Origin of the sequence: Achromobacter pestifer (assembly GCF_902859625.1) — a bacterium.
Lineage (GTDB): Bacteria > Pseudomonadota > Gammaproteobacteria > Burkholderiales > Burkholderiaceae_B > Achromobacter > Achromobacter pestifer.
On sequence record NZ_CADIJX010000009.1, the window covers coordinates 56,532 to 149,673 of the forward strand.

78 protein-coding genes, 2 tRNA genes, 2 rRNA genes, 1 other RNA gene and 2 pseudogenes (1 of these 85 running past the window's edge) are annotated in these 93,142 nt (G+C 62.2%); 28 read left to right on the forward strand and 57 right to left on the reverse strand.

What is annotated here, in order from left to right:
* From HV753_RS31415 to HV753_RS25980, 5 genes are all read left to right on the forward strand, one after another.
* A protein-coding gene (locus HV753_RS31415) for a helix-turn-helix transcriptional regulator (protein ID WP_425485937.1) crosses the window boundary here: on the forward strand, nt 1–247 show its 3' portion. It extends 53 nt beyond the left edge of the window; 247 of the gene's 300 nt are visible here — the last part of the coding sequence; its start codon lies off the left edge, out of view; it ends in the stop codon at nt 245–247.
* Between the two features lie 245 nt (nt 248–492).
* Nucleotides 493–2,055, forward strand: a complete 1,563-nt coding sequence (locus tag HV753_RS25965) for a class I SAM-dependent DNA methyltransferase (protein WP_175177467.1) — start codon at nt 493–495, stop codon at nt 2,053–2,055.
* Complete coding sequence (locus HV753_RS25970; protein WP_175177468.1) at nt 2,045–3,349, forward strand: restriction endonuclease subunit S; 1,305 nt, start codon at nt 2,045–2,047, stop codon at nt 3,347–3,349. Before HV753_RS25965 ends, HV753_RS25970 begins: the two co-directional genes overlap by 11 nt.
* Nucleotides 3,346–6,567: a type I restriction endonuclease subunit R gene (locus HV753_RS25975; protein WP_175177469.1), complete on the forward strand. Its 3,222-nt coding sequence runs from the start codon at nt 3,346–3,348 to the stop codon at nt 6,565–6,567. Before HV753_RS25970 ends, HV753_RS25975 begins: the two co-directional genes overlap by 4 nt.
* 295 nt (nt 6,568–6,862) lie before the next feature.
* Nucleotides 6,863–9,040: a DUF262 domain-containing protein gene (locus HV753_RS25980; protein ID WP_175177470.1), complete on the forward strand. Its 2,178-nt coding sequence runs from the start codon at nt 6,863–6,865 to the stop codon at nt 9,038–9,040.
* Between the two features lie 135 nt (nt 9,041–9,175).
* Here HV753_RS25980 and HV753_RS31420 read toward each other — a convergent pair whose 3' ends face one another.
* The 5 genes and pseudogenes from HV753_RS31420 to HV753_RS26000 all read right to left on the reverse strand — a co-directional run bounded on the left by HV753_RS31420 (nt 9,176) and on the right by HV753_RS26000 (nt 11,685).
* The gene (locus tag HV753_RS31420) at nt 9,176–9,310 is read right to left on the reverse strand and encodes an integrase core domain-containing protein (RefSeq protein ID WP_425485938.1); all 135 of its coding nucleotides are present in this window, start codon (nt 9,308–9,310) and stop codon (nt 9,176–9,178) included.
* Nucleotides 9,289–9,534, reverse strand: a pseudogene (locus HV753_RS31265) (DDE-type integrase/transposase/recombinase); the annotation flags it as partial. The pseudogene HV753_RS31265 and the gene HV753_RS31420, both read right to left, overlap by 22 nt.
* 33 nt (nt 9,535–9,567) lie before the next feature.
* Nucleotides 9,568–10,520: pseudogene (locus HV753_RS25990) on the reverse strand (IS3 family transposase).
* Nucleotides 10,521–10,710: 190 nt separating this feature from the next.
* Nucleotides 10,711–10,786 (reverse strand) — tRNA-Lys (locus HV753_RS25995).
* 152 nt (nt 10,787–10,938) lie between these two features.
* Nucleotides 10,939–11,685, reverse strand: coding sequence for an SDR family NAD(P)-dependent oxidoreductase (locus HV753_RS26000; RefSeq protein ID WP_175177472.1), 747 nt, complete (start codon nt 11,683–11,685; stop codon nt 10,939–10,941).
* Nucleotides 11,686–11,800: 115 nt separating this feature from the next.
* Between HV753_RS26000 and HV753_RS26005 the strand changes: the two genes are divergently transcribed.
* Both HV753_RS26005 and HV753_RS26010 read left to right on the forward strand, forming a co-directional pair.
* On the forward strand, nt 11,801–12,445 hold the full coding sequence (locus tag HV753_RS26005) for a TetR/AcrR family transcriptional regulator (protein WP_175177473.1): 645 nt from the start codon (nt 11,801–11,803) through the stop codon (nt 12,443–12,445).
* 11 nt (nt 12,446–12,456) lie between these two features.
* Nucleotides 12,457–14,052 carry a sensor domain-containing diguanylate cyclase gene (locus tag HV753_RS26010; protein WP_175177474.1) on the forward strand — a complete coding sequence of 532 codons (1,596 nt, stop codon included), beginning with the start codon at nt 12,457–12,459 and terminating at the stop codon, nt 14,050–14,052.
* Between the two features lie 16 nt (nt 14,053–14,068).
* Here HV753_RS26010 and HV753_RS26015 read toward each other — a convergent pair whose 3' ends face one another.
* Nucleotides 14,069–16,153, reverse strand: a complete 2,085-nt coding sequence (locus HV753_RS26015) for an AsmA family protein (protein ID WP_175177475.1) — start codon at nt 16,151–16,153, stop codon at nt 14,069–14,071.
* Between the two features lie 357 nt (nt 16,154–16,510).
* On the opposite strand from HV753_RS26015, the gene HV753_RS26020 reads away from it, so the two are divergent.
* Complete coding sequence (locus HV753_RS26020) at nt 16,511–18,454, forward strand: LTA synthase family protein (RefSeq protein WP_175177476.1); 1,944 nt, start codon at nt 16,511–16,513, stop codon at nt 18,452–18,454.
* Here the strand turns inward: HV753_RS26020 and HV753_RS26025 are convergent.
* The gene (locus HV753_RS26025; protein ID WP_175177477.1) at nt 18,423–19,043 is read right to left on the reverse strand and encodes a DNA-3-methyladenine glycosylase I; all 621 of its coding nucleotides are present in this window, start codon (nt 19,041–19,043) and stop codon (nt 18,423–18,425) included. The genes HV753_RS26020 and HV753_RS26025 overlap by 32 nt on opposite strands.
* 172 nt (nt 19,044–19,215) lie before the next feature.
* On the opposite strand from HV753_RS26025, the gene HV753_RS26030 reads away from it, so the two are divergent.
* Nucleotides 19,216–19,677 carry a YkgJ family cysteine cluster protein gene (locus HV753_RS26030; RefSeq protein WP_175177478.1) on the forward strand — a complete coding sequence of 154 codons (462 nt, stop codon included), beginning with the start codon at nt 19,216–19,218 and terminating at the stop codon, nt 19,675–19,677.
* A 38-nt stretch (nt 19,678–19,715) separates the two neighbouring features.
* On the opposite strand, the gene HV753_RS26035 is transcribed toward HV753_RS26030, so the two are convergent.
* Nucleotides 19,716–20,621: an alpha/beta hydrolase gene (locus HV753_RS26035; RefSeq protein WP_246288395.1), complete on the reverse strand. Its 906-nt coding sequence runs from the start codon at nt 20,619–20,621 to the stop codon at nt 19,716–19,718.
* Nucleotides 20,622–20,788: 167 nt separating this feature from the next.
* A complete protein-coding gene (locus HV753_RS26040; RefSeq protein ID WP_175177479.1) occupies nt 20,789–21,568 on the reverse strand; it encodes a helix-turn-helix transcriptional regulator in 780 nt (259 codons plus the stop codon).
* 108 nt (nt 21,569–21,676) lie between these two features.
* Here HV753_RS26040 and fur point away from each other — a divergent pair, with 108 nt between their 5' ends.
* The 5 genes from fur to HV753_RS26065 all read left to right on the forward strand — a co-directional run bounded on the left by fur (nt 21,677) and on the right by HV753_RS26065 (nt 26,111).
* Nucleotides 21,677–22,117 carry a ferric iron uptake transcriptional regulator gene (gene fur / locus HV753_RS26045; RefSeq protein WP_175177480.1) on the forward strand — a complete coding sequence of 147 codons (441 nt, stop codon included), beginning with the start codon at nt 21,677–21,679 and terminating at the stop codon, nt 22,115–22,117.
* The gene (locus HV753_RS26050; protein WP_175177481.1) at nt 22,114–22,533 is read left to right on the forward strand and encodes a hypothetical protein; all 420 of its coding nucleotides are present in this window, start codon (nt 22,114–22,116) and stop codon (nt 22,531–22,533) included. The genes fur and HV753_RS26050 overlap by 4 nt, the downstream gene beginning before the upstream one ends.
* 412 nt (nt 22,534–22,945) lie before the next feature.
* A complete protein-coding gene (locus HV753_RS26055) occupies nt 22,946–23,872 on the forward strand; it encodes a LysR family transcriptional regulator (protein ID WP_175177482.1) in 927 nt (308 codons plus the stop codon).
* Between the two features lie 191 nt (nt 23,873–24,063).
* Nucleotides 24,064–25,680, forward strand: coding sequence for a methyl-accepting chemotaxis protein (locus tag HV753_RS26060; protein ID WP_175177483.1), 1,617 nt, complete (start codon nt 24,064–24,066; stop codon nt 25,678–25,680).
* A 143-nt stretch (nt 25,681–25,823) separates the two neighbouring features.
* Nucleotides 25,824–26,111, forward strand: coding sequence for a ClpX C4-type zinc finger protein (locus HV753_RS26065; protein ID WP_175177484.1), 288 nt, complete (start codon nt 25,824–25,826; stop codon nt 26,109–26,111).
* 27 nt (nt 26,112–26,138) lie between these two features.
* Here the strand turns inward: HV753_RS26065 and HV753_RS26070 are convergent, their stop codons facing one another.
* The 3 genes from HV753_RS26070 to HV753_RS26080 all read right to left on the reverse strand — a co-directional run bounded on the left by HV753_RS26070 (nt 26,139) and on the right by HV753_RS26080 (nt 29,256).
* Nucleotides 26,139–27,437, reverse strand: a complete 1,299-nt coding sequence (locus HV753_RS26070) for a TolC family protein (RefSeq protein ID WP_175177485.1) — start codon at nt 27,435–27,437, stop codon at nt 26,139–26,141.
* 130 nt (nt 27,438–27,567) lie between these two features.
* Nucleotides 27,568–28,710: an HlyD family secretion protein gene (locus HV753_RS26075; protein ID WP_175177486.1), complete on the reverse strand. Its 1,143-nt coding sequence runs from the start codon at nt 28,708–28,710 to the stop codon at nt 27,568–27,570.
* A gap of 81 nt (nt 28,711–28,791) precedes the next feature.
* Nucleotides 28,792–29,256: a DUF3302 domain-containing protein gene (locus HV753_RS26080; RefSeq protein WP_246288396.1), complete on the reverse strand. Its 465-nt coding sequence runs from the start codon at nt 29,254–29,256 to the stop codon at nt 28,792–28,794.
* Nucleotides 29,257–29,426: 170 nt separating this feature from the next.
* Between HV753_RS26080 and HV753_RS26085 the strand changes: the two genes are divergently transcribed.
* Nucleotides 29,427–30,356 (forward strand): AraC family transcriptional regulator, encoded by a 930-nt coding sequence (locus HV753_RS26085; protein WP_175177487.1) that lies wholly within the window; start codon nt 29,427–29,429, stop codon nt 30,354–30,356.
* A gap of 99 nt (nt 30,357–30,455) precedes the next feature.
* Nucleotides 30,456–31,271, forward strand: a complete 816-nt coding sequence (ppk2, locus tag HV753_RS26090; RefSeq protein ID WP_175177488.1) for a polyphosphate kinase 2 — start codon at nt 30,456–30,458, stop codon at nt 31,269–31,271.
* Nucleotides 31,272–31,277: 6 nt separating this feature from the next.
* On the opposite strand, the gene HV753_RS26095 is transcribed toward ppk2, so the two are convergent.
* The 6 genes from HV753_RS26095 to HV753_RS26120 form a co-directional block, all read right to left on the reverse strand.
* Complete coding sequence (locus tag HV753_RS26095) at nt 31,278–32,192, reverse strand: SMP-30/gluconolactonase/LRE family protein (protein ID WP_175177489.1); 915 nt, start codon at nt 32,190–32,192, stop codon at nt 31,278–31,280.
* A 56-nt stretch (nt 32,193–32,248) separates the two neighbouring features.
* Nucleotides 32,249–33,082 carry an NAD-dependent epimerase/dehydratase family protein gene (locus tag HV753_RS26100; RefSeq protein WP_175177490.1) on the reverse strand — a complete coding sequence of 278 codons (834 nt, stop codon included), beginning with the start codon at nt 33,080–33,082 and terminating at the stop codon, nt 32,249–32,251.
* 16 nt (nt 33,083–33,098) lie between these two features.
* The gene (locus HV753_RS26105) at nt 33,099–34,091 is read right to left on the reverse strand and encodes a TRAP transporter substrate-binding protein (protein WP_175177491.1); all 993 of its coding nucleotides are present in this window, start codon (nt 34,089–34,091) and stop codon (nt 33,099–33,101) included.
* A 74-nt stretch (nt 34,092–34,165) separates the two neighbouring features.
* Nucleotides 34,166–35,437: a TRAP transporter large permease gene (locus HV753_RS26110; RefSeq protein WP_175177492.1), complete on the reverse strand. Its 1,272-nt coding sequence runs from the start codon at nt 35,435–35,437 to the stop codon at nt 34,166–34,168.
* On the reverse strand, nt 35,434–36,024 hold the full coding sequence (locus HV753_RS26115; RefSeq protein WP_175177493.1) for a TRAP transporter small permease: 591 nt from the start codon (nt 36,022–36,024) through the stop codon (nt 35,434–35,436). The genes HV753_RS26110 and HV753_RS26115 overlap by 4 nt, the downstream gene beginning before the upstream one ends.
* A gap of 120 nt (nt 36,025–36,144) precedes the next feature.
* The gene (locus HV753_RS26120) at nt 36,145–37,080 is read right to left on the reverse strand and encodes a 3-hydroxyacyl-CoA dehydrogenase family protein (protein WP_175177494.1); all 936 of its coding nucleotides are present in this window, start codon (nt 37,078–37,080) and stop codon (nt 36,145–36,147) included.
* 141 nt (nt 37,081–37,221) lie between these two features.
* Between HV753_RS26120 and HV753_RS26125 the strand changes: the two genes are divergently transcribed.
* On the forward strand, nt 37,222–38,115 hold the full coding sequence (locus HV753_RS26125) for a LysR family transcriptional regulator (RefSeq protein WP_175177495.1): 894 nt from the start codon (nt 37,222–37,224) through the stop codon (nt 38,113–38,115).
* 84 nt (nt 38,116–38,199) lie between these two features.
* Here the strand turns inward: HV753_RS26125 and HV753_RS26130 are convergent.
* The 6 genes from HV753_RS26130 to mnmC form a co-directional block, all read right to left on the reverse strand.
* Nucleotides 38,200–38,275 (reverse strand) — tRNA-Lys (locus HV753_RS26130).
* A gap of 144 nt (nt 38,276–38,419) precedes the next feature.
* Entirely contained in the window at nt 38,420–39,217 is a 798-nt protein-coding gene (locus tag HV753_RS26135; protein WP_175177496.1) for a MetQ/NlpA family ABC transporter substrate-binding protein, read from the reverse strand.
* A 56-nt stretch (nt 39,218–39,273) separates the two neighbouring features.
* Nucleotides 39,274–39,927 carry a methionine ABC transporter permease gene (locus HV753_RS26140; protein WP_175177497.1) on the reverse strand — a complete coding sequence of 218 codons (654 nt, stop codon included), beginning with the start codon at nt 39,925–39,927 and terminating at the stop codon, nt 39,274–39,276.
* Nucleotides 39,884–40,972 (reverse strand): methionine ABC transporter ATP-binding protein, encoded by a 1,089-nt coding sequence (locus HV753_RS26145; protein ID WP_175177498.1) that lies wholly within the window; start codon nt 40,970–40,972, stop codon nt 39,884–39,886. Before HV753_RS26145 ends, HV753_RS26140 begins: the two co-directional genes overlap by 44 nt.
* Nucleotides 40,973–41,198: 226 nt before the next feature.
* Nucleotides 41,199–43,424 (reverse strand): glycoside hydrolase family 31 protein, encoded by a 2,226-nt coding sequence (locus tag HV753_RS26150; protein WP_175177499.1) that lies wholly within the window; start codon nt 43,422–43,424, stop codon nt 41,199–41,201.
* A gap of 270 nt (nt 43,425–43,694) precedes the next feature.
* On the reverse strand, nt 43,695–45,563 hold the full coding sequence (gene mnmC, locus HV753_RS26155) for a bifunctional tRNA (5-methylaminomethyl-2-thiouridine)(34)-methyltransferase MnmC2/FAD-dependent 5-carboxymethylaminomethyl-2-thiouridine(34) oxidoreductase MnmC1 (protein WP_175177500.1): 1,869 nt from the start codon (nt 45,561–45,563) through the stop codon (nt 43,695–43,697).
* Nucleotides 45,564–45,707: 144 nt separating this feature from the next.
* Here mnmC and HV753_RS26160 point away from each other — a divergent pair, with 144 nt between their 5' ends.
* The gene (locus HV753_RS26160; RefSeq protein ID WP_175177501.1) at nt 45,708–46,583 is read left to right on the forward strand and encodes an inositol monophosphatase family protein; all 876 of its coding nucleotides are present in this window, start codon (nt 45,708–45,710) and stop codon (nt 46,581–46,583) included.
* A gap of 7 nt (nt 46,584–46,590) precedes the next feature.
* On the opposite strand, the gene HV753_RS26165 is transcribed toward HV753_RS26160, so the two are convergent.
* Nucleotides 46,591–48,294 (reverse strand): AMP-binding protein, encoded by a 1,704-nt coding sequence (locus HV753_RS26165; protein WP_175177502.1) that lies wholly within the window; start codon nt 48,292–48,294, stop codon nt 46,591–46,593.
* Nucleotides 48,295–48,370: 76 nt separating this feature from the next.
* Here HV753_RS26165 and HV753_RS26170 point away from each other — a divergent pair, with 76 nt between their 5' ends.
* Nucleotides 48,371–49,567, forward strand: a complete 1,197-nt coding sequence (locus tag HV753_RS26170) for a M20 aminoacylase family protein (RefSeq protein ID WP_175177503.1) — start codon at nt 48,371–48,373, stop codon at nt 49,565–49,567.
* Nucleotides 49,568–49,570: 3 nt separating this feature from the next.
* Here the strand turns inward: HV753_RS26170 and HV753_RS26175 are convergent, their stop codons facing one another.
* A complete protein-coding gene (locus tag HV753_RS26175) occupies nt 49,571–50,464 on the reverse strand; it encodes a LysR family transcriptional regulator (RefSeq protein ID WP_175177504.1) in 894 nt (297 codons plus the stop codon).
* Nucleotides 50,465–50,579: 115 nt separating this feature from the next.
* Between HV753_RS26175 and HV753_RS26180 the strand changes: the two genes are divergently transcribed.
* The 4 genes from HV753_RS26180 to pagP all read left to right on the forward strand — a co-directional run bounded on the left by HV753_RS26180 (nt 50,580) and on the right by pagP (nt 54,396).
* Nucleotides 50,580–51,683: a YeiH family protein gene (locus tag HV753_RS26180; RefSeq protein WP_246288397.1), complete on the forward strand. Its 1,104-nt coding sequence runs from the start codon at nt 50,580–50,582 to the stop codon at nt 51,681–51,683.
* Nucleotides 51,684–51,788: 105 nt separating this feature from the next.
* Nucleotides 51,789–52,199 (forward strand): acyl-CoA thioesterase, encoded by a 411-nt coding sequence (locus HV753_RS26185; protein ID WP_175177505.1) that lies wholly within the window; start codon nt 51,789–51,791, stop codon nt 52,197–52,199.
* A gap of 10 nt (nt 52,200–52,209) precedes the next feature.
* Nucleotides 52,210–53,682, forward strand: a complete 1,473-nt coding sequence (gene mgtE, locus HV753_RS26190) for a magnesium transporter (protein WP_175177506.1) — start codon at nt 52,210–52,212, stop codon at nt 53,680–53,682.
* Between the two features lie 159 nt (nt 53,683–53,841).
* Nucleotides 53,842–54,396: a lipid IV(A) palmitoyltransferase PagP gene (gene pagP / locus HV753_RS26195; protein ID WP_175177507.1), complete on the forward strand. Its 555-nt coding sequence runs from the start codon at nt 53,842–53,844 to the stop codon at nt 54,394–54,396.
* Between the two features lie 16 nt (nt 54,397–54,412).
* On the opposite strand, the gene HV753_RS26200 is transcribed toward pagP, so the two are convergent.
* The 3 genes from HV753_RS26200 to HV753_RS26210 all read right to left on the reverse strand — a co-directional run bounded on the left by HV753_RS26200 (nt 54,413) and on the right by HV753_RS26210 (nt 56,510).
* Complete coding sequence (locus HV753_RS26200) at nt 54,413–55,024, reverse strand: gamma-glutamylcyclotransferase (RefSeq protein ID WP_175177508.1); 612 nt, start codon at nt 55,022–55,024, stop codon at nt 54,413–54,415.
* Nucleotides 55,025–55,184: 160 nt separating this feature from the next.
* Complete coding sequence (locus HV753_RS26205) at nt 55,185–55,643, reverse strand: Lrp/AsnC family transcriptional regulator (RefSeq protein WP_175177509.1); 459 nt, start codon at nt 55,641–55,643, stop codon at nt 55,185–55,187.
* A gap of 84 nt (nt 55,644–55,727) precedes the next feature.
* Complete coding sequence (locus tag HV753_RS26210) at nt 55,728–56,510, reverse strand: SDR family NAD(P)-dependent oxidoreductase (RefSeq protein WP_175177510.1); 783 nt, start codon at nt 56,508–56,510, stop codon at nt 55,728–55,730.
* Between the two features lie 203 nt (nt 56,511–56,713).
* Here HV753_RS26210 and HV753_RS26215 point away from each other — a divergent pair, with 203 nt between their 5' ends.
* Nucleotides 56,714–57,250: a cysteine dioxygenase family protein gene (locus tag HV753_RS26215; RefSeq protein ID WP_175177511.1), complete on the forward strand. Its 537-nt coding sequence runs from the start codon at nt 56,714–56,716 to the stop codon at nt 57,248–57,250.
* A 70-nt stretch (nt 57,251–57,320) separates the two neighbouring features.
* Here the strand turns inward: HV753_RS26215 and HV753_RS26220 are convergent, their stop codons facing one another.
* From HV753_RS26220 to HV753_RS26245, 6 genes are all read right to left on the reverse strand, one after another.
* Nucleotides 57,321–59,015, reverse strand: a complete 1,695-nt coding sequence (locus tag HV753_RS26220; RefSeq protein ID WP_175177512.1) for a thiamine pyrophosphate-binding protein — start codon at nt 59,013–59,015, stop codon at nt 57,321–57,323.
* Between the two features lie 61 nt (nt 59,016–59,076).
* Nucleotides 59,077–60,063 carry a tripartite tricarboxylate transporter substrate binding protein gene (locus HV753_RS26225; RefSeq protein WP_175177513.1) on the reverse strand — a complete coding sequence of 329 codons (987 nt, stop codon included), beginning with the start codon at nt 60,061–60,063 and terminating at the stop codon, nt 59,077–59,079.
* The gene (locus HV753_RS26230; protein ID WP_175177514.1) at nt 60,060–60,815 is read right to left on the reverse strand and encodes a GntR family transcriptional regulator; all 756 of its coding nucleotides are present in this window, start codon (nt 60,813–60,815) and stop codon (nt 60,060–60,062) included. The genes HV753_RS26225 and HV753_RS26230 overlap by 4 nt, the downstream gene beginning before the upstream one ends.
* A 196-nt stretch (nt 60,816–61,011) precedes the next feature.
* On the reverse strand, nt 61,012–61,731 hold the full coding sequence (locus tag HV753_RS26235; protein WP_175177515.1) for a VOC family protein: 720 nt from the start codon (nt 61,729–61,731) through the stop codon (nt 61,012–61,014).
* A 15-nt stretch (nt 61,732–61,746) separates the two neighbouring features.
* Complete coding sequence (gene secA / locus HV753_RS26240; RefSeq protein ID WP_175177516.1) at nt 61,747–64,482, reverse strand: preprotein translocase subunit SecA; 2,736 nt, start codon at nt 64,480–64,482, stop codon at nt 61,747–61,749.
* Between the two features lie 176 nt (nt 64,483–64,658).
* On the reverse strand, nt 64,659–65,645 hold the full coding sequence (locus tag HV753_RS26245) for a M23 family metallopeptidase (RefSeq protein WP_175177538.1): 987 nt from the start codon (nt 65,643–65,645) through the stop codon (nt 64,659–64,661).
* A 127-nt stretch (nt 65,646–65,772) separates the two neighbouring features.
* Here HV753_RS26245 and HV753_RS26250 point away from each other — a divergent pair, with 127 nt between their 5' ends.
* Nucleotides 65,773–66,180 (forward strand): DciA family protein, encoded by a 408-nt coding sequence (locus HV753_RS26250; protein ID WP_175177517.1) that lies wholly within the window; start codon nt 65,773–65,775, stop codon nt 66,178–66,180.
* A 193-nt stretch (nt 66,181–66,373) separates the two neighbouring features.
* Here the strand turns inward: HV753_RS26250 and lpxC are convergent, their stop codons facing one another.
* The 16 genes from lpxC to rnpB all read right to left on the reverse strand — a co-directional run bounded on the left by lpxC (nt 66,374) and on the right by rnpB (nt 85,460).
* The gene (gene lpxC / locus HV753_RS26255) at nt 66,374–67,297 is read right to left on the reverse strand and encodes a UDP-3-O-acyl-N-acetylglucosamine deacetylase (protein WP_175177518.1); all 924 of its coding nucleotides are present in this window, start codon (nt 67,295–67,297) and stop codon (nt 66,374–66,376) included.
* A 239-nt stretch (nt 67,298–67,536) separates the two neighbouring features.
* On the reverse strand, nt 67,537–68,721 hold the full coding sequence (ftsZ, locus tag HV753_RS26260) for a cell division protein FtsZ (RefSeq protein ID WP_054420454.1): 1,185 nt from the start codon (nt 68,719–68,721) through the stop codon (nt 67,537–67,539).
* 190 nt (nt 68,722–68,911) lie between these two features.
* The gene (gene ftsA / locus HV753_RS26265; RefSeq protein WP_006217473.1) at nt 68,912–70,138 is read right to left on the reverse strand and encodes a cell division protein FtsA; all 1,227 of its coding nucleotides are present in this window, start codon (nt 70,136–70,138) and stop codon (nt 68,912–68,914) included.
* Between the two features lie 4 nt (nt 70,139–70,142).
* Entirely contained in the window at nt 70,143–70,967 is an 825-nt protein-coding gene (locus HV753_RS26270) for a cell division protein FtsQ/DivIB (protein WP_175177519.1), read from the reverse strand.
* A 12-nt stretch (nt 70,968–70,979) separates the two neighbouring features.
* A complete protein-coding gene (locus HV753_RS26275; protein ID WP_175177520.1) occupies nt 70,980–71,930 on the reverse strand; it encodes a D-alanine--D-alanine ligase in 951 nt (316 codons plus the stop codon).
* Nucleotides 71,927–73,333 (reverse strand): UDP-N-acetylmuramate--L-alanine ligase, encoded by a 1,407-nt coding sequence (gene murC / locus HV753_RS26280; protein ID WP_175177521.1) that lies wholly within the window; start codon nt 73,331–73,333, stop codon nt 71,927–71,929. The genes HV753_RS26275 and murC overlap by 4 nt, the downstream gene beginning before the upstream one ends.
* Entirely contained in the window at nt 73,330–74,406 is a 1,077-nt protein-coding gene (gene murG / locus HV753_RS26285; protein ID WP_175177522.1) for an undecaprenyldiphospho-muramoylpentapeptide beta-N-acetylglucosaminyltransferase, read from the reverse strand. The genes murC and murG overlap by 4 nt, the downstream gene beginning before the upstream one ends.
* A complete protein-coding gene (gene ftsW, locus HV753_RS26290) occupies nt 74,403–75,596 on the reverse strand; it encodes a putative lipid II flippase FtsW (RefSeq protein ID WP_175177523.1) in 1,194 nt (397 codons plus the stop codon). Before ftsW ends, murG begins: the two co-directional genes overlap by 4 nt.
* Nucleotides 75,593–77,125, reverse strand: coding sequence for a UDP-N-acetylmuramoyl-L-alanine--D-glutamate ligase (gene murD / locus HV753_RS26295; RefSeq protein ID WP_175177524.1), 1,533 nt, complete (start codon nt 77,123–77,125; stop codon nt 75,593–75,595). Before murD ends, ftsW begins: the two co-directional genes overlap by 4 nt.
* On the reverse strand, nt 77,122–78,291 hold the full coding sequence (gene mraY / locus HV753_RS26300) for a phospho-N-acetylmuramoyl-pentapeptide-transferase (protein ID WP_175177525.1): 1,170 nt from the start codon (nt 78,289–78,291) through the stop codon (nt 77,122–77,124). The genes murD and mraY overlap by 4 nt, the downstream gene beginning before the upstream one ends.
* Nucleotides 78,281–81,139 (reverse strand): bifunctional UDP-N-acetylmuramoyl-L-alanyl-D-glutamate--2,6-diaminopimelate ligase MurE/UDP-N-acetylmuramoyl-tripeptide--D-alanyl-D-alanine ligase MurF, encoded by a 2,859-nt coding sequence (murF, locus tag HV753_RS26305; RefSeq protein WP_175177526.1) that lies wholly within the window; start codon nt 81,137–81,139, stop codon nt 78,281–78,283. Before murF ends, mraY begins: the two co-directional genes overlap by 11 nt.
* Nucleotides 81,136–82,866 carry a peptidoglycan D,D-transpeptidase FtsI family protein gene (locus HV753_RS26310; protein ID WP_175177527.1) on the reverse strand — a complete coding sequence of 577 codons (1,731 nt, stop codon included), beginning with the start codon at nt 82,864–82,866 and terminating at the stop codon, nt 81,136–81,138. Before HV753_RS26310 ends, murF begins: the two co-directional genes overlap by 4 nt.
* Nucleotides 82,863–83,153 (reverse strand): cell division protein FtsL, encoded by a 291-nt coding sequence (ftsL, locus tag HV753_RS26315; RefSeq protein ID WP_175177528.1) that lies wholly within the window; start codon nt 83,151–83,153, stop codon nt 82,863–82,865. Before ftsL ends, HV753_RS26310 begins: the two co-directional genes overlap by 4 nt.
* Complete coding sequence (gene rsmH, locus HV753_RS26320) at nt 83,153–84,250, reverse strand: 16S rRNA (cytosine(1402)-N(4))-methyltransferase RsmH (RefSeq protein WP_175177529.1); 1,098 nt, start codon at nt 84,248–84,250, stop codon at nt 83,153–83,155. Before rsmH ends, ftsL begins: the two co-directional genes overlap by 1 nt.
* Nucleotides 84,251–84,257: 7 nt before the next feature.
* Nucleotides 84,258–84,686 carry a division/cell wall cluster transcriptional repressor MraZ gene (gene mraZ / locus HV753_RS26325; RefSeq protein ID WP_057287234.1) on the reverse strand — a complete coding sequence of 143 codons (429 nt, stop codon included), beginning with the start codon at nt 84,684–84,686 and terminating at the stop codon, nt 84,258–84,260.
* Between the two features lie 369 nt (nt 84,687–85,055).
* Nucleotides 85,056–85,460: RNase P RNA component class A (gene rnpB / locus HV753_RS26330), an RNA gene on the reverse strand.
* Between the two features lie 143 nt (nt 85,461–85,603).
* Here rnpB and HV753_RS26335 point away from each other — a divergent pair.
* Nucleotides 85,604–87,433 carry an ATP-binding cassette domain-containing protein gene (locus HV753_RS26335; RefSeq protein WP_175177530.1) on the forward strand — a complete coding sequence of 610 codons (1,830 nt, stop codon included), beginning with the start codon at nt 85,604–85,606 and terminating at the stop codon, nt 87,431–87,433.
* A gap of 123 nt (nt 87,434–87,556) precedes the next feature.
* On the opposite strand, the gene pyrC is transcribed toward HV753_RS26335, so the two are convergent.
* Together pyrC and HV753_RS26345 are read right to left on the reverse strand one after the other, a co-directional pair.
* Complete coding sequence (gene pyrC / locus HV753_RS26340; protein WP_175177531.1) at nt 87,557–88,621, reverse strand: dihydroorotase; 1,065 nt, start codon at nt 88,619–88,621, stop codon at nt 87,557–87,559.
* Nucleotides 88,622–88,632: 11 nt separating this feature from the next.
* Nucleotides 88,633–89,826: a M20 aminoacylase family protein gene (locus HV753_RS26345; protein ID WP_175177532.1), complete on the reverse strand. Its 1,194-nt coding sequence runs from the start codon at nt 89,824–89,826 to the stop codon at nt 88,633–88,635.
* A 147-nt stretch (nt 89,827–89,973) separates the two neighbouring features.
* On the opposite strand from HV753_RS26345, the gene HV753_RS26350 reads away from it, so the two are divergent.
* Complete coding sequence (locus tag HV753_RS26350) at nt 89,974–90,252, forward strand: SWIB/MDM2 domain-containing protein (protein ID WP_006217453.1); 279 nt, start codon at nt 89,974–89,976, stop codon at nt 90,250–90,252.
* 181 nt (nt 90,253–90,433) lie between these two features.
* Here HV753_RS26350 and gcvA read toward each other — a convergent pair whose 3' ends face one another.
* Nucleotides 90,434–91,309 carry a transcriptional regulator GcvA gene (gene gcvA / locus HV753_RS26355; protein WP_175177533.1) on the reverse strand — a complete coding sequence of 292 codons (876 nt, stop codon included), beginning with the start codon at nt 91,307–91,309 and terminating at the stop codon, nt 90,434–90,436.
* 183 nt (nt 91,310–91,492) lie between these two features.
* Between gcvA and HV753_RS26360 the strand changes: the two genes are divergently transcribed.
* Complete coding sequence (locus HV753_RS26360) at nt 91,493–92,050, forward strand: LysE family translocator (RefSeq protein WP_246288400.1); 558 nt, start codon at nt 91,493–91,495, stop codon at nt 92,048–92,050.
* An 88-nt stretch (nt 92,051–92,138) separates the two neighbouring features.
* Here the strand turns inward: HV753_RS26360 and HV753_RS26365 are convergent, their stop codons facing one another.
* The 3 genes from HV753_RS26365 to rrf (HV753_RS31425) all read right to left on the reverse strand — a co-directional run.
* Nucleotides 92,139–92,453 carry a DUF4870 family protein gene (locus HV753_RS26365; RefSeq protein WP_246288402.1) on the reverse strand — a complete coding sequence of 105 codons (315 nt, stop codon included), beginning with the start codon at nt 92,451–92,453 and terminating at the stop codon, nt 92,139–92,141.
* A gap of 258 nt (nt 92,454–92,711) precedes the next feature.
* Nucleotides 92,712–92,824 (reverse strand): 5S ribosomal RNA (gene rrf / locus HV753_RS26370).
* 232 nt (nt 92,825–93,056) lie between these two features.
* A 5S ribosomal RNA gene (rrf, locus tag HV753_RS31425) occupies nt 93,057–93,142 on the reverse strand; the annotation flags it as partial.

Consider the following 93,142-nt stretch of genomic DNA (forward strand, 5'->3'; position numbering starts at 1 on the left):
ACAGACCTTGTACAACCGGCGCACTCGCGGAGAACCGCTACCGCCCTGTGTGAAAGTGGGCAGACTGCTGCGCTATGAACAGACAGAGGTTCTTGCTTGGGTGGCATCACTGCGCGAAGCGCATCATGTCCAAGATGTGGCCCCCCCCACACCTGAGCAAACAGCTGCGCCACAGGATTCACGCCGACGTGGGAGGCCAACCAAGGCTGAACAGCTTCAACGACGGCTGCTGGCAAAGCCAGATTAGGCCAAGGCGTATATCGGCCAAACAGCCCGCCATTTGTGGTGTTCTCTTTCAGGGAGCCCACCACATACGCCGCTCTGCACCTGATTTCGGAAAAACACCTCAAGGGCGGGCTGCATGGTCAGTCGATCATGGCACAACAAGCCTCGAGAGAGCTCGGCTCTACCTTACCGAATGTCGAAGCGTAGGTAATGCCACAGTGTGCTACTTTCCCTCGTTGCCAGTACTACAAAATTAGTTACATACCAATGATCGACGACATCAAGCGGACGTTATGGTCCGCGGCAGACAAGCTGCGCGCCAACATGGATGCGGCCGAGTACAAGCACTTGGTGCTTGGGCTGATCTTTCTGAAGTACATCTCGGATGCCTTCGCGGCACGTCAAGCCGAACTGCGTGCACGCTTCGCCGACGAGAACGATGAGTTCCACTTTCCCGGTGCTAGCGAAGAAGATCTGACCGCCGAGCTGGAAGACCGCGACTACTACACTGCGGCCAATACTTTCTGGGTGCCCGAAGCGGCTCGCTGGGACAGCCTCCGTGCCGCCGCCAAGCAGCCCGACATCGGCAAGCGCATTGATGATGCCCTGACTGCCATCGAGGCGGAGAACCCCAAGCTTAAGGGCATTTTGGATAAACGCTATGGCCGTGCCCAGCTTCCCGACGGCAAGCTGGGCGAACTCGTAGACCTGGTTTCGACCATCGGTTTCGGCAGCGACGCCAACGCAGCCCGAGACATCTTGGGTCAGGTGTACGAATACTTCCTGGGCCAGTTCGCCAGCGCCGAAGGCAAAAAAGGCGGTCAGTTCTACACGCCTGCCAGCATCGTCAAGACCTTGGTAGAGGTTCTAGCCCCCCACAAGGGTCAAGTGTATGACCCCTGCTGCGGCTCAGGCGGCATGTTCGTGCAGTCCGAGAAATTTATCGAGGCGCATGGCGGCAAGATTGGCGACGTGTCCGTTTACGGGCAAGAGTCCAATCCCACTACTTGGCGCTTGGCGGCTATGAACCTCGCGATTCGAGGCATCGACTTCAATCTTGGCAAGGAGCCGGCTGATACCTTCACCCGCAATCAGCATCCGGACCTGCGCGCCGATTTCGTCTTGGCCAACCCACCGTTCAACATCAGCGACTGGTGGCACGGCAGTCTTGAGGGCGACGCGCGTTGGGAATACGGCGACCCGCCCCACGGTAACGCCAACTATGCCTGGCTACAGCACATGCTGTATCACCTGAAGCCCACGGGTCGCGCAGGCATTGTGCTGGCCAACGGGTCGATGAGCTCCAGCCAGAACAACGAGGGCGTCATTCGCGCTGCCATGGTTGATGCTGACATGGTGGAGGTAATGGTGGCGCTGCCCGGACAACTATTCTTCAACACCCAGATTCCGGCCTGCCTGTGGTTCTTGGCCAAGCAGAAAAAACGCAAGGGTGAAGTGCTGTTCATTGACGCGCGCAAGCTGGGGAGAATGATTTCCCGCGTGCAGGCTGAACTGGATGACACAGCCATTGCGCGGATCGCAGAAACCGTGGCCGCGTGGCGTGGGGAAGTCGAGGATGGCGCCAGCATCACGGAGTATGAGGACGTAGCGGGGTTCTGCCGCAGCGTGTCGTTGGTCGAGATTGCCCAGCATGGGCATGTGCTGACGCCCGGGCGCTATGTGGGCGCAGCAGAGGTCGAGGACGACGATGAAGCCTTTGCCGAGAAGATGCGGAAGCTGACCGAGAAGCTGGGCGAACAGATGGCCAAAGGCGCGGAGCTGGATGCGCTAGTCCGGCAAAAGCTGGGAGGGCTGGGGTATGAGTTCTGAATGGTCGATGGTTAAGCTGGGTGAGCTAGCAGATTTCCAGGAAGGTTACGTCAACCCCTCACAACGCGAACCCGACTATTTTGATGGTGATATTAAATGGTTACGCGCGACTGACTTAAACGATGGCTTAGTTACCAACACTTCCAGGACGCTCACAGAAAAGGGGTTTAGAAGTGCGGGCAAGAGCGCTTCTCTTTTTGAGCCAGGAACCTTGGCAATTAGCAAGTCAGGAACTATTGGGCGGGTTGGACTCCTGGGTGACCGCATGTGCGGAAATCGGGCGGTAATAAACATCAAGCCAAAGAGCCATGCTATTCCAAGATATATATTCTTTGTGCTACGCCACCTCCGTCCTGTTATTGAAACTCTGGCTGAAGGTAGCGTTCAAAAAAATCTCTATGTATCGGCACTCAGCAATTTGAGTATTCCTGCGCCAGCAAGACATATTCAGCAAGCAATCGCTAGTTGTCTTGGTGCGCTAGACGACCGCATCATGCTCCTGCGCGAAACCAACAAAACCCTCGAACTCATCGCCCAAGCCATCTTCAAGTCCTGGTTCGTGGACTTCGACCCGGTGCACGCCAAAATGGAAGGCCGTCAGCCCGAAGGGATGGATGAAGAAACGGCAGCGCTGTTCCCTGATTCGTTTGAAGAGTCAGGACTTGGATTAATTCCGACTCAATGGAGTGCACGCTCTTTCCACGAAATGATCCGCATCATCGGTGGGGGAACGCCGAAGACTTCCAATCCTGGTTACTGGGGAGGCCACATACCCTGGTACTCCGTCGTTGACGTGCCAAACGGTGCTGATACCTTTGTGGTGAATACGGAGAAGAAGATTACTCAAGCAGGCTTGGAGGGATCTTCAACAAAACTGCTTCCATTTGGCACAACGATCATTTCCGCACGGGGAACGGTTGGTAAATTAGCTCTTACGGGATGTGAGATGGCAATGAATCAGTCTTGCTACGGACTGAGAGGACAAAACAACGATATTTTCTTTACCTATTTCTCTACACAACGCTTGGTCGAGCATCTTAAGCAACAAGCCCATGGTTCAGTCTTTGACACTATTACCACAGCAACATTCAAAGGCGTGAGAGTGGCCAGTCCACCGCCGAGCATAATCGCCAGGTTTGAAACGAACGTGGAGGTTCTTATGGAACGGGTGCTCGTGAACCTTCAGACCCTGACATCGTTAGCGCAGCTTAGAGACACCCTGCTTCCCCGCCTTATCTCCGGCCAGATCCGCCTCCCCGAAGCCCAAGAACAAGTAGAGAGCGCGTTGTCATGACCGAAGACCAACTCGAACAGGAAACCTTGGGCTGGCTTGCTGAGGTAAGCTACACGGTTCGCAGCGGTCCAGATATCGCCCACGATGGACCGGACCCGCAGCGCACTGGCTACGCACAAGTCATCCTGCCCCAGCGCCTGCGGGACGCTATCGACCGCCTGAACCCCCACATCCCCGCGTCCGCGCGTGATGATGCGTTCAAGCAAGTCGAGAACCTAGACACCCCTGTTCAGTTGGCCGCCAACCGCCTATTCCACAAGCTGCTAACCAACGGCGTGAACGTCGAGTATCAAAAGGATGGCGAAACTCGTGGCGACTTCGTGCGCCTGGTGGATTGGGCAAACCCGCAAAACAACGAATTCTGGGCGGTCAGCCAATTCACCATCCAAGGCCCGCACCATACGCGACGCCCGGACATCATTCTGTTCATCAACGGCTTTCCGCTAGTACTGATTGAGCTGAAGAACACCGTCAATGAGAATGCCGACATCTGGAAGGCCTACGACCAGATTCAGACATACAAAGCACAGATTCCAGACGTCTTCGAGTACAACGAGATTCTGGTCGTCTCCGACGGTAGCGAAGCCCGCTATGGGTCGCTGTCCGCCAACGCCGAGCGCTTTATGCAATGGCGCACGATTGATGGCGTAGAGCTTGACCCATTAGGGCAGTTCAACGAACTCGAGACGCTCGTGCGCGGTCTGCTCGCACCTGCTTACTTGCTGGACTATCTGCGCTACTTCGTCCTGTTTGAGGACGACGGCGCCCTTATCAAGAAGATTGCCGGCTACCACCAGTATCACGCTGTGCGGTTGGCCATCCAGCACGTGGTCGAGGCATCACAGCTACAGGCCGGCGCAAGTCAACGCGGCAAAGGCGGCGTAGTTTGGCACACGCAGGGAAGCGGCAAGAGCATCACCATGACCTGCTTTGCCGCTCGCGTGATGCAAGAGCCGGCCATGCAAAACCCCACGATTGTGGTCATCACCGATCGCAATGACTTGGACGGCCAGTTGTTTGGGGTATTCAGTCTGTCGCAGGATCTGCTGCGGGAACAGCCTGTAAAGGCCGATACCCGTCAGGACCTACGCAGGTTGCTGACCAATCGTCCTTCAGGCGGCATCGTCTTCGCTACCATCCAGAAGTTCATGCCTGGAGAAGATGAGGACACCTTCCCGGTCTTGTCGGACCGCGGCAATATTGTTGTGATTGCGGACGAAGCCCACCGCACGCAGTACGGTTTCGAAGCCAAGTTCAAGACTCGCAAAAGCAAATCCTTCAGTACCAGCGAATACGGTCAGTTGGCTGCCAACGATGATCTGGGTATTGATGTAACCACCGCGCTGGCGGTCGCAGAACCCACAGTCACCTATCAGGTGGGTTACGCCCAACACCTGCGGGATGCCCTGCCCAACGCCACCTTTGTGGCCTTCACGGGCACACCCGTCAGCAGCACCGATCGCGATACGCGCGCTGTGTTCGGCGATTACATCCATGTCTACGACATGCAGCAGGCCAAGGAAGATGGCGCCACTGTGGCCATCTACTACGAGTCGCGCCTGGCCAAGCTCAAATTAAAAGAGGCTGATCTGGCGTCTCTGGATGAAGAGGTCGACGAACTCGCCGAAGACGAAGAAGAGCAGACTCAGGCTCGCCTGAAATCGAGATGGGCTGCCCTGGAAAAAGTCGTGGGTGCCGAACCGCGCATTGCCAGCGTGGCAGCCGACCTCGTCGAGCACTTCGAAGAGCGCAACAAAGCGCAAGATGGCAAAGCCATGGTGGTCGCGATGAGCCGCGACATCTGCGTGCACCTCTATAACGAGATCATCAAGCTGCGTCCCGACTGGCATGACGAAGACCTCGAAAAAGGCGCTATCAAAGTCATCATGACGGGCAGCGCGAGCGACAAAGCCTTGCTGCGCCCGCACATCTACAGCGGTCAGGTCAAGAAACGGCTAGAGAAGCGCTTTAAAGACCCCAAAGACCCATTGCGGCTGGTCATCGTGCGCGACATGTGGCTGACAGGCTTTGACGCGCCGTGCGTGCACACCATGTACATCGACAAGCCCATGAAGGGCCACAACCTCATGCAGGCCATTGCCCGCGTGAACCGTGTCTTCCGGGACAAGCAGGGCGGCCTGGTGGTCGACTACATCGGCATTGGCAATGAGCTCAAGGCCGCGATGAAGGAGTACACCGCCAGCAAGGGCCGGGGCAAACCCACGGTCGATGCGCACGAAGCCTTTGCCGTGTTGCTGGAGAAGCTCGACGTCTTGCGCGGCATGATGCACGGCTTCGACTACTCGGGCTTCAAGACTGGCGGCCACAAGATTCTGGCGGGCGCCGCAAACCACATCCTGTCGCTACGCCCGCCCGCGGGCGACAAGGACGCCAAGCTGGACGGAAAGAAGCGATTCGCCGACAACACGCTGGCCCTGAGCAAAGCTTTCTCCCTCTGCTGCACGTTGGATGAAGCCAAGGCGCTACGCGACGAAGTGGCGTTCATGCAGGCGGTCAAGGTCATACTGACCAAGCGTGACATCAGCACGCAAAAGAAAACCGACGAGCAGCGCGAAGCGGCCATCCGCCAGATCATCAATCAGGCCGTGGTCAGTGAAAGCGTGGTCGACATCTTCGACGCCGTGGGTCTGGAGAAGCCCAACATCGGCCTCTTGGATGACGAATTTCTTGCCCAGGTTCGCAACCTGCCCGAGCGCAACCTGGCTGTCGAGCTGCTGGAGCGCCTGCTGGAAGGTGAAATCCAAAGCAAGTTTGCCAGCAACCTGGTGCAGCAAAGCAAGTTCTCCGACATGCTCGGCAATGTCATCAAGCGCTACCAGAACCGCAGCATCGAAACGGCTCAGGTCATGGAGGAACTGGTCGACATGGCCAAGAAGTTCCGTGAAGCGACAAAGCGCGGGGAAGAGCTGGGGCTAACTGACGACGAGATCCGCTTCTATGATGCTCTGGCCAACAACGAGTCTGCTGTGCGCGAGTTGACCGACGAGACGTTAAAGAAAATCGCGCACGAACTGACGGAGAACCTGCGCAAGAACATCACGGTTGACTGGTCCAAACGCGAAAGCGTGCGGGCAAGTCTTCGACTTATGGTCAAGCGCATATTGCGCAAGTACAAATATCCGCCTGACATGGCGGATACTGCCGTTGAACTGATTCTGATGCAGGCTGAAAGGTTGGGAGAGGAATGGGTTGCTTGAGGTTGCAGCGCCATTCGCACAGGACCGAGCCGTTTCGTGCTGCGAAGGGGCTACAGGGAGACCGTAAGGGGGCGATAGCTGTCGTACTTGAGAGAACTGTTCCCGTCCAGGAGCAGACGATCGCCAACGACTGCTCCTGGACAGCGAGGCCGGTCCGCCTAAGAAGTCATCCGACCCATTTGCGATAAAAAAAGATCGCATCGGAACGGTCCCTAGTCTTTGGACTGGTAGATTTTAGTCGTGCTGATGACCAACTCGATCGCATACTCCTCAAATTCTTGGACCTCATTGAACAATGAAACCATTTACCCGGTCGATCATCGATCTGTTCGACGGTAAGCGCCGCTATTTGATTCCGCTCTATCAGCGCCAGTATTCATGGCGTGAGACGCCGCAGATCGCGCTTCTTTGGGAAGACATAGAGCGTGCCGTCAAGCGAATCGAGGTGGACAGATCAAGTCTGATCCCCCATTTCATGGGTGCAATTGTCATCAGCCAGGTCAAGACCTTTGGCAAGCAAGTTCAGGCATTTGAAGTCATAGACGGCCAGCAGCGATTGACAACCTTCCAGCTTTTACTCGCTGCTCTACGCGATGTGGCAGAGGAGCACGGATCCAGCTATGCCAGGGAAATTGGCAAATACCTTCTAAATGACGGTGTCATGGAGAACGAAGAGGAGGAGCGATACAAACTGTGGCCGTCAATCACTGACCGACGCGCCTTCGTCGAGCTTGTCGATTCCAAGGCAGATCTTTCAAGCATCGCAGGGCTTGCTGAAGATGACGAGCTAATTGGTAAAGCGTCTACCGCTGCATATGATGCATTTCGCAGACGCATTGATGTTCATGTGAATGCCGGAGGTGCCTACCAGGAAAACCGTCTGGAAACCCTCTTTGAGGCGATGAAGTCTGGACTGGCCATCGTGTCGATCGAACTGGAGGGTGGCGACGATCCCCAGACCATCTTCGAGACGTTGAACAGCCGCGGTATGCCTCTATCCCCTTCAGATCTGTTGAGAAATTTCGTCTTCCAGCGTGCTGGGCATCTGGGCCAGAGCGATGGTAGCCTCAACGTTGACAAACTCTATGAAAAGCATTGGCTACCCCTCGACCGGAACTTCTGGAAATCTCAGGAGTCTCGTGGTCGTCAGACACGCTCGCGCCTTGACTGGATGCTGACCGATCACCTCGCGATGAATATTGGTGACATTGTTTCAATCGAAAATCTGTTCACTGGCTATCGGAAGTGGACGCTGGACAAGGCACCCTTCGCGTCGGTGGCGGAAGAGCTCGAGGCAATCTCGACCACTGCGGCAGTCGAGCAGCGTTTGTTCTCTTCTAGCCCTAACGTAGGAGATCCAGTCGGACGTTTCGGACGAATGGCGAATGCGTTCGACGTATCAACCGCGATGCCATTGGCGATCTATTTGGCAACGGAGCCCTCTGTCGCTTCGCGCCTCACCGAAGCTTTCGACGCATTGGAGAGCTATATTGTCCGCCGCGACATCTGTGGCCTGACAACCAAGAACTACAACCGGTTCTTTGTTTCGCTGATCTCGAGACTCAGAACGAGTGACGGCGACAAGGTCGACGAATTGATCGCCTATCTATCTAGCCGCCTGTCAGACATCGACAGGTGGCCTGACGATGCTGACTGGGAGCGCAGCTGGGTCATGCGCGAGCAGTATCGACCCGCCCGCCAGCCGCGACTGCGTTATATCCTCGAAAATATCGAACTTGCAAAACACACGGCAAAGACGGAGGATATCCAGATCCGTTCCGCACTTACCATCGAGCACATCATGCCGCAGAAGTGGCAAACAAACTGGGCTCTGCCCGGTATGGAAGGTGTCCCCGAGGCGGATTACGGGCCCGAGTTGTCGGAGAGGGTTCGAGCTCGAAACAGCATAGTGAACACGGTCGGGAACCTCACCCTAATCACCAGCGCGCTCAACTCGGCGGTGTCCAACGGGGATTTCTCGGTGAAGATGCCTGCGCTCCGGGCGTTTACCGCACTCGCACTGAACCGGGAACTCCAGGAGTTCGAATTGTGGGATGAGCCCACTATCCGCCGGCGAAGCGCAGCGTTGTTCGAATTAGCGCGCAATATCTGGTCGGCGCCCAAACGCACTCAGGCTTTTATCCGCGGCGGGGATGAGGATTCATTGCTAATTTCTGGGAGAAACGCCCTTCCGCCGAACGGATCGCACTGTCGTTTCACTTACGCAGGCAACGAGTACACGGCGACCGTCGTCGACGGGGCCATTGTCATTCCCAATATTGAGGGAAGGTACGGCTCGTTCTCTGCGGCATCGAAAGCGGTTTCAGGGACAAGCCGGAATGGCTGGAACGACTGGTACATCCAAGAGCAGGGACGCGGCTGGGCACTCGCAAGCGACTGGCGTAAGGAATCGGGGGAACGCCAACTGTCAGGAGAAACATCTCTTTCTATGGAGCTCGGAAACGCCGACTAATCCGGGACACCGAGCTCAGCAAAAGGTCGCGTTGAATGATGATTAAGCTGAGCTTCGTTCACGGTCGTCTGCTTCCGCTTCGGATCGTCAGCAGTCACAGCGCCCATATCTTGAATCGGTTCCTCGTAAGTCGCTCTACCCCCCCTCCCAGTGGTGTTGGAACTGCCATTCGTAGCGAGCGGTCCTGTTGAATCGCTCGACATAGGCGTTCTGCTGCGGCTTGCCAAGCTGGATGTGTTCGAGCTTGATGCCCCACAAGCAGCAACCCACTGCACGATTGTCGCACTTAGATACTCGGAGCCTTTATCACACCGGATGGCTGAGGGCTTGCCTCGCCTGTCGATGATCTGCTTGAGCGTGCAAGTCAGGCGCCCGGAGGGCAGCGAAAATTCGCCCTCGATGTCCAACGCCTCGCGGTTGAAGTCATCGATCATCTTGAGTACTCGAATGCCGCACCTGTCGGCAAGTTGGTGGCGCCCCAAGTCCAACGGCATTCCCCCCACTTTTAACCGTCATGGCGGTAGAAGCTATGCGGCGATGGCGAGTTTTTGCTTTGGGGTGATCCCGCCAAGCGCCATGTTCGAGCGTTCGTGATTGTATGACCACCGCCACTTCGTGGCGTAATCCTGAACATCAGAAACACTGTCGAATATGTAGTGAACCAGCCTGTCATATCGAGCAGTTCGGTTATACCGCTCGATATAGGCGTTCTGTTGCTGCTTTCCTGGCTGGATAAATTGCAGCGTAATCCCTCTTGTTGTGCAGCCAGGTCTCGCAGCGCTTCTCTGACGTACTCAGAGCCGTTGTCACAGCGAATCGTCAACGGTTTGCCGCACCACTCGATGACTTGGTTTAACGCCCTGATGACCCGCAATGCGGGCAACGAGAAGTCCACATCGATGCAGAGCCCTTCACGGTTGTAGTCGTCGATCCCGTTGAACAATCGGATGCTGGGTCCATCGGCAAGCTGATCATGCATGAAGTCCATCGACCAACTTTCGTTCAGTGCTGCGGGCACCGTCAACGGCTCTGGCTGCTCGCGAATCAGACGTTTGCGGGTTTGATTCTGAGGTTCAACTCCAAATCCGATACACCCGCTTATGGTTGTATTTCAGGCCTTTGACGTTGCGCAGATACAGGAAGCAGAGGCCAAGCGCACCGTCACTGCTCGCTCTCGAACCGCTCGCATGGCCATCTCACGTCGATGAGATGGCCTCACCACTTTTTCGATGGCCTCTTTCAAAATCTCGGCCTTCAGCCGTTCCTCGGCATACATCTTTTTGAGCCGTGCGTTCTCGGCATCCAACTCTTTCATGCGCGTCATCAGTCGTGCATCCATGCCACCGCACTTGGCACGCCATTTATAGAAACTGGCGCTGCTCATGCCGTGCTCACGGCACAGCTCGGGAATAGGTGTGCGCGCCTCGACCTGCTTCAGGATGGCGATGATCTGGCTGTCTGTGAATCGTGGGGTCTTTATGCAGAATTTTCCAAGACCCTGCTGTTAGAAAATTCTACCTTCCACGACGCTTAGTTTCCGGGGGGAATACCGTAACAGCACCGACCCTGGCCTTCGAAGACGTAGTGCGGCCAAAGTGCGGTCAAAATTCCAGAAAGCAAAAAGCCCACCGTTTCCGGTGGGCTAAGCGCTTGATACTACTAGAGAATTCTGGTGGGCTGTGAGTGGCTCGAACACTCGACCTACGGATTAAGAGTCCGCTGCTCTACCAACTGAGCTAACAGCCCTGCAATCCACGCATTTTCGATTCGTTTTCATCACATCCGTTGCCGGTGTGTTGTCTGCGTTTCGTTATGTGTGTAGTGCGAAGAAGCAAGATTATATGTAGGTTTTTAGGTTTGTGCAAGTCGTGTGGCAAAAAACTTTCAAGACCAAGAACTCATGCCGCGTAGCCGCCGTCCACCGCCAGGCTTGCGCCGGTGATGTAGCGCCCTTCGGGGCCTGCCAGGAACGCCACCATTCCCGCGATGTCGCCGGTTTCACCGTAGTGCGGCAAGGACAGCACGGCCACCAGTTCGCCGGCGCGTTCGCCATCTGCCGGATTCATGTCCGTGTTGATCGGCCCTGGGTGCACGACATTGACGGTGATGCCGCGCGGGCCCAGATCACGCGCCAAGCCTTGGGTCAGCCCGACCAGCGCGGACTTGCTGGCGGCATACAGCGCCACGCCGGCGCGTCCCGCGCGGGCGGCCAGGCAACTGCCGATGTTGATGATGCGGCCGCCGTCCGGCATCGACGCCTGCGCCGTGCGGATCGCGACGAAAGGCGCGCGCACGTTGATGTCCATCGTCCGCTCGTATTCCTCCACGCTGGTATCGCCGATCAGGCCCGCCACAAAGATGCCGGCATTGTTGACCAGCACATCCACCGGACCCAACGCACTGATGGCCTCCTCCACGGCTTGCCTGACCGCCAGCGCGTCTTCGGAATCAGCCTGGATCGCGCGCGCCCGGCGTCCGTCCACGGTCAGTTCTTGCGCCAGCGCCTGCGCCGCGCTCGCGGACGAGGCGCTGACATAGGTGAAGGCCACGTCGGCGCCGTCGGCGGCCAGGCGCCGCACGATGGCCGCGCCGATACCCCGGCTGCCACCCGTCACGAATGCCACTTTTCCAGTCAGATTACCCATCATTCATCCTTAATTTGTAGTGATCGGTACAAATATAATCGCCGGGCTGCGACTTGCTCGTCAATCATTTTTTTATCGATCAACACAAAATATCTGTCGCGAGTAAAATCGCGGCATGGCAGAACGTGGGCGCCCCCGGAGCTTCGATCGGGCCCAGGCCTTGCAAAAGGCCATGGAAGTTTTCTGGTCGAAGGGATATGAAGGCGCATCGCTAACCGATCTGACGGAAGCGATGGGCATCAACTCGCCCAGCCTTTATGGGGCATTCGGCTCAAAAGAAGGACTATTTCGCGAAGCCGTTGAGCTCTACCGCAACACCGAAGGCGGCTCGTCCCGCCGCGCGTTGCAAGACGCTCCCACCGCGCGTGGCGGCATCGAGTCCATGCTGATGGCCGCAGCCGAACGCTTCACGGCTCCCGGTCAGCCTCCCGGCTGCATGATCGTGTTGGGCGCACCGTCGGGCAGTGTCAACCACGCCAGCGTTGGCGGCTTCCTGTGCGACAACCGTCGCGATATGCAAGGACGCATCCTGGCCCGCCTGAACGCGGGCGTCACACAGGGCGAGCTGCCTGCCGGCGCCGACATGAAAAGCCTGGCGGCTTTCTACACGACCGTGCTGCACGGCATGTCCATCCAGGCGCGCGACGGCGCCAGCCGAAAAACACTGCAAGCGGTGGCTCGGCAAGCCATGTGCGCATGGGACGCACTGACGGGGGGACGGCCGCCTTCCGGCCTCCCGCCGGGCAGTTCCCGTTCCTGACGGATACAGCCATGTTCCGCTTCGACCTTCGGCGCCTCATCCTGTGGATCAGCCTGCTGTCGGTCCTTTTGGTCGTCGCTGGCGGCCTGCATGCCAGCTATCTGGTGCAACGCGACCTGCTGCTGCACAACGCGCTGGAGGTCAACCGCGTCTACGCCTCAAAACTGGCTGCCACCACCGATACGTTTCTTGGCGACGTGCGCCGCTATCTGTCCTACAGCGCCGACGTGCTGGCCGACATGGAAACCCATCCGGCACTGATGGCCGAAGAAGCGCGGCGCCAGCAGGAACAGTTGGGCCATTTCAATTCCAGCATGGTCGTGTCGCCGCAGAACAAGGTGATCGCGGTGTCTTCCGCGTACCCGCAGCTGCTGGGCCAGCAACTGACCAGCGAGGCATCCAAGACCGCGATCCGCACCAAACAACCGATCATCAGTGAGCCCTACCGGGCCAGCAATGGCCGCTGGCTGATCCTGTATTCGTACCCGATCTTCTCCCATGACCATCGCTATCTGGGCTATATCGCGGGCACGCTGTATCTGCACGAAGACAATGCGCTGGATCGCCTGCTGGGCCAGCACTTCTACCGCGACGACTCCTTCCTGTACGTGATGGACCGCAACGGCACGCTGATCTATCACCCCGACCGCAGCCAGTTGGGTCGCATCGCTCCCGACAACGAGATTTTCGCGGCCGCTCGGCGCGGGGAAACGGGCGAGAGGCGCTTCACTGATCGCCAAGGCCGCGACATGCTGGCGGGTTATGCGCCCGTGCCCAGCACCGGCTGGAGCATCATCGCGCAACGCCCGGTGGACAGCACGCTGCAACCGCTTAACGACCTGCTCATGGCCACGGCCCGCAATGCCTTGCCGCTGTTGTTGTTGTCGGTGGTGTCGATCTGGCTGCTGTCGCGCTGGATCGCCCGGCCGCTGGGTGAGCTGGCCGACATTGCCCGGCACATGCAGGATCCGGATTCGCCTTCCCGCATCCACCGGGTGCGCTCCTGGTATTTCGAGGCAGCGCAACTCAAGCGCGCGCTGATCATGGGGTTGGCATCGATCCATCACAAGATCCGTGACCTGCGCCGCGAAACCACGACCGATACCTTGACGGGCCTGCTGAACCGGCGGGGCCTGGACGAGGCGTTGGCGATATTGCAGGCCGACGAGGTACCGGTGGCGTTCATGGTCATCGATATCGACCATTTCAAGAGCATCAACGACCGCTATGGCCACACGGCTGGCGACCACGCGCTGAGAGCACTGGCTACGCTGATGAGCGAAAGCTCACGCGGCGGCGACACGGTGGCGCGGGCAGGCGGCGAGGAATTCGTCATTCTGATGCCCGGCGTGTCGCTGGCCTCGGCGGTGTCCGCGGCGGAACGCCTGCGGCAACGATTGGCCACGCAGCCCGCGCCCGGCGCCATCGGCTCCCCCATCACGGTGTCGGTGGGCGTGGCGCGCTACCCCGATCACGGCGCCACGCTGGATGCCGTCTTCCAGCGCGCCGACCAGGCGCTCTACTACGCCAAGAACCATGGCCGCAATGCCGTGTGCGTCGCCGATGACGATGTGCGCGATGGCGCCCGACGGGTGTCGCCGGGCTGATGACCGGGCGGCCCCGCTACTTGCCTTTCGGCGTGGCGGGCGCGGGCGCCTTCGGAGGCTTGCGCATCTGCTCCAGCAAGGGGCCGCACGCATTTTCCTCAGTGGTGCTGGGTGCGATCAGAGCCAGCAGGCCGGCCGCAGGCGTCAGGATCACCCCCAACGCCACCATCCCCGCTCCGCGCGCGGCCAGCGGCAACACATGCACACCCACATCCGGCGAACCAAAGGTGCCGCGCACATACAACGGCGAACGCAACGAGAAGATGCGAAAACCCTTGCTGCTCGGCGTGACTTCCATATCCATCGTTTCGTTCTTGAAGTCAGCTGTACCGGTGATGTTGATTACCGCGTTCTCGGTATCGAAGACGAATATCCGCGGCGTCATCACCCCACTCTTCATGCCCAGATCGGCCGCGCCGCAATTGATCTTCACCTCGTCGTCGCCGAACAGCTTGGAGACCACGTAGTTGCCGACATTCAGCCCTGCGATCTCCATCAGACTGCGGCTGATGACGCCGTCGTTCACCAGCATCTTCACGTCGCCCGTCGCCGAACCCAGCAACGCGGCCACCGAATTGCCGGTGCCGCTGATGGCCAGATCGCCGTTCAGTTCGCCCAATGTTTTCTGCATGGCCGCAGTCGCCGGGAAGAGCTGCTTGAGCCTCAGGCGACGCGCATGCAGATCGACCCGCCCCGTCAACGCCTCACTGGCGCCGTCCAGCTTGATCGTGCCGTTGATGTTGCCGCCCGCCATGCCGAAACGGAAGGGATCCAGCGTCAGCTTGCCGTCTTGCAGCACGACATGCACCGACAGATCCGACAACGGCAACTTGCTGTCATGCACGATGCGCCCGGCATCCAAGGCGACGTCAGCATCCATATCGCGCCAACGGTCGGTACGGAAGGCCTGGGTCGGCAGCACCTTGCCCCCCTTGGGTTTGGCGGGCGCGTCCTTGGTCTTGTCCGCCGGCGCGGCGGGTGTGCCGCCTGCGGGAACCCCAACCAGCGGTCCCAAGTCTGCCATGCGCAACAACTTGGACGACAACTTGCCGGTGAGCTTCGGCCGCGGAGCCCCCAACGCAAACGTGATGTCGCCATGCAGGTCGCTGTTGCCCACCTTGCCATTGAAATTCTTGTAGTCGAATACCGCGCCACCCGGGTTCTTCAGCTTGGCGACAAGATGCCCATCGGTCGAATAAGGGGGGGTGTCCGGCAGCGTCACGCCCGTCAGGGGATACAACTGCGCCATCGATGCGCCCGACAGTTTCAGCCGCAAATCCAGCGCGCCCAGATTGACCGGGTCCGTCAAGGTTCCCGTCACCGAGGCCTTGGTGCCGCCAATCGCCACGTCGGCCTGCACGGGAAACGGCTGCTTGGCATCTTGCAAGGCAAGCATCCCGCCCACCTTGCCTTCGCCCTTGGTGGCCAGTCCCTTGTATTTCCCGTCCAACTTCCAGCCAAACACGTAGTCGCGGGGTGCGGCAGCCGCGGCGTCGTCCGGCACAAACGCCGCGCCCGCCACGTCCGCGAAGGGCACCGGTTTGCCCAGCGGGTCCACCAACACCGTCAGGTCGGCCTTGAGAATGTCGTCAACCAGCCCGGCCCGGCCCTTGTCGAACCCGATTTCATTGATATCCAGCACCCAAGGCGAAGGTTCACCGGTCTCGGGCAAGGTAAAGACCCAGTTGGCACGGCCATCGGCCAAGCGTTCCAGGTCGGCGGCGGGCTCGGTCAACTGGACGCGGCGGATGACCAAGCGCTGGTTCAACAGCGGCAGCAGCGCCAGGCTGAACTCGCCGCGCTTGAGCGTGGCGAAATACGGGGCCTTGGCCCAGGGCGCGTTGCCCACCGAGATATCATTTGCGATGATATGAGGCCAAGGCAGCCAGGCCCGCCATCCCCCTTCATCGGGATCGCGTTCCCATTCGACGCTCAGATCGCCATTGATGGCGACGTCACGCCCGATGGCCGCGCTGGCGCGCTCGTTGATCATGGGCTTGGCCCGGTTCCAGTCGAAAGTGGCAATCACCACTCCCAGCACCAGCACGAGGAGGGCCACACCCCCTACAATCCCGATCGCTATTTTTCTTGTGCGCGTCATGGTTATTATCCTTGGCGTTGTGGCCAGCCTACAACCGCCGGCCCTCGTTACCTGCAAGGGTATCGCGGCCCAGTACAAGGGTTGAGCCAACCGGCCCCATAATGTGTGCGGATCTTTCAGCCCGCAAACCACCTGGGCGGCCTGGGCCGCGCGGCGACACATCGTCGCCTGCGGGTTTGCGCAGCATGCCGCGATCCCGGCCCGGTACCGGGAAGTTACAAAGCGAAATGGCTGTGAACGCCGGAAAAGGGACCGGGATGCAAGAACTCACTGAATTTTCGACGCCGCCCCTGCTCCAATGCGCGGACGATTGATTCCGCCCCAGCGGATCGGATAGCAGAACAACCTGGAGGCCCGATGCGGCATTCAACCTTGATTTTCGTGATGGCGGCATTTGCGCTGCTGACGCTGAGCCGCCTGGCGCTGGCCGCCTGGCAATGGCGGCGCGTGCGCAATGCAGGCGGCCTGTTTCCGCTGCTGCTGGGTGGCCTGCGCATCGACGCGCACCAGATCGCCGTGCTGGCTGCGTTGCCCGCCGCGCTGTCGCCCCTGCTGGGGCACTTTCCCATCGCCGCCACGATCACGGGCTACTGGTATCTGATCGCCTTCATTCTGCTGGCGTTCCTGGAGGTGGCCTCGCCGCCCTTCATCCTGGAATACGACTCCCGGCCGAATCGGCTATTCGTGGAATACCTGAAGCACCCGCGCGAAGTCTCCGGCATGCTCTGGCGCGGGTACAAGCTTGCACTGTTGGGCGGCCTGGGCGCTTTGGCGTTGATCGGCTGGGGCGCGTTCGGCCTGTTCGGCCACGCCACGCCCGATGCGCAGCTGACCTGGTGGCAGATGCCGATTGCCTTCTTGGTCATCGTGGCCATCACCATTCTGGCCATACGCGGCACCCTGGGGCATCGCCCCATCAATCCGTCCTCGGTCGCCTATTGTTCCGACGGCATGCTCAACACCCTGGCCCTGAACTCGCTCTACAACGTGTTCTACGCGGTCTACAGCATGAAGAACGAGAAGTCCGCCTCGGCGGTGTACGGTGGCATGGACGATGCCAAGATGCATGATTTGGTGCTGGCGCAAGCCGGCCTGCCCAACCCGCCGTCCAACCCCGACTATCCCAGCCTGCACCGCCAGCCCGCCACGCGCAAGACGCCGCGTCCGCTCAATCTGGTGATCATCCTGGAAGAAAGCCTGGGCGCGCAGTACAGCGCCGGCCTGGGCGGCGCCGACCTGACGCCTGAACTGGACGCGCTGGCACGCGAGGCCTGGACGTTCACGCGCGCCTACGCTACAGGCACCCGCTCGGTGCGCGGCCTGGAAGCCGTGGTCACCGGTTTCCTGCCCACGCCCGCGCAAGCCGTGCTGAAGCTGCCCCGTTCGCAACGCGGGTTTTTCTCATTGGCCGATCTGCTGGGCCGCCACGGCTACCATTCGCGCTTCATCTATGGCGGCGAATCGCACTTCGACAACATGAAGGGCTTTTTCCTGGGCAACGGCTTCAAACAGATCGTTGACCGCGCCGACTTCGTGAACCCAGCCTTCGTGGGCACCTGGGGCGCGTCGGACGAAGACATGTTCAACCAGTTGGACCGATTGCTGCAGGAAGACGCCGACCAGCCCACCTTCACGCTGGCCTTCAGTGTGTCGAACCATACGCCTTGGGAATACCCCGCCGGCCGCATCCAGACGGAAGGCAACCCGGCCACCGTGGAAAACACCGTGCGTTACGCGGACTGGGCCTTGGGCCGCTTCTTCGAGCGCGCCAAAGCGTCGCCCTATTGGGAAAACACCGTGTTCCTGGTGGCGGCCGACCACGACTCCCGCGTATTCGGCGCCAGCCAGGTGCCCGTGCGCCACTTCCATATCCCCGCCGTGATCCTGGGCGCGGGCATCGAAGCGCGCCGCGACGACCGCCTGATCAGCCAGATCGACCTGCCGCCGACCCTGTTGTCGTTGATTGGCGTAGACACCGAACACCCGATGATCGGCCACGACCTGACGCGCAGCACACCGGGCCGCGCGATCATGCAATACGACAACACCTACGGGTATCTGAAGGAAAACGACCTGCTGGTGCTGGCGCCGAACAAGGCGCCGGTTCAGTACCGCTACACCGCGCCGGAAGACTACGCGCCCGCCGCGTTGAACCCCGAACTGGCGACGGAAGCGCTGGCGCACGCGCTATGGCCAAGCTGGGCCTACCGCGAAGGCCGCTACAGCCTGCCGGGGCTCACGCCCGAAGCGGCACCCACGGCGCCGGCGACTAACCCGGCCGCCGGTCCACCGGCCGCTTGAAGCCCTTGCGCGCTTTCTCGCTAAGCGCATGGCAATGGCATGCCGGGTTGTGATCGTTCACCATGCCCACCGACTGCATGAATGCATAGACGGTGGTGGGCCCCACGAACTTCCAGCCCAGCTTCTTCAGTGCCTTGGACAAGGCGACGGATTGTTCGGAGGTTGACGCGCCCAAGGTGGACGGCGAGCCCGCCGGCGCTTCAAAGCGCCAGAAGAACGCCCCAAGCGAGCCCTCTTTTTCGATCATTTCCAATGCGCGGGCCGCATTGTTGATCACCGCTTCGATCTTGCCGCGATGCCGCACAATGCCGGCGTCATCCAGCAACGCCAAGACCTGCTTTTCTCCAAACTTCGCCATCTTGGCAGGATCGAAATTGGCGAAGCCGCGCCTGAAGGCCTGCCGCTTGTTCAGGATGGTGCGCCAGCTGAGCCCCGACTGGAAACCTTCCAGGCAAAGCTGTTCAAACAGGGCGTGATCGTCGCCTTGCGGGCGGCCCCATTCCTTATCGTGATAGGCCATGTATTCGGCGGACGTATCCACCCAGCTGCAACGGGACAGTCCGTCGGGAAAATCGGTTTTGGCGTTCAAGGCAGCGCTCCAGGCGGCGATCAGGCTACCGATGCTACCCCAGCAACGTCCCCGAAAAAAGTCGTAGCGGCCGCAGTCTGAATCCCGCTACTATTTGCGGCCCTCTGCGGCCCAGATTCCGCGCCTGTCGTGTCCGCGCGCACCTTGGACCGGCTTTCGACCGCCTCCCCACATGTCCCTGCTAGAGACTGCTGTCCTTACGTTCATTTCACCCGCCGTGCTGGCCGGTGACAATCCGAACGCCAATCCCTGCCTGGACTGTGGCGCCTGTTGCGCCCATTTCAGGGTCTCGTTCTATTGCGGCGAACTGGCAGGCGAAAACGGCGGCCATGTCCCCGTGGAACTGGTCACCCAGATGAGCCCGCTGCGCGCCTGCATGAAAGGCACCGAAATGGGCGGCGGCCGCTGCGTCTCGCTGCGCGGTGAACTGGGCCAGCCGGGCATCCATTGCGCCATCTACGAAAACCGCCCCACCCCGTGCCGCGAGTTCGATATCTGGATGCCGGACGGCTCGCCCAATCCCGATTGCCAGCGTCTGCGCGCGGGGCTTGGCCTGCCGGCGGTGCCGGCCCGGCCCGATGCGGAAAACGATCCGCAAGGCCCCCTCCATCCCGATCAGCCCGCCGCCGCCTGAGCCAGCGCGCGGTCCCGCGCGCGCCCCAAGCACAACGATCAACCCGGGCAGGACTGCCGCATCTCCGACAGCAGCGATTGCGCGGGCTGCGGCGCACGCGGCGACGGCGCAAGCAGCGGGACGGGCTCCCCTTTTGGCACCGGCCGCTTGCGCACCCGGACCAGCTCGGGATCCTTGCCCAGGAAAGTCAGCACTCCCCGCATGACGCGGTCGCGCTCATGGTCGACGCAAATCATGTGATAGCTATCTTGCAGCATGACCACCGTCGCCCCCGGAATGCGTGAGCCCAGGAACCGGGCGGACCTCGGGCTGGTCAGTTCGTCTTCTTCAGCGTGCATGATCAGCGTCGGGCAATCCAGATGTTCCAGTCCCTGCTGGACCATGCCGCGCAAGCGGTCCACCTGTCGCACGCAGGCGAGCGGCACCCACTGATAGTGAAAACCGTCGCCGCGCGCAAAGCCCGCTTTGATGAAGGCGCGCACGAGCTCGCTCTTCACACCATAAGGGTCTTCTTCCTGCACCCGAATGCGGCGCGGCACGCCCGGCACGTGATACAGCAGATATCGCAAGCCGCGATACCAGGGCGTGCTCCAGCCATCCAGGAACACGGGGGCCGACAACACCACCAGCGCGCCGCAGGTATGCGATTCGCGCTTGCACAGCTCCACGGCCAGCAGCGCCCCCAGGCACATGCCGATCACGTGCAGCACCTCGTACTGGGTGCGTAGCTCGCGATAGCGCTGCGTCACCTCCTGCATCCAGTCTTCGACCCGCACGTCCAACAAGTCTTCCGGCTGCCCGGCATGGCCGGGCAAGGTCACGCCGTGCGTCTCCACACCCGCACGCGCCAACACTTTATGCAGCGTGCCCATATCGAATTCCGTACCACCCAACCCATGGATGAGCAACGCGCCAGTGCGTTGCGGCCTCAAAAGGTCATTCATTTCTCACCCCAAGAACATCACGGGTGGACGACATGACTATCCACCCCTGACGCCATACTAGGGACAGGGCGCAAATGAAGATCCGCAAAAATGTCGGAGAAACGTGAAGATGCGTAAAGGGGGAAACGGCGGGGTCGAAGAAACGGCCGCTGGCCCTTTCCCCGGCGTTACTCGCGGCCGGCCAGGTAGCGCGTCGGCGTCACGCCGAAAGCGCTGCGGAAGCTGCCAATGAAGGCGCTGGTGCTTTCGTAACCCACCGATAGCGCAGCTTCGGTCACCGAACGGCCGCGGCACAGCATTTCCAGCGCGCGCAGCAAGCGGGCCTGCTGCCGCCACTGCCCCAGCGTCACGCCGGTTTCCTGCCGGAACCGGCGCATCAGCGTCCGCGACGACATGTTCAGCCTCTGCGCCCATTCGTCGATGCCAGCGGTATCGTCCGGTGTGTCCAGCAAGGTGTTGGCCAGATCCTGCAAACGCGGATCGACAGGCATGGGCAGCAACTGAGGCGTGTGTTCGCGATGCTTGAGCTCTTGCAGCAACACATCGAACAACTGCTCAAGATAGGCGTCCGACAGCCTGCCGTCCTGATGGCTCGTGAAACGGTCAACCAGGGCCTCGATCAGCTTGGACGACGGCCAGGACCGGCAGTGCGCCGGCAACCGGTCGCAGGCATCGCGCCGCACATACAGAAACGACCCGCGCGCATCGCCGAACCATCGTGCGCCGTGCGGCATGCCCGGCGGAATCCAACCCAGGCTGCCCGGCATGACCGTCCAGACCTCGGTTCCCGCCTGCACCATCACCAACCCCTCGTGCACCAGCACCAACATGCCCTCGTCATGGACATGCGAGGGCACGGCAATACCTTTGGATTCCCGGCGCCCTTGCACGCTGAACGGGGTCAGCAACACATTGGGCAGGGCGGGCGCGACGGCCACATGAAGCATGGTTGGCAGGTTTGAGCTACAGATTGACGGGTTCCCGTTAGCGGGCTCAATTGAAAATGTACATCATTCTCATAAGTCGGGCATCAGCCCCCCGAATGGAGAAACCACATGGACGATACGCGGCTGCGCGACGCCGGCATCAAAGCCACCTTCCCCCGTCTGAAGATCCTGGACATCTTTTACCAACGCGCCAATCAGCACATGAGCGCAGCGGATATCTACCGCAATCTCATTTCGGATCGCAGCAATATCGGTCTGGCGACGGTTTATCGCGTCATCACGCAACTTGAGGACGCCGGACTACTCAAACGTACTCAGCTCGACGCGCACAACACCGTGTTCGAGCTCAACGACAAGGGGCACCACGACCACCTGGTCTGCACGCATTGCGGGCAGATCCTGGAATCCAGCGATCCCGCCATGGCCCAATTGGTCAGAAAGATCGCCAAGCGCAGCGGCTTTGCGCTGGGTTCCTACAGCCTGGTGCTCTATGGCGGTTGCGGCTGCAAGGCAGACGCGACTCCCCACCCCCACGGAGAATTCGAATGAACCGCGATCACTTTTTCTTCCACGACCTATCCCAGTTTCCCATCGTGACCGCCAAGCACGGCGGCGCCCCCAAGGGCTATTCGGCCAGTTGGATCCGCGAAATGGAGATGCTGGTGGACAACCCCCAGTCCTTCGTCATGGTCGTACCCGACATGCGGCAGGAAGCCGGCCATGAAGACCGCAAGGCCATGATCGAATGGCAGACCACCAACATGCCACGCTTGAAAGCACGTTGCCGCGCATTCATCGCGGTGGAACGTGAACCGGCGGCGCTGGACAAGATCCGCAAGCGGGGCGAAAAAATGGCCCATGCGTTCGGCATGCCGTTCCTGGCGGTGGCCACGCCAAGCGAAGCGATCCAATGCGCACGCGAGTTGCTGGGTCATAGCGGACCTGGCGGATTCGTCGTGGATTGAGTCCGCCGCCCCGCAAGCTTGCTGACGCGCCTTCGGGCGCGTTTTGCATTTTCAGCCCCTATCCGCATGGCCTTCAGGACAGACCTCACCGTGATTGCCGAAATTAGAATGCGATATTGATAAATTTGCGATTGTGGCAAAAGGTGGAGCTGGCATAAATTCCACCCCTGGCACATCCGCCCGTCCCGCAACGTCGAGGCTGGCGTTCTGGCTCGCCGGGCTTCCCGGATGACGCTTGTCGGCCTATCCATGGCGCAACCCGCCATCGCTTCCCTGGTCCGTACCTGTTGGCCTGCGCGTTCACAAGACGCCGAGGCGAGCGGCTATTCCACATGCCTCCCGCCCCCTGCGCGCTATTTTTGCGGCTGCCAACCGCCTGGACTCGACATTGAGATTTACGGCATCCACATCAATGAAGCGATTCCAATTCGATAGCACCGCGCTTCGTTATTTCCTGACCGTCGTCGACACCGGGTCCGTCAATGGCGCGGCCGCACGCCTGAACGTCGTCAGTTCCGCCGTCAGCCGCCAGATCGCAGGACTGGAGCAGCGGCTGCAAAACCAACTGTTTGAACGGCACCCCAAGGGCATGCGCGTTACGGAAGTCGGCCGCATCCTGGCGGACCACGCGCGCCGGGTCGAAGCCGACGCGGCGCGCACCTATGCCGAGATCGACGGCCAGAACGGCCGCTTTACCCAAACCGTGAAGATTGCCGGGGCGCACGGCTTCGCAGCCCTGGCGCTGCCGCGAAAGTTTGCCGCCTTTCAGGCCGAGCATCCCTCCGTGCGCTTCAACTTGACGGTCCTGGACGCCGGGCTGGTCACCGAGCGCGTGCGCTCGGCGCAAGCGGACATCGGCGTCACCTACAGCCACGCGGCCGAAAAAGACATCGCCGTCATCTTCGCGCGCCCAGCCGAGATCGTGGCGGTAATGCGGCCTGGCCATCCCCTGTCGCTCAATGGCACGTCCCCGCAGATGCCGCTGCACCTGACGCAATTGTCTGCCTACCCGCTGGCCTTGCCGGAAGGCGGCAGTGCCTTGCGCCGGGTGCTGGACATGGCCTCCAGCCTCTACAACACCACGCTGTCGCCCGCATTCACCTCCAATCACCCAGAAGCGGTCTACAACTATTTGCTGACGGGCAACGCCGTGACCTTGTGCGCACGCCTGTCGGCGGCCGAACACCTGGACTCCGGCCGGCTGATCTGCCGGCCCGTGGGCGACGCCTTGCTCAATGGCGGGCAAATCCAGGTCCAGACCCATGTGTCCCGCCCGCTGCCCGACGCCGCGCACCGCTTCCTGCGTTTCATCCGAAGCGACACGCCTCCCCTGTTCTGACCGCCCGGTACGTCGCTGACGCGAATGACCCTCGCCCCGGCGGTTGGCGCCCCTGCGTTGCCAAAACCAGAACAGCCCAGTGAAAAATGATCAATTGTTAAAAATGTAAATCAAACTTACATTTGCCCAGGGTTTACCACTAGATCATGGCGGCCGGCACCGTCCGGCCGCCTTATGCAGGAGCCTTGCGCGTGTTTAAGAACCTGAAAATCCGAACCGGACTGCTCGTGGTCCTGACCCTTTTCGTACTGGCCCTGGCGGGCGCCACCAGCATGGGCTGGCTCTTCGCCAAGGCTGCGGACGAGGCCGTCGACGACCTGAACCGCGTGGCCACCGAACAGACCCGCCCGCTCTATGAAGCCCAGGTGCTGCTGCTGCGCACCCGCATCACGCTGGTCGCGGCCTACCTGGATGTGCAGGCCGGCCGAGGCGCCCAGGCGCAAGCCAGCGTGGAGCTGGCCGCCAAGTCCCTGAGCGACGCCCGCCAACGCTATGCCACCTTCCAGCGCGTGCCCAAGGTCACGGACGCCGCCCGCAAACTGACGGCCGACCTGGACGGCATCTTCAACGCCTACGTGCGCAGCATCGACGCGCTGGGCGAGGCCCTGCAAAAACAATCCGCGGAGAACTACGTCATCGCCGTCACCGACGCCCGTGCCGCCGACGCTCGCTTCGAGGAACGGGTCATCGCCTTTCTGGCCCATACCGAACGGCGGGCCGCTCAAATCAACGACGCCTCGGACCAGCGCTACAACCTGGCCGAGCTGGCCACGGTCATCATGCTGGCCCTGGCGGTTGTCCTGGCCGCCGGCTGCTGGCGTTTCATCAGCCGCCAGGTGCTGTCGCCCCTGAAGGACGCCGCCCAGCATTTCGACCGCATTGCCTCGGGCGATCTGACCCAGCGGGTGGCCGTCAGCGCCGACAACGAAATCGGCGTGCTCTTCACCGCGCTCAAGCGCATGCAAGACAGCCTGACCCGCACGGTGGCCGAGGTGCGTCGCAGCGTGAACGAGATCAACACCGGCGCCGCCGAGATCTCCTCGGGCAACACCAACTTGTCCTCGCGCACCGAGGAACAGGCCGCCTCCCTGGAAGAAACCGCCGCCAGCATGGAAGAGCTGGCCACGGCGGTGAAGCAGAACACCGAGCACGCGCATCAAGCCAACGCGCTGGCGGCCGAAAGCCGCGGTGTGGCGCTACGCGGTGGCCAGGCCGTGGACCAGGTGGTGGAAACCATGGCGCGCATCTCGGACAGCTCGCGCCGCATTGCCGAGATCGTCTCGGTGATCGACGGCATCGCGTTCCAGACCAATATCCTGGCGCTCAACGCCGCGGTGGAAGCCGCCCGCGCGGGCGAACAGGGCAAGGGCTTCGCCGTCGTGGCGGGGGAAGTCCGCTCGCTGGCGCAGCGCAGCGCGCAGGCCGCCCGCGAGGTCAAGGACCTGATCGAACAATCCACCAACAATGTGGACAGCGGCGCCGCCCAGGTACGCCAGGCTGGCGAAACCATGCAGGAAATCGTCACATCGGTACAGCGCGTCACGCAGATCATGGCCGAAATCACCGAGGCCTCCACCGAGCAGTCCATCGGCATCGACCAGATCAACCGCGCCGTCACGCAGATGGACGACGTCACGCAGCAGAACGCCGCGCTGGTCGAGCAAGCGGCCGCCGCCGCGTCCTCACTGGAAGACCAGGCCAAGCGCCTGGCCGCCACGGCGGCCTTCTTCAAGGTGCCGGCCGAAACCATCATCGACATGACCGCGCAGCCGGCCCCCGTAGCCCTGCGTCCGGCCTACGCGGGGTAGCCAGGACTCGTCCATTTGGACGACACCCGTTGTCCTAGGGCTTTCCAGCGCCTTAAGACTTGGGCCGCCAAGCCGTTGTCTATGGGCAGGCGCCGTGATCCCCACGGCGCCTTCCGCCAACCCGACGATGAGCCGACCCGAGCATGAACCGCGCACTCGCCTGTATTTTTTGCCAATCGACGCTGGCGCAAGGTGCGCCCTTGCTTGAAAAAAGCGGCACTGCCATCTGCAAGCCCTGCGTGGATCAATTCTCCGAACTGTTCGCCGAACGCGCCTGGGTGATGGCCGCAACCTTGCAAGAACAGCTGGACGTGCTGCTGGAAGAAAGCCGGCGTGCGCTGGCGCAGAGCGAATCCTTGTCGGAACGCGCCCGCAGTTGCGGACTCAGCATGCAGGATCTGTCGGGCGCGGTGACACGCACGCTGTCGTAGCGGCGTGGGGCGTTCTTGCCGGCGCCGTCAGGGCGGTGGCAGTGCTTCCGACCGGAAGCGTCCGCCCAGAGCAAGATGCAGATTCACGCGCTGAACAAGCCTTTCCGCGCGCACATGCATCAGGTCGCTCTTTGCCCGCAACACATCACGCTTGCGCTGCAAGACATCCAGCGTATCGAACTGGCCGATCTGCCGTTGAATCTCTGCCAATTCCAACGCCCGGGCGCTCTCGGCATACTGGCGTTGCATGGCGCGTTCGCGCAGCGTCAGCTGCTGCTCACCGGACAGCCCATTCTCCACCTCCGCCATCGCAGTCAGGATGGAACGCGCATACAGCGCCAGCGCCTCCCGCTGCTGCTCGGTGCGCAATTCCAGCGTAATCTGGCGGCGTCCCGCGTCGAACAAGGGCCAGGCCAGCGATGCGCCAACCGGAAAAACCCAACTCTGCATGCTGGTGGCCAGACCGGAATAGTCCTTGGTGAAGCGCCCCGCCCCGGCAAATATCGCGATAGTGGGTAATCGGGCGGCTTTTGCCTCCTCGGCGCCGAAGTACGCAGACACCAGCCGTTCACGCGCCGCGACCAGATCGGGCCTGCGGTCCAGCAAGTCCAGCGGCAAGCCCGGCGCAAGCGGTGGCGGCGCATCCGGAATGGCCTCATCCGCCTGCGCCGCGCCCGCCGGATAGCGCCCCAGCAACAACTCCAACGCCCGCAATGCCTGCATCCGCGCTTGTTCCCGCTGGGCGACCACATCGGACGCCGCCGCGCGCTGCTCTGACCAGTACGCAACCTCCATGTCGCTGACTCGGCCAATGCGGCGGCGGTACTGCACCAGTTCAAGCTGTTCGCCCGTGGCGCTTTCAAGTTCTTGCGCGATGGTCAGTTGGCCACTGGCCTCCAAGGCCGCCAGCCAGCTTTTGGCCGTCAATGCGCCGATGGACTGGCGCGCGTAGGCGTAGTCGGCTTCCGCCGACCGGTAGCCCGCCTCGCCAGACAGTTTCTCCGCCCGCGCCCTTCCCCATAAGTCGATTTCCCAATTCATCACGATGGCGTAACCGTTGGCCGAGAAAGCGCTGCCTGGCGTGGGGTCCGTGGCGGCGCGGGCGCCGACGCCGACAGTGGGCAGCAGGTCCGCGCCCGCCAGTCTGGCTTGGTGCGCCGCCTGTTGCATCCGGCTTGCGGCGACGCGCAAGTCCAGGTTGTTGGCCTGCGCTTCGTCGATCAACGATTGCAAGGTGCCGTGTTCGGGAAAGCCTGCCCATTCCGGCGAGAATGCCGCGTCCCTTGCGCTGGCCACCCAATGCTCGGGCACCTGCGTGCCGGACATGGCCTGTTGGTATAAGGCGTCGCTAGCCGGTTGATCCAGATTTGCGCATCCTGCCAACCAGACAGGAAAGGCACAGATCATTGCAAACATACCGGGGACGATCGGACGTCGCGGATGCATGTCGGCCCCGTCAGTGAAGCTTGAGAACCAGATAATCAAGTTTTGCCGAAACACGGAATATGACCTTGCGCACCATATGCAGCGCCCCCAGACTGTCCGTGTAAATTGCCGCCTTTCCTCGCGCGCCCATCGCCAGCGTCATGTCTTGCGGCGTCTCAAGGTTGATACGCACCGCGTATTGCATCGGCGCCGCAGCGCTATCGCCTTCGCTGGTCGTCCCGGGCAGCACGCCGGCTGCCTGGTATTGCCCTTGCGAGGTTGCCCAGACGATCGAATCCACTTCACCTTTGAACACATGGCCCGGCACTGTCCGCAGGGACACTTCCACTTCGTTGCCCGGCTTCACCTTCGTAAGTTGATTCTGGTCGAAGAATGCAATCACCTGCTGCGTGGTCTCGACAAACGACATGATGGGACGCAGCGGAATCGCGGCGGCATAGGACCCCACACGAGCCTGTAGATTGATGACGTAGCCATCGGCGGGTGCGTAAAGGGTGGTCTGCTCAAGTTCCCATCTGGCGGTATCCAGCTCTGCCTTGACCTGCGCCACCGCAACTTGGTCGCCCTGGAACATGGCGCCCTGATTCAATTGGATCTTGCGTTCGGCTTCCCGCGCGGCCTCCCAATTTGCCTGGCGGACTTTCAGTTCGCTCTGGAAACCCTGCACATCGTATTGGCTGCCCGCCCCTCGGGCGGCCAAGGCCGTGCTTTGACGCAACCGCATCCGCGCCAGCTCGACTTGCGCCAGGGCGGCGGCCGTCACCGCTTGCGCCGCGGCAAGATCGCGGTCCAGGGATTGCTGGGTTGCTTGCGCGTCGATGAGCTTGGCTTGAAGCTGCCTGACCTTCAATTGGTAAGGTTCGGCGTCCAGCCTCAGCAGCACGTCGCCCTTTTTTATCGGCCGATTTCCTTCCACCGCGATGTCCACGACGCGCCCGGTCACGCGGGGAATGATCTCGACCACATAGTTGATGACCCGCAACTCACTTGACGACGGCGTGACGACATTGATCGTCAGGACAAGCGCCGCCAACCCCGCCGCGCCCACCGCGACCACTCCCACCTGGGACTGGATGTTCCAAGGCAGCAGCTTGAGCTTGATGAAGATAAGCCAGACCAACAGCCCATACACCACGCAAATGAGTTCAAGCATTCCAACCTCCAGACCGAGACCGCCAGCCACCGTATGCCACGGCAGGCGCCGCCTTCTCAGGGCGGAAACGCCCCCCTGTCCCTAACCCAAGGTTTCTGGGTTGGGTCGCGCCTCCTGGCTGGAATGCGCGCCGCTGCCCGGATCGTTCTTCCTGGCGGCTTCGGCTTCCGAGAGGTTCATCTCTTCGTAGTAGTCATCGTGCTTGTCCCGGCCATAAGCGAGCCGATATCCGATCGGCTTCGTGTGTGCCCACAGCCATGCGAAGGGCCATAGCATCCCGCCAAAAAGCAGCGACAGCAGGCACAGCGACTTAATCGCGTCGGTTTGAGGATGATGTCTTTTCTCGGCAATGACTTCGGGCAGGACGTGTAGCTTCCAGAAGGCCCAGATTGCCAGGAGCGGGACAAAAACGAGTACGACCCAGACGAGCACATCGGCGATGGCGTCCTCCAGGTGTCCCGCCGCGGCACGCCCCGTGGCCGGCAAGAACATAGCCGCCAGGGTCAGGACTGCCGCGAATCGACGCCGCGGATTGGCAAGGAACATATCAAGCTCCTTTCGCAGTGGGATGCAGATCGCTCAATACGCCGTCGGAGGGGTCCTTGCATGGGGACTCCCAAGCAAGAGAACATGCAGTGCATTTTCGCCAGTGACGGAGGCGAAAGTCCATGCTAATTTCGGCAATATGTCGTCAGCTCCCACCAGCGGAGGGTTGAATGCACCTGCACCATTTCGAGTCGTTTGATTCGTACGCGGCCGCCCTCTTCGACGTCGACGCCCGGGTTTTCCTGCTGGGATCAAGAGACGGCGGCTGGAGGGTCGGTCATCTGGATGTGGATGGCATCCACGTTCAACGGGGTATTACAGAGGTCCCAAACCTGTGCGAAGCCGTTGCCCGGCCCACTCACCTGACGTTGCTATTGCCCCCGCCCTCGCCAAGCAGAACGTGGTTGAACGGCAGCCCTTTCAATCAGGAGTCCTTGGGGATCCTGGCGCCGGGCAAAGGATTCGTCTTTCGTGCCGCCGGCCCCAGTGAATGGATCTCCATCGCGCTGCCGCTTTGTTCCGCGTTGTTTACCGGCGACAGCATCGTGGCACTCACGCTGCGGAAATGGGCTAGTGTGGCTGACACGGTAAAGACAGACTGCCACCCGTTGGCGGCCCTGCGCGAAGCGGCGCTGATGTCGATGATGCCGACCTGTCCACCCGCGCTGGGCCGTCGTTTGATCGAGCAGCGATTGTGCGACCTGATCGCGTCCCGAATTCCTCATGACAAGAGCAAGGGACGCCCCAGCTTGTCATTGCCACTGCTATGCGAATTGGCCCTGGCCATCTTCCGCGACCCCCATCAGACCGCGCAGGTCGATGAACTGCGCAGGCGTTTGAAGATCAGCGAACGCAGCTTGAGAGATGTATTCCAAGCCTGTTTCGGCATGAGTCCAGGCCACTATCTATGCCTGCGCAAACTGCACGACGTCTATCTCGACCTGGCGAAAAGCACCGGCCAGCCCATCACGGTAGCCGATTGCTTCCTTCGGCATGGCTACCCGTATTCCACGTATGCGGCGGCACGTTATCACGCGCTATTCCTTGAAACCCCTTCCGAGACACGCCGGCGGCTTCGTCCGCAATCGTGCCCAATCTGACGATTTTTCGCCGGAATCATCATGGACGCGGGGTCGTTTCGCCAATCAAAATGCGTGATGGGCGCCTCACGCACACAGCGGCGAATCAAGGAGTCACTGATGGCCAGGAAAGACGAAACGGCAGACACCGCGAACGTACAGAAAAAACTGTCTGCGAAGGAATATGAAAAGGAATTGGCCCGCCTGCATGTCGAACTGGTCAAGCTTCAACAATGGGCCGTTCATACCGGCGCCAAGATCTGCATCCTGTTTGAAGGACGCGATGGCGCGGGCAAGGGCGGCACCATCAAGGCGCTTACCGAACGGGTCAGCCCGCGCGTCTTCCGGGTCGTCGCGCTGCCGTCTCCCACCGATCGCGAAAAGACGCAGATGTATGTGCAACGCTATCTTCCGCACTTGCCCGCAGCCGGTGAAATCGTGATCTTCGACCGAAGCTGGTACAACCGCGCCGGCGTGGAACGGGTGATGGGCTTTTGCACGAAGGAGCAGGTCAAATCCTTCTTGACGGCGGTTCCGCTGGTCGAGCGGGCGATCATCGGATCTGGCGTCATTCTGCTCAAGTACTGGCTGGAAGTCAGCGAGGCGGAGCAAACCCGCAGGCTCCAAGCACGTATCCACGACGAGCGAAAGCTGTGGAAATTGTCGCAACTGGACCTTGATTCGTACAGCCGCTGGTTTGACTATTCGCGTGCGCGTGACGACATGTTCGCAGCGACGGATACAGACCTATCGCCCTGGTACGTCGCCGACTCCAACAACAAGAAGCGCGTGCGCCTGAACATCATCAGCCACATTCTGGAGAGCATTCCCTACAAGGCCTTGCCCAGAAAAGACATCAAGCTGCCAAAGCGTCAAAAGGCGCAGGGCTACCGCGAACCGGAGCATGCGCTCCGGGCGGTTCCGCAAAAATTCTAAGTCGGATCAGACGCCCGAATACATGATGCGGCCGGCCACGGGCATCGGCGCCGTCAGGATCGAACCCGACTCGGACTCGGTGATGTAAAGCGTCTTGCGGTCGGGTCCCCCAAAGGCAATATTGGTCGTCAATGCCCCAAGCGGGGAATTAATGCGCAACATGGGTTCTCCGCGGTTGCTGAATAGCCAGACCGCTCCCAGGCCCACGTGCGCCACCGCCAGATTGCCTTCCTCGTCCAGGGCCAGACCGTCCGGCCCGCCGCCGCCGGACATCTGAATGAAGGTGCCAACCTTGGTCACATGGCCATCGCGCGTCAGCGGTATGCGCCAGATGGCGTTTGCCCGCGTTACCGCCACGTAGAGCACGGACTCGCTCAGATCCAATACCAAGCCATTGGGGCTGGGTATGTTGTCCAACAGGCAGTCGACACGACCATCCGCCCGTCGCCTGAAGACGCGGCCCGTCTGGTCATGCCAGCCCGTCAAACCCTGATCGGTGAAGTACATGTCGCCGTTGGACGCGAAGATCAGGTCGTTCACCGCCTTGAGCCGCTCAAGATGGACCCGTTCCAGGACAGGCGTGACCTCACCCGTCTCGGGATCAAGCTGGACGATGCCCCGGGCATAGTCGGCGATGAAGATGCGACCGTCTCGATGGATTTTCAGGCCGTTGGGCTCGCCATCGTAGTCAGCAATCAGTTCAAACCGGCCCTGTTGGTCGACCCGGAACACACGCCCCCAGGGCACATCCACGCAATACAAACGGCCCTGGGCATCAAAGGACGGCCCCTCCAACAGGGAATGGGGCGGTTGATTTCCTGGTTGATAGCGGTGCCACTCGGACGTGCCTTCCGGCTTCCTGAATGCGTCGGGCAGACGAGCAAAGACTTCGGCTTGAATGGCTGGCGGAACGGCGTACATGGTTTCCCCGTGGCAACTGGTTGGTCCTGGATGGCAACGATCTCAACACGAAAGCGTCAGGAGATCCTGTCGGTGGTGCCGACAAAGTCCAAGGGGCAATAGAAGCCACCATGGAATTGAGCGGCGATCGGATCTTCGGGTATGTCCTGGGCCAATATTTCCGCCGCGAAAACCTCGGAGTCATCTTGCGGTTGATAACCCAGGAACTTCACATTGGAGTTGTCCCAGCGATTGCGAAGGTTGTTCGACACGCCATAGACCACGGCAAAATGATACGACTCGTGCTCGATGCAGCAACGCGCCAGCTCCGCCATGTCCCGGTGGCTGATCCAGGTCAGCAGCTGCCGGGCTTCGCTTGGATGGTCAGGGGTGCGGAATGTACCTATCCGCAAGCACGCGACCGACATGCCGTACTTGTCCGCGTACATCCGGCCCAAGGCCTCGCCAAATACTTTGGAAACGCCATAAAGCGAGTCGGGCCTGGGCTCCACGGTGTTGTCCAGGAATGTCTCTCTTCGGTGGTAGCCCACGGCATGGTTCGAGCTTGCGAAGATGACGCGGGGCACATGTTGGCTGCGCGCAGCCTCGAACACGTTGTAGCAACCGTCGATGTTCATTGGAAGAATCTTCTCCCACGTGTCCACGCCAGGAATACCGGCAAGGTGGACCACGCAATCGATACCTTCCATGCAACGCGCCACGGAACTCATGTCCCGCACATCGATCGTGCAGATTTCCTCGCCCTCTTGCGCGGGCTCCTGTTCGGCGATGTCGGCCAGGCGCAGCAAGGCATAGCGACCGCGCAATTGCGTGCGCAGACATTTGCCTATGTTTCCGGCCGCGCCCGTGATCAGCACCCGCAGGCCTTCAGGTTTTGAGAAGCAAGTCATCGATATTCCTGTGTTCTTATTTCTTGGCGTTGGCCTTGGCGGCGATCACGGCGTCATAAAGTGCCTGCCCATTGGGCGCTTGTTCGATCAGCTTTTTCACGACGGGCCGTGTCGCCAGCACCAGGGAATCAAGGTCGCTCGGATAGACAACCGCGACGCCTTTCTGCTTCATGGTCTCCATCCCTTCGTCATAGACCTTCTTGTAATAGTCGCGAGCGTAGGCCATGGCTTCGTCGGCCGATTCCTTGACGATCTTCCGCTCGTCTTCGGAGAGGGAGTCCCACCGGCTCTTGGACATGACCAACAGTGCGGGATGGATATTCACGTGCGTCATGTTGAAGTACTTGGACACTTCGATGAACTTGTCGGACACGAACTGATCGGGAGTGGTTTCGCCGCCGTCGATCACCTTCTGCTGCAACGCCAGGTACAGCTCGGAGTACGCCATGGGGGTAGCTTGCGCACCCAGCGTCTTGTAGCTTTCAACATATCCCGGCGACTGGATGACGCGGATTTTCATCCCCTTCAAGTCACCCGCGGAATTGATGGCCCTGTTGCCAAACACATTCCGCTCGATGGCTGAAAACCAACCCAAACCCACCAGGCCATACTTGGGAAGAATGTCCATGAACTTGTCGCCAACAGGCCCGGCGAGAATGTCATTGGCTTGCTGGACGCTATCAAACAGGAAGGGGGTATCGAAAACCAGGAATTCCTTCACCACATTGTTCAACGCCGGCTGCCCGGTGACGAACAGGTCGGTGGCGCCGGCAACGGCGCCCTGGATCATGGTGAGTTCTCCGCCCAGTTGCGAGTGCGGGAACACCGTGACCTTTATCTTCCCATTCGATTTCTCTTTCAGGATATCGGCAAATTTCTGCGTGCCGACATGGAACGGACTGTCCGTGGTGAGCGTATGCCCCACGTCCATGTTCAACGCATGGGATGGCGCGGCAAACATCAACGCGCTCAAGGCGCCGATGCCAAGCATCTTCTTGAAAACCTTCATTTTTGTCTCCTGGATTATTTTTTTGACTTCATGCTTGCTTCGGGGCACGCCGAGCCGCCGCCCGGCGTCCGTCTCTACAGAAAGGCAGTACTCAGGGCAGGCACGTACGAGATGATCAGGATGTCCAGGATCAGTACCGCCAGAAAGATCACCAGATATCGGGCCAACTGGTGCATCTTCAGCTGGGCAACCTCACACACCACGAACAGATTGACCCCTACCGGCGGCGTCACCATGCCAACGGCCAGATTGGTAATGACGACCATGCCGAAGTGGATGGGATCGATGCCGAAGCTCACACTGATGGGCGCCAGAATCGGCACAATGATCAGGATCGCCGCCAGCGCTTCAATGAACATGCCGACGACGAACAACATGCCGTTGACCAGCAGCAGGAATACCAAGGGGCTGGTGGTCACCGATCCGAGCGCAGCGGCCACCCGTTGCGGCACCTGGTTGATCGTCAACAGATACGCAAACACAGCGGCAAAGGCAACGATCAGCAAGATGATCGCGGACATCACCGCGGCACGGCCGAAGATGCCCAGCAGATTCTTGGGCGTGATTTCCTTGTATACGAACATCCCCAGCACCAGGCCGTAGAGCACCGCGATACAAGACGCCTCGGTGGGCGTGAACAGGCCGCCATAGATGCCGCCAAGAATGATGACGGGCATCATCAAGGCCAGCGTCGCGTCCCGCAACGCCACCAGCACGCCTTTGGACCAGTCCTTCAGGCTCATTACGCGAACCTCGTCAAAGCCCTTGATGCTGGCAATCACGCACACCGTCAGGATCAATGACACAGCGATCAGAAGCCCAGGCAGGATCCCTGCGATGAACAGCGCCCCAACCGATACATTGGCCGTCAACGCATAAACGATCATCGGAATCGACGGCGGAATAATGGCTCCAAGCTCTCCGGACGACGCCGCGATCGATGCCGCGAACGATCTTGGATAGCCCTTCTTCTCCATTTCGGGGATCAGCACGGAGCCGATGGCGGCAGTGGTTGCCGAGGACGACCCCGACACCGTGGCGAACAGCAGGGACGTCAATACCGCGACGGCGCCCAGACCTCCCCGAATCCAGCCGACAACGGCGTTGGCCAACTGGACCAACCGGCGCGCAACGCCTCCCGACTGCATGAGATGGCCCGCAAGGATGAAGAAGGGCACGGCCATCAGGCTGAACGAGTCCAGTGACTGGAAAGCCATCTGCACCACGATCAGCAGCGACCGGTCGCCCGATTGCAACGCCATCGCCGCAGACAGGCCCAGCGCCGTCATGATCGGCGCTCCTATCAGCATGATCAGGAAAAACGACAAGCCAAGGACCAGGATCATATTGCCCCCTCGATGCTGTTTTTTATCTCCATCGCTTCTTCCATCTCTGCCGATTCCTGCTGCGGAGACTCTACGTTCAGCAGTTCCTTCACGGCATTCGTGAGCGTGTTCGCGCACATGAGCAGGCAGCCGATAGCCATCATTGAATAGACGTAGGCCATCGGCATTTCCAGCGCGGGAGACCATTGCCTGAGTCCAAGCTCGATCAAGCGGATGGATTTCCAGACCAGCAGCAGCGCAAGCACCAAGGTCAGGACATGGGACACCAGTCGCAACCAGCGGGCAAGACGCTCGGGAACAAGGCTGACGAATACATCCACGCCGATCAGGCGCAGATGATAGGCAGCGACCGCGCCGCCGATGAAGACGCTCCCGACCATCATGAAGCGCGCAATTTCCTCAGCCCATGGCGCGGACAAGGAAATACCGGCGTAGGTGTAGATCAGCCGGGCAAAAACAGAAACCGAAATGGCAATGATCATGCCGAGCAGCAACAGCCCGGCGCATTTTTCCGCAGCGTTGTTCACGGCGTTCATGGTTCGCTGCAAGGCCATGAATTTCTTGTGAGAGGCAGAACGCTCGTTCATAGCCCCCCCTCGTTGTCTCGCTTCATCAACCCACCCCTTTTTTGTCTGATAGGAATCTGCGTTGCAGAGATGCTTTATTGTTTTTTTATGTTTGCCGCGCCTGCCTTGCGATGGCTGAGTTCAGTGATTGGCCTCTTCATCCGAGAGAATGCGTGCGGCCTTGAGCAGCGCCGTCTCGTACCGTTTCTGTTCGACCGCGACTTGCTCGGGGGTCCATTGGTAAAACCCGCGCAACGATGGGGATTTCACGCCGATATTCCCGTTTGCCACCAGATCGCGCATATAAGCGCTGGGCTCTTGGTCAGTACGCAGATAGGGATACATCGTCGCGGCTGCGGCGCAGTGAATATCGATTCCGGCCAGATCCTTTTGCAGCAGCGGGCCGGCCGCGATGTACCGGAACCCGAAGCCATACCGGACAGCCGCATCCACATCCTCCGCAGACGCGAAGTCCTCCTCGACCAGGGCGATGGCCTCGCGCATCAAGGCATGCTGAATCCGGTTGGCCAAGAACCCCGGGATATCGCGTTTGACTCGGATCGGCTTTTTCCCGACTGACCGCATGATCTGGCTGACCCGATCGGCGGTGGAGGCTTCCGATACGGCGCTGCAAACCACCTCGACGGCAGGCACCAGATGGGCCGGCATAAAGAAGTGCAGGCCAAGCATGCGGTGTTGTGTCGCCAGGTCCTTTGCAATCTGGCTTATCGGAAAGCTGGACGAATTGCTGGTCAACGGCGTTGGAGCTGGGCACAGCGCTTCCAGCTCGGCAAAAACCGCCTGCTTGAGTTCAAGATTTTCAAATACGCATTCGATGACGAGATCGACACCCGTCCAATCGACATCCGCCAGCGCGTCGTAAATGGCGGGTGGGGCTTCGCCACCATCGGCGCCCAATGCCTGAGCCGCGGCATCCACCTTTCCGGGAATCGCAAGACGCGCCTTCGCGTCCGTTTCAACCACCAAGACGCTCCAGTCCGCCACTTGAAACATGGCAGCAACCGCGCATCCCATGGTTCCGCCGCCCACCACAACCACCTTATTGACGCTGCTCATTTTTTGTCCCGTTCACAGGCTTGGTTAAGTGCTGCGATCAATGTACAGAGGCGGCTGTGATTGGTAAAATTCAAATAACTGAATAGAGTTTTCTGAAATATCAATAGTTCGGCCATCGCAGCATCGAATGGAGTTTCGGCAATGCTGGGGGATCTAAAGCAACTGCGCGCCTTTCTTGCGATCGCCCGCCTGGGCAATTTCACCCGGGCCGCGTACGAACTGAATATCTCGCAATCGGCTCTGACCATACAGATCCAGCAACTCGAAACGCATCTGCGCACGCATCTGTTCGACCGCAATCGCCGATCCGTAAACCTGACACCGCAAGGCTTGGAGCTGCTTCCAAGAATCGAGCGCGTGGTTGCCGAGATTGAAGACCTTGTCACCCACGCCCGAGATGCCAGCGACCCCGAACGCGGCACGGTGACCGTCGCAGCCTTGCCCTCACTGGCGGCAGGCCTGCTACCGCACGCCATACATCGGCTGAATCGCAACTACCCTCGCATCACCGTCCGCATACGAGACACGGTCGCCTCTCGTCTTACCTACATGATCCGCAATGGAGAGGTCGACTTCGGGATTGGAAGCCCGATCAAGCGCGATCAGGAGCTGGTCTGGGAAAAGTTGATGACTGACCGGTTTTGCGCTTTTGTCGCGCCGGATTACCCGTGGCCGATGCAGGACACGGTGACTCTCAAGGACCTGGTGGGTCCGCCTCTCATCCTTCCGGTCAGAGAGAGCAGCATCCGCATGCACATTGAAGCGGCAGCCGACAAAAACAAGATCTCGCTGCCCGCGGCGTATGAGGCGGTCTACAACTCAACCATCATGGCGATGGCGGCACAAGGAATCGGCGTAGCCGTCCTCTCCGAGTTGGTCGGGCGCGGAGCCGACACCAGCCGCTTGCGGCGCATCGCGATCGATGATCCGCCGCTATACCGATACATCGGCATCCTGCGACGCGCGGGCCGGTCGCTGTCCCGGCCGGCCGAATTGCTGACATCCGCATTGAGGGAAGTCGCAAGCGAGGATTGATCGGACGAAAAACGGACGAAAAAAAAGCACCGCGATCACTCGCAGGTGCTTGATTCTCTTTCTACCTTCGCAAAAAGGCAGGGGTGGTGGGCTGAGCGAGACTCGAACTCGCGACCAACGGATTAAAAGTCCGCTGCTCTACCGACTGAGCTATCAACCCGACCGAAGCCAGAAATTATGACCGTTTTCTTTGTTCTTGTCAAAAAATTTGATGCGATGGCCCACAACCCCCTATCCGCCCAAATGGAAAACGGCTGCACAAGGCAGCCGCTTTCCATTTGGGCGGGCAGAGGAGAACCTGGAATTACCAGGCAGCCACCACGGCGCCCTTGTACTTGGTCTCGATGAACTGCTTCACGGCCGGGCTGTGATAGATGCTGACCAGCTTGGCGTACTCCGGACGGTCCTTGTCCTTTTCACGCACGACCAGCACGTTGGCGTACGGCGAATCCGGCGATTCCTGGGCAATGGCGTCCTTGGTCGGGTTCAGGCCGGCTTCCAGCGCGAAGTTGGTGTTGATGGCGGAGGCGTCGGTATCATCCAGCGAACGCGGCAGTTGGGCAGCGTCCAGTTCAATGAAGCGCAGCTTCTTCTTGTTCTCAACCACGTCGATCGGCGTTGCCTTCAGGCCGGCTTCGGGACGCAGCTTGATCAGGCCGTTGGCTTGCAGCAGCAGCAGGGCACGGCCGCCGTTGGTCGGATCGTTCGGCAACGCGATGCGGGCGCCGTCCTTCAATTCGGCCAGCGACTTGATCTTCTTGCTGTAGATGCCGATCGGGAAAATCACGGTCTTGGCGATGCTGACCAGCTTGTAGCCACGGTCAGCGTTGGCATTGTCCAGATAGGGCTGGTGCTGATAGCTGTTGACGTCCAGATCGCCTGCCGCCAACGCCACATTGGGCTGCACGTAGTCGGTGAATTCGATGATCTGAACATTCAGGCCCTGCTTGGCGGCTTCGGCCTTGACCACTTCAAAGATCTGGGCGTGCGGGCCGGCGGTCACACCCACCTTCAGCGGCTTGTCCTGAGCCAGCGCGGGCTGGGCGAAAACGGCGGCGCCGAGGGCGAACGCGGCCAGCGACTTCAAAACCTTGATGCTCATGTTGCGATATCCCGAATAACGGATGTGAAGAGAAGAATGAATGGACGCCGTTGCGATCAGCGATGCGACAGGCGGCGCACGAAGCGATCGCCAAAGCTTTGGATCGCTTGAACCAGGACGATCAGCACAATCACGACGGCAGCCATGACGTCTGATTGGAAACGCTGATATCCGTAGCGGATGGCCAGGTCGCCCAAACCGCCACCGCCAATGGCGCCGGCCATTGCCGAATAGCCGATCAGACTGACGACGGTGACGATGGTGGCGGCGATCAGGCCGGGCAACGCTTCAGGCAGCAGCACCTTCATGATGATCTGCATGGGCGATGCGCCCATCGCGCGCGCCGCGGTGATCAGCCCAGGATCCACTTCGCGCATGGCGTTTTCGGCGATGCGGGCCATGAACGGAATGGCGGCCACCGACAGCGGCACGATCGCGGCGGTGGTGCCGATGGAGGTCTGCGCGATCAGGCGCGTGAATGGAATGATCGCAACCATCAAGATCACGAACGGCACCGAACGGGTGGCGTTGATGATGGCGCCCAACACGTGGTTGACCGGCTGGTTCTCCAGCATGTTGCCGCGCGCGGTCACGGTCAGCGTCACGCCCAGCGGAATGCCGATCACCACCGCGATGGCGCTGGCCACGCCCACCATCAGCAGGGTGTCAAGCAGCGACGTAATAAGCAGATCGATCAGTTGCGGACTCATGAGCTATTTCTTCAACGGTAATGTCACGGGCGGTCAATGCGGTGATCGCATCGTTGACCGCGGCGGGCGTGCCTTGCGCCAGCACGAACATCGTGCCCACGGCCACGCCCTGGATATCTTCAACGCGGGCCTGCACCAGGCCGACGTCCAGCGAATACTGCTTGGACAGATCCGACAGGAACGATCCCGACGCATCCGTTCCCGTCAACGACAGGCGCAGCAGACGCACGGCCTGGCCCGGCTTGGCGGCGGCCAGCGTGGCGATGCGTTCTTTCACGGCAGCCAGCGTGGCGTCGGTCAGGTCGGACGCCGTAGCGGCCGACACCATGCCGCGCGTCACGTCGTGGCGCGGCTGCGCGAACACTTCGCGCGTGCTGCCCACTTCCACCACTTCGCCTTGCGACAGCACGGCGACGCGGTCGCAGACTTCGCGCACGACTTCCATCTGGTGGGTAATCATGACGACGGTCACGCCGGTCTTGCGGTTGATGTCGCGCAGCAACGCCAGGATGTTGTGCGTGGTTTCCGGGTCTAGCGCGGACGTGGCTTCATCGCTGAGCAGCACGTCCGGGTTGTTGGCCAGCGCGCGTGCAATGCCCACGCGCTGCTTCTGGCCGCCACTGATCTGGCTGGGGTAGCGGTCACGCAGATGCTCAAGCCCCACCAGCGCCAGCAGGCGCTCGACACGTGCCGGGATCTCGGCTTTTGCCACGCCGGCGATTTCCAGCGGCAGGGCGACATTGCCGTACACCGTGCGGCGCGACAGCAAGTTAAAGCCCTGGAACACCATGCCAATGCGGCGGCGCTGCCCGCGCAACTGCGCTTCGTTCAAGCCCGTGAGCTGCTGCCCGCCGATGGCGATCGTGCCTTCGTTGGGGCGTTCCAGCAAATTGATGCACTGGACCAGCGTGCTTTTACCGGCCCCGCTGGGGCCGATGATGCCGAAGACCTCGCCCTGCTCGATGTGCAGGTTGATGCCTCGCAGCGCCTGGAATTCTCCATGCGGCGTGGCATAGGTCTTGGATAGGTTCTCGATGTGAATCATGGCAAGCGATTTTGTATCTTTTCTCTTCTAAAGAGAACGACCGTTTTTTCCATTTTCTATAACTAGAAGTAATATAGAACGCCGTGGCCGCCCAGGGGCAAGCCGACGAGGCCTATCGCGAATCCTGCAATCGGGTGCCGGGCAGAAGGCGTAAAGGGCAGCCTGGAAGGAAAGCCTTCCTGACTGCCCTTTTGCTACCGTGGCCGATCAAGCGGCCACGCTAACGTCAACGTGCTCGGGAAATGCGCACTTCCGCACCCCGGCGCTTGACCTCAAGGCCTTCGGACGGCGAGATCCGCAGTCCTTCCAGCCCCTTGATGTAGCTGGAGCCTTGCATCTGCATCACGCGGATCTTGTTGCGCATGACGACCGGGTTATGCACCGGCATGCCGAACATCCAGACTTCGTCCAGAATGCGGGCCGAGTTGAACTCGCCCGTATGCTGCGCGGCAGGCCCCAGACAGAGCATGTGCCCTTCCCGGCCGAAAACCGGGAACTGGCCCAATTCGCAGTCGATCGTCCAGGTGGTGCCGCCTTCGTAGCGATGCCCCGTGTTCAGATCCCACCACGCCTCGCCCTTGGGCAGGTACACCCGCACCTGATTGCCAGGCTCGGTCACCGGCGCCACCAGCAGGGCCGGGCCCAGCAGGTATTGCAGGTCCCATTCGTGGGCATGCGGATCGTTCGGGAACGACAGGGCCATGGAACGCTGCACCGGCAAACCGGTGCGCGCGGAGTCCTCGATGGCGCCCAACACATAAGGCACCAGGCGATAGCGCCACTGCATCCAGGTCTTGGCCTGGGCCAGCGTTTCTTCGTCGAAGTCCCAAGGCATCAGGCCTTCAACGCCCTGGAAGGAGAAGTTCGCCGAGAAGACGCCAATGGTCAGCCAACGCAGATACAGCTCGGATGTCATGCCCGAGCGGTCACGCGCGGCGGAGCCGATGCCGTGTACCTGCACCGGCACACCACTGGCCCCAATCGACAAGGCGGTACGCAAGGTATGGCGCAAGCCATTCCAGGTGTTGTCCACCTGCGGCCCCACCTGCCACGGCAGGCGCTGCGCGGCGGGGAACAGGTCGGAACTGGGCACCACGCCTTCCGGCGGCACCTTCAGGCCGGCAACGGCGTCGAACAGCGCGCGGCGCACCAGCAGCGGATACATGGTGCGCAGGGCCGGGCCAGTTTCGCCGTTACGGGCGATCACGCCGTCGGGAATGGCGATCTGGGCGTCGCACGCGGGCGCGTCCAGGCCGTCTTCGACCAATTGGCGATGGCGCTCGACCCACTGGTTGTAGATGTCGCGATAGGTCAGGTCCAGCAAGCCGTACGGCTGCCCCGATGTGGCGGGGATGCCGTCGAACACCTGGGCCGAACCATCTTCCTTGGTCAGCAACCAGCCGCGGTCTTCCAGTTCTTCAAACAACGGGCTGGTTTTCAGCACGCCGGGGAAACCGGAGGCCGAAACATGCACGTTGTGCTTATGGAAGAGCGCCAGCATCTGCTTGGCGTCCGGGAAACGCTGGGCGTCCCATTCAAAAACCGCTTTGTCCGCCTGAAAGCCCCAGGCCGCAGGCTGCGCCAGGGTCACGGCATCCACCGGAATCTGGTTTTCGCGCATGCGGGCCACCAGGGCCACCGTTTGCGTCGGCATTTCGCCCGTGGCCTGTTGCAGCCACGCGCCCATCGCCCACAGCACGGGCTGGCCGGCGCGGCCAGTCAGCGCAGTGTATTGATTCAGGATTTCCGCGGGTTCGCCAGCGAACAGGAACAGGTCCAGCACGGCGTCGTCCACGGTCAGCACATAGGCGGAATCCGCGGGCGCAACACCCACTGCGTGCTCGACGCGGCGCATCGTGTTCACGTAGACACCCCAGCCGCGCGGGCTCCATGCCAACGGCAAGGCGCGATGCTCGGGGTCATCGGAAACAACCGATTCCTCGCGGCGGTTCAAGTCGCCCGGCGTTTCGCCCAGGCCGAAGACGCGATCGTCGCCCTGCAAGGTGAACCCCGCCGACCAGACCGCGTCATCGTCCTGGTCCAGCGCGTTATGCCCGAATGCGGGCGTATGCACGGAAACCTCGGACTCGAACACCCGTTCTTCGTTGCGATAGATCGCAACGCGCACGGGGTTGGATTGAATCTCCAGGGCGACATCACCCTGGGTAATGCGCCAGCCATCCCCGCCTTCGCGAGGGGCAATGGCGGCTTCGCCCACGGCCTCTTGGCGCGCGAGCAGCATTTCCGCCACGGCGCGCGCGCGCGCGCTGGGCTTATCTTCATTCAGGTGATTTGCCTCGCCGAAGCGCAAGCGAAAAACACCAGGCGCATGCGCCTCGACTACCAGGTGCAACCCATCGCCCGCATCGAAATCGAAGCGACTGGGGCGGGACGTCAGCAGCTCGATGTTGTCGAGCTGGGTAGTATGGGCAAAGTCGAACTTGGGCGGCACAGAGCATCCCCCGGCTTAAGCCAAAAACCATCAAAGGACGCTATTTTGACGGATTTGAGCTTTGAAATAAACTCGGTCCCTCTTTTGGACGGAAATCCCATCCATAAAAGGGGTCATAAAGCCCTCGGCGAGCGTCCATCGGCCTTGATGCCCGCGAGCCGCCGAAACGCCAACTTTGAGGCCAATGCGGCCTATTTGGCGCCAAATCCTGGCAATTACTGCAATTCTACGCCACCTGGCCTCGGGGCCCGTCACCGGCCTGACTTTTTTTCACCTAGGAGAAATAAGTTGGGCCAGATCGGTTTCCAATGGTGACGGCTCGCCGGCCAGGCGTGCGGCGATCAGGTCGCCCATCAGCGCCGACCAGGACAGCCCTCGCGAGGCATAGCCGATGGCCAGCCACACGCCCCGAGCATGCGGCAATTCGCCCACCGCCGGCAAGCGTCCCGGCAAGACGGCACGCCAGCCCGCCCAGCCCGGCAGACTGCCTGGAACCAGCGCGTCAAAGTCCGGGAAGTGACCGCTTAGTAGCCCCGCCGCCTTGCCCAGCGTGACGCGCTGCCCATCGGCGCTGATGCGCGCGTCGGTCGCGTCATGCACATACGTGCTGCCGACCACGCAGCCGGCGCCCACATCCGGCAGCAGATACCCTTCCCCGCCCACGATGCAGCGCGGGCCGCCCGACAACGCCGCAGGCGGCACCAGCGTCACCTCGCCTGCCAGCGCGTGCATTTGCGCCACCCGCGGCAACGGTTCCAGCAGGCCGCTGTCAGCCAGCACGCCGCGCGCGCCCGCCGCATTGGCCAGGATGACCGTCTGGGCTTGCGCCAGCTCGGCCCCCTGTTCGTCCAGCACACGCCAGCCCTGTGCGGCAGGCTCCACGCGCGCCGCCTTGCCCGGCAACAACGTCACGCCGGCCGTTGCCAACAAGGCATCGATCAGGCGATTGGGCTGCACCAGCATGCCCTGGGCAAAGAACACACCGCCACGCGCCAGCGGCAAACCGGCCAGGGCGCTGGCCTCGTCACGATCCACCTGACGTACCCAATCGCGCGGAAACGCCAGGGTTTCCAGGGTGCCGGCCAGCGCGGCCGACTTGCCCGCATCACGTTCCACCTGCACCGTGCCGCATACCCGTGGCGCGGCATCGCCGGCCAAACCTTGCCAACGGGCCAGCGCGCGCTGACTGCCCGCACGTGACAGCCGCGCCCGCGCGTTGTCATCTCGCGCCACCACCGGCGTCAGCGCCGCGGCCAGATGGCCAGCGTGCGCGGGCGCACCCAGCGCGCGCCCGGCGTCCAGCACCGTCACGCGCCAACCGCGCCCCGCCAGCGCTTGCGCAATCCCCGCGCCAGCCAACCCCGCGCCCACCACCACGGCATGGCCGGCTTCCATGCCTGGAGCCGCCGCCGCGCGGCCTTCCGCCCGAATCACACCCACCGTCATTGGCCATTCGCCACCCTGCTCCGATGCCCGTTCGATATCGAAACCCACCGTCTGCAAGCCATCCCGCAACGCGCCCGTGCAAGCCCAAGTCGCCACCGTCGCCCCCGGCGCCGCCAGAGCGGCCAGATCGCGCAACAGCGGTTCGGCCCACATCCGCGGATTGCGCTCGGGCGCGAACCCATCCAGAAAGAATGCGTCGACCCGCGCGTTCAGGCGTGGCGCCAGCACCTGCGCATCCCCGAAACCCAGCGTCAGCGTGACCGCGCCGTTCTCGAATTCCAAACGATGCAGCCCCGGCAACAGCGCCGGCCACTGCGCGGCAAGGCGTTGCGCCAGATCCGCCAAGGGCGCAGGCGCGAAACGCGCCAACAATGCCGACAGATCCGGGTCCGTGAACGGATGGGCTTCCAGCGACACTACATGCAGCGTGGCGGATCGCTGCGGGTCATCGCGCCAGGCCTTCCATAGCGTCAAGAAGTTCCAACCCAGGCCAAACCCCGTTTCGCACACCGTGAATTCGCGCCGGCCGCGCCAACGTTCGGGCAATCCGTTGCCGCGCAGGAATACATGTTCCGCCTGCCCCAGCGCGCCTGACGGCGAGCGATGGACATCGCTGCTCAGGGAGTTGTACAGCTTGCCGTCAGCGTCGAAGTCGACCACTGCGGGCGTCAAGGGAACATAGGGCGCGGACATGGAATCCCGGGAAAACAATCAGGGTTGAGACAAAGACGAATTATCGAGCGTCTGCCGTGCAGGCGTTGGATGGACACCACGCGAAGGCCGTGTTTCAGGCCGCTGCCTCAAATTTGACGCATACATGGGCTTACACTGGATTACATGGATACCTATGATCAGCCCCGTTCGCAGGCCTCGCCCATAGACCTGTGCGCCGCAATCGACGCGGCCGTCACTGCGGCTCATGGCGGCGCAGCCATCCTGCAATCCTACGCGCACCACCGAGCGGATCTCGTGATCGACCGCAAGGCGCGCAACGATCTCGTGTCGCAGGCTGACCGCGAGGCCGAAGCCGTCATTATCCAGGAACTACAGGCCCGCACGCCCGCGTTCGGCATCGTGGCCGAAGAGACCGGCGGCAAGCCCCAGGGCAAGGCCACCTGGTACATCGACCCGCTGGACGGCACCACCAATTTCCTGCACGACATCCCGCACTACGCCGTGTCGATCGCGCTGATCGCTCATGCGGGCACCGCCATTTCGGCCAGCGAGACCATGACGGAAGACACGCCGGTCATCGGCGTGGTGTACGACCCCTGCCGTGAAGAACTGTTCACCGCGGTCTACGGCATCGGCGCGTGGTTGAACGGCCGCCGCATCAAGTGTTCGCGCACGCAGACGATTGAAGACTCCGTGCTGGCAACGGGGTTCCCGTTTCGAGACTTTTCTTTCGCCAGTCAATACATGCCCATGCTGAACGACGCCATCAAGCGCGCGCGCGGCGTGCGCCGCATGGGCGCGGCTGCGCTGGACTTGGCGTGGACGGCTTGCGGCCGCTACGACGGTTATTGGGAAATGGGCCTGGCGCCGTGGGACGTAGCCGCCGGCACGTTGATCCTGCGCGAAGCGGGTGGCGCTTGTTCAGACATGCACAAGCTGGATCCGTGGCCAATTGGCGGGCGCGTCGTAGCGGGCAACCCCGCCATCGAACGCGCCCTGCACGAGATGATCGCGCCCCATCTGGACGCGCCCGGTTGAATCGAGCCTAGGCTGTCGTCGTGCCTGTCGGCACGGCGGCCGGCGCATCAGGCCGCAGCTCGCGGCGCAAGATCTTGCCCACGTTGCTCTTGGGCAATTCATCGCGGAACTCCACGAAGCGCGGACGTTTGTAGCCCGTCAGTTTTTCGCGGCACCAATCCTGCACTTGCGCCTCGGTCAATGATGGATCGCTCTTCACCACGAATACCTTGACGGCTTCGCCCGAGTGTTCGTCCGGCACCCCGATGGCCGCGCACTCCAGCACGCCCGGCAGTTCCGCCACCACCGCCTCGACCTCGTTCGGATAGACCTTGAATCCCGACACCGCGATCATGTCCTTCTTGCGGTCCACGATGCGCGTATAGCCCTGTTCATCCATGATGCCAATGTCGCCCGTGCGGAAGAATCCGTCGGCCGTCATGGACTGCCGCGTTTCCTCTGGCTTCTGCCAATACCCCAGCATGACCTGCGGCCCGCGGATGCCCACTTCCCCGCGCTCCCCCAACGGCACTTCGTGACCGGCGTCATCAAGAATCGCGACGTCGGTGGACGGCAGCGGCAGGCCGATGGAACCTGAATAGGCCGTGGCATTGGTGGGGTTCGCCGTGGCGACGGGCGACGTCTCCGACAAGCCATAGCCTTCGATCAACGGCCTGCCGGTGATCTTCAGCCAACGTTCGGCCACGGGCTGTTGCACGGCCATGCCGCCGCCCAGCGTCAACCGCAAGGCAGAGAAATCCAGCTTCGCGAAATCCGGATTGTGCGCCAGCGCGTTAAACAGCGTATTGACGCCCGGAAACACATTGATCGGCACCTTGCGCCACGCATTGATCAACGAAGGCTGATCGCGCGGGTTGATGATGAGCACATTGCGCATGCCCGCGTACATGCCATACAAGCCGCACAGCATCATGGCGAACACGTGATACAGCGGCAGCGCGCTGATGATGGTGATCTGGGAGCCCGACAGGTCATGCAGCGCGGGCTGCGCCACGGCTTCCGTCTGCAACACGTTGGCCGTCAAGTTGCCGTGCGACAGCATGGCGCCCTTGGGCACGCCGGTCGTGCCGCCGGTGTATTGCAGCACCGCCACGTCGTCCATGCTCAGCACGGGCGGCGTGAACGGCGCGCGCGCGCCAGCCTCCAACACCTTCGACAGCGGATGCGCGTCATCAATCCGCCACGCCGGCACGATCTTCTTGATATGGCGGGCGGCGAAATTGATGATCGGCGCTTTCAGGCCGCCGAGCAGATCTCCCGGGCCGGTCACGACGATATGCTTGAGTTGCCCGCGATTCTTCACGGCCTGCAAGGTGTGCGCGAAGTTTTCAAGGATCAGAATGACCGACGCGCCGCTGTCCTGCAATTGGCGTTCAAGCTCGTCGGCCATATACAGTGGATTCACATTCACCACGACAAAGCCGGCGCGCAGCGTACCCAGCATGCCCACCAGATACGCCGGCACGTTGGGCATCATCAGCGCCACCCGGGCGCCTTTGGGCAAGCCCAGGCTTTGCAACCATCCCGCGAACGCGCGCGCATGCTGGTCCAGCTGCGCATAGGTAATGTCACTGCCCATGGCCGTGCAGGCGATGCGCGAGGCGTATTGTTTGCAGGCCCGGTCCAGCAAGTCGGCCAGTGAGGAATAACCCTCAGTGGAGATCTCCGCCGGAACCCCCTGCGGGTAATGGGCAAGCCACGGACGCTTCATGGTAGTTGTCTCCATTAAATAGATTTTTGATTGATGATAACCTTGTTGCGTTCCCTTATTCCGCCTGACTTCCCCCATGAAACTGCTCGAACCCATCGTCGCCTGGCATCACGATATCTCCAAGATCCGCCGTGACATTCACGCGCATCCCGAATTGGCCTTCGAGGAATTCCGCACCGCCGACGTCGTGGCGTCCAAGCTCGAAGAGTGGGGCATTGAAATCGACCGCGGCCTGGGCGGCACCGGCGTGGTCGGCATCATCCGCGGCAACCAGCCCGGCGATCGCGCCGTGGGCCTGCGCGCCGACATGGATGCGCTGCCCATGCAAGAGGTCAACACGTTCGCGCACGCCAGCCAGAACGAAGGCAAGATGCACGCCTGCGGCCATGACGGCCACACCGCCATGCTGCTGGCCGCCGCGCAATACCTGTCGCAGCACCGCGATTACGCCGGCACCGTTTATGTGATTTTCCAGCCCGCTGAAGAAGGCGGCGGTGGCGCCAAGCGCATGATCGACGACGGCCTGTTCAAGCGCTTCCCGATGGAAGCCGTATTCGGCATGCACAACTGGCCCGGCATGAAGCCCGGTCAATTCGGCCTGACGCCCGGCCCCATCATGGCGTCCAGCAACGAATTCTCGATCGTCGTCAAAGGCAAGGGCACGCATGCCGGCATGCCTAATCTGGGCATCGATCCGGTCATGGCCGCGGTGCAGTTGGCGCAATCATTGCAGACCATCATCACGCGCAACCGCAATCCGCTGGATGCCGCGGTGCTCAGCATCACGCAGATCCACGCTGGCAGCGCCGACAACGTGGTGCCCAACCACGCCGAACTGCGCGGCACGGTGCGCACCTTCACGCTGGACGTGCTGGACCTGATCGAACGCCGTATGGAAGAGATCACGCGCCACACCTGCGCAGCCATGGATTGCGAAGTGGACTTCACCTTCCAGCGCAACTATCCGCCCACCATCAACCACGCCGAAGAAGCCGCGTTCTGTGCCGACGTGCTGCGCGACATCGTGGGCGACGCCAACGTCAACGATCACGTGCAACCCACCATGGGCGCGGAAGACTTCGCGTTCATGCTGCAAGAACTGCCCGGCTGCTACGTCTGGATCGGCAATGGCACGGGCGACCACCGCGACAGCGGCCATGGCCTGGGCCCGTGCATGCTGCACAACGGCAGCTATGACTTCAATGACGAACTGCTGCCGCTGGGCGGCACGTACTGGGTCCAACTGGCACTGAAGCGTCTGGCCAAAGCCTGACGCTTAACCGCCGTCCGCCGCCCCGACCGCCAGGCACATAGCCAGGAAGCGGCCGGTGGCGCGGGCAGCGGCATCCGCATGCGGCACCAGGATGCTCAGGGTGCGCGTCAGCGGTTTGGGCAACAAGCGCAAGGCCGCCAACGCCCCGTCCTCATGCCGCATCGACATGACGGACACAAACCCCACCCCCAAGCCGGCGCGCACGGCCTGCTTCACGCCTTCGACGCCCGCCAGCTCCAGCCCCACCGACGGCGCCAGCCCTGCATCCGCGAACGCGCGCTCCACCAGCCGGCGCACGCCCGATCCGGGTTCACGCATGACCAGCGCGGACGCGGCCAGATCACGCAAGGTCACCGCCCCTTTGCCCGCCAGCGCATGATCCGCGCGCACGATCGCCACCACTTCGTCCTGCCGCCAGGCATGCACTGCGGTGTCGGCCGGCAACCCGGCGGGCACGTCGCCTTCGATGAAAGCCAGGTCCAGCGCAGGCAACCGTTCAACGATTTCCCGCGTATTGCCGTCCGACAGGTGCAGGCTGACCGCCGGAAAGGCATGGCGAAAATCCGCCACCAGACGCGGCAATAGATAGCTGGCGGGCGTGGTGCTGGCCCCCAGGCGCAACGCGCCGGTCTCCAGCCCTCGCCAGGATTCGCGCACGGCCTGCGCCTGGCGGTAGACCTGGCGCAACTGCCGCGCTTGTTCGGCCAAGCGATCGCCGGCGTCGGTCAATGCGATGCCATGGCCGCTGCGGCGGTACAGCGGTTCGCCGAACCATTCCTGCAACATGCGCAGCTGGCCGGAGACGGCAGGCTGGGACAGATGCAGCAGTTGCGCGGCGCGGCTGATGTTGCCGGTATCGGCAACGCAGGCAAAGGTCAGCAACTGGTCCGGGGTCATGGCAGCCTAATTATCAGAATTTCTGATATTACATATCGAAAATAAAGATTTTTCAAATAGTATGCCGACGCCTAATATTTCGTGAAGTTATTTAGATATGCCCAAAGGGCCAGTCATGAGCACTTCTTCCAGCACCACCGCCCCCCTCCCCGCCTCTGCCGTGCAGGCATCGGCCCCGTCAGCCGCCGCGCCATCAGCCACCGCCACGCCCTGGCGTGACAAGCTCAACGGGGTGCTGTTCGTCGGCCTGATGGCGGCCGCCGTGATGCAGCTGGCCGACCTGCCCTACATTCGCCAACTGGGCTTTTCGCCGCTGGTGGTGGGTATTGTCTGTGGGATGCTTTACGGCAACTTCCTGCGCGGCACGATGCCGGCCGATTGGGGGGTGGGCGTGAATTTCACCGCGCGTCGGCTGCTTCGCATCGCCGTCGCCTTCTACGGCCTGAACATCAGCATCCAGCAAATCGCGGCAGTGGGCCTGCCCGGGCTGGCCGTGTCGGTCGCAGTGGTGCTCGGCACCTTGGTGATCGGCACCGTGGTCGGGCAACGCATGCTGGGCCTGGACCGCGACACGGCCATGCTGACCGCCGCGGGCAGCGCGATCTGCGGCGCGGCCGCCGTGCTGGCGTTCGAGCCCACCTTGCGCGCCGCTCCGCACAAGAGCGCCGTCGCCGTCGCCACCGTGGTGCTGTTCGGCACCCTGTCCATGTTCCTGTACCCCATCCTCTACCACGCGGGCTGGCTCAATTTCGATACCCAGGCGCTTGGCATCTATATTGGCGGCACCATCCATGAAGTGGCACAGGTCGTCGGCGCCGCCAGCAATATCGACCCCGCCACCACCGAAGTCGCCACCATCGTCAAGATGACCCGCGTCGCCCTGCTGGTGCCTGTCCTGCTGGTCCTGGGCATGTACCTGCGCAGCGCCGCCAGCCAGGCCGGCGGCCAGGCCAAGGGCGCCAAGCTTCCGATCCCCTGGTTCGCGGTCGGCTTCCTGGTGCTGGCCATCATCAATTCTTTGAATATCATCCCCGCCGATGCCATTGCGGCCATCCGCCGCCTGGACGTCTTCGCCTTGACCATGGCCATGACGGCGCTGGGCATCGAAACCCGCTTCGCCCAGATCAAGAAAGCCGGCCCCCGCGTGATGGCCCTGGGCCTGATCCTGTACGCCTGGCTGTTGGTTGGCGGCTACGGTATCGTGAAGTTGGCGACCTGATCTTCCGGCCGCCGCGCCAAAGCACCGCGGCGGCCTCTTCCACGCACGCCGAGGTCACGTTTTTCCTGCATAATCGGCTGGTTCCCTTGCATTGGAGTCGGCCGCATGACCTCCAGCACCAAAACCCCGTTTACGACTTTGCCCGCCCATCGCGACGCGGTATTGCGCGTCATGCCGATGCCGGCGGATGCGAATATCCACGGGGATGTTTTTGGCGGCTGGATCATGGCCCAGGTGGATATCGCCGGATCGATTCCCGCTGCGCGACGCGCCGCCGGCCGGGTCGCCACCGTCGCGGTCAACGCCTTCCAGTTCAAAGAGCCCGTGTTCGTGGGCGACCTGCTCAGCTTCTACGCATCCATCTCCAAGACCGGCACCACGTCAATCACGGTGTCGGTCGAGGTCTATGCCGAGCGCCAGCGCCTGGACGCCGAAGTCGTCAAGGTCACCGAGGCCACGCTGACCTACGTCGCCACCGATGAAGCGCGGCGCAGCCGCCCCCTCCCCACTCTTTGAGCCGTAACGCATGACGCAGTCCGCCGCCGCGCAGAAACCGCCCGCGACGCCCCGCCGCCTCGACCCGGAAGACGCCCAGACCGCCTTGGCCGAAGTCCAGGAACGCCTGCGCCGCCAGCAATTGGTTGCCGACCTGGTGCATCGCCAGGAAGAAGGCGACGCCAAGGCCACGCTGGTCGAAGACCTGGTGCACCGCCAGCACGAAGCTGAACTCAAGACCTTGCTGGACGGCCTGCATCCGGCCGACATCGCCTTCATCCTGGAGTCGCTGCCCAAGGACGAACGCCAGGCCATCTGGAAACTGGTCAGCCCCGAGCACGACGCGGACGTGCTGCTGGAAGTGGAAGACTGGGTGCGGGAATCGCTGATCGAAGCGATGGACCGCCAGGACCTGGTCGCCGCCACCGGCAACATGGACGCCGACGAGCTGGCCGACCTGGCGCCCGACCTGCCACCCGACGTGGTGGCCGAAGTGCAAAAGGGCCTGACCGAAGAAGAACGCGCGCAACTGCTGGAGGCCATGGGCTATCCGGAAGACAGCGTGGGCGCCATCATGGACTTCGAGATGGTCCGCGTGCGCGAAGACGTCACGCTGGAAGTGGTGCTGCGCTATCTGCGCCGCCTGCACGAACTGCCTGACCACACTGACCAGATCTTCGTGGTGGACCGCCAGGACAAGCTGCAAGGCATCCTGCCGCTGTCGCGCCTGTTGGTCAGCGAACCCGAGACCGAAGTGCGCGCCGTCATGAATTCGGACTTTCTGGCGCTGAACCCGCTGGACTCCGATGCCGACGCCGCCGGCGCATTTGAACGCTACGATCTGGTGTCCGCCCCCGTCATGGACGACCAGGGCCGCCTGATCGGTCGCGTCACGATCGCCGACGTGGTTGACGTGATGCGCGAAGACTCCCAGGAACAAGCGCTGTCGCGCGCCGGTCTGCAAGAAGAAGACATCTTCGCGCCGGTCAGCACCGCCCTGCGCAACCGTGCCCCCTGGCTGCTGCTCAACCTCTGTACCGCCGCCACCGCTTCTTTCGTGGCATCCCAGTTTGAAGGCACGGTCAGCCAGATCGTGATTCTGGCTTTCCTGATGTCGATCGTCGCCGGCATTGGCGGCAACTCCGGCAATCAGACCATGACGCTGATCATCCGGGCGCTGGCCATGGGCCGGATCACCGGGCGCAACCTGTGGCAACTGGTCAAGCGTGAGCTGTTCGTGACCTTGCTGGTGGGTTTGTGCGGCAGTCTGGTCGCCGCTCTGTTCGCCTGGGTGATCTCGCATTCGCTCTCGATCGCGCTGGTCATGATGGCGGCGATGATCTGCAATATGCTGGTTGGCGCGTCGGTCGGCGTGCTGGTGCCGATGGTGCGTGCCCGCTTCGGCAAGGACCCCGCGATGGGTTCTTCCGTGCTGCTGACATTCGCCACCGACTCGCTGGGATTCTTCATCTTCCTGGGCCTGGCAACGTTCTTCCTGCTGTAGCCTGCCTGCAACAGACACTTTTTTTCTTATTTTCCCACCCGCCTGTCTCACGGGGCAGACAAGGGAAAACGGCGTTTCATGACAGCGAAGTGACAGGGAAAATACCCATGACTCCATGTAAAGTCATGGAATTGTCATCTTTCCCCCTTAGTTCCTGCAATGATCGCCAGACTTCGGGCAGCGCTCTTATTCCTGCTGCTCTCGACTTTCGCCGCCACCGCCCAAGCCTGTGAAGATTTGCCCTCCTGGGCACAATCGGCCTGCAACCGCCTGGACCAGATCTGGACCGAAGGCGGCAATGACCTCTACGTTTCCGGCTACGCCTGGCACAACCGTGCCGCGTACAGCAGCGAGAAAATCAACAGCTTCAACGAACTCGCCTGGGGTGGCGGCTATGGCCGCAGCATCTACGACGAAGACGGCGACTGGCAGGGCCTGTATGGCATGGCCTTCCTGGACTCGCACAGCAAGGTCCAACCCATCGCGGGTTATGGCTTTCTGAAAATCGGGCAGGTCAGCGAGAACTTCCGGTTGGGCGCGGGTTACACCGTCTTCCTCACGGCACGTCACGACATCATGAGCTACGTGCCGTTCCCCGGCATCCTGCCGCTGGTGGGCGCGGGCTACAAGGACGCCATGCTGTACGCGACCTATATCCCCGGAAAATCAGGTACGGGCAACGTGCTGTTCGTTTTCGGCCGCTGGCACTTCTAGGCGCAAGCGCCGGGCCCTAAAAGGCCTGGCCCAACTTGCGAACCAGATCGCCCAGACGCCAGTCGTCTATTCCGTGCGCACGCAACGCGCGCTCGGTTTCCACCACATAGTCCAGGCACGGCCCGGAGTGCCCCACGGCATTGCGCACGGATGCCAACAGGCGGTCGTCACTGATGTCGGCCGCATATTCCTGGCATGCGCGGTTCAAGAGGAACACCAGCCCCTGCACCGGCGAGGCCTCGGTATGGCAGGTGAGCCAACGGGGGGTATAGGCGCCGGTGACCATTTCGCGGCGCCACAGCGCCTGGAACACCGTCGGCACGTCGCAGGCTGCGATCTGAAACGCGACGCCGCGGCAACATCCACCCCGATTCAACCCGAACACCAGACCGGGATTGTCGGGCGACCCGCGATGGTCATGTGACCACAGGCACAAAGACCGGTGATAGCCGCGCACGGTCGCCAGACGGCGCTCGCGCCAGGCGAAGCCGGGATGCCAGATCAGGGAGCCGTAGGCGAACACCCATAAATCGTCGACGCCGTTCCATCCGGCCAGTAGGTCGTCCACCGACAGCATTTGCCGCATTTTTGCCAAACCGGCACAGCCGGCGGGTACTGCCAACGACATAGCGTCCTCTGATATCCCAATTCATTCCATGCAAGGAATGAGGGATATCCTACGCCGACCATCGCGCAAAAGAATTGCGAGATAAGGCCCTTGCAACACGCCGAAAGAAATTTGCATCCGCCGCAAGCCATGCATGCGGAAAAAATTTGCGCGCCGGCCGCTATACCGCGTCCAGCGGCAATTCCGTGGTGCTTTTGATGACTTCCATCGAGAAGCTTGCGCTGACGTCCAGCAGGTCAACCGCGGCAATCAGCCGGCGGTAAAAGCGGTCATAGGCCGCCATGTCCTCGACCACCACTTTCAACAGGTAGTCGATGTCACCCGCCATGCGGTGGAACTCCACCACGTTGGGCAACGCCATGACGGCGTTGATCAAGCTCTGCGTCCATTTCTCGTTGTGCTGGCTGGTCTTGATCGACACGAAGACGGTCAGGTTCAACCCCAATGCGCGGGGGTCCAGCAGGATGGCATTGCGCGCGATGACGCCGTCATCCTTCAGTTTCTGGATGCGGCGCCAACATGGCGTCACGGACAGGTTTACCTGTTCAGCAATTTCAGCGACCGAACAGGTGGCGTCTTTTTGCAGCAGCCCCAATATCTTGATGTCTGTCTGGTCCATGGGTTTCCTCGACGCGATGGGTGCCAATCTTGCCTGTTACTCCAACCGGCGTCCAGCCAGGGGCTGCCCGCACCGAGTCCCCGCCTAATACGTGCCCGGGTAGCCGCCGCCATCGATCAGGATGCTCTGCGCGGTCATGTAGCCGGCATGCGCGGAACAGAGATAGGCACACAACGCACCCAATTCTTCGGGTTGCCCGTAGCGCCCCGCCGGATTCGCCCGGCCGCGCTCGTCCCAGAGTTGATCGAACGTCTTTCCGCCCGACTGCTCCAGCATGCCCTGGATATGTCTGACCTGCGCATCCGTGGCGAAAGCGCCCGGCAGCAGGTTGTTGATGGTGACGTTGTGCCGCACCGTCTGACGCGCCAAACCGCCCACAAAACCGATCAACCCCGACCGCGCGCCATTGGACAAGCCCAGTTCGGCATGCGGCGCCTTCACGCTGCGCGAGACGATATTCACGATGCGGCCGAAGCGGCGCTCGATCATGCCGTCAACCACGCGCCGGATCATGTCGATCGGCCCCAGCATCATCGCGTCCAGCGACGCGATCCAGTCCTCGCGCGTCCAGTCCCGGAAGTCGCCGGGCAAGGGGCCGTCGGCGTTGTTGATGAGGATGTCGGGATGCGGGCAAGCCGCGATCGCCGCGTCCCGGCCTTGCACCTGGGTCAGATCGGCCGACACCCAGCCCACGCCGATGCCGGTTTCGTGGGAGATCTCGGCCGCGGCCTGCTCCAGCGTTTGCGGATTCCGGGCCGCGATCGTCACGGCCACCCCTTCGCGCGCCAATTGCAGTGCACACGCCCGACCCATGCCGCGGCTGCCGCCAAAGACCAATGCCGTTTTGCCGCTGATCCCCAGATCCATGCCTGATTCTCCCGTTGCATGTTGCACCGCCCACTACGGGCCCCGACAGGCCCGATACGCCAAAGCAGGTCAGTATAGGAGCGCCCGTCAGCCCGGGAATGGAATTTTTTTCTAATCTACCGCCCCAAGCCCGCGAATTTGGCAAAGGCATTCCAGTGCAAATCCCTAACATGGATGCATGTCTTACCCTTGAGGCCTCACCCATGTCTTCCGTCCAACTTGCTTTTGCCGACATGCGCGCATTGTGCGAATCGGTGCAGGTCGCCCAGATGAATGCGGCGCGCGGCCTCCTGCGCGATCTGGCATCCAGCGTCGCCAACGCCGGCGACATGCTCCAGGGCCTGCCCGATGAATTGCGCGCCGGCCGCGCCGACACCTATACCCGCCACATCGCCTACGCCGATCCACATGGCGCCTTCACGGTGGCCTACCTGATCTGGCGTCCCGGCCAATTCAGCCCTGTCCACGGCCACAAGACCTGGTGCACCTATCAAGTGTTGCAGGGCGAACTGACCGAAACGCACTATCGCTGGGCCCCGGAATCCTCGGCTGCCATCGCGTCCGGCGAGGTGATTCGCCGCCCCGGTGAAATCGTCACCGCGACGCAGGGCCTGCGCCAAATTCACCGGCTGGGCAACGCAGGGACGGAAGTCGCCGTGTCGCTGCACATCTACGGCGTGGACCAGGCGGACTTGTGCACGGGCGTCAATCACTTGATCGCCAACGTGGTGTCTCACTAGACATCAACGGAGCAAATGAAAAATGGGGCCCGCCGGGCCCCATTTTCTTTCCTGAACCAGCAAGCCGGGCTTAACCCATCCACTGGCTGACCGGCGCCGCCGCATCCTGCAAGGGCTGCGCCACCACGTCGATCAGCGCCGGGCCGTCATGCTCCATGGCGGCCTTGATGGCCGCATCCAGCTTGGACGGATCTTCCACGCGCCAGGCCTTCACGCCATAGGCTTCCGCGATGCGGGCATGGTCGGTGCGGTTGAAGTCCACGCTGTAATAGCGCTCGTCGTAGCCCGCCTTCTGGCTGGCCTTGATCCAACCATAGACCGAATTGGAAAACACGATCATCAACAGCGGCGCCTTGTGGCGCACGATGGTTTCCAGTTCACCCACCGTGAAGCCAAAGCTGCCGTCGCCCATCACCGACACGCACTTGGATTGCGGCCGACCGACCCACGCACCCAGCGCGGCCGACATCGAAAAGCCCAGTGCGCCGTGTGCGCGGTTGGTGATGAAATGCCGGCCAGGGCGCGACACATCGTAATAGGCCGAAAAGTACGGGCAAGGCGTGCCGGGATCGGCGCACACGATCGCGTCATCGGGCAGCAAGCGGTTCAACGACTGCACCACGCGCTCGGGGCGAATCGGTGCGTCCAGGCTGTTGGCCAGGGGTTCCAGTTGCGCCAGACGCGCGGCCTTGGCGCGGCCAGCCAGCACCGCGCCATCGACCGCCTCCGAATTCCGATGCGCCAGGCGAGCCTGCACCTCGGCACCCAAGGCCTCCAGCGCCAGCTTGGCGTCGCCCACCATGCCGACTTCGGTCAGATAGTTGGCGCCGATCACCATCGGATCGATATCAATGTGCAGAATGGGCACATCACGGTTCGGGAAGCGCCAGTGCTCGGTCGACGTCGACCCGGCGCGGCAGCCCACGAACAGCACCACGTCGGCCGCGGCCACCACATCTCGCGTCGCCATCACGCCGCCATTGGACCCGACCACGCCGGCATTCAGCGGATGCGTGTCCGCCAAGCTGCCCTGCCCGCTGACCGTCACGCATACCGCCGACTTCAGCGTTTCCGCCAGTGCTTGCAAGGCGCCGCTAGCCCCTGCGATGACCACGCCGCCGCCGCAGATGATGACCGGGGCGCGAGCGCCGATCAAGCGCTGCGCGGCACGCGCCACATCGGCCGGATCCGGCGCAAAACGCATGGACGGGAATTGACCGTGCTCGGGTTGCGCCCAGATATCGGTCGCGTCCACTTGCTGCTTCATCACGTCATAGGGAAAGCACAGGTGCGCCGAGCCGGGCTTGCCCGTGGTCATGGCGCGGAACGCCGCGCGCACCATGCCGGGGATCTGGTCCGCGCGGTCGATCGTGCGATTCCACTTGGTCAGCGGGCGGTACAGCGCTTCCTGATCCAGTTCGGTCAACGGGTACTTGCCGCGCGAACCCACCGCCACATCGGAGGTGATGCCCAACACGGGAATGGACGACTCATTGGCCTCGACCAGACCGGGCAGCAGATACGTCGCGCCGCCACCGCTGGGGCCCTCGCACACGCCCACCTTGCCGGTCACGCGGGCATAGGCATCCGCCATGTAGCCCGCGCTGCGTTCGTCGCGCGTCAGGATGTGTTGCATGCCGTGATCCAGGCGATACAGCGCATCGTAGAACGGCAAGCTGGTGTCGCCGCACAGGCCAAAAATATGTTTGACGCCGTTGTGTTGCAGCATCCGCACCATGGCTTCGGCGCCGGTCAGGTTTTCCATATCATCTCCACGTATATCGTGGACGGGACCGGGCGGCACGCCACCCGGCCGTCCGCCACACTTAGTTGTCCAGATTGATGTTGCTGCTCTTGATGAAAGCGCTCCAGCGGTCGTATTCCGACTTCACGTATGCATCCAGCGCAGGGCCGTCGGACGCCACGATCTCGAAGCCCGCCTCGGTGACTTTCTTCTTGATTTCAGGATCGGCCAGTACGGCCTTGAAGTCCGCGGTCAGCTTCTTCACCGTCGCTTCGGGCGTCCCCTTCGGCGCGAACATGCCGCTCCACGAATAGGCAACGAAGCCCGGAAAGCCCGACTCGGCCACCGTTGGCACATTCGGCAATTCCGGCAGGCGCTTTTCGCCGGCCACGGCCAAGGGCTTGATCTTGCCGGCCTGGATCTGTCCGCGCAGCGCCGCAAAACTCAGCCACGTCATGTTGGCCTGCCCGCCCACCACCGCCTGAATGGCAGGCCCGCCGCCGCCATACGGCACATGCAGCAAGTCCACCTTCGACAGGCGCTTGAGCTCTTCGGGCGCCAGATGATTCAGCGACCCAACGCCCGTGGACGCATAGTTGAATTTGTTCGGCGCTTCCTTGGCGGCGGCCGCCAAAAACGCCTTCAAGTTATCCCCAGGCACGTTGGGATTTGCGCCGATCACCAGCGGAAACCGCACGGTCTGGGAAATCGCCACGAAGTCCTTGAAGGTGTCATAAGGCAGCTTGGGCTTCACGGCGGGATTGATGCCATGGTTGTCAAAGCTGACCAACAACGTGTTGCCATCAGGCTCGGCACGAGCCACAAAGGCCGTCGCAATCTGGCTGGCCGCTCCCGGACGGTTTTCCACCACAACGGCCCGGCCGCCCAATTGCTGCGACAGGCGTGGTTGCAGGATGCGAGCCAGGATGTCGGTGCTGCCACCCGGCGGATAGGGCACCACCAGGATCAGTGGCCGTTCCTCGGCAACGGCGGGCGCGGCGATCATGGCGCCCCCCGCCGCGGCCGTCGCGCATAGCGCCGCGAATACCCGCTTCATCGTGTGAGTCATTGTTTTTCCCCTGCTGTCGTAGTGTTGGCCGGCGCTGCCAAGACGGGTTCGGCCTGGTCCCGCATGTAAATCGTTGAAAAGCCTGTCCGTATCACGTCGGTGATCTGATCCAGTCGGCGACCGATGTGCGCGGTCATCAATCCGGGCAAGGCGTCGACATCGCGCTGTTCCAGCGCCTGCACAATGCGCAAATGCTCGCCCTGGGTATGGCTGCGTCGGCCCTGCTGCATGTCGATCCAGCGGACGAAATGGATACGTGCATTGACGCTCTCAAGTGCGCGCACGAACTCCTCATTGCGCGACAAGCGGGCCAGGCGCACATGGAACGCTTCATCCAGATCCAGCAGGCGCGTCGCATCGGCGTCTTCGGGCACGTCGCGGGAATGCTCGACGAATTGGCGCAACCCGGCCAGCTCTTCGTCGCTTGCACGCTCGCAGGCGGCGCGCACGATCCCGGCCTCCAACACCGCGCGATACTCATACAAGCTGTGGATTTGCTTGGCGTCCAGTAATCGGGCTATGAAGCCCCGGTTGACCGAGCGAGTCAGAAAGCCTTCCACCATCAGTTGGTTGAGCACTTCGCGCAACGGGGTGCGGCTGACATTCAGGCGCCGCGCCAGTTCGACTTCGTTGATGCGTTCGCCCGGTTTGAAATCAAAGCGCACCGCCATCGCCTTGACTGCCCCATACAGCTCGGCCTGCCCGGCGGACGTACGGGAGGCAGGTCGGATGGCTGAAGAAGTTTGCGTCATGCCGGGTCTGAAACGGAGGAGTTTTCCTACGGGATGAAGTGCATACTAAAGTGCATACACTTTGATCGGCAACTCGGGTTTGCCCGGACGCACGAAGGCGAATGCGCACGCAGCGGCGCGCGCAAACTCGGAAAAAGGGGGGCCAGAAGACTCAAGCGAGCCGGCGTTGATGCCGGGTCAGGCCCATGGCCTGGAATTACAGGCCGGTATCCAGCGTGTAATGTGCGCCGTCGCGGTTTTCCAGCGTCAGCGTGGTCAGCACGGGCGTCGTGGCGGCAGGATCTTGCTGCACGTGGATGCGCAAATTGGCCAGCGGCACATCAAAGCCGCCGCTTGCGGCTTCAACGCCAACGTCTGCCACCTGCGCCAGACGCTCGGCCACCGCGCGGGCATCGGCTGCGCGAGCGTCGATGCGCAACAAGCTGCGGGCGCCGTTGGGGTGCGCCATCAAGTCGGGCGACCAGACACACTCGGGCGTCAGATGGCGGCAGAAATACATGCGGATGCCGGGCAAGGGCTGCTCGGCAAAACGCACGGTGTGGAAACGGGCCTGGACTTCCTGGCCGTCCAGCATGGCGGGACGGGTCAGCTCTTGCACGGGATTCACGGCGAACCCCGCTGCCTTCAACCGTTCATAGGTCGCGTCGGCGTCATAGGTGCGAAACACCAGCGCTTCCAGCCCGAACGGGGAATCGGCAATTTCCTTACGGGCGGGCGGCGCACCCGGCGGCCAGCCCAGCAATTCGACATAGGTGCCTTCCAGCACGATCAGCCGATTGCACGACCCCAAGTTATGCACCGCTTTGTCGCTCAGGTGAAAACCCTGGCGTTCAAAATGCGGCGCCAGCGCATCCAGCCGGTCGCGCACCATGACGACGGCATGGTCGAATTCGGTGCGGCCGACGGAATGCAGCATGGCGTTAGTCCCTGGTCAGACGAGCTTGCCGTGGCACTGCTTGTACTTCTTGCCACTGCCGCACGGGCACGGGTCGTTGCGGCCAACCTTCGGCAACGCATTACGCACCGGCTGCGCGCCCTCTTCCGATTCCGACTGGGCAAGCGCTTCGTCGTAGTCGGAGTGGTGATACTGCACGTTCTGCACATGCGGCTGGGCGGCTTCGGCTTCGGCCTGTTCGACCTGCTCGGACGACTGCACGCGCACCGTCATCAACACGCGAACAACGTCGTCGCGAATGCGGTCCAACATGCCCGAGAACAGCTCAAAGGCTTCGCGCTTGTATTCCTGCTTCGGGTTCTTCTGCGCATAGCCGCGCAAATGAATGCCCTGACGCAGGTAATCCAGCGACGACAAGTGCTCACGCCAGTGCGTATCGATCGCCTGCAACATGATCGAACGCTCGAACTGCGCCCACGATTCCGTACCCACTTGGTCGACCTTGGCCTGGTAGGCATCACGGGCGGCAGTCACCACACGTTCGCGCAGGTCTTCGTCGGTCAGGTTGGGTTCTTTTTCCAGCATCTCGGTCAACGGAAGATGCAGGTGCCAGTCGGCTTCCAGCGCCTTCTGCAACGCCGGCACGTCCCATTGCTCTTCCACCGACTCGGGCGGGATGTAGGTATTGAACAGCTCGACCACGGCAGCGTCACGCAGGTTATGCACCGTAGCGCCCACGCTGGCAGCTTCCAGCACGTCATTGCGCTGCGAATACAGCACCTTGCGCTGGTCGTTGGCCACGTCATCGTATTCCAGCAATTGCTTGCGAATATCGAAGTTGCGTCCTTCCACCTTGCGCTGCGCGGTTTCGATCGAACGGGTCACCATGCCCGCCTCGATGGGCTCGCCCTCGGGCAGCTTCAGGCGTTCCATGATGGCGCGCACGCGGTCGCCCGCGAAGATGCGCATCAGCGAGTCTTCCAGCGACAGGTAGAAACGGGAGGAACCCGGGTCACCCTGGCGGCCGGCGCGGCCACGCAGCTGGTTATCGATACGGCGGGATTCGTGGCGCTCGGTGCCGATGATGCGCAGGCCGCCAGCGGCCTTGACCTGCTCGTTCAGCGGCTTCCAATCAGCGCGCACTTTGTCGATGCGCGCCGTCTTTTCGGCTTCCGACAGCGACTCGTCGGCACGGATCAGATCCACCTGCTTGTCGACGCTACCGCCCAGCACGATGTCGGTACCGCGGCCCGCCATGTTGGTGGCAATGGTGATGTGGCCCGGCTTGCCGGCTTCGGCAACGATCTCGGCTTCGCGAGCATGCTGCTTGGCGTTCAGCACTTCGTGCGGCAGCTTGGCCTTCTTCAAAAGACCCGACAGCAGCTCGGAATTCTCGATGCTGGTGGTGCCCACCAGCACAGGCTGGCCACGTTCGTGGCAATCACGGATGTCTTCCAGGATCGCGTTGTACTTTTCCGGATCGGTCTTGAAGACCTGATCGTTCTGGTCCTTGCGGATCATGGGCTTGTTGGTCGGGATGATGACCGTTTCAAGCCCGTAGATTTCCTGGAATTCGTAGGCTTCCGTATCGGCCGTGCCGGTCATGCCGGACAGCTTTTCGTACATGCGGAAGTAATTCTGGAACGTGATGGAAGCCAGCGTCTGGTTTTCGTGCTGAATCTTCACGCCTTCCTTGGCTTCGACGGCCTGGTGCAGGCCATCGGACCAACGACGGCCGACCATCAGGCGACCCGTGAATTCATCAACGATCACCACCTCGCCGTCTTGCACGACGTATTGCTGGTCGCGGAAGAACAGGTTGTTGGCGCGCAGAGCCACCATCAGGTGATGCATCAGCGCGATATGGCGGGGGTCATACAGCGATTCGCCTTCCGGCAGGATGCCCAGGCGGGCCAGGATCGCCTCGGCATTTTCATGCCCGGCTTCCGACAGGTAGACCTGCTGGCTCTTTTCGTCGACCCAGTAGTCGCCTTCGGGTTCCGGTTCCTGCGGCTTCGGCTCGCTGGCCATGCGCTTGAGCAGCGGCGGCACCGCGTTCATGCGGATGTAGAGCTCGGTGTGGTCTTCGGCCTGGCCGGAGATGATCAGCGGCGTGCGGGCCTCGTCGATCAGGATCGAGTCCACTTCGTCGACGATCGCGTAGAACAGCACGCGCTGGCGGCGGTCCTCAACACGGAATTCCATGTTGTCGCGCAGATAGTCGAAGCCGAATTCGTTGTTGGTGCCGTACGTGATGTCGGCGGCGTAAGCGGCCTTCTTCTCGTCGTTGGGCTGCTGCGGCACCACCACGCCCGTGGTCATGCCCAGGAAGTGGTACAGGCGCCCCATCCATTCCGCGTCGCGGCGGGCCAAATAGTCGTTCACCGTCACGACGTGCACGCCCTTGCCGGCGACCGCGTTCAGGTAGACGGGCAAGGTGGCCATCAGCGTCTTGCCTTCCCCCGTGCGCATTTCGGCGATCTTGCCGCTATGCAGCGCAATGCCGCCCAGCAACTGAGAGTCGAAGTGGCGCATGCCGAACACCCGCTTGCCCGCTTCGCGCACCACGGCAAAGGCCTCGGGCAGCAGATCGTCCAGCGTCGTGCCCTGGGCGTATCGGGATCGGAATTCGTCGGTCTTGGCCGCCAGCTCCGCATCGGAAAGCGCGGAAATCTTGGGCTCCTGCCCATTGATCTGGGTTACCAGCTTGCGATACTGCTTAAGCAGCCGGTCATTGCGGCTACCTATGAGTTTTTTGAGCAGAGAAACCATGCGTATGTCGGCCGCACGTGCCACGCCGCGCCTGCAAAGGGCCAGGGCAGCGTCACCCGTGACTTTGATGTTATTGGTTGAGCGGGGGTCCGCTGGGAAACGAACCAGTTTAACGCACCTGGAGCGTAATAGCCTGGATCTATGGCCAGGGTGCTGATGTTGTCCTGTTGGACCGGTCAGCGCGCCGCAGGTTCAGTGGCCGCGGCCTGAGCCACGGCAGGCGGCGCATGTTGCTGCGAACCCAGGAACAATCTGGGGTCCAGCGGCTGTCCGGCAAGGCGGACTTCAAAGTGCAGATGCGGGCCGGTGGAGCGGCCCGAACTGCCCACGCGGGCCACTTGCTGGCCGCGGTCAACCAGTTGCCCCTGCTTGACCATCAAGGACGAAGCGTGGGCGTAACGGGTGATGAGGCCATCGCCATGATCGATTTCGACCATGTTGCCGTAGCCCGGTTGGAACTTGGCTTCCAGCACCACTCCGCCCGAGGCCGCCAGAATCGGCGTGCCCGGCGGCGCGGCAAAGTCCAGCCCTTCGTGCATCGCCGTGCGCCCCGTCACGGGGTTGCGGCGCCAGCCGTAGGACGAACTCAGATAGGGATAATCAGTGATCGGCATGGCGGTCGGCATGCGCGCCTGGTCTGCCGAACGCTTGGTCAGCGCGGCATCCAGCAATTTCAGATTGTCCGATTGCTGCGCCAAGCGCGCCTGGATTTCATCCAGTTGACGGCCCAACGCCTCGGCCGAAGCCGCGCTGGGCGGCGGATGGTCGGTGAACAAGTCATCCATGACCTGGGTGGCTTCGGGCTGGATCAATGCCTCAGGCTGCGCCACCGCCAACTGCTTGGCCAGCTCGGGGTCGGTGTAAGCCACGCCGGCCACTTTGGCCACGCGCTGCCCCAAACCGTCGATACTGACCAGCTTGGCTTGCAGGGCGCCCACCTTGGCGGCCAGCAAATTCATGTTCCCGCGCAGGAAGTCGGTATCGCGACCCGGTTGTCCCGCCAGCGGCCAGCCCACGGTTTGCACGGTGGGCAGTATGGGAGTGAGGTATCGTTGTAGTGCGGCGCCAAAGATGGCTGCCGTCACGAGCGCGCCCCCAAGAAACAACGCGAGTCGCGCGCCTCCCAGGGTGAAATGCCCGTCCCGCCCGTCGCGGGCGTGCATAATCACGATTTTCAAGGTTGCTTCCTAATTCTTTAGAGCCGGGATGAATAGACCCACTTCATACCGTCAACGTTCCAGTGCCAGCCGGCGGAAGGAAAATACCGCCCTGGGATGGCTGGGTCATGACATGCGGGGCGCCGGGGTACTGGCGACTGCCCGCAAGCACTTGCAAATTCAGTATGCGGTGGCGGCGGTTCTGCCCGCCCCGCTTGGTGCTGTCTGCCAGGTCGGCAAGCTGGAAAACCAGTGCCTGCATCTGGTGGTGCCCAGCGCCGCGCATGCGGCCAAGATGCGTCAATTGGCGCCGCGCATCGCGCGTTCTCTGGCAGACCAAGGCTGGAACCTTAACGAAATTGCCGTCAAGGTACAAGCGGGCTTACCGAAGCCCGGAGCCCGTCAGCCGCTCCCTCCCAAAGAGGCGCAACCCTTGGGAGAAAAGGCCCTGGGAGCATTCGAGACGCTGCATGACAATCTGCGCCCTGGCCCGCTGGCCGACGCCATTGCCAAACTCTTGAGGCATCACAAGAGTAGCTGAAGCCATCCGGCCTTGTCCGGCGCCAGAGGCGCCCGGAAACGAAGCGAAACCAAGTTTTCGGACGGATGGCCCGATGGTTTGCAACCGGATTGCGACTTTTTCGCTAGGGGTTGGCGGCCAGCGCCAACCTTAAGCAGGAATCTGATGTGGATTCGGGGACGAACCCCGATATTCAGATTCCGGCAGCATGGCCTCAGGCCAACTGCCACTCGTGGCGAAACGCCTGCGGCGCCTCTGCCTGCGATTCATAGGTAATCAATTCCCAAGCGTCTTGCTGCGCCAGCAGCGCGCGGGCCAACTGGTTGTTCAAGCCGTGACCCGACTTGCACGCCACGTAGCGCGCCACCAGAGGCTTGCCCAACAGATACAAGTCGCCAATGGCGTCCAGGATCTTGTGCTTCACGAATTCATCGTCATAGCGCAGGCCGTCGCTGTTCAGCACGCGGTACTCGTCCATGACGATGGCGTTGTCCAGGCTGCCGCCGCGGGCCAGACCCATCGAGCGCAAGGCTTCGACTTCATTCACGAAACCGAAGGTGCGCGCACGCGCGATCTCGCGCACATACGAGTGCGTCGCGAAATCGATCTCGGCGAAATTGGCCGTGGAGTCGATGGCGGGGTGACGGAAGTCGATCGAGAACGCCAGCGCGTAGCCCTCGTGGGGTTCCAGGCGGGCCCATTTCTCGTTGCGGCCTTCGCCCTCGCGTACTTCCACCGTCTTTTTGACGCGGATGAACTGCTTGGGCGCGTTCTGCTCGACGATGCCCGCCGAGCGCAACAGATAAACAAACGTTGCCGCACTGCCGTCCATGATGGGGACTTCTTCGGCAGTGAGGTCGATATGCAGGTTGTCGATACCCAGGCCGGCCAATGCCGACATCAGGTGTTCCACCGTGGAAACGCGGACGTTGCCCTGTTGCAGGACGGACGCCATGCGCGTATCGCCCACGCCGGTGGCTTGTGCGGGCAGGTCAACGACCTGCGGCAAATCCACGCGATGGAAAACAATGCCTGTATTGGGTTGCGCCGGACGCAGGGTGAGTTCTACCCGCCGTCCGGAGTGGACGCCGACGCCTGTCGTGCGGACTAGATTCTGAATGCTGCGTTGTCGGAACATGAGACTTGGATATTAGAGCCAGGAAGCCGGCACGAAGAGAACAGATTGCCGGCGTAACTGACGTATTGTAACGCTGTCCGACCCTTGGCGCCATCTGACGCGCGGGATCGACCGATACCTCCGTCCCTTATTGGAGCCGTGCAAGGGAAACACGGGCCGCTCCGCCTCCGGCTTGCCCGCGGGGACAGGCAAGCCGGAGATGAGGGAGTGCGTTTAGAGCCTGTAGTCGGCTCTTTGGTTCAATCCGCCTGCTTGCGCAGGAACGCCGGGATGTCGAAATGATCCATGCCCGAGCTTTCCAGTGCACGCACCTGGGCAGACGCCTGGCTGCGCGGATTGCGCATGACCGACGGCATATCCAGATTGCGGTAATCGCCACCTTGGCCGGCCGGCATCGTGCCCATCGGCATGTTGTCGGTACCGGTGCGGAGCACTTCAGCGGTGTTCTGAACCAGTTGCGGACGCGCTTGCGCACGGCCCAGGCCGGTTGCAACCACGGTCACACGCAGGTTTTCACCCATGGACTCGTCGTAGGCCGTACCGAAGATCACGGTCGCGTCGTCCGAAGCATAGCTGCGGATCGTTTCCATGATTTCGCGCGTTTCGCGCATCTTCAGCGTGCGGCTGGCGGTGATGTTGACCAGAACGCCGCGAGCGCCGTTCAGGTCCACGCCTTCCAGCAGCGGGCAAGCGATGGCGTGTTCGGCGGCCACACGTGCGCGATCCGCGCCCGATGCCGACGCCGTGCCCATCATGGCTTGGCCCTGCTCGCCCATGATCGTCTTGACGTCTTCAAAGTCGACGTTGACGTTACCTTCGACGTTAATGATTTCGGCGATGCCCGCGCAGGCGTTGTGCAGGATATCGTCGGCAGAACGGAAGCAGTCTTCCTGCGTCGCGTCCTCGTCCATCAGTTCATACAGGTTCTCGTTGAGAACCACGATGAGCGAATGCACGTGCTTGGCCAATTCCGAGATACCGTCCTCGGCCATCTTCAGGCGCTTGTTGCCTTCAAAGGTGAAGGGCTTGGTGACCACACCCACGGTCAGAATGCCCAGTTCCTTCGCCACTTCGGCCACGACCGGACCTGCGCCGGTGCCCGTGCCACCGCCCATGCCGGCGGTGATGAAGACCATGTGTGCGCCGTTCAGCGCAGCACGGATCTCCTCGCGCGCGGTTTCAGCCGACGCGCGTCCCTGCTCGGGCTTGGCGCCCGCACCCAGGCCGGTACGGCCCAGACGAATTTGCACCGGGGCATTGGTTGCCGCCAGCGCTTGCGCATCGGTGTTGGCGCAAATGAAATCCACGCCGTGCACGCCGCTGCGAATCATGTGCGCCACGGCATTGCCGCCCGCACCACCCACACCAACGACCTTGATAACGGTCCCTTTGGTGTTGTTCTCAAGCATCTCAAAGTTCATCATGATGACTCCCTCACAAGTCCGATTTTGCAAATCACAAAAATTCCCCAACAACCTATATTTTGTGAATCGCCTCAAAGCCGATGCCGACTACGTAGGTCCGCCGCGGGTTTGAGACGCCTCCCCTTTCTGGCCCGACCCGCCATACCGCCGCGGATCGTGCCAAGGAGCAGGCCCCAACCTGCCCCCCTCTTCAATTCATAAACCATTCCTTCATGCGTGCCAGCAGGCTCTTGAAGTTGCCTGTCTGGGCGGCGACCTTGCGGCCGCGCACACGTTGCATCCGTGCTTCCTGCAACAAGCCCATCACCGTCGAGAAGCGCGGATTGCGCATCACGTCGGCCAGGCTGCCTTCGTATTCAGGCACCGCCACGCGCACCGGCTTCAGGAACACGTCCTCGGCCAGTTCGATCATGCCGGGCAGTTGCGCCGACCCGCCGGTCAGGACCACGCCCGACGCCAGCAGATCCTCGTAGCCGGAGTCGCGCACGACCTGCTGCACCAGCGTGAACAGTTCTTCCACGCGCGGTTCAATCACGGCGCCCAGCGCCTGGCGCTTGACCTGGCGCGGACCACGGTCGCCCAGGCCCGGCACTTCCACGGACTCGTCCGGGCTGGCCAGCACCTGCTTGGCCACGCCATAGCGCAGCTTGATTTCCTCGGCATCCGGCGTCGGCGTGCGCAGCATGGCCGCGATGTCGTTGGTGATCTGATCGCCCGCGATCGGCAATACCGCGGTGTGGCGGATCGCGCCGCCCGTGAAGATCGCGACGTCGGTGGTGCCGCCGCCGATATCGACCAGCACGACGCCCAGCTCTTTTTCATCGGCGGTCAGCACGGCAAGGCTGGAGGCCAGCGGTTGCAGGATCAGGTCCTGCACTTCCAGGCCGCAGCGGCGCACGCACTTGACGATGTTCTGCGCGGCGCTGACCGCGCCCGTCACGATGTGCACGCGCACTTCCAGGCGCAGGCCGCTCATGCCGATGGGCTCGCGGATGTCTTCCTGGCCATCAACGATGAACTCCTGGGTCAGCACATGCAGCACTTGCTGATCCGTCGGGATGTTCACCGCCTTGGCGGTCTCGATGACGCGGGCAACGTCGGTGGCGGTGACTTCCTTGTCTTTCACAGCGACCATGCCGCTGGAGTTGAAGCTGCGGATATGGCTGCCGGCAATGCCGGTGTAGACGTCGCGAATCTTGCAATCTGCCATCAGCTCGGCTTCTTCAAGCGCTCGCTGAATGGAATTCACAGTGGTCTCGATATTGACGACCACGCCTTTGCGCATGCCGCGCGATTCGTGCTGGCCGAGGCCAAGCACTTCAAATCGCCCTTCGGGCAAGATTTCAGCCACCACAGCCACCACCTTGCTGGTGCCGATATCGAGGGCGACGATAAGGTCCTTGATGTCACGGGTCATGGCGTTAGCGTTTCTTGGGAGGTTTCGGTGTGGATTTGGATTTGGTTTCCGACGCGGGCAACGGGGCCAGCGCCAGGGCGAAACCATTGGGATAGCGCAAGTCGGCCTGCGTGATGGTGCGCCCTGTCAGGCGCCCCGCCACGGCGGGCCACGCCTGCACAAAGCGTTGAATACGAGCCGCGAACGGCAACGCGCCGGGCAAGCCATGCGGGTCCGGCGCATCGGCGCCCGGATCGCGGCCCAGGTCCAGCAACATGCCGTTGGACAGCACCACACGCCATGCGTAGCGCGGGCTCAGTTCCAACTGCTTGACATGCATGTCCAGCGGGGCGAACCAGCGCGCCAGCTCGGCGTAGCGCTGCACGACCAGCGGCTCCGTGCCCTCGGGTCCGGAGAACTGCGGCAATACGGTTTCGTCGTCCACCTCGCCCGTGTTCGCCGTGAACGCTTCGCCCCAGGTGTTGATCATCTGGTTTTCGTTCCACAGCGCCAGCGGCTGCTGCTCTTCGATCCGCACGCGCAGCACGTTGGGCCAGATCCGACGCACGGTGGCATGGCGCACCCACGGCACCGACTCGAAGATCTCGCGCGCGTCGTCCAGGTCCACCGTGAAGAAGTTGCCCTTGAAGCGGCCGGCAATCGCTGATCGCACCGCCCCCGGCGACACATAGTGCAGCTCGGTGTCCGGCATGGATTCCAGTTCGATGGCCGTCAGCGTGAAGAACGGGCGTTGCGCTACCCACACCACACCCGCAAGGAGCATGGCGCAAACCGCCAGCACGGCGAGCGTGTTGGCGATCAGGTTGGTAGTACGAGCGTCGTTCCACACGGAATATCCAGGTCAAGCGTTACGGGAGGCGCGGTGCACTTTGCACGTGGCCTCGGACAGAATCGCCACGCACAAATCGGCGTAGCTAATCCCCACGGCCTTCGCGGCCATGGGCACCAGGGAATGGCTGGTCATACCAGGCGAGGTATTGAGTTCAAGCAGCCACGGACGGTTGTCGCCGTCCAGGATGAAGTCGGCGCGGCCCCAGCCTTCGCAGCCCAGTACCTGATAGGCCTTGACCGCGATGTCGGCAACCGTATCCGCCACGCCTGCGGGCAGCGTCGCCGGGCAGAAATACTGCGTGTCGTCCGAGAAGTACTTGTGTTCGTAGTCGTAGTTGCCACCCGGCGCGGCGATCTCGATCACCGGCAGCGCACGCGCCGCCTTGCCGGAACCCAACACCGCCACGGTCAGCTCGCGGCCGGCGATGAACTGCTCGGCCAGCACGACGCTGTCAAAACGCGCGGCCGCGGCATAGGCTTCCTTCATGTCGGAATAGCCCACGACCTTGGTGATGCCGACGGTCGAGCCTTCGTGCGGCGGCTTGATGATCAGCGGCAGGCTCAGGCGATCGGGCACCAGGCGCAATTCCGTGTCTGCATCCAGCACTTCAAATTCAGGCGTGGGCAGGCCATGCTGCAACCAAATACGCTTGGTCATGGTCTTGTCCATGGCCACCGCCGATGCCATCGGGCCGCTACCGGTATAGGGAATGCCCAGCAATTCCAGAGCGCCCTGGATCGTGCCGTCTTCACCGTAGCGGCCATGCAGCGCGATGAACACGCGGTCGAACCCCTCGGCGGCCAACTCGGCCAGGCTGCGTTCGCCCGTATCGAACAAGTGCGCGTCAACACCGGCGCTTGCCAGCGCCTGCTGCACGCCCTTGCCGGACATCAGCGACACTTCGCGTTCAGCGGAGAGGCCACCGTACAACACACCTACTTTGCCGAATTGCGTGCTCATGCCAGTTCTCCTACTTGGGCGGGGACCTTGCTGATCGAACCCGCTCCCATCACGATCACGACGTCGCCATCACGCACGAAGTCCACCACGGTCTGCGGCAGTTCGGCCACGTCTTCGACAAATACCGGTTCAACCTTGCCGGCCACGCGCAAGGCACGCGACAGCGCACGGCCATCGGCGGCCACCAGGGGCGGCTCGCCCGCAGCGTAAACCTCGGTCAGCAGCACGGCGTCGGCCGTGCCCAGCACCCGCACGAAATCCTCGAAACAATCCCGTGTCCGCGTGTAGCGGTGCGGCTGGAAGGCCAGCACGATGCGGCGGTCGGGCCATGCGCCGCGCGCGGCGGCAAGCGTGGCCGCCATTTCAACCGGGTGATGGCCGTAGTCGTCGATCACCGTGAAGGTGCCGCCGCCATGGCTGGCAGGCACGGGGAAGTCGCCCGTCTGCGTGAAGCGGCGGCCCACGCCCTTGAAGGCGGCCAGCGCATCGCAAATGGCGGCGTCAGACACGCCCAGCTCGGTCGCGACGGCAATCGCGGCCAGCGCGTTGCGCACGTTGTGCAGGCCAGGAAGATTCAGTTCCACATGCAACGGCGGCAACAGCGTGTCGCGGTGCGTGCGCTGCACATTGAAGCGCATGCGCGTGCCTTCCGGCTGCACTTCATAAGCGCGCACCTGTGCGTCTTCATTCAAGCCATAAGTGGTGATCGGACGCGACACGAACGGCATGATCTCGCGCACATTGGCATCGTCCGAGCACAGCACGGCGCTGCCGTAGAACGGCAGACGCTGCGTGAATTCAATGAACGCGCTCTTCAGACGCGCCACATCGTGCCCGTAGGTGTCCATGTGGTCGGCATCGATGTTGGTCACGATGGCCATCACCGGCAGCAGGTTCAGGAACGAAGCATCGGATTCGTCGGCCTCGACCACGATGTAGTCGCCCTGCCCCAGGCGCGCGTTCGCGCCGGCGGAATTCAAGCGGCCACCGATCACGAACGTCGGATCCAGGTCGCCGGCGGCAAGCACGCTGGCCACCAGGCTGGTCGTCGTCGTCTTGCCATGCGTGCCGGCCACGGCGATACCGCGCTTCAAGCGCATGAGCTCGGCCAGCATGATGGCGCGCGGCACCACCGGGATGCGCGACGCACGCGCCGCGATCACTTCGGGGTTGTCGCCCGCCACGGCAGTGGACGTCACGATGGCGCCCGCGCCCGTGACATTGCTGGCCACGTGGCCGATCGCGATCTTCACGCCCAGGCCCGCCAGGCGGCGCGTCACGGCCGACTCGTTCAGGTCGGAACCGCTGATCGTGTAGCCCAGGTTGAGCAGGACTTCGGCAATGCCGCTCATGCCCGAGCCGCCAATGCCTACGAAATGGATATGTTGAATTCTGTGTTTCATGATGAACGCCCCGCTGCTTGTTCACAGACGTCGGCGATATGAGCCGCGGCCTCCGGGTGCGCATGCGCGCGAGCCCGGACAGCAACGGCTTCCAGTTCTTGTCGGGAACGCTGGGCCAGCCAGTCCGCCAGCCACTCGGGCGTCAAAGCGGTCTGCGGCTGCAACCAAGCGGCCTGCGCATCGCTCAAAAAGCGTGCGTTGGCGGTTTGATGGTCATCGATGGCATGCGGGAACGGCACGAACAGCGCCGCGACGCCTGCTGCGGCCACTTCAGACACCGTCATGGCGCCCGCGCGGCAGATCAGCAGATCCGCATCGCCCATGGCACCCGCCATGTCATCGATGAACGCGCGGCAGTCGGCCTGCACGCCCGCTTGGGCGTAGGCCTGCTGCAACGCGGGCAAATGTTGTTCACCGGCCTGATGGATGATCACCGGGCGGTTGTCTTGCGGTAGACGCGCCAGCGCCTGCGGCACAGTGGTGTTCAAGGCTTGCGCGCCCAGGCTGCCGCCCACGACCAGCACGCGCAGCGGGCCGGTACGGCCGGCATAGCGCACGGCGGGGTCAGGCAAGGCGCACAAGTCCGCGCGCACCGGGTTACCCATGGCTTCGCCCTTGGGCAACACGCCGGGGAATCCGCTCAACACGCGGCGCGACATCTTGGCCAGGCATTTATTCGCGGTGCCGGCCACGGCATTCTGTTCATGGACAATCAATGGCGTGCCGCGCAGCGCGGCAATCACGCCACCCGGGAAGGCCACATAGCCGCCCATGCCCAACACCACATCCGGACGCACTTCAGACAAGCGCGACCACGCTTGTGCAAACGCGCGCAACAGCAGGAACGGCAATTTCAGCAGGGCCGATGCCCCCTTGCCCCGCACGCCCTGGAAACGCAACGGCACCAGTTCGATACCGCGCGGCGGCACGAGCTTGCCTTCCATCTTGTCGGGATTGCCCAGCCACAGCACGCGCCAGCCGCGTTCACGCAGCACGTCAGCCACGGCCAGGCCGGGCATGATGTGCCCGCCGGTGCCGCCAGCCATGATCAGGATGGTGCGAGCCGTCGTCATACTCGCCCCCCACGCATCATGACGCGGTTTTCCACGTCAACCCGAATCAACATGGCAAGCGCGCACAGGTTCATCACCACGCCCGATCCGCCATAGCTCATCAGCGGCAGGGTCAGACCCTTGGTCGGCAACAAGCCCAGGCACACGCCCATGTTGATGAAGGATTGGACGCCGAACCACATGGCCACGCCATGGGCCACCAGACCCGCAAAGGTGCGTTCCATGGCGATGGCTTGGCGGCCGATGTCAAAGCCGCGATAAACGATGATGGCGAACAGGGTGATCACCAGCATGACGCCGGCAAAGCCCAGTTCCTCGCCCACCACCGCCATCAGGAAGTCGGTATGCGCTTCGGGCAAGTAGTGCAACTTTTCCACGCTGGCACCCAGCCCCACGCCCAGCCATTCTCCACGGCCCAGCGCGATCAGCGAGTGCGACAGCTGGTACGCGCTGCCATAGGCGTTGTCTTCGTTCCACGGATCCAGATAGGCGAAGAGGCGCGCACGGCGCCACGGCGACAGCCAGATCAGCATCAGGAACGTGCTGACCAGCACCGCCAGCAGGCTGCTGAAGTACTTGCCGTTGATGCCGCCCAGGAACAGGATGCCGATGGCGATCGCCACGATCACCATGAAAGCGCCCAGATCGGGTTCAAGCAGCAACAACATGCCCACGCCGGCCAGCGCGAAAGCCATCGGCAGGAAGCCGCGGGCAAACGCCTGCATGTGTTCCTGCTTGCGCACGGTGTAGTCGGCGGCGTAGAGCAACGCGGCCAGCTTCATCAGTTCGGAGGGCTGGAAATTCAACGGACCCAGCGGAATCCAGCGATGGGCGCCGTTGACCTCGCGGCCGATACCGGGAATCAACACCGCGACCAGCAAGATCATCGCCACCACGAACAGCGGCACCGCCATGCGCTGCCAGACGCGGATCGGGATGGCCAGCACCACGGCACCAGCAAGCAAGCCGGCGCTGACGAACAGGCCGTGGCGAATCACGAAGTAGTAACGCCCGTAGGATGCGTAACGCGGGCCGTCAGCCAGCGCGATCGACGCCGAATACACCATCAGCAAGCCCAGCAGCAACAGCGTCGATGCCGCGATGACCAGCGGCAGATCGAAGTTGCGCATCTTGGTACGGCCCGGCCGTACGGCATTGACGCTGGCGGTGAGATCGGCGATCAGGCTCATGCCACCTCTCCCCGGTCGCGGGCCAGCTCTTCGACCTCTTCCACGAACACCTGCCCGCGATGCGGGTAGTTGCGGAACATGTCCAGGCTGGCGCAAGCCGGCGACAACAACACGGCATCGCCAGGCTGCGCCAATTCGGCCGCCGCGCGCACGGCGTCGCGCAGCGAATCTACGGTCACGCAGTTGACGCCGGTCGAGGCCAGCACGCGGCCAATCTCGGGGCCGTCCACGCCAATCAGCATCACGGCGCGCGCATGGCGCGACACCACCGGAATCAGCGGGGAAAAGTCCTGCCCCTTGCCCTGTCCGCCGGCAATCAGCACCACGGGTTGGCCCAGGCCTTCCAATGCCGCCACGGTGGCGCCCACATTGGTGCCCTTGCTGTCATTGATGTAGTCGACACCGCCAATCTGGCGCACGAACGCCGCACGGTGCGGCTCGCCAGCGTATTCACGCAGCGTGCGCAGCATGGCGCCCCAACCCAGATCCAGGCAGCGCGCCAGCTGCAACGCGGCCAGCGCATTCAGGGCATTGTGGATGCCGCGAATGCGCAAAGCGTCCACGGGCATCAGGCGGCTCATGCGGCCATTGGCGCGCACCGGTTCCGGCGCGTCCTTCTTGCGGCGCGTGGGGGGCGCAGGTTCGTCGAAATCGCTGGGTTCGGACGCGACCAACCAAGCCACGCCTTGCCCCAATTCCAGGCCCATATCGCCCACCAGTTCCGGCATGTCGCGGCCGAAACTACGCACATTCAGCGCGTTCACGGTTGGCACCATGCGCACGGTCAGCGGATCGTCGCGGTTGACGATGGCAATACGCGCCATCTTCAACAAGCGCGCCTTGGCCTGAGCATAGGCGTCCATGCCACCATGCCAGTCCAGATGGTCTTGCGTGACATTCAGCACGACGGCCGCGTCCGCCATCAGCGTACGGGTCGTTTCCAGTTGGAAGCTGGACAGTTCCAGCACCCACACTTGAGGCAGCGCGTCGTTGTCCAGTGCGTCGATCAACGCCGTCAACGCTGCGGGGCTGATGTTGCCAGCCGCCACGACCGACAGGCCGCTGGCGTCGATCAAATCGCGGGTCAGCGCCGTTACGGTGGTCTTGCCGTTGGTGCCCGTCACGGCCAGCAGGCGGGGACGGTACTCGCGCGTCTCGGCCAGATCGGCCAGGGCGCGGGCAAACAATTCAATTTCGCCAACCACTTCGATGCCACGGGCCTCGGCCTCACGCAGCAGATCGACGGCGGGCGCCTGGGCCGGTGCCAGGCCGGGACTCAGCACGACCTGATCCACGCCATCCAGCAGCGCCAGATCAAAAGTCGCATCACAACCCAGACGGTATTCCACGTCGCTTTGCGCCAGCGCATCGCGCAGCGCAACCAAGCCACCCGGTTCGGCGCGTGTGTCGGCCACGCGCAAGCGGGCGCCCAAACGGGCGCACCAGCGAGCGGCGGCGACACCCGTCTCGCCCAATCCGAGGATCAGGACGAGCGGCGCGTCAGCGCGGGAGGTTTCCATCGTATTCATCGCAACTTCAGCGTAGAGAGGCCAATCAGCACCAGCATCATGCTGATGATCCAGAAACGCACGACCACTTGGGTTTCTTTCCAGCCACCCACTTCAAAGTGATGATGCAACGGCGCCATGCGGAATATGCGTCTACCTGTTCCATAACGTCGCTTCGTGTACTTGAACCAGGTCACCTGGATCATCACCGACAGCGTTTCCACCACGAACACACCGCCCATGATGAACAGCACGATCTCCTGGCGCACAATCACCGCGATGGTGCCTAGCGCGCCACCCAGCGCCAGCGCGCCGACGTCACCCATGAACACCTGGGCCGGATACGCGTTGAACCATAAAAATGCCAATCCCGCGCCCCCGATCGCCGCGCATAGCACCATCAATTCCGATGCGCCGGGGATATACGGGAACAGCAGGTACTTGGAATAGTCCACACGGCCGACCACGTAGGCAAAGATGCCCAGGGCGCTGCCGACCATCACGGTCGGCATGATGGCCAAGCCATCCAGGCCGTCGGTCAGGTTCACGGCGTTGCTGGTGCCGACGATCACGGCCCACGTCAGCGCCACGAAACCCAGCACGCCCAACGGATAGCTCACCGATTTGAAGAAGGGAACGATCAAGTCGGCGCGCGTGGGCAGCGGCATCGTGAAACCACTGCCGACCCACGCCTTGAACAGGGGCCACAGTTCGGTATTGGCCGGCGCCGACACGGCGAAAGCCAGATACACCGCGGCGATGATGCCGATGGTGGCTTGCCAGAAGAATTTCTGACGCGCGGGCATGCCTTCCGGATCGCGATAGACCACCTTGCGGTAATCGTCCCGCCAGCCGATCCAGCCAAAGCCGAACGTCACCAGCAACACCACCCATACGAAACGGTTGGTCCAGTCTGCCCACAGCAAGGTGCTGATGGCGATGGAAATCAGGATCAACACGCCGCCCATGGTGGGGGTGCCGGTCTTGACCAGATGCGTTTCCGGGCCATACGAACGCACGGCCTGGCCGATCTTCATCTCGGTCAACTTACGGATCACACGCGGACCAGCGACCAGGCCGATCAGCAACGCCGTCGCGCACGCCAGCACGGCGCGCAAGGTGATGTATTCAAACACGCCCAGCGCGCGAACATCATCGGAAAGCAGACGGGCGATCTCAAGCAGCATGGTGTTCTCCCTGCCCCTTGGCCGCCTGTCCGTCATTTGAAGAAAAAGCCGTCACTACCCGCTCCATGCGCATAAAGCGCGATCCTTTTACCAATACGCAGGACGCGCGCAAACCGCGCAAGGCGGCAACCACTTCGTCTACCGATGCGCAGGCGTGCGCGCCAGCTCCGAACGCGGCCGCGGCCGCCCGGCTGGCTTCGCCTAGCGTGATAAGCGCGTCAAGCCCTTGCTCGCGCGCGTAAATGCCCGCCTCTGCATGCAAGGCGGGGCCGTTGTCCCCGATTTCACCCATGTCGCCCAACACCAGGACGCGCTTGCCGGCCATGCGGGCCAGCACGTCAATCGCCACGCGAACCGAATCGGGGTTGGCATTGTAGGTGTCATCAATGAGCAACGTTCCGTCACTCATTTGCTTGTGCTGCATGCGGCCTGCAACGGGGACAAAGCCCGCCAGGGCGCGCACCGCGCTATCCAGCGGCACGCCTGCCGCGATGGCGCTGGCAATCGCGGCCAGTGCATTGCGCAGGTTGTGCAAGCCGGGCACCGGCAACGCCAGATCCGCAGAGCCGACCGGCGTCACGACACGGCAGCGCGTGGCGCTCACGTCGGCAAGAATATGTTCCGCGTATACGTCCAGACCCGGTTGCAGACCGAAGCGCAACACCCGGCGCGGCTCGGCCAAGGCGTCCCAGATCGCGGAATACGGTTCGTCTCCGGGGTAGACGGCGATGCCGTCGTCCGGCAGCGCAGCGATCGCCGCGCCGTTCTCGTGCGCCACCGCTTCCACGGTGTGCATGAATTCTTGATGCTCGCGCTGCGCGTTGGTCACCAGCGTGACCGTGGGCGCTGCCATGGCGGCCAGCTGCGCGATTTCGCCAGGATGATTCATGCCCAGTTCAAACACCGCGGCGCGATGCTCGGTGCGCAAGCGCAGCAGCGTCAACGGCACGCCGATATCGTTGTTCAGGTTGCCGGCAGTCGCCAACCGGCGTGCCTCGCCCCGCCACTCGGCCAGCATGGCCGAGATCATTTCCTTGGTGGTCGTCTTGCCGTTGCTACCCGTCACTGCCACGACCGGCAGCGAAAACTGCGAACGCCACGCCGCACCGATGCGCATCAGCGCAATGCGGGTATCGCCCAGCACCAGTTGCGCCAGCTTGGCGTCACTGACGGCATGCGCCACGATTGCGGCGCAAGCGCCCCGGCCTTCAGCCTGATCCAGATAGTTATGCGCGTCGAAGTTCTCGCCCACCAGCGCCACGAACAATTCGCCCGCGCCAATGCGGCGGGTATCCGATGACACCCCTTTGACCTGCGGCAGCAGCAGCGCCAAGCGCGCCCATTCGCGGTCATCGAACGGCAACTTTTCGCCCCCGATGTCCTGATAGGTTTCATGCCCCTTGCCCGCCAACAGCACCACGTCTTCGGGCAATGCGGCCCAAATGGTCTGCATGATGGCGCGCGCGCGGTCGACCTGGACATCGGCATGCGCCGATTCAGGGATGCCAACCAGAATCTGTTGAACGATGGCTTCGGGCGATTCCGTGCGTGGATTGTCGCTGGACACCACCACATGGTCAGCCAGTTCCGCTGCAATGCGGCCCATTTCCGGGCGCTTGCCCGGATCGCGCTCGCCACCGCAGCCAAACAGGCAGATCAGGCGGCCAGAACGGGCAACCGCCACGGCACGCAATGCCGTCAAGGCGCGCGACAGGGCATCCGGCGTATGCGCGTAATCCACCACGACCAGTGGGCCGCGACCCGCATGGGCCTGCGTTGTCACCGGCACCGTTTCCACGGTTTGCAACCGGCCATCCACAGGGTCCGTCGCGGCCAACTCACGCGCGATCTGCGCAAACGGCAGGCCCAGCTTGTACAGCACGCCTGCCACCAGCAGCAGGTTCGACACGTTGTGCGCCCCCAGCAGGCGCGTCACGATCTGGGCTTCGCCATGCGGCGACACCAGCGTGAAGATCTGGCCTTGAGATGTGGCCTGAAGATCCCGCGCGCGCATCGCAGCGGGGATCTCGGGCGCATCGCTCAGGCTGTAGCCCATCGCGCCCGTGCCCGCAGGCAGGCTCGCGATCAGGCGGCGTCCGGCTGCGTCATCGGCATTCACGATGGCGGCGGTCAGGCCCGGCCAACGGAACAGACGTGCCTTGGCGGCCTCGTAGTGTTCCATCGTGCCGTGATAATCAAGATGGTCGCGCGTCAGGTTCGTAAAGGCGGCCAGCGCAATGCGCACGCCGTCCAGACGGCCTTGCTCGATGCCGATCGACGACGCTTCCATGGCCACGGCCTTCGCGCCAGCGTCGCGCATGGCGGCCAGCGTGCGATGCACGGTCAGAACGTCGGGCGTCGTCAGGTCGCCGCCCAGCGTGCGGCCGTCGGGCAACACGGCGCCCAAGGTGCCGATGGTGCCGCAAGGCTTGTCATTGCGGCTCAGCGCATGCGCGATCCATTGCACCGACGAGGTCTTGCCGTTGGTGCCCGTCACCGCCACCACCGCCAATGCGGCGGAAGGACGGCCGTACCAGGTGTCGGCCAACTCGCCCAACAACGTGCGCAAGCCTGTCACCGGCAGTATCGGCGTGTCGCCCGCGGCGCGCTGAATGGCGTCGTCGGCGGGCGCTTCAAACAACACCGCGCTGGCGCCCAGCGCCAACGCCTTGTCTATATAGAGACGTCCATCGCTGGACAGACCCGGGCAGGCAACGAACACATCGCCCGGCTCGATATCGCGCGAGTCCAGCTTAAGATGCGCCGTCAACGAGACGCGCGCATGCAACCACGCCACGGTTTCAGCAACCGTGGCGACAGGGGAAGAGAGGAAGCCTTTGGCGCTCATCTGCCTGGCTCCTTGAGACCAGCAACAATCGTGGATTCAAAAGGTGCGTCCGGTCGCACCCCCATCAGCCTCAGGCTCCCCCCCACAATATGGGAGAACACGGGCGCGGCGATCGCACCGCCGTAGTAACCGCCGACCGTCGGCTCGTCGATGGACACAGCCACCACGATCTTCGGATCGGACACCGGAGCGAAGCCCACGTACGAGCTCCGGTAACGCTGCATGCTGTACTTGCCGTCAACGATCTTGCGCGCGGTGCCGCTCTTGCCGGCGACGCGGTAACCCTGCACCTGAGCCGCCTTCGTGCCCTCGGGGCCGGCGGCGGCCTCCAGCATTGCGCGCACCAAGGCGGTGGTCTTCGGCGTATAGATCTTGACGCTGGTGGGGTCGCTGTCGCGCTTGACCAACGTCAGCGACACCATGTCGCCATTGCGGGCGAAGACGGTGTACGCACGCGCCACTTGCAGCAGCGACACGGACAGGCCGTAACCGTAGGCCATCGTCGCCTTTTCAATCAGGCGCCAACGGTCCCACGGACGCAGACGGCCGGGCGCCGCGCCGGGGAATCCCACTTGCGGCGCCTGGCCCAGGCCCAATTCGGTGAAACGGTCCCACATCTCGCGAGACTCCAGCTTCTCGGAGATCATCGTCATGCCGATATTGCTGGATCTGCGCAGCACGCCAGCCACATCCAGCGTGCCGTTGCGGCTCACATCGCTGATCGTGCTGCCTTGATACGTAAAGCGGCCGTTTCCGGTTTCAAACAGCGTCGACGTCGTGATGCGGCCCAGGTCCAACGCCAGCGCGGCGGTGAACGGCTTCATGATCGAGCCCGGCTCGAAGGTATCGGTAATGGCCTGATTGCGCAGCTTGGAGCCATGGAAGCTCTCGCGCTTGTTCGGGTCGAAGGTCGGCACGTTCGCCAGCGCCAGGATTTCGCCCGTATGCACGTCCACGACCACGGCGGTAGCGCCCTTGGCCTGGTGCTTGTCCATGGCGTCCTTCAATTCCTTGAACACCAGGTATTGCAAGCGCGTATCGATCGACAGGCGCAGATCGCGGCCGTCAACCGGCAGGGTAACGGCTTGCACGTCCTCAATGACGCGGCCCAGCCGATCCTTGATGACGCGGCGACTGCCGGGTCGGCCCGACAACTGCTGGTTGAATGTCAGCTCGACGCCTTCCTGACCCTGGTCTTCGACGCTGTTGAAACCCACTACGTGGGCCATCACATCGCCGTCCGGATAGTAGCGGCGGGTCTCCGGCTGCTGGTGCACGCCCGGCATGCCCAGTTGCTTGATCTTGTCGGCCACGTCCATCGAGACCTGGCGCTTCAGGTAAACAAAGTTCTTGTCTTCGTCGACCAGGCGATGGCGCAAGTCCGCGACCGGCGTTTCCAGCAGCTTGGCCAGGGCATCCATCTGCGCAGGCGTCCCCTGCTTGGCATCTTCCGGGATGGCCCAGATGGCGCGCGCCGGCACGCTGGACGCCAACACGGCGCCATTGCGATCCATGATCTTGCCGCGCGTGGCGGCCAGGGTCAGCGTGCGTTCATAGCGGCGTTCGCCCTGCTGTTGCAGGAACTCCGTCGACAACCCTTGCAGGAACAACGCGCGGCCGGCCAGCACCGTGAACCCGCCAAACAGCAGGATCAGTACCAGGCGCGCGCGCCAGGTGGGCAATTGCCCACGCAGCACCGGGTTGTCGAAGAAGGGCACGCGCTTCATTGCGCACCTCCGGCCGAAGAGACCGGCGCTTGATTCAGATACAGCGTGCGATCCGGAACGATGGAGATCATCTTCAGGCCGTCACGCGCAATCACGTCCACCCGGGCATTGCGGGCAAGTTCGGCGCGGTCAAGCTGCAAGCGGCGCCAGTTGGTTTCCAGGTCACGTGCCTGGGCCTGATCGCGTCCCAGCTCAACAAAAAGCTGGCGCGACTGATACCGGCTGGTGACCAGGGAAATGGCCGACAGCATCAGTAACGCCGCAATGATCAGGTTGACACGCCCCATTAGCGCCGCCCCCCTTTACCGCCGCGGCGAGGCGGCGGGGCCAGGTCACTGCCGGGCAACGAGCCGATCTTCACAAACGCGAAACCGCCCTCGGCGGGCAGCGGCGTTTCGGTGCGTTCGGCAACGCGCAGGACAGCGGAACGGGCGCGGGCATTGGCCGAGACTTCATCGTCTTCAGCCTGGACACGGCCCAGGGAACGCAGGATGGGTTGGGGCATTTCGCTTTCGCGCAGCGGCAGGCGTGCATGCGCGGCGGCCGGCCTGGCCGCCGCCACGATGCACTGCTTGACCATGCGGTCTTCAAGCGAATGAAAGCTGATCACCGCCAACCTCCCCCCCGGGGCAAGCAGGTCTAAAGCTGACGCGAGGGTGCGCGCGAGCTCTTCGAGTTCCCGATTGATGTAAATCCGTAAAGCTTGAAAGGTGCGTGTGGCCGGATGCTGCCCCTTTTCGCGCGTGCGGACGGCGCTGGCGACGCACTCGGCAAGTTCGAGCGTGGTGCGCAGCGGCCTTGTTGCGCGGCGAGCAGCAATCGCCTTTGCAACCTGAAAAGCAAACCGTTCTTCGCCATAATCCGCTATGACCTCCCGCATCTCATCCACACTGGCTTGCGCCAGCCAATCCGCCACCGTGGGACCACGAGTGGTGTCCATCCGCATATCAAGCGGGCCGTCTCGCATGAACGAGAAACCTCGCTCGGCGTCATCGATCTGAGGCGACGACACCCCCAGATCCAACATCACGCCATCGACTTTCTCGATGCCGATCTGCTGCAATTCTTCAGCCATGGTGGCAAAGCCGCCATGGACAACCGTCACCCGGGAATCCGCCGCCGCCAACGCATTGGCTACCGCGATCGCCTCGGGATCCTTGTCGAACACCACCAGCCGCGCCGCAGGCCCCAAACGCCCGAGCAATTCGCGACTGTGCCCGCCACGCCCAAAGGTGCCGTCGACAAAGATGCCGCTTTCTGCCCGCGTAGCCGCAGCCGGCTCGGACTGCATGTGCGACCGTGCCGCGCCCTTGCCGCCAAAGTCGGCCAGCAATAGTGCGTCCACCGTCGGCTCCAGCAGAACGGGCCGATGTTCGAAGTCCATAGATTTTTCAGAACGAAAACTGATTCAACACATCCGGCATACCCTTGGCCAAGTCCTCAGCCTCGCGGCTGGCCAGAGTAGCGGCGTCCCACAGCTCGAAGTGCGCGCCCAGACCGAGCAGCATCACATCGCGCGTCATACCGGAAGCGTTGCGCAGTTCAGGAGCGATCAGGACCCGGCCGGAGCCATCCAGTTCCACGTCCTGAGCGTTGCCCAGCAACAGCCGCTGCAATGCCCGAGCCGTCATGGGAAAGGCCGCGATTTGTTCGCGCTTCTTTTCCCACTCAGGCCGCGGGTACACCAGCAAGCAGCCGTCGGGGTGGCGAGTCAGGGTCAAGCGGCCATCGGCCTGCGACACGAGCGCGTCACGATGCCGGGTCGGAATCGAGATCCGTCCCTTGGCATCCAGCGTGAGCGCGCTGCTTCCCTGAAACACCACTTTTACCCCACTTAATTGCACAATTTCCTACTATTTCCCACTCTACGGTATGGCAATGGGGCGGTCAAGCGCGTGGTTGCAATTTTTTCAATCACAACAAGGACTTAGATCAATATGTAAATCCGCAAAAAGAAAAACCTCCTAATAAATCAGGAGGTTGCGGCACACTCTACAAGTCCTTCGTCAGAAGTAGCGGCTAACGGGGACTTTGCATTGTTTTACGAAGGCCCATTGCGCTCCGGCTGGCGAGGCTTCCCGCCGGATGTACGCCCCACTACCGCTCAAAAAAATGGCGCAGTGGGCGGCGACGTCGCAGCCAAGCGCGGCCAGGCTCCCGGCCTGGCCAACTCGCGTGTGGGGAATTCAATGCAAGACGGGTCTATAGGCCGGATTCTGTACACCAGGTTTCCCTGGCGGACGATCATTCCTCTGCGCGGATCATTGCTGAGCCGCTCTAGCCATCTACCCGCATGCTTGGACGGAGCCGCCCTTCGCGACCCGAGGGCCGCACGCATGCCTATTTGATGTTGCTCCGGGTAGAGGTTGCCGCGTTTCACCCTGCGATGCCGCCCTTCGTTGCCGAATGGCGCGATACGGAGATAGCCGTATCTGTGCGTGCAAGCACGCCCACTTCGCAGTCTCGTCTCTGTGGCCCTATTCCTCAGCCGCGCCCGAAGACGCAACCGGACGGCCGTTAGCCGTTACCCTGCCCTATGGAGTCCGGACCTTCCTCGATGAATTTGCATCCACCGCGATCGCCCGACCCGCCCTGCGGTTCGTATTCTATTACAGGTCACGGCTCCGTCCCCGAAGCCTGGTCCGAAAGGTCTTCGGGCAAAGGCTAAACGGGCATCCGGGGTTCCTGCGACAATACGCCCTGATTCGCTTTAGACGCCGCAGAAACTACCCACTACATGGCCATCGCTACTCTCATCACTCTTACCGACATCCAGCTGGCCTATGGTCACCATCCGCTGCTGGACCACGCCGACTTCGCCATCCAGGCTGGCGAGCGCATTGGCCTGATTGGCCGCAACGGCGCCGGCAAGTCGTCGCTGCTGAGGTTGCTCGACGGCAGAACGCTCCCCGACGACGGTGACATCGCCCGCACGTCAGGGCTGCGCGTCGCCACGGTCGAACAGGAACCCGAGCTGGACGAAAACGCCACCGTGTTCGATGTCGTCTGCAATGTCGAGGGCGATCACGAAGACTGGCAACGCCCGTCGCGGGTGCGATCCGTGCTGGAAAAGTTGGGCCTCCCTGCCGATGTGCAGATCGCTGGCCTGTCCGGCGGTACCCGCAAGCGCGTCGCGCTGGCGCGCGCCCTGGTCGACGAGCCCGATCTGCTGCTGCTGGACGAACCCACCAACCATCTGGACTTTGAAGGCATCGCCTGGCTGGAGGACATGCTGCGCAATTGGCGCGGCGCCGCAGTCATCATCACCCACGACCGCCGCTTCCTCGACGCGGTCACCACTCGCATCGTCGAACTCGACCGCGGACGCCTGTTGAGTTTCCCGGGCAATTTCTCCCAATGGCAAGAGCGCAAGGCCCAGTGGCTGGAATCCGAACGCCTGGAACAAGCCCGTTTCGACAAGCTGCTGGCACAAGAGGAAGTCTGGATCCGCAAGGGCGTCGAAGCTCGCCGCACCCGCAATGAAGGCCGGGTCCGGCGCCTGGAAAGCCTGCGCGTCCAACGCGCCGATCGCCGTGAACGCATCGGCGACGTGTCGCTCGCGCTGGCCGAAGGCCAACGCTCGGGCAAGCTCGTGGCCGAACTCGAACACGTCGGCAAGACCTTCGGCGACAAGATCGTGGTGGACGACTACTCCACCACCATCCTGCGTGGCGATCGCATCGGCATCATCGGCCCCAACGGCGCCGGCAAGACCACCCTGCTCAAGCTGATCCTGGGCGAAATGCAGCCCGACACCGGCACAACGCGCCTGGGCACCAACGTCGCGGTTGCCTACTTCGACCAGATGCGCGCGCAACTGGACGAAAATGCCACGCTCGTGGACATCATCAGCCCGGGCAGCGAATGGGTCGAAATCGGCGGCACCCGCAAGCACGTCATGACCTACCTGGGCGACTTCCTGTTCTCGCCCGCCCGCGCAGGTTCCCCCGTGCGCAGCCTGTCCGGCGGTGAACGTGCCCGCCTGTTGCTGGCCCGTTTGTTCGCCCGCCCCGCCAACGTGCTGGTGCTGGACGAACCCACCAACGACCTGGACATCGAAACGCTGGAACTGCTGGAAGAACTGCTCCAGGAATACGCCGGCACCGTGCTGCTTGTCAGCCACGACCGCGCCTTCCTGAACAACGTCGTCACGCAGACCATCGCGTACGAAGGCGACGGCCGCTGGCGCGACTACGTCGGCGGCTACGACGAATGGGTCGCCCAGCGCCCTGCCGTAGCGGCCCCGGTAGCCGAGGAAGCGGATATCGCGGCCAAGCCCGTCGACGAAAGCGCCGCTCGCGCCAAAGTCGCCCGGCCCAAGCCCGCCAAGGCCACCAGGATGAACGCCTGGGACTTGCGCGAACTCGAAGGCCTGCCCGACGCCATCGCCGCCCTTGAAGCACAGCAGGCAGAACTGGCAGGGCAATTGGCCGATGGCAGCCTGTACCGCGATGCACCAGCCGAAGTCGATCGCATCAACGCCGAGCTCGCCAAACTGGAAAGCGAACTTGAGGAGCGGTTCGCACGCTGGGAATTGTTGGAAGCTCGCCGCGAAGGCACGCTCTGACGTCACACTCACTATATATATAGAGCGATCTTCACGCGGTAGACAAAACGGGGGAACGGCAAGCAGCCGTTCCCCCGTTTTTTATCTCTTGGCAGACGCGGGATCACGACCCGCGCCGGGCCCTCAGACTTTTGCGCGCCAGGCCAAGGCTTCGCCGGCCGCCAGCGGCACGAGCGTCGTGTTGCCAAACTCCAGTTCATCCGGCACCTGGTAGGTTTCGCGCAGTAGCGTCAACGTGCCCGTGTTGCGCGGCAAGCCGTAGAAATCCGGGCCGTGGAAACTGGCAAAGCCTTCCAGCTTGTCCAGCTTGCCCGCCGCTTCAAATGCCGTCGCGTACAGCTCCATCGCGTGCAGCGCCGTGTAGCAACCCGCACAGCCGCACGCATGCTCCTTCAAGCCACGCGCATGCGGCGCGCTGTCGGTGCCCAGGAAGAAACGCGGGCTGCCACTGGTGGCGGCCTCGACCAAGGCCAGACGATGCGTCTCCCGCTTCAAGATCGGCAGGCAGTACCAATGCGGGCGCACGCCACCCTGGAAGATCGCATTGCGGTTGTACAGCATGTGCTGCGGCGTGATGGTCGCGGCGGTCGGCCCTTCGGCATCCCGCACATATTCAGCGCCTTCCTTCGTCGTGATGTGCTCGAACACCACTTTCAAGGCAGGAAACGCGCGGCGCAGCGGCTTCATGACGCGCTCCACGAAAATCGCTTCCCGGTCAAACACGTCGATCGCCGGGTCGGTCACTTCGCCGTGCACCAGCAGCGGCATGCCGCACTTCTCCAAGGCTTCCAGCGCCTTCGTGCACTTGCCCAACAGATCGGTCACGCCCGCATCCGAGTTGGTCGTCGCGCCAGCGGGATACAGTTTCACCGCATAGACTTGGCCGGATTCGTGCGCACGGAAAATCTCTTCCGACGAGGTGTTGTCGGTCAGATAAAGCGTCATCAGGGGCGTGAAGGCATCGGGATTCCCACCGGCCTTGCGCAACGCCTCCAGGATGCGGCCGCGATAGGCCAGCGCCTGCTCGGTAGTCGTCACCGGCGGCTTCAGGTTCGGCATGATGATGGCGCGCGCGAACTGGCGTGCGGTATCCGCCACCACGGCTTCCAGCGCCGCGCCATCACGCAAGTGAAGATGCCAGTCGTCCGGGCGGGTGATAGTGAGCTGATTCGGGTTTTGAGTAGACATGGAAGGGCTTCTTAATCTGCCAGCGGCATGCCCCGTTCGGCCAGCGCGCAGAACATCGCGCTACCCAGGGGAATGACGGCATCGTTGAAATCAAAATGCGAGTTATGCAGCACGCAGCCCGACTCGGCGCCACCTTGGCCCAAGCGAAAATACGCGCCGGGCTTGCTCTGCAACATAAAAGAGAAATCCTCGGAGCCCATCGACGGCACCAGGTCGCGCACCACGTTCTCCTTGCCAATCATCTCCGTCGCGATGTCGGCCACCAGGTTCGCGTGCTGCGGCGTATTCAGGGTAGCAGGATAGATGCGTTCGTAAATAAGTTCAGCCGTGCCGCCGAACGCGGAGGCAATCGCCGTGACCAGTTCACGCATGCGCGTCTCGACCATTTCCTGGACGGATTTGCGGAACGTGCGCACCGTGCCGACCAGCTTGGCTTCGCGCGGAATCACGCTCATGGCGCCCGGATGCCCCGCCTGCATGGATCCGATCGACACCACGGCCGAATCCAGGGGATTCACGTTGCGCGACACGATGGTCTGCAATGCGGTGATGATCTGCCCTGCGATGGTCACGGGATCAATCGTTTGATACGGGTGCGCGCCGTGCCCGCCACGGCCCGTGATCTGGATCTCGAAGCGATCCGCCGCGGCCATCATCGGCCCCGGGTTGATGCCGATCGTGCCAGGTCGCAGGCCAGGCCAGTTATGCAGCGCGTAGATCGCGTCGCATGGAAACGTATCGAACAAGCCATCTTCGAGCATGGCGCGCGCGCCGCCACGGCCTTCTTCGGCCGGCTGGAAAATCAGCACGGCCGTGCCGTCAAAGTTGCGCGTCTGCGCCAGATACTTGGCGGCACCGATCAACACTGCGGTATGGCCGTCGTGGCCGCAACCATGCATCAGGCCAGGCTTGGTGGACTTGTGCCCGAAATCGTTATCTTCCGTCATGGGCAGGGCATCCATGTCGGCACGCAGCCCGATCATGCGCCCGCTGTCACAACGCTTGCCCCGGATGACGCCCACCACGCCGGTCTTGCCGATGCCACGGTGTACTTCGACGCCCAGCGCCTCAAGCGCACCGGCCACGATTCCAGACGTGCGGACTTCCTCGAAGCCCAGTTCGGGATGTGCATGCAAATCGCGCCGCAGCGCCGTCAATTCGTCATGAAATAGGCGAATTGATTCCAAAGGAGAACGTGCGTACATAGGAGGTTACAGAATGACGTGGTAGGGGGGACAGTCTGTGCATTTTAGTTGCTACAGAGGATAAATGCCTTTGTCTTTACGAGAGAGACACGTTATGCTCCGGCCGCAGGACAATTTTTCCAACAGCCAGAGAAGGAGCGCCGCATTATGGCCACAACCTCCAAACCCGCGACCGCGCGCAAGCCGAACGCTGCATTCATGAAGCCCCTGACCCCCAGCGCCGAGTTGGCCGCTGTCATCGGCTCGGAAGCCGTGCCGCGTACCGAGGTCACCAAGAAGATCTGGGAATACATCAAGAAGCACAACCTGCAAGATGCCAGCAACAAGCGCAACATCAACGCCGATGCCAAGCTGCGTCCGATCTTTGGCAAAGATCAGGTCACGATGTTCGAACTGACCAAACTGGTCAACGCACATCTGAAGTAAGCAGGCAAAGGGCGTACCCGGTACGTCCCTGCCTCTTGGATTGTCGCGACGCCCTGGCTTACGGCCGGGCTAGCTTCTCTTCCTTGCGCAAGCTGTATTCTCCGCGCGACCGCCTCCTCCACTCTCCGTGGACACGGCCAATTTCCCACACCTGTTTCGTTCGATCCCACTTCGCTGATCGCTAGGTTTGACGCGCCTCTTCGAGCAACCAGCCTCGAAATGCCGCCACCTCCGGACGCTGGGCAGACGACCGCGCATACACGATCCAATAGCTGTAATCGTTCGGTATTGCGTGATCAAAAAGTCGCACCAGACGCCCTGTTCGCAAGTCATCCGCCGCCAACATCAAACGCCCCAACGCGACGCCTTGTCCGTCAATTGCCGCTTGCAGTACAAGCGCCGCATCGTTGAAGACGAACCCCTGCGACAAGTCCAATGCCACATCCGCATGTTGGCACCAATGCTGCCATGCCGTCCGCGGTTGATCGTGTAGCAAAGCCGCCTGCTTCAGATCCTCTGGCCGCCTCAACGCAGGGGGGCCCTCCGCCAGCGCAGGACTGCATACCGGACTCAAAAACTCACGCGCGATCAAGTCTGCCTTCACGCCAGGCCAGCGCCCCAATCCAGACCGGATGCCAATATCAAACGCATCGTCGCCGTTCCAAAGCTGCACGGAACTCGCGACGCGCAGATCCACGTCGGGATGCTTGGCACGGAATGCCGGCAGACGCGGCAACAACCACCGCGACGCAAATGAAGGCAAGACGGTGATCCGCAACGGCCCGTCGCGCTTGTCGCGGACGCGCTCGGTCGCCGCCGCCATTTGATCAAAAACTTGCGACAGTTCCGCCAGATAGGCGGCGCCCTTCTGCGTGAGGCTAAGCGCATGCCCTCGCCGCGTGAACATGGGGTGCCCCAGCCAGCGCTCCAGCTGCCTTACCTGATGGCTGATCGCCGCCTGCGTGACGCAAAGCTCGGCCGCGGCCTGGGTAAAGCTCATATGCCTTGCAGCAGCCTCATAGGCCCGCAGTGCGCTCAGTGGAGGCAGGCGTCGCATGTTCTCGATTAGCTGTATTTATCGAAGCCATGAGAATAGATCGTTTTGCCAAGGGCTGAAAGCGATATCTACTAGGCCTCGCCCGCGCGCGGAAACACCACGATAAGCGCGGGGTCCTCAATCAAGGGAACGGCAATGATAGGGTTGGAGAGTTGGGTAATTTTCCTGGGGTACGCGATCCCCATGATCATCAGCCCGGGGCCTGGCAACACATTACTGGCCACCGCGGGTGGCCGATACGGAATCAAGGGTTCGGTGCCATTCTGGATCGGCTTCGAGGCAGGCAACCTCGCGCTCTGTGTCCTCTACGGCTTGGGCCTGGGCGGCACATTGCACGAGTATCCGCAACTCCACACATTCCTGAAATGGGCGGGCGCTGCCTACCTGCTGTACCTGGCATGGGGATTCTTCCGCGCCTCCATGACGCACGACGGTCAGGCACAAAATCAGCAGCCAATGCGCGTTCGCGATGGCTTCATCTGCGTCGTGCTGAACCCTAAGATCCATTCGATGATCATCGTCATGTTTGCGCAATTCCTGATGCCGGGTGCCAGCCTGTCTGCTCAGGTCGCCCAATTGAGCGCTGCGTTTGTGATCCTGGGGCTGTTCTGCCACTTTCCATGGATCTATGGCGGCCAGGTCATCCTTGGCCGGTTCAACACGCCGCGTGCAGTGCGCATCCAAGCTGCCGTCTTCGGCACATCGATGCTTGCGGTCGCCGCCTATGTGGTCTTGTCGTAGCCCGGTCCACATCCTGGACGTGTGGGGTTCCGCATGAAAAAGGCCGGCGATTCCGCCGGCCTTTCTATCTTACTGACACACTGTCCGATCAAGCATAGGTCGTAGGTGCGGCGCCTTCAAGCAAAGCCAGCCAACCCTTGATCAGGCGGTAGAGCACCCATACGACGGTCGCGATCAGACCAATCCATCCAATAAAGATGTACAGGGCAATACCGCTGATGGCTAGCCAGAGCATCGCCCACCAGAACGTACGCAACATCCAGTCGAAGTGGGCGGCATAAACCGTGCCGGCAGCGTCCGAGCGTTTCAGATACATCAGCACGACTGCGGCCAATGTCGCAATGCCCAGAATTCCACTTGTCAAGAAGCCCAGGGCAAACAAGCCATAGGCCACGTGGGTCATCGTGCGCAGGTCTAACTTGGTGCCGGGCACGGGGGTCTGGGTATCACTCACGATAACGCTCCAACGAATTGACTCAGTCAATCTTACCGCACAAAGCCCCCCTGCCCACGGGCGTTGTTATTTGTGCACATTCAGCATTGGCGCGGCTTGCAGCCTGATTGACGCCCCACGCAAGGCAAGGATTCGCCCGCACTCAGCGCCTCGCATTGCCCAAAGACAAAGCCCCGCCGGATACCGGCGGGGCTTTGTGGGATAAGAGCTTGACGATGACCTACTTTCACAGACGTCCGTCCACTATCATCGGCGCGAAGGCGTTTCACTGTCCTGTTCGGGATGGGAAGGAGTGGTACCACCTTGCTATGGTCGTCAAGCGTAACTGCTTGAGTGGCTGCCTAAAACATCAACCACTCGAATCTTGGGATACTGCTTGGGTACTGCTTGGGGTATTGCTGGTATTGCTTGGACTACTGCCTGCGTCACTGCAATGGATTCCGCTCTACACATGTGATGGCAAGTAATTGCCAGCATCACGTATGTATGGGTCCTCACACTATACAAAGACAAAACCCCACAGGATTACCTGTGGGGTTTTGCGGAATAAAAGCCTGACGATGACCTACTTTCACAGACGTCCGTCCACTATCATCGGCGCGAAGGCGTTTCACTGTCCTGTTCGGGATGGGAAGGAG

What these genes read in the sequence shown, in the direction of transcription:
- gcvA (WP_175177533.1), bottom strand. Translation starts at nt 91,309, where the DNA reads ATGCGACGCCTGCCTCCACTGAGCGCACTGCGGGCCTATGAGGCTGCT.
- HV753_RS25980 (WP_175177470.1), top strand. Translation starts at nt 6,863, where the DNA reads ATGAAACCATTTACCCGGTCGATCATCGATCTGTTCGACGGTAAGCGC.
- HV753_RS26225 (WP_175177513.1), bottom strand. Translation starts at nt 60,063, where the DNA reads ATGACTCACACGATGAAGCGGGTATTCGCGGCGCTATGCGCGACGGCC.
- HV753_RS26000 (WP_175177472.1), bottom strand. Translation starts at nt 11,685, where the DNA reads ATGGGTAATCTGACTGGAAAAGTGGCATTCGTGACGGGTGGCAGCCGG.
- HV753_RS26005 (WP_175177473.1), top strand. Translation starts at nt 11,801, where the DNA reads ATGGCAGAACGTGGGCGCCCCCGGAGCTTCGATCGGGCCCAGGCCTTG.
- murC (WP_175177521.1), bottom strand. Translation starts at nt 73,333, where the DNA reads ATGAAACACAGAATTCAACATATCCATTTCGTAGGCATTGGCGGCTCG.
- HV753_RS26050 (WP_175177481.1), top strand. Translation starts at nt 22,114, where the DNA reads ATGAACCGCGATCACTTTTTCTTCCACGACCTATCCCAGTTTCCCATC.
- HV753_RS26175 (WP_175177504.1), bottom strand. Translation starts at nt 50,464, where the DNA reads ATGACCCCGGACCAGTTGCTGACCTTTGCCTGCGTTGCCGATACCGGC.
- HV753_RS26185 (WP_175177505.1), top strand. Translation starts at nt 51,789, where the DNA reads ATGACCTCCAGCACCAAAACCCCGTTTACGACTTTGCCCGCCCATCGC.
- HV753_RS26160 (WP_175177501.1), top strand. Translation starts at nt 45,708, where the DNA reads ATGGATACCTATGATCAGCCCCGTTCGCAGGCCTCGCCCATAGACCTG.
- murD (WP_175177524.1), bottom strand. Translation starts at nt 77,125, where the DNA reads ATGAATACGATGGAAACCTCCCGCGCTGACGCGCCGCTCGTCCTGATC.
- HV753_RS26075 (WP_175177486.1), bottom strand. Translation starts at nt 28,710, where the DNA reads ATGCTTGAACTCATTTGCGTGGTGTATGGGCTGTTGGTCTGGCTTATC.
- mnmC (WP_175177500.1), bottom strand. Translation starts at nt 45,563, where the DNA reads ATGTCCGCGCCCTATGTTCCCTTGACGCCCGCAGTGGTCGACTTCGAC.
- HV753_RS26140 (WP_175177497.1), bottom strand. Translation starts at nt 39,927, where the DNA reads ATGAGTCCGCAACTGATCGATCTGCTTATTACGTCGCTGCTTGACACC.
- murG (WP_175177522.1), bottom strand. Translation starts at nt 74,406, where the DNA reads ATGACGACGGCTCGCACCATCCTGATCATGGCTGGCGGCACCGGCGGG.
- HV753_RS25970 (WP_175177468.1), top strand. Translation starts at nt 2,045, where the DNA reads ATGAGTTCTGAATGGTCGATGGTTAAGCTGGGTGAGCTAGCAGATTTC.
- ftsZ (WP_054420454.1), bottom strand. Translation starts at nt 68,721, where the DNA reads ATGATGAACTTTGAGATGCTTGAGAACAACACCAAAGGGACCGTTATC.
- HV753_RS26115 (WP_175177493.1), bottom strand. Translation starts at nt 36,024, where the DNA reads ATGAACGAGCGTTCTGCCTCTCACAAGAAATTCATGGCCTTGCAGCGA.
- HV753_RS26080 (WP_246288396.1), bottom strand. Translation starts at nt 29,256, where the DNA reads ATGTTCCTTGCCAATCCGCGGCGTCGATTCGCGGCAGTCCTGACCCTG.
- lpxC (WP_175177518.1), bottom strand. Translation starts at nt 67,297, where the DNA reads ATGTTCCGACAACGCAGCATTCAGAATCTAGTCCGCACGACAGGCGTC.
- HV753_RS26085 (WP_175177487.1), top strand. Translation starts at nt 29,427, where the DNA reads ATGCACCTGCACCATTTCGAGTCGTTTGATTCGTACGCGGCCGCCCTC.
- fur (WP_175177480.1), top strand. Translation starts at nt 21,677, where the DNA reads ATGGACGATACGCGGCTGCGCGACGCCGGCATCAAAGCCACCTTCCCC.
- HV753_RS26095 (WP_175177489.1), bottom strand. Translation starts at nt 32,192, where the DNA reads ATGTACGCCGTTCCGCCAGCCATTCAAGCCGAAGTCTTTGCTCGTCTG.
- pyrC (WP_175177531.1), bottom strand. Translation starts at nt 88,621, where the DNA reads ATGTCTACTCAAAACCCGAATCAGCTCACTATCACCCGCCCGGACGAC.
- HV753_RS26345 (WP_175177532.1), bottom strand. Translation starts at nt 89,826, where the DNA reads ATGTACGCACGTTCTCCTTTGGAATCAATTCGCCTATTTCATGACGAA.
- HV753_RS26015 (WP_175177475.1), bottom strand. Translation starts at nt 16,153, where the DNA reads ATGACGCGCACAAGAAAAATAGCGATCGGGATTGTAGGGGGTGTGGCC.
- HV753_RS26100 (WP_175177490.1), bottom strand. Translation starts at nt 33,082, where the DNA reads ATGACTTGCTTCTCAAAACCTGAAGGCCTGCGGGTGCTGATCACGGGC.
- HV753_RS26035 (WP_246288395.1), bottom strand. Translation starts at nt 20,621, where the DNA reads ATGAATGACCTTTTGAGGCCGCAACGCACTGGCGCGTTGCTCATCCAT.
- HV753_RS26145 (WP_175177498.1), bottom strand. Translation starts at nt 40,972, where the DNA reads ATGATTCACATCGAGAACCTATCCAAGACCTATGCCACGCCGCATGGA.
- rsmH (WP_175177529.1), bottom strand. Translation starts at nt 84,250, where the DNA reads ATGGACTTCGAACATCGGCCCGTTCTGCTGGAGCCGACGGTGGACGCA.
- HV753_RS26030 (WP_175177478.1), top strand. Translation starts at nt 19,216, where the DNA reads ATGTCCCTGCTAGAGACTGCTGTCCTTACGTTCATTTCACCCGCCGTG.
- HV753_RS26250 (WP_175177517.1), top strand. Translation starts at nt 65,773, where the DNA reads ATGCGGGGCGCCGGGGTACTGGCGACTGCCCGCAAGCACTTGCAAATT.
- murF (WP_175177526.1), bottom strand. Translation starts at nt 81,139, where the DNA reads ATGAGCGCCAAAGGCTTCCTCTCTTCCCCTGTCGCCACGGTTGCTGAA.
- HV753_RS26275 (WP_175177520.1), bottom strand. Translation starts at nt 71,930, where the DNA reads ATGAGCACGCAATTCGGCAAAGTAGGTGTGTTGTACGGTGGCCTCTCC.
- HV753_RS26210 (WP_175177510.1), bottom strand. Translation starts at nt 56,510, where the DNA reads ATGGATCTGGGGATCAGCGGCAAAACGGCATTGGTCTTTGGCGGCAGC.
- HV753_RS26180 (WP_246288397.1), top strand. Translation starts at nt 50,580, where the DNA reads ATGAGCACTTCTTCCAGCACCACCGCCCCCCTCCCCGCCTCTGCCGTG.
- HV753_RS26230 (WP_175177514.1), bottom strand. Translation starts at nt 60,815, where the DNA reads ATGACGCAAACTTCTTCAGCCATCCGACCTGCCTCCCGTACGTCCGCC.
- ppk2 (WP_175177488.1), top strand. Translation starts at nt 30,456, where the DNA reads ATGGCCAGGAAAGACGAAACGGCAGACACCGCGAACGTACAGAAAAAA.
- HV753_RS26110 (WP_175177492.1), bottom strand. Translation starts at nt 35,437, where the DNA reads ATGATCCTGGTCCTTGGCTTGTCGTTTTTCCTGATCATGCTGATAGGA.
- HV753_RS26205 (WP_175177509.1), bottom strand. Translation starts at nt 55,643, where the DNA reads ATGGACCAGACAGACATCAAGATATTGGGGCTGCTGCAAAAAGACGCC.
- mraY (WP_175177525.1), bottom strand. Translation starts at nt 78,291, where the DNA reads ATGCTGCTTGAGATCGCCCGTCTGCTTTCCGATGATGTTCGCGCGCTG.
- ftsW (WP_175177523.1), bottom strand. Translation starts at nt 75,596, where the DNA reads ATGAGCCTGATCGCCGATCTCACCGCCAGCGTCAATGCCGTACGGCCG.
- HV753_RS26310 (WP_175177527.1), bottom strand. Translation starts at nt 82,866, where the DNA reads ATGAAGCGCGTGCCCTTCTTCGACAACCCGGTGCTGCGTGGGCAATTG.
- pagP (WP_175177507.1), top strand. Translation starts at nt 53,842, where the DNA reads ATGATCGCCAGACTTCGGGCAGCGCTCTTATTCCTGCTGCTCTCGACT.
- HV753_RS26170 (WP_175177503.1), top strand. Translation starts at nt 48,371, where the DNA reads ATGAAACTGCTCGAACCCATCGTCGCCTGGCATCACGATATCTCCAAG.
- HV753_RS26245 (WP_175177538.1), bottom strand. Translation starts at nt 65,645, where the DNA reads ATGCACGCCCGCGACGGGCGGGACGGGCATTTCACCCTGGGAGGCGCG.
- secA (WP_175177516.1), bottom strand. Translation starts at nt 64,482, where the DNA reads ATGGTTTCTCTGCTCAAAAAACTCATAGGTAGCCGCAATGACCGGCTG.
- HV753_RS26165 (WP_175177502.1), bottom strand. Translation starts at nt 48,294, where the DNA reads ATGAAGCGTCCGTGGCTTGCCCATTACCCGCAGGGGGTTCCGGCGGAG.
- HV753_RS26125 (WP_175177495.1), top strand. Translation starts at nt 37,222, where the DNA reads ATGCTGGGGGATCTAAAGCAACTGCGCGCCTTTCTTGCGATCGCCCGC.
- HV753_RS26065 (WP_175177484.1), top strand. Translation starts at nt 25,824, where the DNA reads ATGAACCGCGCACTCGCCTGTATTTTTTGCCAATCGACGCTGGCGCAA.
- ftsL (WP_175177528.1), bottom strand. Translation starts at nt 83,153, where the DNA reads ATGGGGCGTGTCAACCTGATCATTGCGGCGTTACTGATGCTGTCGGCC.
- HV753_RS26350 (WP_006217453.1), top strand. Translation starts at nt 89,974, where the DNA reads ATGGCCACAACCTCCAAACCCGCGACCGCGCGCAAGCCGAACGCTGCA.
- HV753_RS26070 (WP_175177485.1), bottom strand. Translation starts at nt 27,437, where the DNA reads ATGTCCGGCACGCAGGTGCCCGAGCATTGGGTGGCCAGCGCAAGGGAC.
- mgtE (WP_175177506.1), top strand. Translation starts at nt 52,210, where the DNA reads ATGACGCAGTCCGCCGCCGCGCAGAAACCGCCCGCGACGCCCCGCCGC.
- HV753_RS26120 (WP_175177494.1), bottom strand. Translation starts at nt 37,080, where the DNA reads ATGAGCAGCGTCAATAAGGTGGTTGTGGTGGGCGGCGGAACCATGGGA.
- HV753_RS26235 (WP_175177515.1), bottom strand. Translation starts at nt 61,731, where the DNA reads ATGCTGCATTCCGTCGGCCGCACCGAATTCGACCATGCCGTCGTCATG.
- ftsA (WP_006217473.1), bottom strand. Translation starts at nt 70,138, where the DNA reads ATGACCCGTGACATCAAGGACCTTATCGTCGCCCTCGATATCGGCACC.
- HV753_RS26135 (WP_175177496.1), bottom strand. Translation starts at nt 39,217, where the DNA reads ATGAGCATCAAGGTTTTGAAGTCGCTGGCCGCGTTCGCCCTCGGCGCC.
- HV753_RS26020 (WP_175177476.1), top strand. Translation starts at nt 16,511, where the DNA reads ATGCGGCATTCAACCTTGATTTTCGTGATGGCGGCATTTGCGCTGCTG.
- HV753_RS26365 (WP_246288402.1), bottom strand. Translation starts at nt 92,453, where the DNA reads ATGACCCACGTGGCCTATGGCTTGTTTGCCCTGGGCTTCTTGACAAGT.
- HV753_RS26040 (WP_175177479.1), bottom strand. Translation starts at nt 21,568, where the DNA reads ATGCTTCATGTGGCCGTCGCGCCCGCCCTGCCCAATGTGTTGCTGACC.
- HV753_RS25965 (WP_175177467.1), top strand. Translation starts at nt 493, where the DNA reads ATGATCGACGACATCAAGCGGACGTTATGGTCCGCGGCAGACAAGCTG.
- HV753_RS26105 (WP_175177491.1), bottom strand. Translation starts at nt 34,091, where the DNA reads ATGAAGGTTTTCAAGAAGATGCTTGGCATCGGCGCCTTGAGCGCGTTG.
- HV753_RS26200 (WP_175177508.1), bottom strand. Translation starts at nt 55,024, where the DNA reads ATGTCGTTGGCAGTACCCGCCGGCTGTGCCGGTTTGGCAAAAATGCGG.
- HV753_RS26220 (WP_175177512.1), bottom strand. Translation starts at nt 59,015, where the DNA reads ATGGAAAACCTGACCGGCGCCGAAGCCATGGTGCGGATGCTGCAACAC.
- HV753_RS26055 (WP_175177482.1), top strand. Translation starts at nt 22,946, where the DNA reads ATGAAGCGATTCCAATTCGATAGCACCGCGCTTCGTTATTTCCTGACC.
- HV753_RS25975 (WP_175177469.1), top strand. Translation starts at nt 3,346, where the DNA reads ATGACCGAAGACCAACTCGAACAGGAAACCTTGGGCTGGCTTGCTGAG.
- HV753_RS26335 (WP_175177530.1), top strand. Translation starts at nt 85,604, where the DNA reads ATGGCCATCGCTACTCTCATCACTCTTACCGACATCCAGCTGGCCTAT.
- HV753_RS26360 (WP_246288400.1), top strand. Translation starts at nt 91,493, where the DNA reads ATGATCATCAGCCCGGGGCCTGGCAACACATTACTGGCCACCGCGGGT.
- HV753_RS26010 (WP_175177474.1), top strand. Translation starts at nt 12,457, where the DNA reads ATGTTCCGCTTCGACCTTCGGCGCCTCATCCTGTGGATCAGCCTGCTG.
- HV753_RS26215 (WP_175177511.1), top strand. Translation starts at nt 56,714, where the DNA reads ATGTCTTCCGTCCAACTTGCTTTTGCCGACATGCGCGCATTGTGCGAA.